Source organism: Methanothermobacter tenebrarum, from assembly GCF_003264935.1.
Taxonomy (GTDB): Archaea; Methanobacteriota; Methanobacteria; order Methanobacteriales; family DSM-23052; genus Methanothermobacter_A; species Methanothermobacter_A tenebrarum_A.
The window spans coordinates 1-85,150 of the sequence record NZ_QLOE01000007.1 but is presented as its reverse complement, the minus strand read 5'-3'; the positions used below and the strand labels follow the sequence as shown (position 1 = coordinate 85,150).

The window sequence follows — 85,150 nt, the reverse complement described above, 5'->3', positions numbered from 1 at the left end:
ATCCCCATGCACCTCCCCCCTCCCTCCACACCCAATGTGGGGGGGCAACCCCCCATCTTATAATAAGGAAAAAATTAATAATTTTTCTTTGATGAAGACTAGCCCTTTCTACAAAAACATCAACAAGAAAATCCAATGCACGCTCTGTGAGAGAAGATGCAAACTTTCAAACGGAGAACAAGGAACCTGCAAAGTAAGATTCAACAAAAACGGTAAACTATACACACTAACCTATGGACGGCTAAGTGCAATAGAAAGCAGGCCAATAGAAATAAAACCATTCTACCACTACTGGCCGGGTTCAACCTCACTCACTATCGCAACATACTCATGCAATTTTTCATGTCCATGGTGCCAAAACTATCACCTCTCAAGGAGCCTGCCAAAGGGGGCTCCCTACACGCCACCAGGGGCCATTGTAAAGAAGGCTTTAATAAATCATGATGAAGGATTATGTCTCAGCTTCCAAGAACCAACACTATTAACAGAATACGCCATCGATCTCTTCAAAATAGGGAGAAAACATAGACTCTATGCATGCTATGTTTCCAATGGGTACATGACAATAGAAGCACTAAAGGCTCTGATTGACGCTGGACTCACTGGATTAAACATAGACATAAAGGGTGGGAAGGACGTTTACAAAGAATATTGTGGCGGTATAAACGTATACAAAATATGGAGAAACGTTAAAAAGGCCTTAGAAGAGGGAGTTCATGTAGAAATCGTGAATCTTGTTGTTACTGGTGTGAACGAAAATGACATAGATTGGGTAATAAAAAATCATTTAAAGTTTGCGGGTGAAGACACACCATTACACTTCACAAGATATTATCCGAGGTATAAGTTCACGAGCCCGGCAACTAGGATAGAAATACTTGAAGAGGCTGTGAAGAAGGCCCAGAGGGAGGGTATAAAATACGTTTATATAGGTAATGTGCCCGGTCATAGGTTTGAACATACATATTGTCCAGAGTGTGGGAAACTTTTAATAAGGCGGTTTTCTTATAAGATCCTGGATTATGGGATTGAGGATAGTAAGTGTCCGGAGTGTGGACAAAAAATAAAAATATATGGTCGATATATTTCCAGGGATGTTCTTTAACCTTACAATTTTTTTAATTGGATGAGACAGTCCAATGTGTGGAGGCCGCAAGACCCCACAGGTTAATACCCCTTTTTATTCTCTCTGAGTATTAGTAATACTCCATGAATTTTTAATATACTATTTTTATACCATCTCTAAATTAGTAATACTTTAGTTAAACTTATAAATAAGATTTTAAATAGAAAGGAAATTGAAGGGGGTGAATAATATTAAAAAATTAGGAAGCAGACAAATACTGTTTCTAACAGTTCTAGTAGTGTTAGCGGTTTCATTAACAGGATCGGCCTATGCAGACAATGCTGTGGGCGGCAAACCACTAGAAACGGTCCAAGAAGGTAATGTAACCGGTGACCTTGCAGTGGACTCCTATTATGGATTCAATGCAACAGACCCTTGTAATGTCACATACACATTCAACTACACAATACCATCAGATGCCAAGATAAAAAACGCAACACTATACGTGCTAGTATATTCAGGCCACATGCAAGAACCAAGACAAACATACATCAACGTAACCTACAACGGACAACTACTAGACAACCAATCACTCTACACCACATACAACTACCCCCCAGACGGAAACAATAACACTGCAATCCTCGGCCCTGGACACGACCAAGACCCATACCTAATGATAAACGACCATACAATGCGCGTAACAAGCGACTACCTACTATGGTACGACGTAACAGACAAAACAAACAAAGGCACAGACAATACAGTCAATGTATGCACCACAGGCTCATACGACGGCCGAATAAAACTCATAACACTGGTCGTGGCCTACAACCTCCCGGGAAGCACAACCGGGACAAGATACTGGATCAACCTCGGACATGATGTAAGCAGCTACAATGACGAAGGATACACAGGAGAAACATACTTCACGGGTACAGCACCCGGAACAATCAAAGATGTCACGTTGATGATAGTGCATGCAGCAAGCCAAGACGGAATCTACACATACAATGACCAGACCCTGCCAAATGGCACATACCAAAGACGAGGAACATACAGCGGATACGAAATATGGAACGTCACAGACCTCTACAACAACCAAACCAACAAATTCACATACCACAAAAGCCCAGGAACAGGACTATCAGGATACTACAAAATCATCCTAGCAATACAAAAGGTCACTTACACGCCAAATATCGACTTAAGATTCCAGAGCGTCCTCGTCACTGGTAGTGCGATATTTGCACTAGAAAACAATACAATAAAGTGCCTAATCAGAAACGTTGGCACTGAAAAATCACCAACAACAACACTACTATTATACGCCAATGACGAACTAGTCTCAAATGCAACCATACCCTCCATAAACCCAAATAGCAACGTTTATGTGAATATAACGGATCCCACGATAAGACCAGCCACAGCAGAGACGCTCTATGGTAACAATAACCAGAACATAACCTATAAATTTGTTATAGACCCATACAATGAAGTTCCAGAAACCAATGAAACAAACAACCAATATATAAAAAATTTCCCATTACTATACAATGGCTACAAAGGCAAAAGATGGGCCTACAACGGCTCAGACATTAACACAGTAGAAGTCTATGACGGCCAATACGGCATCGCATATTATGTGCAGCCTGACACAACCTATGCAAGTGGAACCACCGGATGGTCAAATTACACCGTAACATTCAACGGCACACAACCTAGCATACCAGAAAACGCAACCCCAATCACAGTATACTTGTATGTCCCATACAATTGGGATAACAAAGGCACAGACCCAAGAGAGGGCGCAGCACTAACATACCTAACAATACAATTCAACCAGGCAGTATTCCAACCAGGAAACTACACAAGATGGTACTGGGACCAATCAAACTTCGGAGGCTACCCAAACTACAAATACGGCCTACTAGTCTACAACGTAACAGAATACTACAACAAAAACCAGGATAACATTGTGAATGTCACATTATCAGTACCAGCAAGCCAGAGTACACACACACTTAGCATGTACCCATTCACACTACTAGTAATCTACAATGACAATACAGCGCCAAGAAGACAAATATTCATCGCAGAAGAATCCGACATCCTACTCCTAGGAGATACATATGGAACAAACCTCAACGAAACAATAGCATACACCAAATTCAACGGAACAGAAATAAACTTAGAAGATGTTGCAAACGCCACATATCATACATGGGCAGGCAATGCCGGACCAAACGAAGGAAACGTATACTTCAACGATCAAACCTTAGGATTGAATGTATGGCAAGGAAACAGCAAAACAGCATACCCAGAAGTATTCAATGTCACAGGAAAACTCCAACCAAATAATAACATAGCAGCCATACAGGGAACAGACTCCGGCGGCATGCTAGCACTACTACAAATCCTAGTAGTAGAATATAAAATAATACCGCCAGTAGCCAATTTCACAGCCAACCCAACAAGTGGAGTCCTCCCATTAACAGTACAATTCCAGGACTTGTCAACGGGAGCCTAGCCAATTTCACAGCCAACCCAACAAGTGGAGTCCTCCCATTAACAGTACAATTCCAGGACTTGTCAACGGGAGCCACAGAATGGCTCTGGGAATTCGGTGACGGTACAAATAGCACGGAACAAAACCCAACCCACACCTACACACAACCAGGAACATACACAGTAACACTCACAGTAAAAGGTCCAGGAGGACAAGACACACTAACAAAACAAGACTACATAACAGTCGCGAGAGTCATGAACTTAAACACTAATGAAACTTTCAATAAAATCCAGGATGCCATAGACGATAATGATACAGTGAATGGCCACACGATACTGGTAGGAGAGGGCAACTACACAGAAAACATAAACTTGAATAAATCTCTAGTATTGAAGGCTAATGGTCTTGTGACCATCATTGCAAATAACACAGGAAACAATGTTATCAATATAGCTGCAAATGATACCCAGATTGAAGGTTTCACAGTTACCGGGGCCGCTGATAGCGGTGCAGCAGGCATACTAATCAACGGTTATGATAGATGCACACTAATCAACAATACGGTCATCAACAACTACTATGGTATTAGGCTCATGAATGCAGAAGCTTGCACGCTTCGTAACAATAGCCTATGGAATAACACGCGCAACTTTGGAGTATTCCAGAAATTTGTGGAGGATATCGACACGAGCAACACAATCAACGGAAAACCAATATACTACCTAATGAACATCCAAGACTTAACTTTGAGTGAAGATGCAGGATTCATCGGCCTAGTGAACGCAACAAATGTCACAATAAATGGCATCAGCATTTCAAATTCACAACAGGGCATATTACTAGTCAATGCAACCAACTGCCACATCGAAAACATGACCTTAACACAGAATAGATTCGGCGCATACATCTACAATTGTAGCATAATAACAATCAAGGATAGCACGATAACAGACGCTGACAATTACGCTATACTGTTCCAACAACCAACCACTGGTAACACAATAGAGAATAATACTATAAGAAACTGTAGCAACGCCATATACTTCTACAACGGCGGCGTGACAAATAGCACGATACAATACAACAACGTGCAAGGCAGCGACTATGGTATATACGCCGCATCCGGATCCGGTAACAATACAATAGTATACAATAACATCATCGCTGGCGGATTAGTCGTATATGGCGCGAACAACATCGTAACAAATAACATAGTAAACCCAGGCGCGGCCAGATCAGTCATATACTTCTCTGGAAACAATAACCTCATAGCCAATAATACAGTCTACGTGGCGGATAAAAGCGGAATCCGCGTTGAAGGCGGAGGAAACAATACAATAATAGCCAACACAGCAATAGGGACAAACAAACAAGGATACGGTATCGTGCCACTAAATGGCGACATAATACAAGACAACATAGTAACAAACTGCAACTATGGAATATGGCCATTCAACGCCAAAAACTGCACGATAATAAGAAACAATGTCACAGGATGCAATTATGGAATCTATGTGACGAGTGGAGGCAACCATACTTTTATAGACAACATAATCAAAGAAAACACAAAAGGTATCAGACTAATAGGCACTGGTATCGGGGCCAGTACAGGGAACCTATTATACAATAATTACTTCATCAACAATACAAACCAGACAGAAGGAGATGCAAGCAATAACAATTGGAACACGACAGAAGGTGGCAATTACTGGTCAGATTACACGGGAGACGATCTTAACGGGGATGGTATAGGTGACGTGCCATATCAAGGAGATCAGAAACCATTAATCGTCGACTTAATGATTGAAGATCTTAATGTAATTGGTAATAGCGTACAAGTAAGGGTTAAAAATAATGGAAAAGCAGATATAACCAGAATAGACCCTACTGTGACATTCCCAGTCAAAATAGCCTACGATACTCAAGAATACCTGCACTATATAGATCCATTACCAGCCGGAGGATCACAAACAATCACACAAAATATCACTATCAGCCCGGGAAGCCACACAATCACCGTAAACATCCTATACAATGAAACAACACACTACCTCCAAGACACTAGTATAAGAGACGCTAACATCAACAATAACATTGCAAATATAACCCTATCATCAGACCTTAAAGTCACCAACATAACCTATAACCCAAGTAATGCAGCCGGACACCGCGAACTATTCGCCAACGAACCCAACACGATCAGCGTAACAGTATTTAATGAAGGAAACCTTGATGCGGGCCAATTCAAAGTGAAACTCATAATAGGAGAATATAATAATACAAAGATAATAGCAGGCTTGGCTGCAAATTCAACAGTCAACGTAACTTTTGATGACTTCACACCAACACTAACAGGACCCATAACTATTAGTGTCATAGTTGACAGTGATGATGAAATCGAAGAAAACAATGAAACCAATAACATATATGAGACAACAGGAACAGTCTACTACAACGGATACAAAGGCAAAAGATACACCGCAGGAGACGACATAAACACAATACTACTTCTAGAGGGCAAACTTGGACTAATTTATTCAACTGGCAATTCAACATATCGTGGCAGCGGATCAAGCAACTGGCAAACACCATACACCGTCACATGGACCCCAACAAACCTGCCAATACCAGAAGGAGCCACAATAAAAGAAGCCAGACTATATCAGCCATACACATGGAACACCGCACTTGGCATCCCAGACTTCACAGCAACATTCAACGGAGAAACCATAAACCCAACAGCACACTACAACGACACCAAAGGCTACGGAACAAGCAACTACCCAAGCGGACTACTAGTATACAATGTAACAAGCCTATTCAAGGCAAATGAAAACAACACCCTAGTACTTACAGCAGGCGCCAACACAACAACAGCACTCTACGGATCATACCTCCTAATAATCTACGAACACGAAAACGAAACCACCAAGACAATCATGATAAACGAAGAAGCAGACATGCTCTACAGCAGAACAGACTACGGCGTAAACAACACAGAAGCAACAGCATACGCAAACTTCAACAACATAAACTCCAATATAGTAAAAAACGCCACAACAATAATCATAATGGCCTCAGCAAACGAAGCCAACAAAAGCAAATTCTACTTCAACAACCAAGAATACACAGGATTCTGGCAAGACTACCTAACAGGGCCACAACTAGGATTCAGCACCTACAACATAAAAGAAGCCCTACAAAACGGGGCGAACACGGCAAAAATACAAAGCTACAACAACGGAAGCAACGGAGACAACATGGTAGCCCTAGGAAGCATCCTAATTCTAGAATATGAACCACCAATAGCCAATTTCACAGCCAACCCAACAAGTGGAGTCCTCCCATTAACAGTACAATTCCAGGACTTGTCAACGGGAGCCACAGAATGGCTCTGGGAATTCGGTGACGGTACAAATAGCACGGAACAAAACCCAACCCATACTTATACGCAACCAGGAACATACACCATAACACTCACAGTAAAAGGTCCAGGAGGACAAGACACACTAACAAAACAAGACTACATAACAGCCTACAAAGGCCCCGAATTCACCCTAGAAAACCTTACCGTGACACCAGGATCTGGCTTGGCACCATTAGATGTTACGGTGAGGGTTAATGTCACGAACACTGGTGATGTTGCAGGCGATTACACAGCACAGCTCAAAGTGAACAGTCAGGTAGTGGATGAGAAAACCGTTACAATAGAAGCCGGGGCTACAGTGACGGTGGAATTCACAAGGACGCTACAAGCTGGAACCTATAATGTAACAGTTGACAACATGGCACCCGTGACGGTTACAGTCCAGAAACCAGCCACATTCGAACTCAGCAATTTAACAGTCACGCCTACAACTGGCTTGGCACCATTAGATGTTACGGTGAGGGTTAATGTCACGAACACTGGTGATGTTGCAGGCGATTACACAGCACAGCTCATGATAAACGGTATAGTTGTAGCGAATCAGACAGTCACGGTAGGTGCTGGAGAAACCAAGACTGTAACATTCACGAGGACATTAGAGGCAGGATCCTACAACATAACAATAGACGACCTAACACCAGTGACGGTGACTGTGCTGAGACCAGCTAATATAACAGCAGGCAACCTTACTGTGACGCCAACTTCTGGCGTTGCACCACTAAACGTGACAGTATCCTGCAAGCTAACAAATACTGGTGATGTTGCAGGGAATTACACGGCACAGCTTAAGATAAACGGTACGGTTGTTGAGAGTCAGACAGTCATGGTAGGTGCTGGTGAAACCAAGACTGTAACGTTTATATATAGGTTGGTATCGGCTGGGACTTATAGTGTGGCGATTGATGGTTTGGTGCCGGTGAAGGTGAGTGTGGCTTCGGCTGGTGTTGGTTTAGGCGATCTTGTCTTGGCTGCAAAGACGGTTAAGGCGTATTATGAGCGTTATGGTAGGCTTCCAAGTTCTGTGACAATTGCTGGGCAAAGGTATAGTATGGCTCAATTGCTTTACTTGCTTACAAGGGCAACGGTCAACATAAACTTGGGCAACCTAAAAGCTATTAATCCAAGGGCTGTTGGAGCTCCAACTTCACCAAGTGGAAGCTACAGGCATGGCAGACTTTACAAGTCGGCTTATCTGCAAGTTGCAGCGAACATTCTATCATTCATTGACCGTTATGGTAGGGCGCCAAATTATGCAAGAACCAGCCTTGGCAGAATACCATTCCAACGCCTAGTCTACATGTACAGTAAGATCATAGCATTCTATGGAACAAACCACAGACTACCAAACTACGTCACAATATAAATTTTTTATTTTTAAATTTTTTTATTTAGAAGAGGGTGAGAGGCATGAAAAAGATTCAAAAGCTGGTGGGTGTTATCCTCCTAATGGTGGTATTATTCACGTTAATTTCTTCATCATATGCCGATCCATACTGTGGAGGCCTAAAACTTGAAACAATCAACAATGGGACTGTGAGTGGAGGTCTCTACTGTGACAGTTACCTTGGCACCAATGGACCGGCAGACTATAGCATGAATGACAAACCTGGCGCTTCTAGCGTAGTATATACTTTTAGGGATTTGCCCAGTAATGCCAATGTTGCATGGGCACAACTTTATGTGCTCGTATACCAGGGTCATATGCGGAATGATTATCCGCTCAACGTGAACATCACATATAATGGTCAACTCTTAGAGAGCACGCGCTTATCCTCACAGTATACTTTTCCTCAAGAAGATGAGGAAGCTCCACAATACCTTCAGATAAATGATCATATAGTGCGGGTTACAAGTGACTACCTTCTATGGTATGATGTGACTAATATCACGGGTACTAGGAATTGGGCTAATGTAACAACCTACAATTGCATTACAGATGGCCGCATAAAATTAATAACATTAGTGGCGGCTTATAACATCCCTGGAAGTAATAATACGGTTGCTTATTGGGTTAACATGGGCCATGATGTGGATACTTATTATTATGGGGGAGATTATGTTGGCGAAACAATTTTCAAGTCGAGTATTGCAGGCGACATAGAAGATGCTACTCTCACTGTCGTCCATGCAAGTAGTGTTGATGGTCAATATATATTCAATGATAGAAGATTGAGTGGGAACCAATTAACTGGAAGTTATAGCGGCTTGAACAAGTGGAATGTGACTAAAGTATTTGATCTTATGGGTGTGAATAGGTTAACATATGATCGTGTTGGCAATTTTTACAAGATAATCTTAGCTCTCTTGGAGGTCAAGTACAAGCCGCCTATAATCGCGAAACCTGACTTATGGATAACTTCAAATATTAAAGGGACATTTTTAAAGGGCTTAGCATATAATATAAGCGCATTTGTCGGGAATGGAGGTAACCTAGATGTTTCTGGGGTTAGGGTTGACTTCTTAGATAATGGTATGAGCGTGGATAGTCATATTATCCCAGAGATTAGGAGTGGGGAGACTGTAGAGATTAACTTTAATTGGACTCCAACAACAGCAGGTGCACATACACTACAATTCATAGTAGACCCGGAAAATAAGATACAAGAACTCAACGAGACAAACAACAAGTTTACATTGTCTTTGACGGTAGACCAGCCACGCCCTGACGTCATATTCAAAGGCATTGACTTGGCAGCTGATCTTATAGCCAATGAAACATACACACTCATGGCGCGAATATCAAATGTTGGTCCAGTAGATGCAGGTCAGGTCAGGGTTGATTTTTATGATAATGGTGTGAAGCTTGGCACTCAGATTATCCCAGTACTTGCTGGTGGCGAGACAACTACAATAGGATTTACTTGGACTCCAACAACAGCAGGCGCACATACACTACAATTCATAGTAGACCCGGAAAATAAGATACAAGAACTCAACGAGACAAACAATGAATATAACAGGTCATGCACTGTTAAAAAGAGTGGTAATATCCTAGTCTTCATTGTAAGTGATGAAGGACAATCAATGGTCATTAATCAAGCGGCCCATGATGCAAACGTCCTAGGATATGCTCCTATAAGAGAGAAGGTCCAGATACAGATCAGAAGTTGCGATCAGTTAACTAAAATGTCAGATGATGAACTCTTGAACCTTCTAGCAGGTTGTGACATATTCATAGGAGAATATCTCAGTGACACTGCATCTTCACGTCTACAACGTCTACTTTCAGCGCACCCCGAAATAACAAACAAAACCAGTGGCATGTTCCTTATATTAGAACCGGCGATAGTCTATAATCCAGCATACACAAGCTTGATGAAATACTCAAATATTAAGGGAGAATATATTCTCTCTAATGTTTCAGATGGGCTTCTAATCGACTACTATGGTAACACGACGAAAGGCACCAACTTCGAAGCAGTACTAAATTATACAGAATCCTGTACTGATATCCCTATAGAATATAATATGGCAGTACTCTACAAGGATATCAATAATAAGCAGGCCTTCGTAAACCAGATTGTCTGGGCTCTCAACCTTATAGGTGTTCCTAATACTGGCTATTGGAAACCTCCAACATGGGCGACCAGTGGCGAAAAACCCTATGGCATATACCGTTATGGCTGGTATGAAAATCTTACAGAATATGCGAATAAATATTTCAAAGCAAACGCCATAGGTTGTATAGGACTTCTCGAAAGCAAAATGTATGTGGACAGCCAGAAACTACAACCATACTATGCCATCATTGATGCATTAGAAGCTAGGGGATTCAATGTCATACCAGTAGTAGCATATGGGGCCAAACCAGAACAATTAAGGGTTATGGTAGAATCATTCACAGATGCTCCTAGCGTTGAAAGCTTCTTCGCAGATCCATCCAAATATAAAGTATATGTTGACGCCATAGTGAGCATGCCAGCCTATGGACTAGGCGGCGACTTCTTTACAAACGTGACAAAATTCTTTGAACTCATAAATGTACCCGTATTCAAAGCATTACACTCTGATTATCTTCTTCCAGAACAATGGGAGCTCAGCACCCTAGGATTAAGGCAACTTACAGGTGACAGATGGTGGCACATAGCTATCTCAGAAGCCCAGGGGATTATAGATCCGACTATAGTGGCCACGAATTCCGAGCCGATTACAGATCCGGACACAGGATTATCATATAGTCTCTATCAAATAATACCAGCAAATATTGAGCATCTCGCCGACACAATAAAAGGATGGGTTAAACTGAAAAAGTTGAAGAATAATGAAAAGAAAGTGGCGCTGATCTACTATAATTATCCACCTGGAAAGGATAACATCGGCTCAAGCTACCTTGATGTTATAACAAGCATCTATAATCTTCTCAATATCCTTAAAGAAAATGGATATGATGTCAAGGACATACCAGTTAATACAACCATACTCCATGATATGATAATCCAGAAGGGTATTAACGTCGCGCCATGGGCCCCTGGAGAACTTGAAAAGCTTGCTGAAAATGCAATACTCTACCCAGTAGATAAGTACATTGAATGGTTCTCTAAACTTGATCCTATAACAAAAATACAAGTCATCGAAGGACCCGTAGGATATATTGGAGAACTATGCAGAAGAGCAGTAGCACTAAATTATACAACTGGCATGGAAGACCGCATAGACTCCTGGTACAATGGTATAATCTCATTATTACCAGAGAACAGGACAAGTGTGGCCATACCCTTATTAGATAATATAGTGGCTTCTCTCAAGAATTATGTTTTAACAGGAGACCAGAAGTATTATGATAAATTCCTAGATTATAAAAGACAATTTTTCGCACTTAATATCAGCGGCTTATCTGGCTGGGGCGAGCCACCAGGGAATATTATGACAATAGAAAAGAATGGCACGAGATACTTTGTAATCCCGGGGATTTGGTTCGGCAACATATTCATTTGCCCAGAACCACAACGTGGATGGGAAGGCGACATTAATAAACTCTATCATAGTATGGTGGTGGCTCCACCACACCAGTACCTTGCAGTCTATGCTTACTTGCAAGAAAGTGTGGATGCGATGGTTCATCTTGGAAGACACGCCACCTACGAATGGCTCCCAGGAAAAGAGGTGCTACTAGCACCATATGATTTCCCAGAAGTCGTTACTGGGGCCACGCCCCAAATCTATTACTATATAGTTGATGGACTCGCAGAGGGTATCCAAGCTAAAAGAAGAGGATCAGCTGTTATAATAGACCATCTAACACCACCATTAACATTCACGGCATTATATAGTGGATACGCTTCACTTGCAGCTTTGGTGAGTCAGTATGACGTTGCTGATGAATCAACGAGGACTGAAATAATCGATAAAATAAGGAAAACAATAACAGATAATAATCTAACAACACTCATAGAAATGACAATGGGGGTCTCACTCAACAAACTAGACGGGGATGAACTAGTCGAAACAATAGAAGATTACCTTGGACTAATCCAGAATACGTTACATCCTCATGGTCTACATGCTATTGGCAAGAATTGGACAGAAGATGAAGTGTCCATGCTAGTTTCGTCAATACTCTCAGTACCATTCCCAGTTTCCACCACAGAAGAGACAACATTACAGGATGAAATAGCCCTCCTAGTCTATGGAAAATCCTATGGAAACCTCACTAACATACAAAAGGAGAAAGTACAAGAAAAATGTATTGAAACTGTGAAGAGCATAATCAACAATGGCTTGAATGCAACACTCAACAATCTAACTGATAGGCCAACAAAGAGTCTAAGAAGGGCATTAGAATTAGCCCAGGAATATGTGAAGAAAGTATATGAAAGTATAAATGCTGAAATAGAAAGTTTATTAGATGCTTTGAATTGTGGTTATATTCCACCAGGGCCCGGTAACGATCCAGTGAGCAACCCTGATGCCTTGCCAACTGGTAGGAATTTCTTCCAGGATCAGGCTGCCGAAATACCTACGAAGAGTTCATTTGAATATGGTAAAACCTTGGCGTTATTAACACTTCAGAACTTTAATGATACAGTGGAAAAGATAGCTGTTGGAATATTCTGCACTGAAACAGCACGTGATGATGCTGCATTGGTGTCAATGGTATTAGTATTGCTTGGAATGGAACCTGATTGGTCAGATTCTCCAAGTGCTGGTGTAGGGGGTGCTAAACTCAAAGAGATGCCAAAATATGTTGAACTCGAAAAACTAGTGCGCCCAGAAGGATGGAAGAAAAAGAGAATCGATGTGGTAATTATAACAACTGGCCTATTCAGGGATCTTTACAGCAGGCAAGCCGGATTATTAGATAAAGCATTCAGAGTAGCTTTGGCCAGATCATACTATACGATCCTAGATAATAAAACACTTAAACAAAAATACGGTGACAAAATAGAAAAAGCCCTAGATTATGTATTGGGGCCGGTTGGATTTTATGGTGTTGGTGACGAACCATTAGATTACAATTATGTTGCTAAACATTGGGTTGAAGACTTCGAATATTATATGTCACTTAACATGACAGCGGAGATCGCAGGGGAATATGCGATTTCAAGGATATTCGCCCCACCAGAAAACGATTACGGAGCAGGAATCAGTAAAAGCATACAATTAAGTTGGACATGGCAAGACAGAATGCAACTTGCAGATTTCTATCTTAACAGGATGGGTAACATATACTCAAGTAATTATTGGGGAGCATCCAATCCACTAGTCTTTAAAAGAGCGCTTACCGGTGTTGGAACAGTATACACGAGCAGAAACACTAACCTCTATGGTGTCCTGGACAATGATGACTTCTTTGATTACTGGGGTGGACTTTCACTCGCAATAGAAAGAGTGAATGGTCGCGCGCCAACAATGTATGTTCTAAGTTATGGTAACAAGGCCACGCCCAAAGCATTGACAATTGAGAGCTTCATAAGTCAGGAAGCAGCAACCCGTTACTTTAACCCTGAATGGATCAAGGGCATGATGCAAAGCGACCCTACTGGCAGATACATTAGTAGAAAGTTTATTTCTAACTTGTGGGGATGGACAGTTACAAGATCATCATATACGAGTGGAGTGGGTTCTTCACAACAATTTTACAGTTCATTATGGCAGACAACATACAATGTATATTTACGGGACAGTTATGGTATTGGGGTTACAAATTGGCTTTCAAGTGGTAACAGAGCATATGCTATGATAAGCGCTACTGCCACTATGCTAAACGCTATATATACTGGTTATTGGAAAACTGATGAGAATACTCTTAGAAGCATAACTAATATGTGGGCTTCGGCAATTTCACAATATGGTGTTTCATGTTGTGATTGTAGCTGTGGAAACATTGCTATGATACAGTGGGCTATGCAGTATGTGAATCCTAATCTTTTAACTGGGGTTAAAGCAAGAATTTATGGTGCCACGCAAAACAGTGCCTTTGCATCTTCTGGATCGCCAGGGCAGCCAGGAACTCCGGGGGCTCCAAGTGTCCCGGGACAGCCCGGGCCGACACCGGGTTACACAGGAACTCCAGGTACAGGAACGCAGGGGACAAGTGCAGGTTCTATGGGTGCAATGGCTGGAGTAACAGGAGCAGTAGGAGCAGCTGCAGGAGCTGTGGGAGGTACAGGTCCAGGGACTTCTGGCGGAGTTTATGAGGTGAGTAAAGTTGGTGGAACGTCCGGGGCAAGCGCTGGACTGCCGGTGTATGCGGTTGCTGGTATCATAGTCCTTGTGGTTCTTGTTGGCGTGGGATATTTCCTTGGGGGGCGTGGAAAAATCTAGTTTTTCCTTTTTCTTTTTTTGACCAAAAAAGTTAATGTGTAAACTTTACTATAAAGACATGGTTTTATTGATGGGCTTAAAAAGATTGGAGGAGTTTCCAGGTAAAAATTTGCCTAGTTAGGATCTACTAAGGAAGTTAACAGATTTATAGGACAGGAAAATATTATTACTTTGGTATTATTACCCGGATTATTAAGTATTGTGTGTCTTGTTGGTGAAATGCCTACAACAAGCTTTCTTTTATGGTTTATTGATGCACTTGTACCGGCGACAATTTTAGATTATAGGATCGATGATGCCCAGAATGTGGGCAAAAAGTAAAAATATATGGCCAATACATCCCCTAGGATGTTTTTTTGGCTCTCATTTCTGATTAAGGTGCCTATGGAATGCCACACTATCTGTTATCGGGTCTTATTTTAAGAGCGAAGTTTTCGCGTTTAAATATAATTTCCAAGAGAAAAAAAGGCTGTTTATTATTTCAAATTGTTAATTTTTAATTTTTTTAGAAGAAAATTGATTTTGTAGGATGATGAGACCTAGATTTTCTTGATCAAAAGCTTAAGGTGCTGTTTTCCCATTCTTTGAAGTAAAATGTTGACCAAATTTGCTTAATTTACTTTCAACTGCATGTTCTTTTTTTCATTGGCGGCTGTAATATCCTATTTTTTTGGTGTATATTTGGTAGAGTGTTGTGAGGGTGGCTGGTATTGCATGTTCTGTCGCGAAGGTTATGTAGGGTGTTAAGTCTATTATATAGTCTGCGAATTTGAACAGTCCTCGGGGTATTCCTTCTCTTGATCCTATGAGTATGATTATTTCTTTTGATTTTCTCAAGTCTTTTTTCAGGTTTTCTTTTATCGTGTTTATTGTTTTTCCTTTGGGGTCTGTTATTATTATTGTCCTGTTTTTCCTTTTTTTGTCCCTTATTGCCTGGTAGAGGTCCCATAGGCTTATTGGGACCTTCTTTGTGGGCCATGGGTATGCTTCTTTTTGTATCATGTATCTTGATTTTTGCCCTTTTTTTATCCCTTGTATGAATTCTGCTAATTGTTGTGCGTCCATTTTTTCTTTTGGGGCTATTATGAGTTCTTTGATTTCGTAGGCTTGGGCTGCTCTTCCTATTTTTTCCCCGAATTTTCTGACTATTTGTGGTTTGCCCCAGTATGGCATTTGGATTATTGTTGTTTTGTGGAATAGGTTTCTTGCGTTTTCTTTTTCTGGTGTGTATTTTTTCCATTTTTCGCCTTTTTTGATGGATATGTAAGTGTTTTCTCCGATTATTTCGACTTGTATTATCTTTTCTGGGAAGTTGAGGTCTACTGTGGCGTTTGTTAATTTTAGTATTTTTTCTCCGAGTTTTTTGTTTACTTGTGGACTTGTGAACTTGTGTTTTCCTCTTCTTTTTGTTTTAACTGCGAATGTTTCACCCTCTTTTATGTGTTCTGCTATTTTCTCCGCTTTTTCTAGGATTTTTTCTATTTTGGATTTTGTTTTGTAGTTTACTGGGATGGTTCTTTCTATTTCTGGGATGGTTTGGAGTTTTTCTGTGGCTTTTTTATCTGATGTTTTTAGTATGATTAGGCCTGAGTAGCCTTCTGGTGTTATCCAGGTGTTTGCATTTTTGAGTTTTTCTTGTATGTAGGATGCTGCGGTTCCTTCTAGGCCTTTTTGTGTTTTTATGATGAATTCCATGGTTGTTCCCTCCTATTGTGGCAAAAAATTTATATTAAAAAATATTTTAATTTTGCTTAAGTATAATTGAAAAGTGTTATTACGGTGGGCCTTAAATCAGCCCATATAGTAATAATACAATTTATATATTAAATATTATATAATTTGAAAAGGGTGAAAAAATTGGATCTCGCAAACATCCTATGGGAAGCAGGGATACTTTCAGTCATACTACTCTTCGGCGCCAAAATAGGGCTGGCAATGGGACTCGCAGGACTCTCCAAGAAAAAGGCAGCAACCATAACAGTAGCCTATGCAACTGGTATACTAGGACTCTCTGCCCTGGCAAACCCCTACATGGAAACATTACACCAATACTTCACAGAATACGCCTCCATCATGACAATAACAATGGCAACGATCCTAATAGTAGCCGGAGCATACACCATCAAAGAATGGAAACAACACCAAAAAAATACAGCCACAACCACCTGCCTGGCGATGATAGCACCATGCCCATGCTGCTTCGGAGCCGTAACCCTCAGCATAATACTAATAGCACCACTAATAGGGGCCACAGCACTCACAATAGGAAAATACGCCGCAATCCTATTAGGAATATTCATAGCAATATTCTACCTAACCTCAAAAATCATAGCAAAAGCCTCCAAAAAACCATACCCAATACTATTAGGCAACTTCATGCTATTCGCAGGCCTATACTTCTTAGCATCAGCCATAGTCCTACCCAACATAAACAGCGTACTATCATCAAAGATGAGTCCCATCACAATACCAAACCCCCAAACATTAGCATATGCTATAATAGGCGCCATAATCCTTATAGGATTTGGAATATTCATAAACAGGAAAAATAGCACACTAATAAACTAAATGAGGTGATATACGATGGTCGCAGTACCGGGCAGCGAAATACTAAGCGCAGCCCTCCACGTAGTCTCCCAAAGCCTACTAATACCAGTCATAGTAGGACTACTACTATTCATGGGCTATGCCATAATATCACTAGGCGGCCTACTCTCAGAATACTCAAACAGGATAAAAATCGAAGTAAATGAGATAAAAAATGCCATATTCTCAATGTCAAACCCGGGCAACCCAGAAAAGATAACAGAAATAATAGAACCCCTAAAAATCCCAGAAAGCCAAAAAGAGATACTCACAGAAATCGCGAAAACAACAAATTTAAACTCAAATACAAGAGAAGCGCTCGCAAGGAAACTCATAGAAGCAGAAGAACTAAAAATCGCCAAAAGCCTAGAAAAGACCGACATAATAACAAGACTCGGACCCACACTAGGACTTATGGGAACACTCATACCCATGGGCCCAGGACTAGCAGCCCTCGGAGCAGGAGACATACAAACACTAGCACAGGCAATAATCGTAGCCTTCGACACCACAGTAGTGGGCCTCGCAGCAGGAGGAATATCATATGTCATATCAAAGATAAGAAGAAGATGGTACGAAGAATACCTCTCCAACCTAGAAGCATTAGCAGAGACAATACTAGAGGTGATGAAAGATGCTACGCCGAAGACGGCGGAGGCTACTTGGAGATCAAAATGAAGAAGACCCCATGGCAGGATCAGCCAACATAGTAGATGCAATGCTAGTACTCTCAGTGGGCTTCCTAATATTCCTAGTAATCTCATGGAACATGCAAAGTGTTGTATTCTCCAATATGTCACCAGAGGAACGCCAGGCAGCCATGCAAGCCATAAAACAAGTAGTTGAAATACAACAAGGAAAGGAACTTAACACCACCCCAGAGGTTGTCTCTGGATCCGGCTCGGGCATGGTACAATTAGGCACAGTCTACCAGGATCCCCAGACAGGTAAACTTATCATGGTACAAGGAACCTAACATGATAGAAGTTATACCAGTTTTGGATCTGATGGGCTCATTAGCAGTCTCGGGCAAATCCGGGAAAAGAGAAGAATACAAGCCACTAGAGAGCATATTCTCAGCATCTCCAGACCCCATAGAGATAGCATTATCCCTAAAGAGGGCAGGGGCCCGGAGAATATATATAGCTGACCTTGACGCTATCACAGGCCAAGGCTCCAACATCCAACTTATCCAGGAGATAAACCATATAATACCAGTGATGCTAGATTTCGGAGTCCAAGACTTCAAGAGTTTTAAATTCGGTTTAAACATAGCATGGCAAGTCATAGTCGCGACAGAAACCCTAAAAGACATTAACGAATTAAAAAAGATTTTTAAAGTTTTCCCCAAATCAAGGATAGTGGTGAGCATCGATACAAAAAACGGCCAACTATACTCCAAAAACCTAAACATGACACTAGAAGAATTCAAGGACATCCTACTCCAACTAGACCCTGGAGAAGTCATATTACTAGATTTGACAAGGGTAGGCACACAAAAAGGCATCAATAAAAAACTCATAAAAAAATTCATAAAATTTGACATAATCCCAGGTGGGGGTATAAAACTCCAAGACATACCACTATTATCATCCATAGGCATCAAGAAAATACTTGCTGGCACAGCACTCCACCAAGGAAAAATCCCATTACATATAAGGTGAACCCAGTTGGGATACCTATTAATAGGCCCAATAACCCGAGACAAGAACATCATACAAGGCAAAGAAATCTTAAAAATAGGCGGACCAGTATACTACCAATCGAAGGTCTTCTCAAAACTTGGAATAGAACACACAAGTATCATAACGCTCTCAAAGGAAGACAAAAAACTCCTAGAAGAGTTCCCCCCAGAGACAAGAATAATACCCCTTTGGAAAAATAATACACTAAAATTTGAAAACATATACCTCAACCACGAAAAGAGGATACAAAAATCAAATTTCGCAAAGAACATCATCAAAACCAATGATATAAAAAAACTGATCAGAAACAGATGGGATGCCATACTCCTAAATCCACTACTACCAACTGACATACCAACCCAAACACTCGAATTTATAGCAAAAAAACAAGATAGAGTCTACCTAGGCCTACAAGGTTATCTAAGAACAGAGGAAGATGGTAGAGTATCCCTCAGACCACCAGAGGATGCTGAGAGGATTCTTGGAATGGTTGATAAGGTGTTCCTCGACGAAGAAGAGGCCAAGATTTTCAACCCAAACCTAATAGAAGCTGCCATGCTTTTAGGATCCATGGGACCATCAGAGACTATAATCACATGTGGCGAGAGAGGCTCCATAATATACTCCAAGGGGAGAATATGGAAGATAAAAGCCGTCCCGGCAACTAGAATAGCCGACCCAACAGGACTAGGGGACATATACATGGCAGCCTACATACATATGAGGAAGAAAAAACCACCAATAGAAGCTGGAGAATTCGCCTCAAAGATGGCCACAGAAAAAATAGAAGGTAAACTCTTAGACCCCTAATACGGCGCGTAGTATAATAAATGGTAAAAGTCCCGCGCTAAAAAATAGTACTACCCCTATTATCACCTGTTTTTTGCTTTCATCCATCATACCATTACAGATTAAGATTATGCTCAGAAATCCGAGGATAGCCGGCATAACATGAGAATAGAATATTGAACCTGTAAATGTTTCCCCAACCAAAACAATCACTCCTATTCCTTCTATCAGATGATAATCTTATATATACATTTCCCACATCCCCAAAATTATTATGTGAGAGGAAATATTATATGTTTTCAAAGTCAACTTACTATTATAGATTATCATAGTGGGAGGGTCAGATTTTTATGTTACATGGTACAGAAGTTCTCAAGAAAGGTTTTGCAAAGATGACCAAGGGCGGCGTTATAATGGATGTTGTAGATAGTGAACAGGCTATTATAGCAGAGGAGGCTGGGGCAGTCGCAGTAATGGCCCTTGAGAAGGTTCCTGCTGATATAAGATCCTCTGGTGGGGTTGCCAGGATGGCTGACCCGAACAAGATAGAGGAGATAATGGATGCAGTGACCATTCCCGTTATGGCAAAGGTTAGAATAGGCCATTTTGTGGAGGCCCAGATACTCGAGGCCCTTGGCGTTGACATGATAGATGAAAGCGAGGTTTTAACACCAGCAGATGAACGCTTCCACATTGATAAAAAGAAGTTTAAGATACCATTTGTTTGTGGTGCAAGGGATCTTGGAGAGGCTCTCAGGAGAATTGATGAGGGAGCTGCCATGATCCGGACAAAAGGGGAAGCGGGCACTGGTAACATTGTGGAGGCAGTCCGTCACATGAGGATAATAATGGGACAGATAAGAGAAGTTAAAGAGAAGGAGGAAGAAGAACTCTGGGAATTCGCAAGAAAAATAGAAGCTCCGTTAAAGTTGGTAAAAGAAACAGCTAAGCTTGGAAGATTACCAGTTGTGAATTTTGCAGCTGGTGGTGTTGCAACACCAGCAGACGCGGCCCTCATGATGCAATTAGGCGCCGATGGAGTTTTCGTAGGATCGGGAATATTCAAATCAGAAAATCCAGAAGCTTATGCAAAGGCTATAGTAGAGGCAACAGCACACTATGACGAACCAGAGGTTCTATTAGAGGTTTCAAGAGGACTGGGAGCGGCTATGCCCGGCATCGAAATAAGTGAACTCTCAGATTCTGAAAGATTACAAGAAAGGGGATGGTAAACCCCCTTAGCATCCTTCTTTTCTTTTAAAAAATATTAGAGAACCCCCAAGTGGGGTTGTTTAAACGGCTTTTTCTCCTCTTTCACCTGTTCTTATCCTTATCACATCCTCTACTGGTAATATGAAAATTTTACCATCACCTATGTCTCCTGTCTGGGCGCTTTTCACTATCGCATCCACGACTTCTTCGACTTTATTATCATTCACTATTATTTCAAGGCGTGTTTTCGGTAATAGGTCGATATGATATTCTTTTCCACGATAGCTTTCCCTTATACCAAGTTGTCTACCGCGCCCCTTCGCTTCGGTGACAGTCATACCATAACATCCCACCCTAACAAGGTTCTCTTTCACCTTTTCAAGTTTTTCAGGTCTTATTATCGCGATTATAGCTTTCAATTTAATTTCCTCCTTATAGTCTGTATCCTGTCTCTTCATGTAAGTTTGTGTCGAGTCCTTCTATTTCCTCTTTTTCTGATACCCTTAACCCAATTGTCATATCCAACAATTTACCTATGATTAATGTCATTGTAAATGAGTAGGCCATTACAATTACCACTGCTAATATTTGTATGAATAATTGTTTTGGGTTGCCATAGAATAGGCCTGTTCCAAGTTCGTTTACAAATGGAGCTGCGAATAGGCCCGTTGCTATTGAACCCCAAAGGCCTGAGACTCCATGTATGCCGAACACGTCCAAGGCATCATCGTATCCAACCTTTGCCTTTAATTCGGAGACTGCAAGGTATGAGAATATGCTGGTGATCAAGCCTATTATGATTGCTGCTGGTACTGTCACGAACCCTGCTGCTGGTGTTATGGCCACGAGACCTGCTATGGCACCTGATATTGCACCAAGTAGGGTGGGTTTGCCTGTTTTAAGGTAATCTATGATTATCCATGAAATCATAGCAGTTGCTGCTGCGGTGTTTGTCACGAGGAATGCTGATGCTGCCAGTCCATTGGCTGTGAGGGCCGATCCTGCGTTGAATCCGAACCAGCCGAACCATAGTAGTGATGCGCCTATCACAGAATATCCTAGATGGTGTGGTAGGAGTCTCGTGTCTTTTCTTTTACCGAGTAAGTATACTAGGGCTAGTGCTGCTATACCAGAATTTATGTGTACTACTGTGCCACCTGCGAAGTCGAGGGCTCCGAGTTGGCTTAGGAAGCCCCCACCCCATACCCAATGTGCTACTGGTACATAGACTAGGCTTATCCAGAATATGATGAATGCTGTCCATGCTGAGAATTTCATCCTTTCTACTACTGCACCGGATATTAGGGCTATGGTGATGGCTGCGAAGGTTAATTGGAATCCTATGTAGATTAGGGCTGGTATTGTGGGTGCTAGTGGTGTAGGACTATTGATGTTGATATTGTTCATTAGGAGGTTTGTTGGGTTGCCTATTAGCCCATGTAAGTCGCTGCCGAATGCTAGTGGGTAACCATAGAGTACCCAGATTATGCTTGTTAGCGCGAATGCTATTAAGGACATGAACATTGTGTTTAGTACATTTTCTTTTTTTGTTAGTCCGCCGTAGAATAGTGCTACTCCTGGTACTGTCATGAGTAGTACTAGGCTTGTTGATATTAACATCCAGGCTGTGTCGCCAGGGTTTATTGGTGTATTCATATTTTTCCCTCCACAAAATTTATCGGAAACCGGAAACCTTCTTCCGACAATATTGTTTTAGAAAACACATCATATATAAACCTTACTAACCACCCTAGAAAATAGAATCTAAAAAGTCCCATACCTTCTTACATGATCCCAAGCACGCTTATACTCCAATGGGCCTTCACCATCATATATTGACATGTCAATCCGGTTAAATAATCTTCTATCCTCACCCACGGGGCAAACCTTAATACAAATACCGCAAGGCGATTTATGCTTACTCCAAAGATCCGCACTCCTCATAGCACAAAGTTTCTTATCTATAGGTGGTGGGAACTCTCCCTTTGTTTTTATGGCTCCTACTGGACAGCTTCTCGCACATCTAAGACATCTTATACATAAATCCTCGACTTCTATAGGATCTGGCTTTATGGAAGCAGAAGTGAATATGGAAGTGAATCTGATTCTTGGCCCGTATTCTCGGGTTAGAATTAGATTGTTCTGGCCAAAAGAGCCTAAACCCGCAAGATAAGCTGCGTGTTTATGGGAGAAAAAGGCAAATGGCTTCTCAAGCAACACTTCCACAGTAGCATACCCATCCCTTGGCAGATAAATAGAAGGATAACCCTTCTCATTCAAGAAAATTGAAAGTTCATAAGCCCTCAAATCCAAGAGTGAATTCACAGTCTTATATAACTCATGATAATAGATAGATGGTGCAGTCTCCAAAATAGGCAACTGAATGGGAAATCCTATCACAATAACAGTAGCAACTTCTGGATATATTGACTTAGGATGAAATTCCTCAGGTATCCACTTAGAAAATTTATGAGGGAGCTCCCTTGGAGGATTATTCCACCTCTCAGCTGGCGCGAAACCCGCAAGACCAACTCCAAATTCCTCACATTTCTTCAAAATATCCCTCTTCAAAGACCTAGAACCCATAAAAAACAATCTTATAATCACTCACATATAATCCCTTCCATCTTACTAACAGGGTCCATCTCTTTCATATGGCCCTTTTTTGGCCATCATATTTATAGAATAGAATCAAAAAAAAGAGATATTGGGGGTTTGAAATTTGAATCCGGGAAAAATTGGAAGAATATTCACAATACTAATGATAGCATTAATAGCCTATGGATCAGCATCAGCTATAATATTATTCGCAGAAATTCCGAGAATAGAAATGCCACAAATCATAAAAGCACCAGAAGAAAAAATGAACATCATAGGAGATCCCACATTCCAACCAGTATGGTTACAAAAACGTGCAATACGCGTAAACAATACGACAATACAAAATGAGACCAACCAGACTAACCAGACCAACCGATCGAGACAATAGAGCCTAAAATTTACACAGATATGAAATATTGTGAATTTCACAGCCCCATACTAGGATTGCACAGAACAACCATATTAGTGAAGGTTAGGAGAGAAATATGATATCCACATTTTTCATAAACCCATTCTCACAAGAAGCAAAGCAAATTGTAAAAGCCAAAGGAGACCTTAACAAGATCATAGAAGAGGACGAGAGACTCATTAATATTATAGAATATACCAGTGGCCAGAGACTTGATGATGATTCCAAAATACCTGGGAGCCTCTGGGAACTTTCAATTAAAAGGATTGAATGGTACTTGGAAAAGAAGGGCCATCGAAGGTATCAGCCAGGATATTACAGGTTTCTCTTCAACTCTCAAATAGCAAAATTTGATGTTATAACATTTCATATACTAGCACAGGCTATAGGCGCGAAATTCAACCCAAATTCCAGGGAAAGTCGCATATTCATAGAATCAGAAGGCGAAATCGTTAAAGAAAGACTCTTGAGGGTTGAACACCAGGTAAGGGATGATATAATATCTAAAATCTTAAATGAACTGTTAGATAGTGAAAAACCACACTGGATCCAACTAGAAAAACTCCTAGAAAATAGGAGAATAAAACTAACCGAGCTAATCCTTAAAGATGGTAAAGCCATCCTAGACAAATCAGCCCCTAAAAGGATCCAACAAATAATCAACTCCATAAGAGAAAATATCATACCAGCACTTATAATGCAAAAAACCCAGGAATATCTCTATAAAGTCAATGAAATGGCCGCGAAGATCGAACCACACCCCATATTAGTAGAACTAGCGAATGAAATCCAAAAGAGGATAAGTCGAGAATTTTTCATCCCCAAAAAGACCAAGCCTGGAACAATAAAAGCCTCCAAATTAGATTTTGACGCATTCCCACCATGTATAAAAAATACCATAAAAGGCGTTAAAGCTGGTAACAGAAACGATGCCATAGTACTATTACTCACAAGTTTCATATCCTATGCAAGATTATACCCGGCCGTCTTCAAAGAGAGAAAACCTCACAAGGTTTCAGATTTCGATCCAACACTTAACATAACCCTAAATGAGATACTACCATTAATATATGAGGCGGCTGATAACTGCGAACCACCACTATTCCAAGACGATCCACAAGAAAAACTTAACATCACAGCAAAACTCGGATTCGGATTACATGAAACACCCAGACTAGAAAATGAAGGGGAAAGCAAATGGTACACCCCAATGAGCTGTGAAAAAATAAAAATACACCTACCAATATTATGCAAACCCGATAATTTATGCGAAAAAATCCAAAACCCCCTCACATACTACAACAGGAAACGATGGCAAAAAAGAAAAGAAGAAGGTGATAGGGATATTCCAAGAAGCAACAGCAGAAGATAGAAGAAAATATTATACAATGGAATGGAAAATAGAAAGAATACCAGATTTTATAAGGGAAAGTATCCATCTCAGAGAATTCGGATTCGATCATACGGGCCAAGGCCCAAATGATAGGTACAGGTTCTTCCGTGACGAAAAATTCCTCACAAAATTCATGAAATACAGAGCTCCATATGCCGCTTATTCTTCTGTAGCATTATATGATAGGCCATGGAAACGTGAAGGTTGGAGATCATCAGAGTTAGTATTTGATGTTGACGCTAAGGACATCCCAGTAAGACAATGTAAGTGTGATAATGTGTGTGAAAAATGCCTCGATCAAGCCAAAGAGATAGTGGCCATGATTATAGACACATTAGAGGACGATTTAGGCTTGCGCGAGATCCATGTTATATATTCTGGTAGGGGCTACCATATACGTGTATTAGATCCTATCATACTTAAATCAGATTCTGAGGTCCGAAGTCAGATACTAAAATATGTTATAGGCGGAGACATCCCAAGGTTCTCATACACTGACTTTGAGGGTAGAGTACGTAGCTTAGACCATTTTATGGTCCCATTGGGTTATCCTAGGGTTTTCACAGAGAGAAGTCGTTATATTATCTTGCACTTGAACGGGGATGAAAAAATTGAGGATATAACACGTCAAACAATGAATAAGATCCTAGAATATAGGGATCTTATAGGAGCTGATAGATGGGGTGAATTTAGGGATATAATAGGACCCAGGGTATATGAGAGACTTATAAAGGGTATTGCCAAGTTAAACCTCCAACTGGTGGATGCTAGGGTGACAGTTGACCTTAAAAGGATATTGAGACTTCCCAGTTCATTACACTCTAAAGTTAGTATGATCTGCACCCATGTAGAGGATCTTGAAAGTTTCGACCCTCTGAGGGATGCTGTGCCAGATTTTGTGAAGGAAAAATCCTAGGACCTCCACAAGTGTTTTCCAGGGTCTAGGAAAGCATCCAAGAATTCCAAGACCTCTCGTGGCTGTTCACTTTCAAGGTATTCCTTTATGTTAAAGATCTTGTAACCTTTCTTGAGTTCCTCTTTCACGTGTTTACCAACTCTTAAATATTCTATCCTACTGAGGAGGCTTTTAAGGTATGATTCTGGTTTAGTGGCTTTTCTTTTCCTCTCTACGAAGAGGCGGTCATCTTCTATCCAGATCCTGTCACCATACTTTTTATGGAATCTCTTCGTATGTTTTCTTGACCAAATCCTAGGCCCCATATGCTTCTTATAAGCTGGTAACTTCCATGTTTCGAACTCGAATATGATCAGGCTAATTTTCTTCTCATCAGTCCAATAAGCGCTCCTGTTTACCTTGAACCCCTCCCTTGAAAAGTGTGATACTAGAGTGTCCATAGTTTTTTTCAGTTGGGGGTATAAGGTGTCTGCTGGAACACTTGGGGGGTTAAATTCTAGGATGATGCATTTGCTCCCCCTTTCCATGAACTTGGCTTTGATTCTCCCTTTATCATGTGAGTATTCCACTTTTTGGAAATATTCTTCTTTTGGGTTTTCTAGGAAACTGCGCGCCACTATTATGAACTCTGAAAGTTTTTGTTGTGTAAGTGCTGCTGCAACATTCCTGTTCTTGTCTGTAGGGTCTATAACAATTAGTGGGTCGTCAAAGTATTTACCGGTGCCGTGACCTTCGATGTCTATTATCTGGCCCTTTCTCCATTTCAGTGCAGCAGCTTCCAAGACGCTTTGAAAGTTTCTATATGCTATTATGAGTAGTTCGCAGAGGTAACCTGCGAATCCACCTACCTTGAACTCTGACCCATATGCTCCTATGGCCTTCATGAACTTTTTAAGTAATAATACTTCCTTTCTCTGTTCTTTTTTCAAGTTTTTTTTGATGTATCTTGTATGTAGTATTGTCCGGTCTACTGCTGATTTGAGCTGTGAGGCATCCTCTATATCGTAGCATGGTACAAGGTCGACCTCATAGCCTTTCATGTGACCTGTAACATATGGGTGTGCGGCGTATCTTTCCTCTGCTTGGCCTCCCATGGCTTTTATGCATTCATAGCCGAGGTATAGGCCATCCTCTTTGAGTTTTTCTTCTGGCGTTTCAAGTGGGAATTTTATGAATATGTCTATGTCTGCTTCTCCTCTGAGCCAAGTGCCCTTGGCAACTGATCCTACAACTGTGGCCTTAGCTTTTATATTCTTTTTTTCTGCTATGTGGTTTATGGTTTTGACTAGATTATTGGTGAATTTTTTAACAGCTTCTTTTTCTTGTCTTTTTGGTGTTATCTTTGAGATTATTTTTTCATAGTCCATTTTTATAGTTTGAATGTTTTGATTGTAGTGTATTTGGGTCCTTCTGGTCTGAGTTCGCTTTTTTTAAGTTTTAATTCTTTTATTTGCATTTCCCCTATTTGAATGTCTTCAAGTTCTTCTATCTTTTCCAGTAGTTTGTCTTTGTTTTTCCCCCCTTTGACCCTGGCTATGGTGAGGTGTGGTATATAGTTTTTCTCTTTCTTGAATCCTAATTTTTTGAACTCATCGTCGAGTGTTTTTTGGATTTTTGAGAATTCCTTGGGGTTTTCGGCTCCTAGCCAGATTACCCTCATATAATTTTTATTCGGGAAGACCCCCATGCCTTCTATTTTAAGCTTAAATGGTTTGTATGATCCTATCTTTTCCTCGATTATCCTTGAAAGTTCCTCTATCATCTTATTGTTTATTTGGCCGAAAAATTTTAAGGTGAAGTGTAAGTTTTCTGGTTCCACGAATTTTACTTGGGCGTCAGCCCCTTCTATGACTTTTTGGACTTCTATTATTTTGTCTTTGAGTGTGTTGTCCACGTCAATTGCAAGGAAGCTTCTTATTTTCTCCATGTTTTAACCTCATAGTATGTTTTTTATCCTCTCCAAGCTTTCCTTTGGCTTTTCTATAGTGTTGAGTAGGTAGACTTCTGTTTCATGGAATATTTCCTTGAAAAATTTTAATCTGAGCCTATATTTCCTATCATCCCTTATAAGTTGGTGTGGGTTGCAGAAGTCATTCTTTTTCATATAATTGAGGGCTTCTCTGCTTGTAAGCCTCCTAAACGGTTCATGATTAAAATCCCTTTCAAGGAGTACTATAACCCCAAGATTGGATGATTCCCTGATCCTACCATTGAATAATCTGTTAACATCAGCAATACCCCTCTTCTTCTCGTCTAGGCTCACCTCTGCTATAAGGGCCTTGTATTCACTCCAAGAATCTGCTATATCATCACGTATATAAGAGTTCTTCTCTGAAGAGTATACCATTATACCATTCTCAAATATGCGTGTGAAAAACCAGTCATCAGAAACATAACTATACCTATGATCTAACAGGAGACCATAAGTGAGTGTTGTTTTCCCAGTCCCTGGGGGTCCTATGATCGCCAGGGCTTGTCCTTGGCAGTCAACAGCTGAACCATGGACGGAATATCTCCTATGTTCTGAATGGTAATCTTCGAAGAAGTCTGCGATCGTGGCAAGTGCTATGCTCTTAACCCAACCATAATAGTCGCAGTTGAGGATTATACTAGTCTTAGATAGTGGTTCATAGAATACCCTAAGGGGTCCGCCATCCTCCACAGTGAAGACCTTGGCATGTGGCCTTATATCCTCGTTCATGAACTTGAAATTGTCCTCCCACTCCTCCTTGAAACTTTTATTATCCGTTAAAAGTTTGACACAAGCGCCATGAATGTTAGCCTTCCTCTCAAAGTATACCTTCTCTGCAAGCTCATCAAGCCTACTATCCTTCTCTTGGGGGCTTATAATCTCCACCTTATACGTAGGTCTACCCCCACACTACTTTTCTATTATAGCCTCTTTTATGGCCATTCCAAAATGTCTTGCGGCCTCCTCAACATATACCAGTACTTTATCGCCCTCTTTTAACTCTGAGACCGACACCGGCTCGCCTTTTTCACTGACTAGGCGTATTGTCTCGGCGTTCTGTAATAGTGTTCTTAGTTTCATGCCCTCATATTCTGCCTCCACAAGGAGCAAGGGCCTTTTTTCGATTTTAACCCTGCCAACTATAGCCGGTCTTGTCTTACCATCCTTGTCAACAACTAAAACCTCATCTCCTGCCTCAAGTTCTGAAAGATACTTGGTCTTATGGTCTGGTGTCATCACATACGCATGTACTGGGCCCGCGTTAACCCTGAATGGTCTTGATTCCACGTATTCGCTTTCTAGGGATTCGCTGTGAACTAGGAATAGTCCCTGGGAATATGAGCCTACAAGCATCCCTTCTCCAATGTCCATTATTGAGCAAGTGTCTACGCAGACTCTGTCACCTGAGCCCACGGGTTCTAGTCTTGTTATAGTGGCTGGTTTGAGTTCATAGTAGCCCATCTTTATATCTTCGATCAGTTTCGCTATCTTCTTTATTTGTGATGGATCTTCCGGTTCTATGAGAACACCATCGGTTCCATGTTCCAGTGTCTCTAGGGCTGTTTTTGCTTCTTTTTCATCTGCCACTGCGGCTACTAGTTTAACATCTTCTCCTTGGAGGTCTGCTATTATATTCTCGAGGGGTATTATCTTCCAGTCTTTTCCTACTAGGATGAGGTAGTCTACTGTCTTGCCGAGGAGTCTTGCAAGTTCTTCATACCTTTTACCCTTTATCTCCACATAGGCTGCTATGGGTTTGCCCTGTCTTTTAAGGCTTTTCGCTGCCATGAGATCCTTTGAATCTTCTAGGTTGCTGGGTAGTGGGAATGTGCCGTCTCCTTCACCATTAACCCCTACTAATATGATGTCAGCGTCTTCGTCATCAGCTATGACTTTTATGTTTCCAAGTTTGTGTATCCTCTCGACGTCCTCCCTGTCTAGTATATGGTCTATGCCAGATTCAAGTGCAGTTGTTATTAAGGTTTTTTTCTCTTCCCATTCAGTTTCTGGTGTTTTTATCCAAGCAAATTTCATCTTTCATGCCCGCATACTGGAAATTTTATCCCAGGGGGCTTTTCACCTCCAAAAAAACTTATGAGGGTAAAGTGCTTTAATTTTTTTTGAGCAGAAAGATTACACAATAGGGTCCTAAACAAGAACTCTGTGTGGGGGGATGGCTCTAAATTGCATACTCTGAAATCTCCCAATGGGTGGATTTTAGATTTTGAGTTCATATGCGATCCCCCCCACAGAGTTTATTTTACATCCTATTATAACATTTTGAGCGCTTCTTCAACATCTATTTCATCGTGTACTATGGCTGCTATGGCCCTTGTCATGTTTTCTGGGGATTCTGCCTGGAATATGTTCCTTCCGATGGCTACTCCCGCCCCTCCGGCTTCTACTGAATCTTTGACCATTTGTAGGAGTTCTTCTTCTGTTTCGACTTTGGGTCCTCCCGCTATGACTACTGGCACTGGGCATCCTTCTACAACTTCTTTGAACGTGTCTGGGTCTCCTGTGTAATTTGTTTTTATTATATCTGCTCCTAGTTCTGCCCCGGCTCTTGCCGCGAGTTTAACGACTTCTGGGTCGTGTTCGTCTTCTATTTTTTTGCCTCTTGGGTACATCATTGCTATAAGTGGCATTCCCCATTCGTCGCAAGTTTCTGCTACTGTCCCGAGTTTTATTAGCATTTCAGGTTCTGTTTCGGATCCTACGTTTACGTGCACGGATACTGCGTCTGCTCCGAGTTTCAGGGCTTTTTCTACTGATGTTACGAGGACTTTATTGTTTGGGTCTGGTCCTAGGCTTGTGCTGGCTGAAAGGTGGACTATTAAGCCTATATCTCTCCCGTATCCTCTATGTCCCGTTACAACTATCCCCTTATGTATTAGAACTGCGTTGGCTCCTCCTGTAGCTACCTGGTCTATTATCTTGGTCATGTCCAATAGGCCGGGGACTGGGCCTATGGAGACTCCGTGGTCCATCGGTACTATGACCGTTCTGCCTGTTTCACGGTTTATTATTCTCTCCATTCTAATTATTTTACCTATCATATGATTTACCTCCCCAATCTTGCCTTTTAATATAATTTTTCAGACCAGAGCTTGAATTCTTTTAGTCTTGGAGGCACACCCCCATGGCTGCTTGATTCTAGCCAGCCCATATCTGATGAGATATCCTCTTCCATTTTTGAAGAGTTCGCGAAATCTAGGAGTCCCCTGTTCCTTATAATCGAGGTTCTGGGTTTTAGTGTTGATGACCATATAAAATATACTTTGAATGTTGTGTCTGGATGATGGCCGCCCCCAAGGTCCACTGCCAAGACGTCACAAGATCTTATATGATCGTGGACTTTTTTGAGGGTTTCTTGGAGTCTGACGTCTCCTTGGATGAATTCGAGGTTGGGGTATTCCATTTGAAGTTTTTTCATAGCCTCATATGCTTGGGGGCTTTTGTCAACTGCTATAACCCTCCCTTTCCGGGTTTTTTCTGCTATTATCCTTGTTGACCCTCCTACATGGGATCCTATCTCCACTACGATATCATCTTCTTTTATAAGATCGTTGAGAGTCTTTCTGTAAATTCCGATATCATATACTATCTTTATCATATGAGGATTCCTACCATTATTCTACAAGGAAGGAGAAACTAACGGTTAATATATGGTTTGATTAATAATATATAATTTAAGTGGATTTGATTTCCCCCCCCCTATTGGATAAACCTGGCGCCTTTAGAATCTATTTTTGCTATGATGGGATTATCCAAGCTCGTATCAGGTTCCTTTGAAAGAGCGAATATTGTATCGCCGAGCATCGCCATTGAAGCCCCTATAACCTCTTCTTCGATTATTTCAAAGTGTTCTTTCACATTCCTTGTTAAAAGTTTTGTTTTCTCTGCGAACTCATAAGACAAACCCATAAAATTTTCTGGAGTAGGATTAGAGACCAGCCTTTTCAGCATCCCAGATCCTATAAAATTTATCATATCCCTACTCTTAGGATCTTTAATTACTGTGGCTGTGTCAAGTTCCCCGAAGACCTTACAGACCACATATAATGGGTCATGGATTATCCTATCGGTTATTCCATGGCCTGGAGCGCCCTCTCTCAATCTTAGACAGATACCCCCATTCAATTCCGCGATAACATCACCCAAACCCGTTCCAAGCTCGACCTCGGCCCGATGAGCGATTGAAGCAGCACCATTAACAGTTAAAGGAAGCTCTAATAACCTTGATATTCCTAGTGAAGTTCCCAGGGCACAAGCTCCGGAAACGCCAAAACCGCAACCAATTGGAACTTCAAGTTCATGATAAACCTTTAAACTTGGCAATTCAAAACTCTCATTAAGAATTTCCAACACTTTCCAAGTTATAAAATCATTCACACCATCAACAATTACTCTTTGCTTGTCACTCCTTGAAAATTTGACTTTGGTCCGAACCCCCTTGTTTATAACTACACCAGCACCCCGAGAACCCATCTTAAGCGGGTTACTATCCTCAATTATCTGGAAAAATCCTGTTATATGAGCCGGTACAAATACCTCAACTTTCATACTACTAGAAAGATAAGTTTTTCTCCATAAAATATATGCAGGAATATTTTATCGAGACATAGGGGGGATGAGTTGGATGAAATCTCTCCACATTATCGGGGTTTTGATTTTGATAGCGTCAATTTTAGGTTGCGCGACTTTTGGGCTTACCGAAGAAGACAAAGAGGATATAACGCAAGAAATCAATGATTACTTCGCAGAGAAAAACTCTAATATGACAAATTCAACTGAAATTACTGAAGGCTCCACTTTTTATGAATATACCACGTTTCTTACTCCTGAAGACTTGGAAATAATTTCTTCAAACCCAAACGAAGCAACAATAAGAGTCAACGTCACAAAAAATTTAAATGAGTGTATAAACATTGAATTCACAGAAACAGAAAACCTTACGGAATACAAAGAAGAATTCAAGGTCATAGATTCCAATGTGGAAAGATGGGAGTTTAAGCTCAGAAAAGAAAATGGACCATCATATCTGCAACTTGTCTATCCACATAGCATTTCAGACTAAAAAGTCAACTGTCAAAACTGTGGGAATACATCCTCTAAAAAAACATCAAGTATATCCCTTGAAGATTTAATATACTCTAATATGATCAATGGTAGGATAGATTTACACACCCATAGTCTGTTGAGTGATGGTGAACTTTTACCATCAGAGATTGCTAGACGCGCCTGCGTACTCGGACATGAGGCAGTGGCCATAACAGACCATATAGACGCATCTAACATAAACACTATAGAATACCTTATAGATGCTGTCTCTGACGTAAATGAAAACTGGAATATCCAGGTGATCCCAGGGGCAGAGATTACACATGCACCTATAGAGATAATAGACAAATTGGCATCAAAGGCTAGGCAATTAGGGGCTGAAATTATAGTAGTCCATGGTGAAACAATAGTAGAACCTGTAGTAGAAGGAACCAACCGAGCAGCTCTAGAATCTTCCGAGGTTGATATACTAGCCCACCCTGGCCTTATAAGCTATGAAGAGGCTGAAATGGCTAAGGATAATGATATAGCCTTGGAGATAACCGCAAGGAGTGGGCATTGTCTGGCTAATGGCCATGTTGCATCTGTTGCAATGGAGGTAGGGGCTTCCCTTGTGATAAACACTGACACACACCACCCTAATGACCTTATAGACTATAATATGGCATACCAGATAGGTCTTGGCGCTGGAATCCCCGAAAAAGAACTTAAAGAGATCCTAGAAGATAATCCCCAGAGTATACTCAGAAAGAATAGGATAAAAGTCTAAGCCCCTACCACACTTCTTTTAGTTACAGAAAGTAATAAATATTAGAAATTATATAATTGATAAAAAAAAGTTTAAAGGGAGGTAATGACCCAAAATGGGAAGGATAGGCACTTGGAAATTGAAACTTAGAATGTTTCTAGCTACGATATTCCTATTTGCTATAATCTATGTTATACTAATGTTGATAGGGTCCATCATGGGATTTGGAGGTCCACTATTCTACATGCTACTCGGCCTTGGCATCATATTATTACAATATCTTATTTCACCAAGTATAGTTGAGGCCACAATGCGTGTAGAATATGTTTCACCCGAGGAGGCCCCAAGACTGCATGCAATGGTGGAAGAACTCGCGATGAAAGCTGGCATACCCAAGCCGAGGGTGGGGATAGCTGATATAGGGATACCGAACGCCTTTGCGTTCGGGAGAACGAAATCTGATGGGCGAGTTTGCGTGACGCGTGGAATATTAAGGCTTTTGGACGAAGAAGAGCTTAAGGCTGTGTTAGGGCATGAAATATCCCATATAAGGCACAATGACATGATAGTCATGACCCTCGTAAGTGCAATACCCCTAATATGCTACTACATCTACATAAGTTCAATATTCAGCAGGGATAGGGACATGAGCCTAATAGGACTCCTAGCCCTCGTAGCCTACCTTATTGGACAACTTATAGTCCTATTCATTTCAAGGGTCCGTGAATACTATGCAGATTATGGTAGTGTTGAGATAGGAGGCCAACCACACAAACTGGCAAGCGCACTCTACAAGCTCGTATACGGGTCGGCGGCATCAGAAGAGGATGAAATAAGGGAAGTTGAAGGTTTAAAGGCTTTTTTCGTGAATGATGTTTCTCGTGCAACCGCTGAGATAGAGGATCTGCGCCAAGTAGACCTTGACATGAACGGGACCATAAGTGAAGGGGAACTACAACAGATAAAATACAGAGATGTGAAGATAGGTGCCGCTGCTAGGATAATGGAATTGCTTTCAACACACCCCAACATGTTAAAGAGGATAAAGAGACTCTCAGAGCTCACATAACCTCTTTCACAACCCCTATGATATCTGACTTGTGAATCCATGTGTTCAATGGCACCAGGATTACTATGGATGTTCCTGTGTAGACTCTTTCAACATTTTTATTGTCACTTATGAGATATACCATGTCCCCTTCTATTTTCCCCACCCTTTTCACGATCAGACCATATTCTGGGTGTTTTGCCACTACGATATCCCCTACTTTGAAATCTTTCGTCTTTAGGACTATTAATTGTTGACCATCCCTTAGTGTTGGATACATTGAGTTTCCTTTGACCCGGGCAAGCATGGGTAATTGGTCGACGCCGAATTGTGATTTTAACTGGACATTAACATCATTGTAACCATACCTTGAGGCTATATTTTTCACATCAGCTTTTATGGAATCTACTGTGCTATCAGGGTTATTTATGACACTTTCCATGTAATCTGCGATCTCTTCCTCCATGCCAGCTGGTGTTGGAGTGAAAAATAGTGTGGAAGTTTTAACAGTGACTGTAGTACCATCAGTTTCTATGATTATGTTCACTGTCTTATTCTCATGGATGTATAGGCCTGTTCCAATTGCAACAACCAATAATAGTAGTAATAGAATATATGATTTTCTCATGGTCTACTCCTTGGGTTTTAGTTCTTTAAGTATTAGTCGGGTTTTCTCGATCTCTAATTGGCCTGGTGCTGAGGGTTTTCCACCTGTTGCATATGTTATGGGTGATCCGAATAATGGTGTGATGATCCTTGTATATTTTCCGAGTTCACCCATTGATATTGCGATCAGATCATCCTCTCTAGATGATAATTCTAATATGGTTAGTGTGTCTTTTATTGTCTTGGGCATCACAGCTATCTTGGCTATTTCCCCCATCTTTTTTTCTTCTACCACAATCCTTGATAATCTTTCCAAGGTGGGGGTTTCATGGAAATTGTGATAGGATATTATCTTCTTTACTGGAAGTTCTATGATTTTTTTGAGTTCTTCTTTTTTGGTCTGTAATTCTATGTCAATATATTCTGCTTCTTCTGCAGCCGCGACTAGTAATTCTATCCGCTCTTTCTCCGAGCCTTTGAAAAGTCCACCTTCATCCGGGGATCTGTTGGTGGCTATGAAGGGATATTGGATGTTACTTGCAAGTTCCCTTATCTTGGCTTTTGATGGGTCTTTCATGGCGTCTATTCGAAGTTCTAGTATGTCAGCACCCCTTTCAATATATTCGGTGGCGATTTCGGGTATTTTTTCCATGTTTTTTTCGATTATTGGCGCGCATATCAGAGTCAAAATTCCACCCTCTCATACAAATTTTGGAAAGGATAAAAAATATTATTAAAATATTTTTACAAGGTGTTTTCTTATATGATTATTAGGTGATCTTGTTGAAGATAGTTTCTATTGGAGCTGATATATCAGCGAATGATACAAGTTGTAGCAGGGAATTGATAAGGAAATTAGAGGCTGACATCCCAATACTAGTAGACTTGGGAGCTTACAAGGCGGCTTTAACTAACATAACAGGGGATGATGTTGTTATAAGCGCATTTGTAGATGATAGTATGACCGCGAAGATAAACAGGGCCATAATCCACATCCTAAAGGAGAATTCAGAGGATATGGGGGATCTTGAGGGGATATCAGGCACCCCTGAGGGTGCTGGTGAAGGCATATCCTATGCAGAGGCTAAAATAAGACAGGACAGGTACCCAGATGCTATAATATTATCATTCGACACATACGGTGGTGAAGAATTCGTGTCAAATGTTGCGAATTCAACAATCAAAGCCGCCAAGGGCATGGATGGTGTTACAGATGTCAGCGAAGAGATAAAACCCGGAACAAGGAAAATACCAGGAGTTGGCTACGTATCGGAGAAAACAGACGACCCAGTCGTGGCAGCCACAATAGAAGATATGGAAAGTATAGGTGTCGTCGCAGGGGCCATGCTAGGCGCTGCACTAGGCAACAAAAATGTTTACCTCGTAAAAAGAGGATCACCATCACATATAATACCAGGAAGCGTTATAGTATCAGCAACAGCCTTCCTAAACGGTAACATAATAGACCTAGCCGCACCCTTCGAAGAAAGAACAAGAATACTAAAAGTATAAAAAAATAATATATCCTCTGGGGGGTTTTTAGTATGATAATCTTAGATGAAAATACCAGATGCCTCGTACAAGGCATAACAGGAAAACAAGGATCATTCCACACCCGCCAAATGCTAGATTACGGTACAAAGATCGTGGCCGGTGTAACACCCGGCAAAGGAGGTCAAGAACTCCTAGGAGTTAAAATATACAATTCAATAGAAGAAGCCAAAGAAGAAACAGATGTCAACGCATCCATAATATTCGTACCAGCACCCTTCGCAAAAGACGCAGCCTACGAGGCCATAAAGCACCTAGACCTCGTAGTTATAATAACAGAGCACATACCAGTCCATGATTCAATGCAAATCATGGAATATGCTAAAAGAATGGAAACAACAGTCATAGGCCCTAATACGCCAGGTATAATCACCCCAGGAGTAGGTAAATTGGGTATAATGCCCGGGCACATCTTCCGAGAGGGTGACATTGGCATAGTTTCAAGGAGTGGAACATTAACCTACGAATTCGCCCACCAGATCACAAGCGCTGGTATGGGCCAGAGCACATGTATAGGTATTGGGGGCGACCCAATAATCGGCCTAACTTTCGCCGATGTCCTTAAAAAGTTTGAAGAGGATAAGGATACAAAGGCCATGCTCATGATAGGGGAAATCGGCGGGGACGCCGAAGAAAGAGCGGCAGAATACATAAAAGAGCACATATCAAAGCCTGTCATGGCATTCATAGCAGGTAGAACAGCCCCTCCGGGAAAAAGGATGGGACACGCAGGTGCAATCATAGAAAGGGGTGCTGGGACAGCTGAAAGCAAAATAAGAGCCCTAGAAAGAGCGGATGTACAAGTAGCTGAAAGGCCATCAGACATCCCAGAAATGTTAAAAGAACTATAAGGGATCATATGATAAAAGAAGAGATAATAAAAGGACTAAAAGAAGGAAAAATAAAACTTCACGAAATCGAAAAATATACAAGCATAGAAGAAGCAGTGGAACTGAGAAGACTATTCATAGAAAGAATAACAGGAACAAAACTAAAACACATCTCCAATTATTCAATAAACATGGAAGAAGCCCAAAAAAGGAACATAGAAAATCCAATCGGCACAATACAAATACCACTAGGAATCGCAGGACCCATCAAAATCCGCGGAGAACATGCAAAAGGCAAATTTTATATTCCACTCGCAACATCAGAAGGAGCCCTCGTAGCATCAGTAAACAGAGGATGCTCAGCTATAACAAAAGCAGGAGGCGCAACAGTAAGGATAACAGAAGACAAGATGACAAGAGCCCCAGTAATCAGAACAGAATCAATACAAGAAGCGCTAAAAGTCAGAGAATGGATCCAAGAAAACTTCGAACGGCTAAAAGAAGCTGCCGAGTCAACAACACGCCACGGAAAACTGATAAAAATAGACCCAATACTCATAGTAGGCCCCTACCTCTACCCAAGATTCGTTTTCACAACAGGAGACAGCATGGGAATGAACATGGTAACAATAGCCACAGAAGAAGCCATGAAACTCCTAACCAAGGAAACAGGAGCCCACCTCATCGCCCTAAGTGGAAACGCATGCGTAGATAAAAAACCAGCAGCACTAAACCTCATAGAAGGCAGGGGAAAAAGCCTTACAGCAGAGGTGAAAATCCCAGCCAAGATAGTAGAAAGAATACTTAAAACAACACCAAAGGCGATACAAGAAGTCAACCTCGCGAAAAACTTCGCAGGATCGGCCATATCCGGGAGCATGGGATTCAACGCACACTATGCAAATATAATAGGGGCAATATTCTTGGCCACGGGACAAGACGAAGCACACATCACCGAAGGAAGCCTGGGCATCACAACAGCCGAAGAAATCAACGGAGATTTATACTTTTCAGTCACACTACCTGATGTTCCACTAGCCACTGTAGGTGGGGGAACAAGACTAGAAACCGCGACAGAATGCCTCGAGATAATGGGCGTCAGAGGGTCTGGTAAAGTCCACAAGTTCGCAGAGATAGTCGCCGGGGCCGTCCTAGCAGGTGAATTGTCATTAATGGGCGCCCTAGCAGCAGGACACCTTGCAAGGGCGCATATGAGATTAGGTAGAGGATCCTAAGATGGGTTTGAGGGAATTCATCCATGAATATCTTAGCATGAGTAGATATATCGCACTAGGAACACTCGATGGGATACTAGCTGTTATGGGTGTTACACTAACGGCCAGTGGCGTTGCAGGCATAGGCGGAGTTGAAATAGAAAATTATCTTATTGGTATTACAGGATTAAGTGGGGGCATAGCCCTTGCAATGTCCAACGCCTTTGGTTCTTTCATCGGTGAAAGAGCCGAGGAAACCCGTACAATGAGAGAACTTGAAAAGAAGATGATAATGGAAAAAGGCAGCCTAAACGACACGATAATACACCAACAAGCCAAAAGGAGGATATATATGAGCATGTTCACCCATGGATTCTCAAGTTTCCTCGGCGCATTCGTACCCACCATACCATTCTTCTTCATAGGAGATAGGATAACAGCCACAATACTCACAATACTACTGTCTATGATAGCATTAGTTGTACTCGGGATCTACCTTGGGATAATATCAAGGGAGAACATCTTCAAAACTAGTATAGAGATTGTAGCCATAGGCCTTATGATAACTTTTATAAGCATATTCCTTGGAGGTTCACACTAGACCATAAACCTTTTCTATGTTCTCCTCATGGATTTTATAAGCATCCTCTAAATCCATAAGACCCTTCTGGATAAACTCCCTCGTACGTCTTGGAACGGTTTTAGGACCCAATACTGCTCCGGGTCTGCCCAGATCATCCAAGTAGTCAGTCTCCATAAGGAAATTACCACCCTTCTCTAGGCCCTTTTTTATAACGTCACGTGAAGCTATCAGGGATGGTGTGAGCCCATAATTTTCATCCTCACTAACATAGGGGCCTGAGAAATGTTTTATAACCTTATACTTTTTCATACCAGCCTTTTCAGCCATCTTGGAAAATTCTTGGAATTGTCTAGGGGTTGAACTTTCAGTATGGAGTTGCACTGGACAATCCACTTCCCTTGCAAGTTCCAATGCATATGATAATATCCTGTTGTGGGCTTCCCATTCACTTTCTTCTACAGGATAATGTGGCCTTCCAATTTCGCCAATACCTACGGCTTTCCCATCAGATACTAGCCTCTGGGCGTATTCAAGCCCCTCTTTGACGAGTGCTTCAGCCTCTTTGATGGGTGTGCCGGATTCTATGAGCCTTGAAAGTTCTGCTGGGTGCACTCCTACTATGGGATATGCTTCCACTTCAGTTTGGGAGTTTATTATCTTCGCATATTTTATGACGAGTTTCATGGCCTCCTCGAACTCTGATGGTTTCTGGATGGTCCAAGTAGGCTTGTTGGGTATTATCATCCTTTTGCCGCCTGCTCTGTGGAACTTTTCAGCCACTTTCACAGGCCCTTCACCATTGATATGATCAACGTGGATATGGTTGTCTGTTATTTTGATGTCCATCTATGATCAGCCCCACATTCTAGGCGGATTCTCTTTGGTTTTTTTATCCCCATTTTCTCTAATACCATGCTGATGTCTACTTTGGTCTTATAGCATCCGTCCTTGAGGAGTGGCACGCCTTGGGGTGCGAATTTGGATAATTTCATCATGGCGATATTCAAGTCCTGGTAGCAGGCGACGCCGAGCACTGACTTAAATTTGTTCTCTTTCACTATCTTTTTAAGGAATGTGGAACCTGGTATTATGAATACGCGGTAGCCTATTTCCTCAGCCTTATTCTTTAATATGCTGATTATGCACTTTTTACAATTTTTGCATTGTAAACCTGAAGGTTCTAATGGCGCTTCACACTTTGGGTGTCTTAGGCAATGTGGGAGTATCAAGAGCTTATCCTCTGCTTTTATACTATTGAATTTTTCCTCGTTAATCTTGTTCCTAACTTCAACCCCTATCTGGTCCACTATACTCTCATCAACTCCTAGGATGCTCGCAAACCGTTTAAAGGGCCCATAGAACAAATCTACTGTTACAAGGAGTAGTCTGGGGAATATTAGACGATCACTTTTTAATAGTATCCTCCCGAGGAATAGGCTCAACAAGAGCAATAATAAAATGCCCATTAACACAAGGAGGATGACCTGGCCAAATAATTGATAAAAGTCTACCATCATCACATTGGATAGATTGTTGCAACCGTATATAATAACTTTTTGTAAACCGAAAATATAACACAGTACATATATTCACCCAACTTTTAAAATAGAATAGTATACACCCCTTGGAAGGTGATGAAGGACAGTTATTTATTTTCCATTTTTTAGCATGTTTACTACCCTCAAAAAAATGGGAAGATTATCAGCTGGGAATATAAAAGTCCATGGGGACAACCTAGAGAAGATATTAAAACAAGATCATTAGATGTCTATTTGGCAAAATTCGACAAAAAAAAAATCTACTATATATGATGGTCAGATGATGATTATGCACTTGGATGTGGGGGGTCTCTGATAAGATTGGAAACCCATACAATAGTCGGTGAGACAAAATCCCCATAGTATCTTAGAGTGACACCAAAAGGTGGCATGGCACCATTAAATGTGACGGTAACTGCTAATATCAACAATACTGGGGACTTGAGGGGGGGATGCATGGCACGACTTAAAATAAACGGTCAAATAGTTTAAGAGAAAAACCTTATGGTTCAAATTGGACAAAACATTTACTAGGCTGCTGTCTAAGAGAACTTATAAGGTGACGGTGAACAACCTACCCAGTAACTGTTGGTCATGCGGTAACAACAAATGATAAGCTTGAATACCAGCAACTAAACATAATCATTAAAAATTAGCCCATCGACAAACCCCATTAAGTACTAATGCTGGGGGGGTGCTCTCACCAAAAAAACATGCCTTCAAGTAGCATACAATGTTAAAAAGTACATGGAAACCTAATAATCGTTCACCAAATTATGCCACAACAACAATCAGGAAAATAAGTTATAAGAATCCCATATACGCCTATGCAAGGAAATAAACTTCTACAAAAATCAACAACAAGCTGCCAACCTCTGTAAAAATCTCCCCCTCCATTTTCTTATTAAAAAATGAGTCCTAGGAGTTTTTTATCTTGTCTATTCTTGTCCTTTCAACTTCTCCTTGAACTACTATACCATCCTTCACGGCTTTTATAATCGTACCTGACAATTCTGGGGCCGAACAGAGCAGATCCTGTTCTGGGTGAGTCCCAGGGGTTATGTTACAGTCTAGTTTTATGGTTTCACCGGCCGATACGACCATTTTAAGGCGTTTGGAGGTTGGATGACCCTCTTCCAGGACGATTAGGGGGGTTCCTACTTCTCTTAGGAAGTGTATCATACATTTTATAGCCTTCTCTATTATGGGGCCTGTTTCGAATGCTGAGACGGCTATAAGGTCATCTTCATCCAGTGATAGTATTATCTCACCTTCTGGGGTGCCCATGTATATGTTACGGGGTTCTTCCGATTTCACCACGCCAACGATGCCATTGTATCCGCTGATGAATAGTATCTCATCTTTTTTTATTCTGAACATTCTACGTTCTCTGACTGACATGATGGACATCTGACCTTTTTACCAACACCCTTGAACTCATTACCACAATCAAGGCACTTACATTTGCGACTTGTGACCTTTTTAAGGTCTATGTCTACCATGGGCCCTCCTACACTGCACATGAGATCATCCCCTCCTACTCGGAGCATTCTATGTTATCTGATTGGCATGATGGGCATATGATCCTCTTACCAACACCTTTGAACTCATTACCACAATCAAGGCACTTACAGCGCCTGGTTTTGAGTTTTCTCATTTTTATATCAGCCATTGGCCCCCCTACTGTACACAATTTAACTCACCTCAACAATATATTATAATCTTATCTTTTATTAATAGTTTTTTTATTCCTAAAAAATGTGTTTAGAGTATGATCTGGGGAAATGACTTATTTTATAAAAGGGATAATAGTATATAGTCTTAGGATATTTTTTCCTTGTGGTGAGTATAGTGAAGAATTTGATTTTCCCATTCACGGCAATAGTAGGACAAGAAAAAGTGAAAAAGGCCCTAATATTAAATGCAATAAACCCTTCCATTGGTGGGGTTCTGATAAGGGGCGATAAAGGTACAGGTAAGACAACAGCAGTCAGGGCACTGGCGGATCTGCTACCATCAATAAAGACTGTTAAAGGATGCCCATTCAATTGCAACCCTGATGACAAGGAGTCGCTCTGTCAACTCTGCAAGTCAAAGGATAATATTGAAATTGAAGAGAAAAAGATGAGAGTCGTTGAACTACCATTAGGTTCAACAGAAGACAGGGTAGTCGGATCATTAGACATAAAAAAGGCTCTCAAGGAGGGTATAAAAGCCCTAGAACCTGGTATACTAGCGGAGGCCAACCGTAACATACTCTATGTCGATGAGATAAACCTCCTAGACGACCACCTTGTAGACGTTCTACTAGACGCGGCAGCCTACGGCATCAACTATGTTGAAAGGGAGGGTATCTCAATATCACACCCATCTAGGTTCATACTAGTAGGTACAATGAACCCAGCGGAAGGAGAGCTAAGACCACAACTAGCAGACCGTATAGGCCTACACATTAACGTGGAAACCATCCAAGACATCAAAGAAAGAGTGAAGATCATGGCTCGTAGAGAAGAATTCGAGGAGGACCCAGAGGCCTTCAGAAAAAAATTCCAAGAAAAACAAGAAAAACTACTAAAGAGGATACTCAACGCAAGGAAACTACTAGCCAAAGTTAAAATAGACGAAAGACTTTTAGAACTCATAGCGAGAATATGCGTTAACGTGGGCGTGGACGGTCACAGGGCGGATATAGCTATCCTTAAAGCTTCAAAGACCATAGCAGCATACAATGGTAGAACAAGGGTCCTGCCAGAAGACCTTGAAGAGGCTGTTGAACTAGTCCTAGGAGAAAGAATACCTGAAAGATCATACGCCCGCCAGGACGTGAAAAGGCAAATACAAAAAGCAAAAACAGAAATGGGACAAGAATCTAGCGAGGCGGCTGAGGGCGAGGCCACAGGGGGTGGGAACCCCCCGCCGGATGAGAAGGGATACGGTGGTGAGAGCAGACAACCCAGCCTAGGCTCAGCAGACTTGAAGATGACACCCAACCCAAGTGAGAGGACAATACAAGAAGAAGAAGTTGACATAGACCTCAAAAGCATCCTAAAATTTAAAGGCAAAAAGAACAGGAGACTTTACGGCAGCAGAGTAGAATCAAAGACAGAAAAGGGAAAATACGTGAAAAGCAAAATGTTAAAGGGGAAATCAAAGGACATAGCGATAGACGCAACCTTAAGAGCAGCAGCCCTCAAATCAGAAGACCATATAAGAGTAGAACCTGAAGATCTCCGAGAAAAGATCAGAAAACATGGGGCAAGGGCCAGCATAGCACTCGTAGTAGATATAAGCGGCTCCATGTTCACAGACCAGAAAGCAGCCAAGATAAAGAACATACTAAACAAGATAATACAAGACGCACAACGCCACAAAGACAAACTAAGCGTAATAGGATTCAAAGGAAGAAAAGCAGAGATAATAATACCCACAACCAAGAGAGCCCAGTCATTCCAACAAAAAGTAGACAACATTAGAGTAGGTGGCACCACACCCATGGCCCACGGTATAAAAAAGGGACTTGAAATACTTAAAGAAGAGAAGAAAAAAGAAGAATACGTGCCAGTGATGTTAATATTAAGTGATGGCATGCCAAACGTCGGCATCGAGGGCAGGCCAATCCAGGATGTCATGGAACTCGGAAGAGAACTTAACAAAAATGAAATACACACAGTAGTTATAAATTTTGAGAGAAAATTCCAACAAGGCCGCAATATAAACATGGAACTTGCAATGCTATCAGGTGGAAGATATTACGACCTAGACCAACTAGAAGACCCATCACTTGCAATACCTAAGATAATGGACTACGAAAGAAACCAATTCTAGAAAAAAAGAGACTATGAGGATCATCGTTTATCATGCAGAGGAATGTGACAGGAAAAAGTGTACAAGCCTAAAATTGGCTAGGATGGGGAAAATCAAGATAGTAACAAGCCCCAAGAGGATACCAAGAGGTAGCATAGTACTCAACCCATTCGCAGAGAAGGCTTTATCACCATCAGACAAAGACAGGATCCTCAAATGGGGTGTTACAGCCCTAGATTGTTCATGGAAAGAGGTTAAAAAGTCTTCACCAATTTTCGCAGTTAAAAGGTATCATAGGGCGCTACCATACCTAGTAGCTGCTAATCCAACAAATTATGGCAAACCCTTTATATTGTCAACTGCAGAAGCCCTAGCAGCAACCTTTTATATAATTGGATTAAAAGATATAGCAGTCAATATAATGTCCTCATTCAAATGGGGTCCCCACTTCCTAGACCTCAACAGGGAATTACTAGAGGCATACTCAAAGGCTAAAAACAGCCGAGAAGTTGTCAAAATCCAAGAAGAATTCATAAGGAGATGATACTAATGGCAAAATTCGAAGTAGCAGAGGAGAGAATATTCAACGTCAAAATATGCTTCAAATGTAATGCAAGAAACCCGCCAAATGCTACAAGGTGCAGGAAATGCGGCTATAAAGGTTTAAGGTTCAAGGCGAAAGATCCAAGAGGCTAAATCCCCCACTCTTTTGTGTCCAATATGAAGGTTGAAGATTATTTCAACAATATCCTCAAAGAGAGGAAAATGCACCTCACCCTCATCGACCCAGAAGAACAAACATCAGAGGAAGCGCTCAAAGTAGCAACTGCAGCGATCCAAGGAGGATCCGATGGGATAATGCTCGGCGGGTCAACTACCGACAACATAGAATTAGAAAAAACGGCAAAAACGCTCAAGGAGAACCTAGACGTCCCCATAATATTATTCCCTGGTAACATTTCAGGCATAACAAGCCACGCTGATGCCATATTTTTCATGACACTTTTGAATTCCACAAACCCATATTGGATAATAGGAGCCCAGGCACTAGCCGCACCCACCATAAAAAAGATGAAAATAGAACCCATCCCCATGGGCTACCTTGTGATAGAACCAGGAGGCACAGTAGGATGGGTGGGGGACGCCAAGCTAGTCCCAAGGGAAAAACCAGACATAGCAGCAGCCTATGCGATGGCAGCAGAACTACTAGGAATGAGACTATTCTACCTAGAAGCAGGATCCGGAGCAGACAAACCAGTACCAGCAGAGATGATAAAAAGGGTGAAAAGGTCCACAAACCTAACACTCATAGTAGGCGGCGGGATAAGAACTGGAGAAGACGCTAGAAGAGCAGCAAAGGCTGGCGCGGACATAATAGTAACAGGGACAATAGTAGAAAATGCTACAAACATCAAAGAAAAAATATCAGAGATAGTAAAATCCATAAGAAAACCCTAAACTCCCATTATATTCTTTTTTGTGTGGGGGGGATAATGAAAAATGCACTAGTCGCCAAAACCCTAAACAGGGTAGCGGACTTCCTCGAGTTGAAAGAAGAAACATTCCGAGTTAAAGCCTACAGAAGAGCAGCCCACACCATCCAACTACTACCAATAGACATAGAAGAATACGCCAAAAAAAGAAAACTAACAGACCTGCCAGGAATAGGGGAAAACATAGCCAAAAAAATAGAAGAAATACTAAAAACAGGCCGACTATCCTACCTAGAAAAACTAGAAAAAGAATACCCCATAGACATGGACAGCCTACTCGCAATAGAAGGAATAGGCCCAAAAACAATAAAAATACTCTATGAAAAACTCAAAATCAAAAACCTCCAAGACCTAGAATACCATGCCAAGAGGCATAATCTCCGAAAAATAGAGGGTATAGGGGAGAGAAAGGAGGAAAGAATACTTCAAAGCATAAAATTCGTCCGTTCAACCCTCGGAAGGAGGCTGCTAGCCTATGCGGAGCCGATAGCACAATATATAAAATCTTTACTAGAAGAGCGTCCAGAAATAGAAAGAGCAGAGATAGCAGGGTCTATAAGGAGGGGTAAAGAGACAATAGGGGACATAGACATCCTAACAATAACAGAGAACCCGGAAGAAACCATAAACTACTTCACATCCCTAGAGATGGCAGAGGAAACAGTGGCCAAAGGATCCAAGAAGGCTATAATACGCTTAGAGGATGGGATTGAATGCGAACTCCGCACATTCACAAGAGAAGAGTTCGGCGCAGCCCTATTATACTTCACAGGATCCATGGAATTCAACATCGAACTCCGAAGAATGGCCCGGTCAAAGTCGATGAAACTAAACGAATACGGATTATACAAGGACAAGAAGAGGATAGCCTCAAAGACAGAAGAAGAAATTTTCAAGAGCCTAGGATTATCATATATAGAACCCGAACTGCGGGAAAATAATGGAGAAATCGAGGCGGCTGCAGAGGACAGCCTACCCAATCTCGTGTCAGAAGAGGATATTAGAGGAGACCTTCACATCCACACAATATGGAGTGACGGCACCGAGACGATAGAGACCATTGCGAAGGCCGCTCAAAGCCTGGGATATGAGTATATAGCTATCACGGACCATAGCAGTTCCCTGAAGATTGCTGGGGGCTTGGACGAGGAAAAACTCCAAGGACAGATAGAGGAGATAGACAGTTTAGACCTTAAAGTATGCGTATTCAAAGGCATAGAGGCTAATATAAGATTAGATGGGGAATTGGACGTCCCAGATGACATACTATCAAAGTTGGATATTGTGATAGCGAGCATACATTCGCCAGGAAGGGAGGACATGACGGAAAGGATGCTCGCAGCAATAGAAAACAAGCACGTGCATATGATAGGACACCCAACCGGCAGAAAATTGTTCAAAAGAGACGAATACCCCCTAGACCTTGACATGATATTCGAGGAGGCGGAGAAGACAGGTACGATACTGGAGATAAACGCAAATCCTATAAGATTAGACCTCCGCGATATTTACATTAAAAGGGCCCTTGAGTATAATTGTAAATTCGCCATAAACACCGACGCCCACAGACTCCCAGACCTCCATAACATGAGGTGGGGTGTTAAAACAGCGAGAAGAGGATGGGCAACACCCTCAGATATAATAAATACTCTGAAAATAGATAAAATAAAAAGAATATTTGGTTAGGCTGGTACAAGTTCTCTTATTACTTGCTTCACCCATTTGTGATTCATCTTCCTTGCCTGAACCTTCTTAACAAGCTTGCATGGTGTGTGCTTAACTATTCCCGTATACTTTGTGCCATTAACCACTATCAGATACTTTACTATCATGTTCTTGTCTAAGATTATTGGTGAAGTATAGAGTGTGCTCTTGTTGGTTGGCATCTTACCATTCACTGTATAATACACATTTTCTGGGAAGACTAGGGAAAGCGCGGTACCATTAAATGATATCGTAGGATATATTGTCCGGTTCCTATTTGTTCCTGTTATTTCATGCTTAATTATACCATACTTTGTTGTTGTATTGTCCTTTATCATATACTTTATTTGCATGGTCTTATTCAAGACTATTGGCGCAGTATACAATGTACTGTTCTCTGTGGGCACTGAATTATTGGTATAGAACATTGAAGCCGCTGATCCGACGCCAATCCCAAGGAATAGTATAAGCGACGCCAATACCAATGCATATAATCTATTCATCTAGCCACCTCCTATTCTTCTCTATCAAACTTATATATAAACCTATTTTAGCTTTTTCGTGAAATCAGATATTAATCTGAGGAACCTGGCGAGGAATCTTCTCTCCCTCCTAGCCTGTATCTTGTCCTGCAATTGTCTTGCCAGGATCCTGAAAGTCGCGTCTGGTTGATGGGTTGCATACTTCAAATATAATGGGATTCCAATAAAAGTTAAAAGCAGACCCCAAAGTATAGAGTCAACCGAACAGTTAACCATAAGATAAACACATACAAAAAATCCTAGGATAGCCTTAATAGGTATCCTTTCCTTCTTGAGTAAAGGTAATGATATACAAGTCAGAATGTAACAGAAGAGTAAAGTGAACACAGAAATACTAATAAGTTGTGTGGCCGTTCCCAGAATAGCCGCTACCATAGCTGTTAAGTTCTGGAAAACCAGACTCACATGTGGTGTTCTATACCTTGGATGTACCGAAGCGAAGACCCTTGGAAGAAGACCATCAGATGCCATAGCATATAATATCCTCGCAGTAGAAAGTATACCAGCCTCCTCAGAACCAGATATTGAAAATAGAGCCCCTATGGTCATGAGAAGAGCCCCCAAGGGTCCTAGTAACATGTACCCTGCAAGTGCCAAGGGCGCCCGGCTATTCGCAAGGAGATCCCATGGGACAACACCTAATATAACAAAATTTGTGACAAGATAAAAGAACATTATAAACACCATCCCAAGGATTATAGCCCTTGGTATCGTAGTTTTAGGGTCTATAACCTCATCAGACGGTACTGTTACAAGCTCAAAACCGACATATGCCCAGAACACTAATACAACAACACCACCCAATCCTCCCAGACCATAAGGTGCGAAAGGCGTATAATTAGCCATGAGAACATCAGGTTTCATTAAAAAGTAAACCAGACCGGCAAGGGCGAAGATAAAAAGTGGAGCCAGCTTCAAAACAGTCAAAGCATCATTAACCTTACCAGCCACTTTCACACCCCTATAATTTACCAGAGTTAAAGAAACTATGAAAACAACTTTAACCAAGCCTTGCATGATAGGATCCAATGACAGAAAATGGAGCAAATATGAAACAAATGCAACAGGGAAAACTGCTATAGCAACCCATGATGACACCCAAAGAGACCAACCCACAAGAAACCCTATGAAATCCCCAAATACATGCCGAGCATACGCATAGGGTCCGCCTACACGGGCTAATACCGATGAAGACTCGGCGAATACAAGTGCGATTATAATCGCCATAATCCCGGCTATAAACCATGATAGTATAGATGCAGGTCCAAGGGCCCCCGCACCAACAGCAGCCACAATATAAATATCAGCCCCGACAATAGTCCCAATTACAAGGTTCACAACATCAAATAATGTAAGAGCCCTTCGAAGCTTCATAGAATAACATTTCTATCAGGGCTAATATTTAAGAAATTGTAATGGGGTATTGGATTAAACCCCAATGGGAAGTTACTCATATATACCTTGAAAATTAGAAAATAAATTTGGTGAATATTATGGTATCCGCCGAAGAGCTGAAAAGAAGATTGGAAGAAAAAAGGAGAAAGGGAGCGGTTGAACCATCAACTCCTCCAAGAGAAGGGGCAGAGGAGCCCATAAAGTATTGCCCTAACTGTAATAGAGAATATGGGCCTGATGCCAATTTCTGCGAAGAATGCGGCACCAAACTCGAAGAAAAACGCTTGGAAGAGGAAAAACCAGCAGCGCCTAGTAAATATGAGGATGTTATTGTTGTAAGTTCAAATCATGTCCCAGGATATCGTGCAGTTGAAACTTTAGGCTTCGTTTACGGTCTTACAGTCAGGAGCAGAGGAATTGGAGGCCAAGTAGGGGCCGGCTTAAGATCTCTAGTTGGGGGGGAAATCAAAGAGTATGTTACCATGATGGAGCATGCACGCCAAGAGGCTATTGATCGCATGATAGAACATGCAAAGGAACTTGGAGCTAATGCTATTATAAGCGCACGATTTGATTCTGATTCCATATCTAATGTCATGCAAGAGATCCTAGCCTATGGTACAGCCGTTATAATAGAAAAAGAATAAAAAGCCCCACGTATTACGTGGTGGGGGTTATAATATTGGGGGTCTTGGAAAAGATAATTAAAACCCTTGAAAAAGAGGTTAAAAGGGACATTGACAGTCAATATTTTTCAGGAGGCCATGGGATCCGCAATTCTCATGATGATTATTTCAAACCCCTTAGGGACGTTGAACCGCATTTAATGGCATTTGTTGACGGTGGGAACAACACTATATTAGAAGCCCCAAGATTCTCCTTACAAGTAAATAGGGTATACTTCAATCTCTTCAAGGGCAAAGAACGTCAAAGACCATCCTCCAGGATACCTGAAAAGATAGAATTTTTCTCTTATCTTAGTGTCCATGATTCAGAGAATGGAGAAGTAGGTAAAGTGAAGATATTCCCACTCTCAGAAGAACATAGAAAGTATCTGCCAATGGAAGAAGATCTTACAGTAACGCTCCCAGGACCCCCAGATTTTTACCAACGAAGTAGAATGTTCTCGGTTGCTCGAAGATTCGCTGAATGGAGCTTCAGCACTCGTATAATAGAAGAGGAACTTGATGATGGTGACATACTTGTGAAAGATGGTTCGCTGGACACATCATTCGAAGGAGAGCGCATATACCTACATAGAATATTAAAAGCCGCTGATAAAATAGGTGTTAACCTTGCAGGCCTTTCAAAAACATGCACATTACCTACACCCACTGGAAATTCTCTAATAGCCTCCATTAGAAAATTGGCAAAAGATAAAAATTATGAAAGATGGTATCATCTCCTAAAACCTAAAGAGGTGAAAGGGCACCTTATAAAGATAATGATTGTTAAATTACATGAACTCTCAGATTATATTTTTAGATTAGACCTCTTCGGCAAAGATGATGAAGCCGAGATAATATCTGCCATTGGAGAAAATACAGTTGACCCCACATTCCCTGGCTACCCATATGGTCTCATAGATGCTGACCTTAACGCAAGGGTACGTATGGATGAAGTGAAAATGTACAAGGCAAGTATATTATCAGGATTACCAGAGGACGTCCTAGAAGAGTTGAAATATCATATAAGGGCGGTTGACGCCCATGAAAAATTAAACAGGATAGCCATGATCAAGGATAAAAAAATTAGATAGGAGGGAATCCAATATCAGTGCCATAGGGCAGATCATAGGAGGAGAAACTTCAAAGATTTTTATAAGAGAAAGGAGTGGTTCAAGGATAGAACTCGGAGATCTACTAGTTGCAGAAGAGGACGATGGCAACTATAGCATCTTACAAGTAAAGGATCTAGTTTATCATTCACAAGTCCCACAGGTCATGAGAGAACTCGCTTCAGGGATTCAACTCGAAAACCGCGGCTCCCAGGTGGAATTTTTAGATGAGGAGCTTAGAAATTATATAATCGCAGAAGCAAAAACCATACTCCAAATACGAAACGGTAAACCACAACTACCCAAGAGACTGCCAAAATTTTTCACCCATGTAAGGCGCATAGAAGATGATGATCTCAAATTTTTAAAAAAGGAAATAGAAGATCCACTCTACTTGGGCAATGTGAGAAGCGGCTCAAAAGAACTTAAAACAAAGATACACGTTAATGCCAGAGAAGCAATACCACACCACATCCTTATACCTGCAACAACAGGCAGGGGAAAAAGTAACCTAGTAAAGGTGATGCTCTGGGAACTCATGGACATAGAAAACATAGGCATGCTAGTCCTCGACCCCCACGACGAATACTATGGCAGAAACGAAAAAGGATTAAAAGACCATCCCAACCAAGAGAAACTCAGATATTATACTCCCGAGATTTCAAAGGTTGAAGGCGAGGCAATTTCCCTTAACATAAACCTTAGATCCATAAGACCGGAACATTTCGATGGTATAGTCGAATTTACAAGCGCACAAAAGGATGCAATAAAACTTTACCATAACAAGTTCGAAGAGAACTGGATACAAAACATTATAAGAGGAGAAAAAGTCGAGAACCAGGAAGGAACCAAGGAAAAAGTAAGTCCCAGCACTCTCAGCGTCCTTCAGAGAAAATTCGATAACATACTCGGCATTTACGAAGAAGAAGGCCGATTAGAATCTCGTGGAGGTGTATTCACAACAGACGCTGGGGATTCAACCATCAAAGATATTATAAAATCCCTAGAAGATGGTGAAATCGTTATAATAGACACCTCACGGCTTATGGGCGAAGCAGAATTACTAGTAGGCAGCATAATCGTCGGAGCATTATTCAACAAATACCAGAAGTACAAAGCAGAAGGGAAATTAGAAGAGAAACCCATAATCGGTATAGTGATCGAAGAAGCCCCAAGAGTCCTTGGCAAAGAAGTCATAGAAAGACAAGGCCATAACATTTACAGTACAATAGCAAGGGAAGGCCGGAAATTCAACATTGGACTCGTGGCCATAACACAACTTGTAACTTTAATCCCCAGGACAATACTTGCGAATATGAACACGAAGATAATCTTGGGAAATGAAATGTCACAAGAACGATCCGAGATCATAGCAAGCGCATCACAAGACTTATCAGATGATAACCGGGCAATAGCAAGTCTTGACAGGGGAGAGGCTATAGTGACTAGCATATTCACAAAATTCGCAGTACCCATCAAAATACCGCTTTTCGAAGAACATGTCAAAGACAAAATAAGTGAAACAAAGGAGAAACCCCCACTCCTATCTCCCGAGGACTTATAAGAGGTGCAGATTATGTATAGATTCGCTCATTTAGCAGACTGTCACCTTGGGGCGCATAGATACACAGAACTTAAAAGGCTAGAACTTGAAAGTTTTGAAAGGGCCATCAAGAGGTCCATCGATTCAAAGGTTGATTTTATCCTAATATCAGGGGATCTATTCCATTCTAACATACCCAATATGGAAGTTGTCAAGGGAGTCGCTAAAATATTAAGAGGTCTCAAAGAGGCTAAAATACCGGTATATGTATGTTATGGGAGTCATGATTACAGTCCAACCAGAACATCAATGATTGACGTGCTTGAAAGCGCGGGTTTACTAAAAAGGGTGGACAAGATCCGCCGAGAAGAAAAAGGGTATACTCTTGATTTTACCGCGGACCCAGTGACTGGGGCGAAACTTACGGGTATATCAGCCCGTAGAATGAGTATGGAAATAGAACAGTTCAGATACCTTGACAGGGGCCCATTAGAAGCCGAGGAAGGGTTTAAGATATTCCTTTTTCATAGTGCCATAACAGAATTTAAACCAGCATATCTTTCAGAGATGGAATCCATCCCATTAAACCTTTTCCCCCAAGGCTTTGATTATTATGCGGGGGGTCACCTACATGAGAGGATAGAAAAATATGAAGAAGATTATGGTCTGATAGTCTATCCTGGGCCATTGTTTGGATCATATGCAACTGATCTTGAAGCAAATGCCAATGGCAAACAGCGGGGATTTTATATTATAGAATTTGATGATACTATCCAGAGTACGAATTTTATGCCATTGGATTTTGTTAAATATGCCTATTTTGAATATGATGTTACAGGTAAAGGCTCCCAGGAGGCTATGGATGATATAATTTCCAAGCTACAAGTTTGTGATGTTGAGGATAAGCTCGTTATGGTGAAGATTTTGGGGGAGCTTTCATCAGGTAAAACAGCCGATATAGATCCTTTAAGGATAAGGAATCTGCTCATGGAGATGGGGGCTTTACATGTTAACATAAACCGGCATGGCCTCAAGCGCCGTGAAAGACGGCGGATAAGGGTTAGGTTTGATCAGGATGCTTCAAAGATTGAAAAGATCCTTTTCAAGGAGAACAGGGAAAACTTGGATGTTCTCAGAGAGTGTGATGTTGATGTTGCCAAGGAACTTTTGGATGTTTTGAAGCGGGATAGGAAACCTAATGAGCGCAGAATAGATTATGAGGATGGGATGTTTCGTGATGCTCTTCGTGTATTGTCACTTGATAAGTCCCTAGGTGATCTTTTATGATCATCAAATCTTTGGAACTTAAAAATATTCGAAGTTATAGGGAGGCGAGGATAGACTTTTCTACTGGTGTTACATTTATTAAGGGTGATATCGGCTCTGGTAAGACAACAATACTTTTAGCGGTTGAGTTCGCCCTTTTTGGTCTTGGCGGTCAACGAGGGGCTGGTCTGCTCCGTCTGGGTTCGAATAGGGGTTATGTGTCCTTAACATTCCAAGTGGATGGTAAAACCTGCACTGTTTATAGGAGTCTTAGAAGGACTAATGGGAGTATAAGCCAGGGTGAATGTTATATTGAGACAGAGAATGGTAGGATGAACTTGAGACCGACAGAGATGAAGGACAAGATACTTGAGAAATTAAAGTATAATGAGCCTTTGAATCCGCGTGCAAAAAGCCGCATTTACAGGTATGCTGTTTTCACCCCACAAGAGGAGATGAAAAATATAATAAACATGAACCCTGAAGATCGGCTTAAGACTATTAGAAAGGCTCTAAGATTGGAAGATTATAAGATAGCCATAAATAACGCTAATATGGTGGCGGCTAGGATTGGAAAAAGGGCTGATGGGCTCAAGGAGAGAATACACGACCTACAAAAATTAAAGGATAAGAAAGATGACAGTGAAGATGAAATGCAAAGGTATGAGCTTTTAATCAGAAAAATAGAAGATGAGAAGGAAAAACTAGAAGAGAAGAGAAAACTTGTAGAATACAACCTCGAAGAGTTAGAAATGAAATATGAAAAGGTAAAATATGCTGAAAGCAAGAAAAAAAGTCTGATAGAGAAGATTAATATTATAAGGGAGCAGATAGAAGAAGCCAAGAAGAAAAATGAGAGGATAGAAGAAGAGTACAGAAGACACATTCTAGAAAAAGAGGAAAAAGAAAAAGAAAAATCAAAACAAGAAAAGAGACTAAAAAGGGTAGAAGAATCCCTAGAAATTATAAAAAGGGGAATAGAGAACATACAAGAAGACTATGAGAACATACTACTAGGCAAAAACCAATTAGAAAACCTGAAAAAACAAAAGCAAGAGCATCTAGAAAGACTTCAAGAAATCCAAAAAGACAACGAAAAAATCAAAAAGGAACAATCCACGATCACCAAAAAAATCAAAAGCTTGGAAAGGATTAAAAAACCATCCACTCAAAGCCTAACAGAAGTCGAAGAAATCATAGAAAAATACAGGAAAAAAATAGGGATAACAGAGGAAAAAATAGGGGAAATCAACGCTAAGATAAATGACTACTCCTCAATAAAAGAAGAAAAAACTTGTCCAACATGCGGAGCCCCAGTCAACCCGTCCAAGATCAAAAAGAAACTCAAAGAAAAACAAGAGCAGAAAAAAGAACTTGAAAAAACAAAAAAAGAATACGAGAGAAAAATAAAAGAAAAAAAGAAGCTCAAAGAAGAAATAAGAGAATATGAAAACGCCAAAAGAGAACTAGAAAGCCTCAAAGAAAAACTAGAAGACAAGGAACAAACCTGCCAAAAAAATAATAAAGCGATAGAAAAAATCCAAGAAAAAACAAAAAATATAAAAAGGATGATAAAAAGCCTAGAAGAGAGCATAAGAGCGAAATCAGGCATACAGGATGAGATGAAACGGCTTAAAACCGAAGAGAGTGAATTAGAGGGTGAGAGAGACAGATTAAAAGAAAAAATAGCCAACATAAAAGCCTCCATAAGATCACATCAAGAAATGATCAAGAAACTAAAACCAACCCAAAACATGGAATACCAAGAAAACAAAAGAATCATAAAGGAAAAAACAAACCAAATAGAATCCGCAAAGGAAAAAATCAAAAAACTAGACAAAATACTAGAGAAAAAAGATAAAATAAAAGAAAAAAGAGACCAAAACCAGAATAAACTAGACCAAATCATGGAAAGGATAAGAGAATGTGAAAATGAACGCCAAAGAAACCTTGGAGCGCTCAAAAGGATAAAAAAAGAAATCAGAGAATTGGAAGAACAGATAAAAGAAAAAGAAAAGATAAAAAGATCCATAAAAAGGCTAAAAGAGTATGTTAAATGGCTCAAAGAATACTTCATACCAACACTACACGACATCGAAACCCATGTAATGCTACAAATGAACCAAGAATTCAACAGCCACTTCCAACGCTGGTTCCAAAAACTCGTAGAAGACAATGAAAAAACAGTGAGAATAGACGAAAACTTCACACCCATCATAGAACAAGGAGGCTACGAACAAGACATAGAGCACCTCAGTGGAGGAGAAAAAACAAGCGTAGCACTAGCATACAGACTAGCACTAAACACCATCATTCAAAGATACTCCTCAATAAAATCAGACATACTCATACTAGACGAGCCAACAGACGGATTTAGTAAAGAACAACTCCTAAAATTCAGAGAAATATTAGATGAATTAGAATGCTCACAGATAATAATAGTATCCCATGAAGAAGAACTAGAAAACCTCGCAGACCACACATTCACAGTAGAAAAAAATGGCGGAATCTCAACAATCCAAACAGGATAAAAAAAGTCTTACTGATTGTAACCCTTATTCTGGTGTCCCATCATGAAATTCGCAGTGATAGGATTAGGCGTCGAAGGCAGAAAAGCCGTTAAATCACTTAGAAAGCGTGGATACGAAGTATACGCCACCGACATCAACACCAACCTAAATTTGGAGGGCCTAGAAGATATTGAAGTAGACTTGGGCTTCCATGACCTGGAAAAAATAAGAGCATGCGACGCCGTAATTCTAAGCCCAAGCCTTTATTCATCACCACTCAAAAAGAAAATAGAAGACAAACTACTCTGCAAAATCCTAGAAGACCACAAAAAACCATATACCATAGGGGTCACAGGAACAAACGGCAAAACAACAACAGCCCTCATGATAACAAAAATACTAGAAAACTGGGGTAAAAAAGTCCTAGTAGGTGGTAACGCTGGAGGAGGATTCCAAGGTTACACAGAACTCATACTAAAAGCCTCAGAAAAAAAATACGATATAATAGTCGTGGAAATATGTGACATGACACTAGATTTTGCGGACCAATGCTTCAACCTAAACCTCATAATCCTAACCAACATAGGCCGAGACCACATGAACCACCACAAAACCATCAAAAACTACAAAAAGAGCCTCAGAAGGTTCATAGAAGGAAAAAAGGTCTTGCTCAACAAGGAAGACCCATTATCACTCCAATTAAAAACCCCAAATTCAATACTATACAGTGCATACAATGGAAAACTCAAATTATTCGGGAAATTCAACAAATTAAACGCTGGAGCTGCCGCGGAAGCGGCCAGACTATTAGGCGCGCCAGAAAGTATAATAAACTCCACTCTAGGTGATTTCGAAGCCCCAAAGGGGCGTATAAAAAATTATAAATTCAATGATGCAAATATCATCATAGGGAAAATCGACAACCCCTCAGCCATGAAAACAATACTACAAGAAACTGATTTTGATATTATATTCCTAGGAACCCCAAGAAAAAACGAAGACTGGAGATTCGAAACACTCCAAGAAATAGGCAAAAAACCCCCAAAAATTTTAGTACTATTCCCAGGCCTCGAAGACACAGTAAATATCAGCCTAGAACATGCAAAGAACTTACCATCAAAAGTGCTAACCGCAAAAGACACCAATGAGATCATCAAATTACTAAAAAATCTTAGCAGGAAATACAAGAGAATACTCATAGGGGGTAATGGACAGAAAAAAATCATAAAAATCCAAGAAGGTATAGAAAAGATGGTGAGACAATGAAAAATAGAAAAATACTAGTGGTCGGCGCAGGGAACGCAGGCAGACCCACTGCAAAACTACTACACCACCTTGGCAATGAAGTGCTAGTCACAGAAATCAAAGAATTCGAAAAATTGCCCCCAAAGGCCAAAAAGAGGATAAAAGAGATGCAAAAAAATGGTATAAGATTCCATTTTGGGGGACATCATCCCAAGGAAATAGAATGGGCAGATTCAATCTTCATTTCACCCAACATCCCCAAAAATTCTATAATATACAAACTAATAAAGAAGACAGAAAAGGAGATCGAGTATATAACACCTTCTATGATTGGGAAGATGCTCAACTCTTTTATTAAAATTCCGATGATAGGGGTGGCGGGCACAGATGGTAAAACCACAACCACAAACATGATAAAACATATCATAGAAGGACAGCATCCCACAATATCCTTTTCATCATTAGAAGATTCCCTTGTCATTGAAGGTCTAGTCGACCTACTAATAGAGAATAAAATAGGTAAGGGCGAATTTGCAGTTTTTGAACTGCCACATGGTACCATAAGGATGACACAAGGCCTTGAATTATGCGCTGGTATTATAACCACCCTCACCCCAGACCACCTCGACGAATTTAAAGATTATAACGATTATATCAAGCGTAACTTTCTCATCAAAGATCTTATCAACCAAAGGGGATTGCTCATACTCAACGGGGACGATCCCATAATAAACAAGCTCACAAGTGAGCTAAAATCGCCCCATATCATCTATAGCGTGGGCAGAAAGAGGAAGGTGGAATTTCATGGTAAAAGTTATGTGACAAGACCTTTACCAGTTGATGTTAAAGCCGAGAATATCAGATTAAACGGTCTCAAAGGATCAGAATTCACCCTCACAATTGGGAGAATACCTACAATCGTCTGTGAAAGGTGTGGGAACATAAAATGTGGATGTGGAGATTTCAGACGAGAATATTTCGGACCATACAAGGAAAGAGTAACTTTGAAGGTTCCAGGGATATTTAATGTTGAAAATGCACTAGCAGCCATTACAACAGGACTCATACTAGGCTTCGACATAGACTATTTAAAAGAGCGTATAGGCCAATTCGAGGGTATAAGAGGTCGTTTCGAGATCATAGGCGAGTTTGATGGTGTTAAAGTTTACATGGACGCTGCTCATAACCCTGAGAGCATGGAAAAATTATTTGATGGCTTGGAATTTGATGGTAGGCTTATAATAAGCCTTGACAACCCCGACACTTTAACAGTCCGGGACAAATTCAAGATAGGCAGAACACTCGCAAAGGCGGCTGACATTCTCATTGTAAGCGCTAAAAATGAAACAACAGAAGAAATAGACTGGAAAGCTGCTGAAGAAGTCGCCAGGGGAGCGAACACCACAAAAACCATAATAGTAGAAAACGTCTACAAATCCATCAAAAAGGCCCTAGAAAATTCTGAAAAAGGGGATACCATAATCCATATGGGTCCTGGTGTTGTTAACGCTTACCAAAACGTGAAAAAGGACATCCAAAGGGCTATAAAAGATTACAAGGAGAACTTCTAAGATGGAGAATATAGTAGTACTTGGGGGTTGCGGGACAGTAGGCAGCCTAATGGCAAGAATACTTGCAAAAAAGGGGATAGTAACAGTCTCAGACATTCGCAAAGAAACACCCCTACGCAAGATCTTCGAAGCAGAAGGCATCAAACTAGACCTCGGAGGCCACAACCCCGAAATAATAAAAGGTGCTGATAAGATAGCAGTAGCGCCAAGCCTATTAGAAAATGAGAATATACTTCAACTCATAAAAGGAAAAAAGATCATAACGGTTGAGGACATCATAGCATCTTGTAAGGTTAAAAAGCCAGTTGTGGGCGTCACTGGGACCAATGGCAAAACCACAACCACAAATATCCTAAAAAACATCCTAAGAGTGGCTGGATACAAGGTTCCTGAACACCATCTTAACATCCAAGGAAATACTGAACTAATACCAGCCCTACAAGCAAGACTAGAAGGTGACATAGCAGTAGTTGAAATAGGAACATTCGGGAGACCAGGTGAGATAAAAAAGACAGCCAAAGACAGTAAAGTCAAAATAGCTATTATAACAAACATTTCAAGGGACCATCTACCACCAGAGGACTTCCCAACATACATAAAATGTAAAAGGGAAATCATAGATGTCGCCCAACACATCATATTAAATGCAGATGATCCAATAGTAGCAAGTTTCGCCAACAACCTCCCAAAAGACAGAGTAACATTCTATGGCATAGAATCACTCAAACACCCATTTGAGGTATTCCCAGAGGATCGAGAATGCCCATACTGTGGCAAACCCCTAAAATACAAGAGGAGATTCCTAGGCCACCTCGGAGACTACTATTGTACATGCGGTTACAAGAGACCGCAACCAGAAGTTAAAGCCACCCAAGTAGAAAAGGACAAGTTCAGATTAAATATAGTAGATGGGACAATTAAACTCAAAATAGGCGGACTTTTCAACGTATATAATAGTCTTGCGGCGGCGGCCGCCAGCCTAACCCTAGGCATAGACCCCAAGTATATAATTAAGGGTATAAGTTCATTCAAGGGTGCCAGCGGAAGACATGAAATAATAAAAGAAAAGCCTAGGATAATTATAGATTATGCTCATAATCCTGCTGGTGTTAGGGCGATAATGCAACTAGTAAAAGAAGAAACTCTTGGAAAGATAATAGTAGTGAATACGATTTCTTCTGAGAGTGGAATAGAAGGTGACAAGGAGATAGCAAGGATACTCTCAAATGCCGACATCGTAATACCTGCATCATATAATGCAAGGAAAGCATCAGCTCATACAAAATCAAGGATCATACATATAAACTCTAGTAGACAAAAAATAAAAAGGGGGACATTGGGGGCAAGCCACCAACAAGTAAAAGAGGCAATCCAAAAAGCCCTGGAATATGCAGATGAAGATGATACTATCCTAATAATAGGAGAAGGGGGTTATAAATATGCTAAGACCATCCTTAAAGGATCCTAGGACCCTGATAGTCATACTAATATTAATAGTTGTTGTAATGGCCCCAATAGACTATCATATACAGAATAGTATACCCCCACAGGATCCTGAGGAGATAAGCAGCCTACCCATAGGAAGTACGGTAGTGAGTGGGATGCAAGTAGCAGACCCTGCCAAGATAAGAAAGGAACCACTAATCATACACCCAGATTATCTAATCGAGAACATAGAAGATAGAGATATAGGCGCGGTCATTTATGGTCTATTCACTGGGACTATGATGACACCAATCAAGGAAATTACGGAGGGTGTTGAAGTTGGTGGAAGAGCCTCCCAATTTGAGGGTCCGGGGATGTTAACAATAAAAGGAGACCAGCTAGTTGTACAACCACCAGCAGACTTCATATGGGCTTACAAGACACCTTACACTTATGCCATTAAAACAAAGGATGGTATAGCTATCATGCAAAAAAATAAGACGATAAAGACGGTATCACCTGAGGGGATAGGTAATATACATTCTGATTATATAAATACCACAGAACTCAAAGAGTGGTACAATGAATCGAAGGTGGGCGACAGGATACCCATAGACTTTTCACTTTCTAATTTTAGTGATGGCAGACTAGAAGTGCCACCCGATCAGATAACTAGATTCTTCGGTGAAAACACGAAAAAATACATGGAACAATACCCTGCAGGCACCCCTATCATGGCTTACATGCGCCATTACAAGGTGGAGGAGATTGCAACAGCCACAAGCCAACTTGAATCCTTCCCAGAATATGATGATATAAACAGGGAATACAATGCAAGAGAATTCGTAAAAGCATGGAACGGTACTATAGTGCCGCCTGGGACAAGTTCATCTGGAAAGGATACAGTCCAGTTCACTTCATCCAGGGATCCGAAGGCCCCCGGTGGGTATGCTTCGCATGGTACATGTCCACCAGCAAGGGCACTTAGGGATGCTGTTGCAAAGGCTGGATTACCCACACCCACAGGTATAAGCTGGGGATACTTCGCCCTCATATATGGTTTCGACCCGGCAACAGATGTTAAAGTATACAATGATGGAAAATATCCCATAATGATAATCATGTGGACTGAAGGATCAGGTCCAAGCATGGTAATATATGCTAAGATACTCAGATTAATACCAACGTGAAATGATGATGGTATCAGGGATTATAACAGCAGCAGGTAAAGGAAAAAGGATGAAAGAGGATATGAAAAAGAGGGGTTTAAAGCCAGTGCACAAACTCTTGCTCAGATTAAATAATAGTACAGTGATAGAAAAGACCATAGCTAATGTCCTAGAGGCTGGCGTGGATGAGTGTATCGTTGTCGTCGGACACCAAAAGGATGATATAGTCCCGGTAATCAGCGACCTAGATGTTAAGATTGTGGAAAACCAGGATGATCTGCCATTGACAGGTTCACTTTTAAATGGTGTGAAGAACTCACGGGGCAGGTTTTGTCTTTGTGTTGCCGGAGACCAGCCAACAGTCACTCCCAAAACTTACAAGAGGATTATTGAAGCGGTAGAAGATGATACCTTGTCGATCCTTGGTAGGGGCTCTTTCGGTCGCTTAGAAGATCCAAGGGGCCTTGGGATGCCATTCGCAGCCACCAGGAAACTCCTACTGGAGTATCTGCCATCCTATAAAGGTAATATCAACCCATTACTTTGGCACCTAATAGAAGATGGTATAAGCTTATATGCTATAAAACCCGTAGATGAGATGGAACTCATTAACCTTAATACTTTCGATGATTATTTAAAAATAAAATTGAGAAACTAGAATTTTTTACCTTCTAGCTCCTCCTCGAGCAAATCTACCCTATCCTGTAGTTCTTCAACTATCTTGGCCAACTTCTCCATTGAAAGCAGAACATCATAGACCCAGCAGGCTATAATCTCGCTCTCAGCCTCTTTCCTATACTTTTTTATCTTTTCGGCTAAGTCACGTGCTTCATCCAATACTTCGGTTATCTCTACCAAAAGACCATCCCCCCATATTTTATGCCATTTCTTCGAGTGCTTCTATTATACAGTCTATGTTTTCGGCTGTTAAACCGACTATGAGTTCATCTTCTTTTATGTCGGAGTATTGTCTTGACCCGCTGCAGGCTAGTGTTATGTTGGCTTCGCCTCTCATGTATGGTCCTGCCACTGCATCTGCACAGATTGATTGTATACCTGCAAAGTCTCCCCTGGCTCTGCCACCTTTGGTATAGACTAGGGCTTGGACTAACCTTAGGGCTTGGGCTGGGTTACAGACCACTATTATAACATCTGGGTCGAATTCTATTTTTTCTAGTGGTGCGTACACTACGGCATAGAATCTTAGATCTATTTTTGGGATTAGGTCTAGTGTTCTTTTCGCGGCTGGGAAACTTGAGAATCGGCCTAGTTCATAGTAGAATTCTCCGGTTTTCACTTTTTCTGGCATTTCATCGGCTCCGATGGCACCTGCTCCTCCTTTGCATTCTTGGTCCTCTGCTAGTGCGTAGAACATTTCGCCCCTGCTTGCTTTCATCACCATTTCACAGTGTCTTGCCGGCTCGCTTATCCTTTCAATGCCTTTGGGCAAGTCTTCTTCGCGGAGCACGAGTTTAACAGCCACTGGGGATCTTTCAAGTCCCAGTTTATCCTTCATTTTCTCGGAGATGGTCCCATAGTCTGTTTTCATTTCATCCCCCCATATGTTATTGGTGGATCTTATATTGTTCGTTATATCTATCTATAACGAACTAATCTATTATACTCGTAGGCCTACCATATTGCCTCCTTTCTATATGTCCACAATCCCTACACTTATAGGTTATCATGACAAAATTTCCCTCAGGATATTCTTCCTCAATTTCAACTGCAACCCCACCACAAACTGAACATTTAACAGTTTCAGGCGCATCCAACCTATAATGTATCAAACCTAACAAACCCCCCAACACACAGAGTAAAAGTATATATTATATTTCCCCCATCTTATATTAATATGAGCACTGAAAAATTTAAGACCGCATTCATAGCATATGTACCAGATGCAGAACCACAAAGGGACAAATGCAAGATCGAAACAAGCCTATATGAACTTACAAGCATCCTAGTAAAAGATGAGGACCAGGCGATAGAAGTATGCCAGGAACTCGTCAAACAAGGAATACATTCAATAATATTATGCCCAGGATTCACACACAAGACAATAGGCAAGATAATAGAAGCTACCGGGGAAAAAGTTGGAATAAGCGTGGCAAGAGGCGATGACAAAAGCACCAAAATAGCGCTAAAGGCCATGGAAGAAGCAGGATGGTTCAAAGAAAAGAGCAAGGAATAAACCCCCCATCAAAAATCCAAAAAAAGACGGGGATCCACCCCCCCAATATTCCGGGAATCAGGCCACCCCCCAAAGGAAAAGTAATAGGGAGGCCTTAAATAGGATCTTATGGGGCTAATCTTATGGGATAATAGTCTCCATGCCCTGGTAAGATTAACAAGCCTCTCCCAGTTTTGTCGATTTTCTTCGCCAATTCTTCTAGTTTTTGCATTTCTTCATGGAATAGCATTGAATTTGCATTGGTGCTTGTCATAAGAAACCTTGGAATATTCAAGAATCTTCTCTCATCACCTTCTAAACTAGGTACATATAACAGATAATCTGCAGTAAACAAGAGCCCCGCATCCTCTGATAAAAAGAAAACCTGCCCTGGTATATGACCCCCAAGACTTTCAAGAACTTTAAAGTGAAGATCCCCCACCTTGAAATTGTCGATTATTGGGAACTCTCCAATTTCGCCTTCCTTTTTTGTCTTGTAGGCCTGCCAGGTCTCTGGAAACTTACATTCTGTGAAATGGTTCACGAGGACCGTGAAGTAATGGTTGAGTTCAAGAAGTGGGGTGTTTGAACCTGCCGCACGATTATCCTCTCTTATAATATCCTTTGCACTTGGGTGCATGAAAACCTTCGCACCATATTCCTCTTGGAAATATCCGCTAAGACCGGCATGATCGGCATCAGCATGTGAAAGGTAGATCCTATTTATCATTGAAGGATCCAAACCATTCTCCTCCAACATAACCTTCACATTATCATAGTATATGCCATAGGAGCCGTCAATCATCACAAGATCATCATCATATTCTAAAAGGTAGATGTTGCCTCCAGTCGGGGGCCTGAAGGCATGTAAGAGTATATCACCCACAGGCAGACTAGGCAATCTCTTATAATGGAATGAGTCCCCCATTTTCGTCCTGGATGATATTGCAAGTGCTAGTATGTTCCCGAATACTTGGCCGGCTTCAAGGTTCCGACCAGCCTCCCTATTAAACTTTAAGAGAGTATCTGAGAGCTTTTTCGAGGTGTTAACGAGCTTTTTTATTTTGTCAACTTCTTTATCGTCTAGTATTTCTCTGAGTTTGAAGTAGAACATTTCAACAAGGTTTAAGCCGATTATCCTATCAGATTCCTCCTTATCAATTCCACTATATTCAAAATTGTAATGATAACCTAGATCATTCAGTTCCCTGGCAAGTTCACTAATCTCCCCAGGATCCTTCACATAAAATGCTATCTCGGCCCTGTTCTCTGATATCATCTCATTATAGACCATGTAGGTTACGTTTGCATCATGTCCTTTGAGTATACGTGCGAAGTCTGCGAGTGTCCCGGGTTTGTTTTCAAGATAAACAGAAACCTTAAGGATATTATCCAAGTTTGTGATTTGGAGATCTTCCTCGTACAATTCCCTGAAGAAACCTTCCCTTGAAAGATCCTTGTAAAGAGGCTTGAATATATTATCCTCGGATTTCCCTTCAACTAGGACACGATTGGGGTGCTCAGACCTATTATAATAAAAATATGAAATGTTTATACCATAATCTGCGAAATAACTGGCGATCTTCGCCAAGGAACCGGGCTTGTCAGGAACATAAACCTTCACCCTACAAAGAAACAAACCATCATCCAAAGACCTCCAAACCTCCAAGACCATAAACCCCCATGATAATATATCAGGCCACAAGAAACATAAAAAATTTAACCACACATAGAGGGATTCAAAGGAATAAACAGACAATGTAATATATCAACCATACAAATAATAATATTATTTATAAATGTGGAAAATATACCATTAGATGCCCACACATAAAAATTTCATATAGGAGGAGTAATTGATGGAAACAACCCTAATATCAACAGTATACTCCATAGAACCAGTCATGATCTGCATAACACAATTCTCACCCAGAAAAGTCGTCCTAATAATGGAAGAAGAACCACCAAAAGAAAAAGAACAAGTACAAAAGATCATAGAAGACACACTAGGAAAATTCATCAAAGTACAAATAAAAGAAACAAGCCTATACGACGTAGTCCAAATAGCCAAGGACACAGTAGACACAATAGACGAAGAAAGAGCAAAAGGAAGAAAAATAGTAGTGAACATAAGCGGAGGAAGAAAAACCCAAGCCCTAGGAGTACTATTCGGATGCTACGCCAGAAACAACGACGTCCAAAGAATAGCCTACGTAACAGAAGAAGAAGGAGAAATAATAGACCTGCCAATACTAAGCTTCGGAATATCCAAGACAAAAAAGAAACTACTAGAAGAACTCAAAAAAGGAGAAACCTCAGTAAAAAACCTCGCCCTAAAACTCGGGATAAGCAGGGGCATGACATACAACCACATAAGAGAACTAAGAAACATGGGATTCATAGACCCCGAAAAACTCGAAATAACATCAGCAGGAGAAATCGCAACACTATAAAAGTGCGGCGTCCGGGATTTGAACCCGGGTCACTGGCTTGGGGGGCCAGTGTCTTAACCAGGCTGGACCAACGCCGCAAAATGCTCCGACCGGGATTTGAACCCGGGTCCTCGGCTCGAGAGGCCGAGATGATTGGCCGGACTACACTATCGGAGCACATATTATTCTAAGTAATATAAAGTTTATAAAATTTTCGGAGACCAAGCCAATGTATGATATAATAATAATAGGAGCAGGACCAGCCGGACTAACAGCAGCAATATACGCCGGAAGACAAGGAAGCAAAACACTCATACTCGAAAAAGGAATAGCAGGAGGAAAAGGACTAGAAGTACCACTCATGGAAAACTACCCAGGATACGAAAAAATACAAGGCCAAAAACTCATACAAAAAATGAAAAAACAAGCAACAAAACATGCAAAACTCAAAGAACTAGAAGAAGTCACAAAAATCGAAAAAAACTCTAAAAACTTTAAAATAGAAACAAAAAAAGACACCTACACAACCAAAACAATAATACTAGCCACAGGCACACGCCACCGAAGACTAAAAATCCCAGGAGAAAAAGAATTCCTAGGAAGAGGAGTATCATACTGTACAACATGCGACGGACCACTATACAAAAACAAAAAAGTCCTAGTAATCGGAGGAGGAAACAGCGCACTACAAGAAGCAATATTCCTACACAAAATAGGATCCAAACCAACAATAATACACAGAAGAGACCAACTAAGGGCTCAAAAATACCTACAAGACCAAATAAAAAAACAAAAAATCCCCATAATCTGGGACACTGTACTAAAAGAGATCAAAGGCAAAGAAAAAGTCCAAGAGGCCATAATAGAAAACAAGAAAACAGGAAAAACCAGCACAATAAAAACCGACGGAATATTCATAGCAATAGGAGAAGAACCCATAAACAAACTAGCAAAAAACCTGGGAATAAAACTAGACAAGGCCGGTTACATAATAACCGACAAACAACAAAGAACCAACATCGAAAGAGTCTATGCGGCCGGAGACATAACCGGCGGCCTCAACCAATGGATTACAGCATGCGCAGAAGGGGCAATAGCAGCAACCACAGCATACAAAGACACACAAAAATAAAACACCTAACATCAAATCTCCAGAGGAAACCAATAACAAAAACTATATCAAAAAAACGCCAACAAGTGAAAATTTAATCTTAAGAAGTAGACATTAGGGTGATGATGATGGATGAAAAAGCTCAATCCACCGAATATCATCCTACTTTTAATTATAAGTATAATACTCGCTCTATTGGCCATACTAATTCTATCATCCTATTTCAAAGGATCCAGTCTTTAATTTAAAGTAACCCCAATCATTGGCCTTAAATAATATATTCAATAAGAGGTAATGTCAGTATCATAAAAGAATGTTCAGTGGTTACATGAATCAGATTCAGAGAATAGTAAAGAACATGGGAGTGACAGGAACTGCACAAATATTAACTGCTCTGATATCCTTTGTACTGGTCATATACCTTGCAAGGTTTCTCGGAGAAGCCGATTTTGGAAAATATAATTTCGCATTTTCATTTACAAGTCTTTTTGTAATATTCGCAGACCTTGGCGTTAACCAACTCCTTATAAGGGAGATCGCAAGGGAAAAACAACTTTCAGAACACTATGTGAATAACGCTATCCTATTAAAGGTTTCTCTTTCAATTTTAACCTTCATAGGTATCGTTCTCATAACATGGCTCTTAAGGTTCCCTAAAACACTATCGATTTTATTATATCTTTTTGGGATATACAACATCCTTCTCACACTTTCAAGTACTTATCTTTCACTTTTTCAAGCTTGGGAAAAAATGGAATACGTCGCACTATTCCAGATCATAGAACGTATAATAATCGTAACCCTCACTCTAACGGTCTTATTCATGGGCTACGGCGTGATAGCAGTTGGATACATTTATATGCTAGCAGGCATCATAGATATGATCGTCGCAGTAACCATAAGCTTCAAAAAATTTATAAGACCACTCTTTAAAATCGATTGGGAACTTCAGAAAAAACTTTTAATAATGGGATTACCATTCGGCTTGAATTCGCTATTTGCAGTATTTTTCTTCAAAATAGACACTATACTCCTAGGTTTTTTAAAGGATGATGTTGCCGTAGGAATTTACAATGCAGCCTACAATCCCCTCCTGAGTCTAAGCATGATTGTCGCAGGGATAGTGTCAACTGCAATCTACCCTGTAATGTCAAAATACTACAAAAAAAATAAAAAATCCCTAGAAAAGTTTACAATCATTTCATCTAAGTACCTCGCAATCTTGGGCTTTCCCGTTGCCACTGGATGCTTCATACTTGCAGACAAATTCATATCAATACTATATGCTGGAGGATATACCAGTGCCATAATAGCATTCCAAATCCTAGCCCTATTCATACCCTTCAGACTCGTCAGCAGCATCACAGGAACGCTTTTAACATCCATAAACAGACAAGGCTATAGAATGTTCAGCGTAGGCATAAGCGCCGCCTTCAACATCATCCTAAACCTCATACTAATACCCTACTACAGCTACATAGGTGCAAGCATAGCCACAGTACTCTCAGAACTCCTACTATACACTCTATTCTTCTTCTATATAGGACGCTATTATAAAACAATAAAAGTAAACCAGACATTCACAAAACCCCTAATAGCATCAATCATAATGGCTCTAACAATATACCCAATAAAAAACTTGAACACATTCATCCTCATCGGCCTTGCCACACTCATTTACTTCATATCCCTCTTCCTATTGAGAACCTTCGGAGATGATGACAGACTATTATTGAATAACTTGTTAGGGAAAGAAGCATGAAAAACGTCGGCGAAATAGAGGATCTGTGCATTGGTTGCGGGACTTGCGCAGCCTTATGCCCCCAAAATATTATAAGAATGGAAATCGACCAAAAAAAGGGATTATATGTGCCAATCATCAATGGGGAATGTGATGAATGCATGAAATGCATTAGAGTTTGCCCTGGGATTGGTGTAGACTTCAGAGAACTTAACGATGATATTTTTGGGAAACAACCAAAAAATTTACTAATTGGAAACTACAAGGGCTGTTACATTGGCTATTCATTAAATGAAAAATTAAGGTACAATTCATCTTCGGGAGGTATGATAACTCAAATCTTATTATACCTACTTGAAAAAAATTTTATTGATGGTGCGCTCGTAACCCGTATGAATCCCAAAAAACCCTTTGAACCTGAACCATTCATAGCCCGCACAACACAAGAAATAAAGGAATCAAAAGGATCCAAATATTGCCCAGTACCAGCAAACGTCGCATTAAAAGAAATACTCAAAACCCCAGGAAAATATGCCATTGTGGGCTTACCATGCCACATACATGGAATAAGAAAAGCAGAAAAGATCAACAGAAAATTAAAAAAAAGGATAAAGTACCATCTTGGCATATTCTGCAATCATACACCTAGTTTCAAGGCAACAGAATTCCTACTTAAAAAACTTAACGTCAAAAAAGAAGAAGTTAAAAATATAATTTATCGTGGAGAAGGCTGGCCGGGAAAATTAAAAATTGAAACAAAATCAGGTGGCAGAATCAGAATATTATTATCTGATTATTGGGGATCCGGATTTGGGCAACTTTTTGTCCCCAAAAGATGCGAACTTTGCGTTGACCATATGGCAGAGCTTTCTGATATTTCTTTTGGAGACCCGTGGTTGGCCGAATTTGCAAGTGAAAGAAAGGGTAAGACCCTTATCATAGCCAGAAAAAACTCTAAAATCCTCAAGAACATGAAGAACAAGGAAATTTGTGAAATAGAACCTATCGAGCCTGAAAAGGTTATTCTCTCGCAAATCTACAATTTATATGTGAAGAAAAAATTACACAGGAATTCTCTGTATGATGGTAATTTTCCTAGAATGGATTTTATTGATAGCATAATAGCCTTTTTTGAACCCTCAAAGTTGAAGATTCCATGGATACTTAAAAAAAGATACATATTTTTATATTCTCTTATCGCATCTTTAAAAGCCAGAATAGATTTTCTAGGAAAGTTGTGAATCGCATAATTTCTTTAATAATTTCCCATTCTTTAGAGCTTTTTGTTTTATTTCAGGGATTTTTTTTCGAAGATGTTCAGTTATTTTCTCCCTGTTTTTCCATGCCAGCATAATCTTCTCAATTAATATCTCAGAATTCAACTTTTCTAAATCGATTACGTACTCTTGAAGGTTGAGCATTTCGCCGATTATCCCATGCATTTTATGACTGTATGCTATTCCCACAGTTGGCACAAACATCGATGTTGATGCTATTGTAGCATGCATCCTGGCCCCTATGAAAAGATCACAGTTTCCTATGATTGATTTTATTTCTTCAGGGGTATAATCTCCTTTTATTATATTTACATGTTTTTTATTTTTTATTTTGGAGTATGTGAGTGATGATACGCTTCTATCATCAAAACCTTCAGATATTACATGTGGTATCAGCACAACATTTACGTCAAGTTCTTCAATTAAATGATCTATTAGTTGAGCATGAATATTGAGATATTCATTGGATTTGTCTCCTAAGATATCATAACAGTGCTGGCTCATGTTTATCCCAACTAATTTTTTGTCAGTTGGAATCCTCTCATTATTTAATATTTCAATTAGGGTATCTTCCTTTGCGCTAGGGAGAAGAAAAGCAGGATCCGCCCCTATATAAACCCTTTGATACCTAACTTTTCAAGATATTGGGCAGTTATATTCTCTCTTATTATAATAAGGTCGATAAAACTAAACGCTATCTTGGCAATTATCTTGGTTAAAATGCTGCTAAAAGGGCCTAATGATTGAGCATAGATAACATAGGGCTTTCTTAAAAGGCCTTTATAAATAATAAGATCATATAATAAACCAAAAATCGTAAGTTTGCCATAATCATCGGATATCGTATCGCCGCTGAGATCTAAAACGCAATCAAAATCATTTTTATCTTTATAAGCTTTAAAAACGCGCAACTTTGAATTACTTAAAAATCGGATTTTTTTACAATTTCTTTTGTCATCTGCTGGATGAGGACTAGTACTTACAAATGAAGGTCTTTCAAAAAATATTTTTAAAGTTAAAATAGTACTTTTCAAAATAGCGGCGGTTCCCTTGTTCCGTGAACACTCAGCACCTTTAAGTAGGAATTTCATTGACTCACCACGTATTCAATGGCTTTTTTGAATCCTTCAACCATTTTTTCATAGGTAAAACCTTTTTTTATTATCCTTTTTGATTCTTTCCCCATTTTTTCTTGTAGTCTAGGATCGTTAATTATCGTTTTTATTGCTTTATATAATTCATCAACATTCTTTTCAGGCACCATGAAACCATTGACACCATTTTGGATAAGGTCATATGCTCCACCAACTGCATCTGTTGCAATTACAGGCTTACCATGTAACATTGCTTCATTCAATACAAAAACCCATGGATCACCCATTTCATCACTAATTGAAGGTACAACCACAACACTAGCCCTAGAATAATACTTGTACAAATTATCCTGGGAAACTTTACCAACAAAAATTATGTTATTTGATCCATGTGCAAGCCTTTTCAATTTTTCCTCTTCTTCCCCATATCCTATAATCATCAATGATGCTTCGGGGTCATTGATTTTTTGGAATGCTTTGATAAGATAATCAACACCTTTACGTTTTATGAGACGACCCACATATAATACAATCTTTTTATCAGTGGCGTGGGAATCAGCTATTTTGAGAGTTGTTGCATTAGGCGCTATAAAGACTTTATCTGGATCTCCGCAGATCTCTATGAAATATCTTTTATGGATGCTTCCGGGTACCACTATGGCATCTGCAAGAATACAGAAGAATTTGACAATGGGACTTATAAGTTTCCGTTTAAATGAGAATCCCCAATTCCAGTCTTCATGGAATAAAATAATCTTTTTACCTTTTAATTTTCCAATAATATAAACTATCAAACTCCTAAAGATTTCAGGTATAGAATCCCAAGATCCGCCTATTATCACATCATAGTCTAATTGCACCAATTCTTCTATTAGATCATCTATGCCATTGAGAATTTTATAATTTAAGCCTTTCAAACCTTTTAAAGCCTTCTCATATGATTCGTCATATATTTCCCCAATTAGGTTAAAGTCTGTAAAAAGGAACTTGACATTGAATAATTCATTTAATCTCTTAAAGAATGGTATTCTATACCACATTGCCGTGTTATGGATGAAGAGGATTCTCATAGCTTCACCTCGTAATATGCATATTTCTTATTCTTGCCTGTTTGGATCTTATCGTCTTTTAATAAATTTAATTTTTGCAAGGATCTCTTCAATTGATCTTTTGCCTCTGATTGCGGACTTTTCTTTCCCCTTTTTGCTTCTAAGAATAATACTCTCATGCCATTTTTATCGGTTAGTAATGATAGAGCATCGAATTCGCAAATATCTTGACCATCCTGGTTTTCTACTCTTACCTCTTCTTTTATTTTTATACTATGGCCTATGATACCCTTATCTACTTTCTCTTTTATTATTTTCTTTAATGATTCTAATTCGTACTTTTTACTTTCATCATTTTCTTTATTAAGCCATTCCTTGACCTTCTTTTTGAGACTTTCTCTTTTACCTGCAGAGATCCTGTCAATGGCGAAATAGAATGTTTTTAAAGATTTTGATTCGAATAGGGTGTTTATTGCAAATTTGAAAAGGCATGGAAAAAGTTGTTCATCGAGCACTTCCTTAATCCTTTTATTACTAGAAATATCTATAATTCTTGAAGTAAATTCTTTTATTATTTGCCAAATGTTTTGTTCTTGGAAAATCGATAAGTTTACCGCGATATGTTTTTTGTTAGAGCCTGGCTGATAAATCATCATTGCCTCTTTTTGCCAATTTTTATTTAACTCATCTTCAAGCTCATAAAAATCCTTGTTCATTTCCCCAATCATTTCATCAATGTCTTGACCGGCATGATTTAAGTCAAGAAGAACATGGAAAGTAAGTAGAGGGTTATATCTCTTGGGATAAAACATAGTCTCGTCCTTCAAGAGTTTAAATAAATCCTTCTCATAGTCTTTGAATGTCCTTTCGACTTCTTTAGAAACAACTTTTTTAGAATGTATGCCCAGTTGAGTTATTGTATCCTTGGAATGATACAATGCTACAGATAGGAAATCTTCGCATGCTTGTAAAGTTTTATCAAGTTGACTTCCTGGCTCCATTATCAAATCTTTGTAATTGTCAAAATTTAAAAGGATCTTAGAAACATCAAAACTTATCGGAGACTTGACGTATTTCGAATCAAGGAATATATAAGCCAAACGTCTAACCATTCTAAAATACGATTTCAATTTTTTAATCTTCTTAGCCAGTTTCACCTCATTTGAATTTGGTGAAGCAGATTTCAACTCTTTTTCACTCTTCTCCGGTTTCCAATACCAGTATATCAACCCAGGGATAACTTTCGACAACTGCTCATTTAACCTCTCATTTAAAAGTATTGATGATAAAAGTTTAGGCAATTCAAAAATATTCCTCTTTTCTATAACTTCATCAAAATACTTTTTAATTTTCTCAGGAACTTTTTCTCTTAATCTTTCCCTTAATTCCTCCTCATTTACCAAAGCTGACAATAAGCCCCGCATTGTAGCGAAAGTGCCTGGAAGATGTCCAATGTTAAAAAGAAAAACCCATAGTTGTAAAATTTCAGCACCACTCAACTTTTCCCCTTCAACTTCAACGTTACCTAAATTTCCTATATTTTCACGTATTTTGTTGATTAAATGGAGTTGAAGTAAAACATAATCCCATCTTGTATGTGAGGCGGAAGGTTCAACTTGTGTGATCACTCCAAGCTGCTCAATTTTCCTTAGTTTACTAAACTGGTTTATTTTTAAGACTTCGATATAATTCACCAGCCAGACCATCATTACTCTTATCCTACAATTAAGTGCCGGCAAAATATTCATTTATAACCTCTGTCATTTTTTTATCATCCAAATAGAATCATTGACCCTCCATTATCATATATGGTACTCTTATCCGTGAGTAACCAGAAATATTTTGTTAATGGCTCCACATTATCCATTTCCAATCTACCATTAATAAATCGTGGAGGCCTACCTGGAGTATCTTTAAATACAAGTTCCTCATTTATATTTAAATGTCTTAAATAGATGTAATCTCCTTTTTGGAATGGGCCAGTATTATTAAAGAAAAAGTGATCTGTTTTAGGTTTTTTGTTGAAGCCCAGAAGGATTCTATGGTCGCCTACTCTGTCGGTGTGTATGGTTGCGCTTTTGTTGCCATAGTTGTTTAGCCATTGTGCGCCTGTGACTTCACTGTCATAGATGAATGTTTCATATCTTCGCTCACCACCACTGTCGTAGGCATAGGAGTATGGGATGCCAAAAAGCTCATATTGAAGATAATTTGTACATATAAATCCAAGGATTAAAAGTGCCAGTATCAGAGTTCTCATTAACTTTTCTCGTTCAAATGGCATCCTAAACTTCTTCGCATAATCTACAATAAACTTGACTCCGATTATGAAACAAGGGGCCAGGATTACCAGTAATTGTGAAAAGAGCCTTGTACCACCATAAGCCTTCGATACATATGGTAGGATGACAAATGAGGCAAGAATAGCCAATATAACAATGGTAGAGGCGATATACTCATCACTTACCCCATATTTTTTTCGATACTCTGATTTAAAGAATAATCCTAAAACTCCAATGCCAATAAGAGCGAATATAACGTCATGGACAAATGTACTCAAAAAGTTGGGTATGTGGGCTATTCCAATGCCAAGAACAGCCTGCTCTGAATAATTCCTAAGATCTAGGGAGAAGAAATTCGCCATACTCCTAAATGTCTCTATAATAACATTTGAAACATCCCTAAATTGTGGACCTGTTACCTGCGCATACCATAAGAATATGATAACAAAGAATAGGAGAGCCAGATTCTTATTAGAAAATGTTCTCGAATATTTCCATGGAAAATGGAATCTGCCTTTTAGGTGCTTGCTTGCCCATATAATAAATGGTGGTATCGCCACGACAGCAAAAAAAACATAACTTGATGTATAATGGGAAAATACCGTTGCCAGGATAAATATTATGAATAGGATCTTCTTGTAGGATTCTTTTATTGGAATTGTTAAGGTCATGATTGCAGTGGCGAAAAAAAGAAATGCAATAAGCTGACGAGCATATTGTCCCATATAAGTATAAGCGAATTGAAACATTAAAAGTAATGTTGCATAAAATGCAAATTCTCTACTTTTAAGGATGCGTCTCGCGAAAACATACATAGGAACAGGTACAATGGCCCCTATCAGAAGATAATAAAACTTAAATATGAGAGTAGGGGGCACTCCCAACAAATATTTATAAATAGCAGGTAATATTGTGATGCTCAAACAACTATTGTATGAATGATAGGGATCATGGATATCCCAATGATGATTGAGTAGGCTTGTCTTAAAACAATAATATTCCATGTGTATGTCTCTTCCAATGATATAATTAGATGGTAGAATATTCAAGGCGAGGAGAGAAAATCCAATACAATATAAAGTGATGGGATAAACAAAAGGGTGTACTTTGTCTCTTTCCATTGCAAGAATAAGAATATACACTGGTATACTAATTAACATGAAAAGCAAAATAAGATTAATAGAATATATATTCATAATATAGGATCCGAGGACTGTTAAAATTGGTAAAAAGAGAGGAAAAAACACAATCGGGTGGGAAAATACACTCTTCCACTCTTTTCCAAGGGAAAAGCTAATATCCCCCGTTTTTCTAAAACAAAAAAACAATAAGATAAGCACAAGGATATTCAATGAGACTAACAAGGGTACCAAACTTAAAGGTCTTAAAACTAAGGGGTATAGGCTATTCACAAAAAGTCCTGTGAGCATAATAAAAGCAAGACTTAACCCAACAGACAAACTAAACTTCTCAATAAGTCTAATGTTAAAACCTTTAACTAACAAATAACCTGGGACTATACTAAAGAATAGGAAGGGTAAAGATTGCCTTAAAAAAGGGATATTAGTTACAATACTGATATCTGTGAGTATTAATAGTATTAGGATGTAGAGTATGTCTCGTTTCACTGTTTCTTCCTCCATGCATGGATCAAACCTATGCTATAATTGCCCCTTAAATTTACTTGAAATCCCTCAGATTTTAACTTCTTTATTATCTCTAGTGGTGTTTTTTTTGTGGGTTGTGGATGATATTCTAATATTATTTCTTTGAATGGTGATAATTGTGCTTCCTCTAAGATTTCGTATTCGCAGCCTTCACAATCCAATTTTAATCCTTGGGGAACTATTTTATATTTTTCTATTATTTCATTTAGTGTAGTGGAATCTACAGTTATCCTGTTTTCACCTTTTGTATATAGGGAGGCTATATGGCTTTCTCCTGTTATATCTAGTTTGATTTTCCCTTTTTTGGTTGATACTGCTTTGTTTATGTAATGGATTTTCCTTGCAAGATGAAGATTGAGTTTAAGATTTTCTTCTCCGATTTTATATATTTTAGGGTTAGGTTCAAATGCATAAACAGTATATCCTTCTTTTGCAAGATAAAGGCTACTGTCAGCGACTGAGGCCCCAATATCCAATACAATATCGCCCTGCTTTAGCTTTGCAAACTTGTAATTTTCCAACACAAAAACCTCCAATAAAATAAAGAGAGGTATTAAATTCTTTATCTTCACATCACCAACTTCTATCATGTCCTTATCTTTTTGTGCAATTATATGGGAAAGTTTTTTCCGCTGCTCAAAGCCCAAATCCATGGAACATACGCTTACGAGTGTCTGAAAAAAATTATTTTTCAAATCATCCTTTCTAACTCTTATTTTACCCAAATATTTTAAATTTAAAGTACATTCATTGAAAAAGCCAAGATAAAACATGAAAGCCTTCAAAGGATTCCTAATTGCCTTGAAAACCTTTTTAGCACCCATGAGAGTATAATATGACAACCATACTGGGCTCCTGGGATGCATCAATTTACTTGCAAATATTCTCTCAAAACGCAATTTTCATCCCCCTTCTTCTATTAGACCCTTATAGATTTTCTCTAAACTACTCATATGCCTTTTTATATCATATTTTTTACTTGATTTGCGTGCTCCCTTTTCCAATTTCCTGAGAATCTTTGGATTTTCTGAAATTTCATTTAATATATTTGCAAGTTCATCCACATTTCCAGGTTCGAATAAAAAACCATTATAACCATCTCTGACAAGTTCTGGTACCCCCCCAATCCCACTTGCAACTACAGGCGTTGAACAAATAAAACTCTCATATACTACCATAGGGGAATTGTCATACCATATTGATGGCACGACCGTGACATTCGCCATCCTATACATGTCCATGAGTCTCTTCCCACGAAGAAAACCATGGAATATAACCCTCTTATCGTCCCTTGCAAGCTTTCTCATTTCTTCAAAATACGGGCCTTTTCCGACAATGTGAAGCCTTAGATTTTCTCCTTTTACTTTTTGGAATGCTTTAATGAGTATATGGGGGCCTTTATGCTTTGAAAGTGATCCGACAAATAGTATGTCAATTGTATCGTAGGTTTTCTTGTTGTTTTCATCTTTTAGTTCTATTGGGTTGGGGAGCACAATTTTTTTAGAATCTTTGAATAGGCCTTTGGATTCAAATTTTTTGAGCACGAATTTTGATGGTGCTGTGACGATGTCTGGTTTTTTATCTATGAGGAGTCTTTGGATTTGGTTATAGATTTTGCATGGAAAATTTTGCTCCTCGCATATTTGGTCTTTTCCATTGAGAAGATTGCTCCTTATACAGATAGTTGAATAGTCATGTGCCGTGAAAACAAGGGGCATATTGAGATCCTTTACCAGTTTGAAGGATAAAGTGGATAATCCTTTATAGTTGTGTATATGGACTATGTCTGGCGCTTCTTTCTCTAATATTTCTTTGATCTTTTTGTAGGCGTTTATATTGATTAAGTCTATGAGGTGCCATAGTATTCTCCTGGTAAGATTCTGCTTGTGGAAATTTATGATAGGATAGATGTTGAGTGGAAGCCTATATATTTTGATGTTGTTGGCCATAGTTTGGGGTTTATTTTTGTCATTGCTTGTGATTATGATAATTTCATGGCCTCTTCTGGCCATTTCTGTGGCGATTTTTTCTACTACGATCTCGGCGCCACCTAACACCATTGGAGGATACAAATTTGAAATATAACATATTTTCATGGTTTTATCCTTTTGCTATTATGATAAGTGCCCCACTAAATTTCCTCAGTATGGGTATTCTTTGATTTTTTCTTCTATTTTCTCAATCTTATTAGTTTTTGTGGTGTGGATTTTTTTGGGATGAGAAGTTGTAATTGTAACAAGTCACTTTCTCGTAGCTCAATTCATTTAATGCATTTTTTTAATTTCCATTTCATGAAAGAGGTTTCCTTCACATCCTCGTTTCTGAATTTGAGCTTATTTAATCCTTCTTATAGGGTTGTATTGGGTTCTGAGATAAGATAAGGTCACTTGAAACACGTTTCATTTTCTTTTAAGCACTTTAGAGGCGGGAACATGGTGAAGTACATCGATTATAACTGCAATATCAAATTCTTTTTCCGAGAATTTTCCTATACGCAACAAATTTACAAAATTATGACACTCTTTAAAATTTTTGCGAACCTTATCATCGTTTTGGAAATATCTAAACCAACAATCTTGGCCCATACCTCTGTATATTTATAGGTGAAAATCCCACTTCTACATCCTCATCAAGCACTCTTTTCCCACTAAAATTATAATGCTTGGTTAAATCAAAAGTCTTTTTCCACCGGGTATTCCCATTCACTTCTACTGTTTTTTAATTCATCTTTTTCATCCAAATGTTTCTCTCACAATCTTCTTTCCCCTTTCAACTTGATCCATAAACAACCCTCTCAAAAACCTTTTCTGTTATCTTAGCTACTCTGTCCCATGTATAATTTTTTTGAACCATTTTTCTGCCTTTGGATCCCATCTTCTTTGCAAGTCTTTCATCCTCTAATAACCTTTCCATGGCATTTGCAAGGGCATTAGGATCTCCTGGAGGTACAAGTAGGCCTGTTTCACCATCTCTTATAACATATTTTATTCCCCCAATTTTTGATCCTATCACTGGTTTTCCACATGCATTAGCCTCTATTAAGACCATCCCAAAGCCTTCTTGGATTGTGGTTGAGGGTAGGACGAGTAGTTCAGAGTTTCTATATAAATTTATGAGTATTTCCTCTTTGATGAAACCTGTGAATATAACTTTATTGGCTATGTTTAGCTTTTGGCAATATTTTCTATATTGGGGGATCATGTTGCCCTTACCAACCATTATGAGACATGTTTTATCAAAATTTAATCTTTTAAATGCTTCTATGAGGGTTTTAACGCCTTTATGTGTGGTTGATTTGTCCATAACACCGACAAAGAGTATTATCTTATAATCTGGGGGTATCCCATATTTTTCATGTATGGGTATATTTGGGGTTTTCTTGTATTTTTCCAAGTCAACACCTGGGGGTACCCAGACCACCTTTTCCTTGAACCTGGTCAAGATAGGGGATTCTCTATAACAATAAGGTGAGGGGGTGACTATCTTATCAACGATATTCAAGGTTATCTTATTTAGAGTATAGTTATAGAGGGTGGACATGATTCTCAAGAGCCCAGTTCCATAGATGTCATTATGCCATGTGAGAACTGAGGGTAGTTTACAAATTTTACATGCTAAGGCTGCCATATCCGGGAAATATGGAAGGTAATAATTGATATTGCACAAATCAAAATCATTCTTTTTTATGAAGGATACCATATCCCTAAGGGCTGTTAAACTTATTGGGGTTGTTGAAATCTTGAAATGATGCCCCAAAACACCTATATTAAAGTCACTATCAATGTTTGGAGGGTTACTGAGATCTTTTGTCGTGCATAAGATGGTGATTTCATGTTCTTTTGAAAGTTTCTTGGCTATCTGGTACATGTAGAATTCTGCGCCTCCACCTTCTGGATAAAAGTAGGGGGATATCATGAGTATTTTCACGCTGACCCTCCAAGATACTTTAAGAACATTCTAGCCGAATATATTAACCTTTGGAGTTCGTGGATGCCATTTTTTCGCAGTATTTGGTGTATTGCAATCCTAAAATAGGAAGGTGAAATATAGTAGTCTTTTAGTATCTTGTTGACTTCTTCTGTTATTTCATCTTCTGTAAGTTTTGGGTATCTTATTATGGATTTTTGGTGTCCGTTCTCGTCAAGGTACTCATTAGGGTCGCTGGTTACAAGGTAACCGTTTTTATAGCACCATTCATAAAATTCTGTGCCAGGGAATGGGGAGGCAACTGAAACCTGGAGTATATCAGGTTTTATCTCCCATATAAGCTTTTTCGTGTTTTTGATTGTTTCTCGTGTTTCACCAGGCAAACCAATAATGAAATCTCCATGTACGAGTAGCCCAGCCTTTTTAGCATCCTCTGAGAATTTTTTTATATCATCTACCGTGATCCCCTTCTTGACATTTTCTAGGATACTGTTGTTTCCTGATTCAAAACCTACAATGAGAAGTCTACAGTTCGCTTTTTTCATCTCCCTCATGGTTTCATAATCTAGGCCGACTCTTGCATTACATGCCCATGTTATCTTAAGATCTCTTTCTTCATACTCTTTGCAGAATCTTAAAACTCTCTTTTTGTTTATGGTGAAGGTGTCATCCTCGAAGAATACTTCCTTTACCTCTGGCAGGTTTTTTTCTATCCATTCAAGTTCATCAAGGACATTTTCTATGCTCCTTACACGGTATTTCCTCCCCATGAGTGTATGGGGCCATGAACAGAATGTACATTGAAATGGGCATCCTCTCCCGGTGAATATTTGCACTTCAGGGTATAGTGAGCTTCCAAGGAAGTAATCTTTGATGTTGAGGAACTTTTTATAAATTTTTGAAACGAATGGTATCCTGTCAAGGTCTTCTGATGTGGAAAGTTCCCTGTCTGGGTTATGGATGATCCTCCCATCCTTCTTGTATGAAATGCCCTTTACATGGGATATATCATCCTGGGATTCTAATTTTTCTGCAAGTTCATGGAGGGTGAAATCGTATTCATATCTCGTAACGATATCTACACCGGGGCTTTGGAGTATTTTATCTGAAAATTGGGATCCTGGCGGCCCTACCAATATGATCCTGGCATCATAGTTTTGTTTTATGTATTCTGCAATTTTGATGTCGTTTTGGAGGCTGGGAAAACTGCTATCCATCACTATCAATTCTGGTTGAAATTTTTCTATATCTCTTAGGACGTCTTTTTTGTCCCAGTTCCATGCTGGTGCATCCACGAGCTTGATCTTGTGGTATTTATCAAGGAGGGCCGCAGCATATGATAACCATATGGGGTAATAGAGTGTTCCACCTCGTCCAGTGTCCTGCCATCTCATCCCACGCCCAAAATGTGGCATATAAGGAGGATTTAAAAAATAGATCTTCATCTGAAGACACCCCTGATCATCCCTACCCCATATAAGAATATCCAAAGGTTAACAAGGCCAAAAAAGGTTAAGGTTTGACACTCTGAATTACGTGTATACAATAATGCCACAATAAACACTCCCACTATGTGAAATAGTAATATTGTGGAAAGTATAAAGAGAAAAAGTTTGCTGTAGATTAAGAGGATTAATAGTGCCAGGATCAGTATTATATATGTTGGTGGTGCGAGGTGGAACCAACGGGCCATCTTTGGGTGGATTTTGGTTGATTGCATCCTCCCAAGCCCATAATAGTATGCCATGCTCATATATTTTTTCCAGTTGGCCCTGCGGTAATGTTTTACTCGTGCAAATGGTGTATAGATTATCTTGTAGCCTTTTTTTCTTATCCTATAATCTAATTCTTCATCATCTGTTGTTATGAGGTTATGGTTGAAGCCTCCAACCTCCTCTAGTACGCTTTTACGATACATTACATTACATGTGGGGTTGTGGTATATTTCATGTATCTTTTCGCCTTGGTAGGCGTATCTTGCACCTGGTTTGCTCAGAAATGATAGTGCCAATCCAACACATCTTGCAAAGGGTTTATCATCCTCTGGTGTGATATTAGGTCCTCCGACGGCTGCCACGTTATCATCGAATGGTTCGAGGAGCCTTTTTATCCAATCTTTCTCCACCACACAATCTGCGTCTGTGAAGGCTATGAAATCTCCCTTGGCTTTCTTGTATCCGATTTCCCGGGCTTTTGAAACCCCTACACCCTCTGTTTCAATGTATTGGTAATTGAATGACCATTTTGTATTGAGTATGATATCCTTTGTGTTATCTGTTGACCCATCATTCACTATAACTACTTCTAATAGTTTTTCTGGATAGTCTAGTTTTTCTATTGCGCGGAGGCAACGTTTAAGGATTTTAGCCTCATTTCTCATTGGTATAACCACTGAAACACTTGGGAGCATTTGCAACACCTTCAACTACCTGGGGGTGGAGAATTTCCTTTTTAGCATGTATTTTATGTGTCTCCAGCCGTCTTTGAATGAGTGGAGTTTGGCTTCTCCTTCTCGTCTTCTGTATGGTATGGGTATTTGTTTGATTTTCAGGTTTTTTTCTGTGGCTTCTATGACCATTTCTATGGCGAATTCCATCCCAGGCGCCCCTAGATCTAATCTTTGGAGGGCCTCTCTTGTGATGGCTCTCATGCCACAATGAGTGTCTCTTATATTGTTTTTGAATAATATGTTGAGCATTTTTGAAAGGAGGGGGTTTCCTATGTATCTGTGGAGGGCTGGCATCGCATCAGCCTCCATCATACCATTTAACCGGTCTCCTATCACGAAATCGTATCCTTTGAGTATCTCTTTTATGAATATTGGTGTCATTTCGAATGGGTAGGTGAAGTCAGCGTCTCCCATGACTATAATATCTCCTTGGGCTTCTTGGAATCCTCTCTGATATGCGTTGCCATAGCCCCTTTTTTCTTCTCTCACGACTCTTGCACCGGCTTTTGCCGCTTCACTAGCAGTATTATCCTCTGATGCATTATCAACAACAATTATTTCGACCTGGAACCCCATTTTTTTAAGTTCATTGATAGGAATTGAATCTACGGTTTTTCCTACCAAGCCTTCTTCATTGAAAGCTGGAATCACAACTGAGATCAACATTGAAAATACACGCCCCCAGTGGATTTTTTTCTGTTATTTGATAAATTGAATTTTCCATAAGAAGATTGGATATAATCCTTTATTTATTCGATTATGGGGATTATTGATTTTTCTTCTATAGACTGGTATAAAAGTGACATCATCCATCATCGAAATGATATTCAACGGAGGCATTCTTTATAACTCCCCTTATATTGTTTTTTTTTTTTTTTTTTTTTTTTTTTAAAAATTTTAACCAAAGGTTTAAGGTTTTTTATTTTATTTTTTTTATTTTTTTTTTTTTTAATTTTTGTGTTAAAAAAAAATTTTTTTTATATTATAAAA

At 39.9% G+C, this 85,150-nt stretch carries 74 protein-coding genes, 2 tRNA genes and 2 pseudogenes; 41 read left to right on the top strand and 37 right to left on the bottom strand.

Translation table 11 applies throughout. The features are described from left to right. Positions 1–91 precede the first annotated feature (91 nt). The 4 genes from DPC56_RS06270 to DPC56_RS06255 all read left to right on the top strand — a co-directional run bounded on the left by DPC56_RS06270 (position 92) and on the right by DPC56_RS06255 (position 14,769). Complete coding sequence (locus tag DPC56_RS06270; RefSeq protein ID WP_112094228.1) at positions 92–1,105, top strand: radical SAM protein; 1,014 nt, start codon at positions 92–94, stop codon at positions 1,103–1,105. A 202-nt stretch (positions 1,106–1,307) separates the two neighbouring features. Further along, the gene (locus DPC56_RS06265; protein ID WP_112094219.1) at positions 1,308–3,596 is read left to right on the top strand and encodes a DUF3344 domain-containing protein; all 2,289 of its coding nucleotides are present in this window, start codon (positions 1,308–1,310) and stop codon (positions 3,594–3,596) included. After that, a complete protein-coding gene (locus DPC56_RS08425) occupies positions 3,557–8,368 on the top strand; it encodes a DUF3344 domain-containing protein (RefSeq protein ID WP_348638839.1) in 4,812 nt (1,603 codons plus the stop codon). The genes DPC56_RS06265 and DPC56_RS08425 overlap by 40 nt, the downstream gene beginning before the upstream one ends. A 44-nt stretch (positions 8,369–8,412) precedes the next feature. Beyond that, the gene (locus DPC56_RS06255; protein WP_245923938.1) at positions 8,413–14,769 is read left to right on the top strand and encodes a cobaltochelatase subunit CobN; all 6,357 of its coding nucleotides are present in this window, start codon (positions 8,413–8,415) and stop codon (positions 14,767–14,769) included. 642 nt (positions 14,770–15,411) lie between these two features. On the opposite strand, the gene DPC56_RS06250 is transcribed toward DPC56_RS06255, so the two are convergent. Then, a complete protein-coding gene (locus DPC56_RS06250) occupies positions 15,412–16,464 on the bottom strand; it encodes an SPOUT family RNA methylase (protein WP_112094217.1) in 1,053 nt (350 codons plus the stop codon). 162 nt (positions 16,465–16,626) lie between these two features. On the opposite strand from DPC56_RS06250, the gene DPC56_RS06245 reads away from it, so the two are divergent. From DPC56_RS06245 to DPC56_RS06225, 5 genes are read left to right on the top strand one after another with little or no spacing between them, the layout of a single operon-like run. Next, entirely contained in the window at positions 16,627–17,337 is a 711-nt protein-coding gene (locus DPC56_RS06245; RefSeq protein WP_394339529.1) for a DUF2162 domain-containing protein, read from the top strand. Positions 17,338–17,352: 15 nt separating this feature from the next. Next, a complete protein-coding gene (locus DPC56_RS06240) occupies positions 17,353–18,033 on the top strand; it encodes a MotA/TolQ/ExbB proton channel family protein (RefSeq protein WP_112094216.1) in 681 nt (226 codons plus the stop codon). Further along, a complete protein-coding gene (locus tag DPC56_RS06235) occupies positions 17,990–18,331 on the top strand; it encodes a DUF2149 domain-containing protein (RefSeq protein ID WP_112094215.1) in 342 nt (113 codons plus the stop codon). Before DPC56_RS06240 ends, DPC56_RS06235 begins: the two co-directional genes overlap by 44 nt. A 1-nt stretch (position 18,332) precedes the next feature. After that, entirely contained in the window at positions 18,333–19,019 is a 687-nt protein-coding gene (locus tag DPC56_RS06230; protein ID WP_112094214.1) for a HisA/HisF family protein, read from the top strand. A 6-nt stretch (positions 19,020–19,025) separates the two neighbouring features. After that, positions 19,026–19,850, top strand: a complete 825-nt coding sequence (locus DPC56_RS06225; protein ID WP_112094213.1) for a PfkB family carbohydrate kinase — start codon at positions 19,026–19,028, stop codon at positions 19,848–19,850. On the opposite strand, the gene DPC56_RS06220 is transcribed toward DPC56_RS06225, so the two are convergent. Next, positions 19,839–20,042 carry a hypothetical protein gene (locus DPC56_RS06220; protein ID WP_245923937.1) on the bottom strand — a complete coding sequence of 68 codons (204 nt, stop codon included), beginning with the start codon at positions 20,040–20,042 and terminating at the stop codon, positions 19,839–19,841. The genes DPC56_RS06225 and DPC56_RS06220 overlap by 12 nt on opposite strands. A gap of 137 nt (positions 20,043–20,179) precedes the next feature. Here DPC56_RS06220 and pdxS point away from each other — a divergent pair, with 137 nt between their 5' ends. Beyond that, complete coding sequence (pdxS, locus tag DPC56_RS06215) at positions 20,180–21,061, top strand: pyridoxal 5'-phosphate synthase lyase subunit PdxS (protein WP_112094211.1); 882 nt, start codon at positions 20,180–20,182, stop codon at positions 21,059–21,061. A gap of 60 nt (positions 21,062–21,121) precedes the next feature. Here pdxS and DPC56_RS06210 read toward each other — a convergent pair whose 3' ends face one another. The 3 genes from DPC56_RS06210 to DPC56_RS06200 all read right to left on the bottom strand — a co-directional run bounded on the left by DPC56_RS06210 (position 21,122) and on the right by DPC56_RS06200 (position 23,612). After that, positions 21,122–21,460 carry a P-II family nitrogen regulator gene (locus tag DPC56_RS06210; RefSeq protein ID WP_112094225.1) on the bottom strand — a complete coding sequence of 113 codons (339 nt, stop codon included), beginning with the start codon at positions 21,458–21,460 and terminating at the stop codon, positions 21,122–21,124. Positions 21,461–21,473: 13 nt separating this feature from the next. Continuing rightward, positions 21,474–22,697 (bottom strand): ammonium transporter, encoded by a 1,224-nt coding sequence (locus DPC56_RS06205; RefSeq protein WP_112094210.1) that lies wholly within the window; start codon positions 22,695–22,697, stop codon positions 21,474–21,476. Positions 22,698–22,805: 108 nt separating this feature from the next. Further along, positions 22,806–23,612: a 4Fe-4S binding protein gene (locus DPC56_RS06200; protein WP_245923935.1), complete on the bottom strand. Its 807-nt coding sequence runs from the start codon at positions 23,610–23,612 to the stop codon at positions 22,806–22,808. Between the two features lie 151 nt (positions 23,613–23,763). Here DPC56_RS06200 and DPC56_RS06195 point away from each other — a divergent pair, with 151 nt between their 5' ends. The 3 genes from DPC56_RS06195 (at position 23,764) to priS (ending at position 26,360) form a co-directional block, all read left to right on the top strand. Next, a complete protein-coding gene (locus DPC56_RS06195; RefSeq protein WP_112094209.1) occupies positions 23,764–24,030 on the top strand; it encodes a hypothetical protein in 267 nt (88 codons plus the stop codon). A 97-nt stretch (positions 24,031–24,127) separates the two neighbouring features. Beyond that, positions 24,128–25,423, top strand: coding sequence for a DNA primase (locus DPC56_RS06190; protein ID WP_112094208.1), 1,296 nt, complete (start codon positions 24,128–24,130; stop codon positions 25,421–25,423). Beyond that, positions 25,395–26,360, top strand: coding sequence for a DNA primase catalytic subunit PriS (gene priS / locus DPC56_RS06185; RefSeq protein WP_112094223.1), 966 nt, complete (start codon positions 25,395–25,397; stop codon positions 26,358–26,360). The genes DPC56_RS06190 and priS overlap by 29 nt, the downstream gene beginning before the upstream one ends. Here priS and cca read toward each other — a convergent pair. From cca to DPC56_RS06145, 7 genes are all read right to left on the bottom strand, one after another. Further along, positions 26,357–27,727, bottom strand: a complete 1,371-nt coding sequence (cca, locus tag DPC56_RS06180; protein ID WP_112094207.1) for a CCA tRNA nucleotidyltransferase — start codon at positions 27,725–27,727, stop codon at positions 26,357–26,359. The two genes, priS and cca, sit on opposite strands and share 4 nt — an antisense overlap. Before the next feature lie 2 nt (positions 27,728–27,729). Next, the gene (gene thpR, locus DPC56_RS06175) at positions 27,730–28,287 is read right to left on the bottom strand and encodes an RNA 2',3'-cyclic phosphodiesterase (RefSeq protein ID WP_348638838.1); all 558 of its coding nucleotides are present in this window, start codon (positions 28,285–28,287) and stop codon (positions 27,730–27,732) included. Positions 28,288–28,296: 9 nt separating this feature from the next. Continuing rightward, complete coding sequence (locus DPC56_RS06170) at positions 28,297–29,217, bottom strand: HPr kinase/phosphorylase (RefSeq protein WP_112094206.1); 921 nt, start codon at positions 29,215–29,217, stop codon at positions 28,297–28,299. A 24-nt stretch (positions 29,218–29,241) separates the two neighbouring features. After that, the gene (locus DPC56_RS06165; RefSeq protein ID WP_112094205.1) at positions 29,242–30,366 is read right to left on the bottom strand and encodes a 3-dehydroquinate synthase II; all 1,125 of its coding nucleotides are present in this window, start codon (positions 30,364–30,366) and stop codon (positions 29,242–29,244) included. Positions 30,367–30,602: 236 nt separating this feature from the next. After that, positions 30,603–31,391, bottom strand: a complete 789-nt coding sequence (locus tag DPC56_RS06155; protein ID WP_112094203.1) for a 2-amino-3,7-dideoxy-D-threo-hept-6-ulosonate synthase — start codon at positions 31,389–31,391, stop codon at positions 30,603–30,605. Positions 31,392–31,417: 26 nt separating this feature from the next. Next, positions 31,418–31,948: a class I SAM-dependent methyltransferase gene (locus DPC56_RS06150; protein ID WP_112094202.1), complete on the bottom strand. Its 531-nt coding sequence runs from the start codon at positions 31,946–31,948 to the stop codon at positions 31,418–31,420. Positions 31,949–32,049: 101 nt separating this feature from the next. Next, positions 32,050–32,898, bottom strand: a complete 849-nt coding sequence (locus tag DPC56_RS06145; RefSeq protein ID WP_112094201.1) for a pantoate kinase — start codon at positions 32,896–32,898, stop codon at positions 32,050–32,052. Between the two features lie 76 nt (positions 32,899–32,974). Between DPC56_RS06145 and DPC56_RS06140 the strand changes: the two genes are divergently transcribed. From DPC56_RS06140 to DPC56_RS06130, 3 genes are all read left to right on the top strand, one after another. Further along, a complete protein-coding gene (locus DPC56_RS06140) occupies positions 32,975–33,412 on the top strand; it encodes a hypothetical protein (RefSeq protein WP_112094200.1) in 438 nt (145 codons plus the stop codon). Positions 33,413–33,496: 84 nt separating this feature from the next. Further along, the gene (locus DPC56_RS06135) at positions 33,497–34,165 is read left to right on the top strand and encodes a histidinol phosphate phosphatase domain-containing protein (RefSeq protein WP_112094221.1); all 669 of its coding nucleotides are present in this window, start codon (positions 33,497–33,499) and stop codon (positions 34,163–34,165) included. Positions 34,166–34,259: 94 nt separating this feature from the next. After that, a complete protein-coding gene (locus tag DPC56_RS06130) occupies positions 34,260–35,213 on the top strand; it encodes a zinc metalloprotease HtpX (protein ID WP_112094199.1) in 954 nt (317 codons plus the stop codon). Here DPC56_RS06130 and DPC56_RS06125 read toward each other — a convergent pair. Further along, positions 35,206–35,820 (bottom strand): S24/S26 family peptidase, encoded by a 615-nt coding sequence (locus DPC56_RS06125; protein WP_112094198.1) that lies wholly within the window; start codon positions 35,818–35,820, stop codon positions 35,206–35,208. The genes DPC56_RS06130 and DPC56_RS06125 overlap by 8 nt on opposite strands. A 3-nt stretch (positions 35,821–35,823) precedes the next feature. Further along, entirely contained in the window at positions 35,824–36,486 is a 663-nt protein-coding gene (aroD, locus tag DPC56_RS06120) for a type I 3-dehydroquinate dehydratase (protein WP_245923933.1), read from the bottom strand. A 95-nt stretch (positions 36,487–36,581) separates the two neighbouring features. Here aroD and DPC56_RS06115 point away from each other — a divergent pair, with 95 nt between their 5' ends. Genes DPC56_RS06115 through DPC56_RS06100 form a run of 4 tightly spaced genes read left to right on the top strand, consistent with a single transcriptional unit; the run spans position 36,582 to position 39,994 of the window. Continuing rightward, a complete protein-coding gene (locus DPC56_RS06115; protein WP_112094196.1) occupies positions 36,582–37,310 on the top strand; it encodes a hypothetical protein in 729 nt (242 codons plus the stop codon). A gap of 32 nt (positions 37,311–37,342) precedes the next feature. Next, entirely contained in the window at positions 37,343–38,200 is an 858-nt protein-coding gene (gene sucD, locus DPC56_RS06110) for a succinate--CoA ligase subunit alpha (protein WP_112094195.1), read from the top strand. A gap of 8 nt (positions 38,201–38,208) precedes the next feature. Continuing rightward, positions 38,209–39,414 (top strand): hydroxymethylglutaryl-CoA reductase (NADPH), encoded by a 1,206-nt coding sequence (hmgA, locus tag DPC56_RS06105; RefSeq protein ID WP_112094194.1) that lies wholly within the window; start codon positions 38,209–38,211, stop codon positions 39,412–39,414. 1 nt (position 39,415) lies between these two features. Continuing rightward, positions 39,416–39,994: a TIGR00267 family protein gene (locus DPC56_RS06100; RefSeq protein WP_112094193.1), complete on the top strand. Its 579-nt coding sequence runs from the start codon at positions 39,416–39,418 to the stop codon at positions 39,992–39,994. Here the strand turns inward: DPC56_RS06100 and DPC56_RS06095 are convergent. The 5 genes from DPC56_RS06095 to DPC56_RS08345 all read right to left on the bottom strand — a co-directional run bounded on the left by DPC56_RS06095 (position 39,986) and on the right by DPC56_RS08345 (position 43,207). Beyond that, positions 39,986–40,822, bottom strand: a complete 837-nt coding sequence (locus DPC56_RS06095; protein ID WP_112094192.1) for a TatD family hydrolase — start codon at positions 40,820–40,822, stop codon at positions 39,986–39,988. The genes DPC56_RS06100 and DPC56_RS06095 overlap by 9 nt on opposite strands. Beyond that, positions 40,807–41,496 carry a DUF116 domain-containing protein gene (locus DPC56_RS06090; RefSeq protein ID WP_112094191.1) on the bottom strand — a complete coding sequence of 230 codons (690 nt, stop codon included), beginning with the start codon at positions 41,494–41,496 and terminating at the stop codon, positions 40,807–40,809. Before DPC56_RS06090 ends, DPC56_RS06095 begins: the two co-directional genes overlap by 16 nt. A 936-nt stretch (positions 41,497–42,432) precedes the next feature. Then, on the bottom strand, positions 42,433–42,915 hold the full coding sequence (locus DPC56_RS06085) for a hypothetical protein (RefSeq protein ID WP_112094190.1): 483 nt from the start codon (positions 42,913–42,915) through the stop codon (positions 42,433–42,435). After that, positions 42,882–43,037, bottom strand: coding sequence for a hydrogenase maturation nickel metallochaperone HypA (locus DPC56_RS08125; protein WP_146737620.1), 156 nt, complete (start codon positions 43,035–43,037; stop codon positions 42,882–42,884). Before DPC56_RS08125 ends, DPC56_RS06085 begins: the two co-directional genes overlap by 34 nt. 14 nt (positions 43,038–43,051) lie before the next feature. Then, a complete protein-coding gene (locus DPC56_RS08345; RefSeq protein ID WP_146737619.1) occupies positions 43,052–43,207 on the bottom strand; it encodes a hydrogenase maturation nickel metallochaperone HypA in 156 nt (51 codons plus the stop codon). A 158-nt stretch (positions 43,208–43,365) separates the two neighbouring features. Between DPC56_RS08345 and DPC56_RS06080 the strand changes: the two genes are divergently transcribed. From DPC56_RS06080 to polX, 5 genes are read left to right on the top strand one after another with little or no spacing between them, the layout of a single operon-like run. Further along, positions 43,366–45,339 carry a VWA domain-containing protein gene (locus DPC56_RS06080; RefSeq protein ID WP_112094189.1) on the top strand — a complete coding sequence of 658 codons (1,974 nt, stop codon included), beginning with the start codon at positions 43,366–43,368 and terminating at the stop codon, positions 45,337–45,339. A gap of 13 nt (positions 45,340–45,352) precedes the next feature. Then, the gene (locus DPC56_RS06075) at positions 45,353–45,862 is read left to right on the top strand and encodes a DUF367 family protein (RefSeq protein ID WP_112094188.1); all 510 of its coding nucleotides are present in this window, start codon (positions 45,353–45,355) and stop codon (positions 45,860–45,862) included. A 5-nt stretch (positions 45,863–45,867) separates the two neighbouring features. Then, positions 45,868–46,014 (top strand): 50S ribosomal protein L40e, encoded by a 147-nt coding sequence (locus DPC56_RS06070; protein WP_112094187.1) that lies wholly within the window; start codon positions 45,868–45,870, stop codon positions 46,012–46,014. A gap of 24 nt (positions 46,015–46,038) precedes the next feature. Next, the gene (locus tag DPC56_RS06065) at positions 46,039–46,776 is read left to right on the top strand and encodes a phosphoglycerol geranylgeranyltransferase (protein WP_112094186.1); all 738 of its coding nucleotides are present in this window, start codon (positions 46,039–46,041) and stop codon (positions 46,774–46,776) included. Positions 46,777–46,811: 35 nt separating this feature from the next. Next, positions 46,812–48,497: a DNA polymerase/3'-5' exonuclease PolX gene (gene polX, locus DPC56_RS06060; RefSeq protein WP_112094185.1), complete on the top strand. Its 1,686-nt coding sequence runs from the start codon at positions 46,812–46,814 to the stop codon at positions 48,495–48,497. Here polX and DPC56_RS06055 read toward each other — a convergent pair. Together DPC56_RS06055 and DPC56_RS06050 are read right to left on the bottom strand one after the other, a co-directional pair. Next, the gene (locus tag DPC56_RS06055; RefSeq protein ID WP_112094184.1) at positions 48,494–49,018 is read right to left on the bottom strand and encodes an FN3 associated domain-containing protein; all 525 of its coding nucleotides are present in this window, start codon (positions 49,016–49,018) and stop codon (positions 48,494–48,496) included. The two genes, polX and DPC56_RS06055, sit on opposite strands and share 4 nt — an antisense overlap. Before the next feature lie 42 nt (positions 49,019–49,060). After that, positions 49,061–50,431 (bottom strand): amino acid permease, encoded by a 1,371-nt coding sequence (locus tag DPC56_RS06050; protein ID WP_112094183.1) that lies wholly within the window; start codon positions 50,429–50,431, stop codon positions 49,061–49,063. A 119-nt stretch (positions 50,432–50,550) separates the two neighbouring features. Here DPC56_RS06050 and DPC56_RS08510 point away from each other — a divergent pair. The 11 genes and pseudogenes from DPC56_RS08510 to DPC56_RS06000 all read left to right on the top strand — a co-directional run. Continuing rightward, a pseudogene (locus DPC56_RS08510) lies at positions 50,551–50,718 on the top strand (zinc-ribbon domain-containing protein); the annotation flags it as partial. Positions 50,719–50,781: 63 nt separating this feature from the next. Further along, positions 50,782–51,099, top strand: coding sequence for a heavy metal-binding domain-containing protein (locus DPC56_RS08420; protein ID WP_245923939.1), 318 nt, complete (start codon positions 50,782–50,784; stop codon positions 51,097–51,099). A gap of 35 nt (positions 51,100–51,134) precedes the next feature. Then, complete coding sequence (locus DPC56_RS06040) at positions 51,135–52,211, top strand: DNA double-strand break repair nuclease NurA (RefSeq protein ID WP_112094181.1); 1,077 nt, start codon at positions 51,135–51,137, stop codon at positions 52,209–52,211. 184 nt (positions 52,212–52,395) lie between these two features. Beyond that, positions 52,396–53,793 (top strand): ATP-binding protein, encoded by a 1,398-nt coding sequence (locus DPC56_RS06035; protein ID WP_245923932.1) that lies wholly within the window; start codon positions 52,396–52,398, stop codon positions 53,791–53,793. 12 nt (positions 53,794–53,805) lie between these two features. Next, positions 53,806–55,059: a DNA repair exonuclease gene (locus DPC56_RS06030; protein WP_112094179.1), complete on the top strand. Its 1,254-nt coding sequence runs from the start codon at positions 53,806–53,808 to the stop codon at positions 55,057–55,059. After that, positions 55,056–57,569, top strand: a complete 2,514-nt coding sequence (locus tag DPC56_RS06025; protein WP_112094178.1) for an AAA family ATPase — start codon at positions 55,056–55,058, stop codon at positions 57,567–57,569. The genes DPC56_RS06030 and DPC56_RS06025 overlap by 4 nt, the downstream gene beginning before the upstream one ends. Positions 57,570–57,611: 42 nt before the next feature. Beyond that, a complete protein-coding gene (locus DPC56_RS06020) occupies positions 57,612–58,814 on the top strand; it encodes a Mur ligase family protein (RefSeq protein ID WP_112094177.1) in 1,203 nt (400 codons plus the stop codon). Continuing rightward, on the top strand, positions 58,811–60,364 hold the full coding sequence (locus DPC56_RS06015; protein WP_112094176.1) for a Mur ligase family protein: 1,554 nt from the start codon (positions 58,811–58,813) through the stop codon (positions 60,362–60,364). Before DPC56_RS06020 ends, DPC56_RS06015 begins: the two co-directional genes overlap by 4 nt. A gap of 1 nt (position 60,365) precedes the next feature. Continuing rightward, the gene (locus tag DPC56_RS06010) at positions 60,366–61,832 is read left to right on the top strand and encodes a Mur ligase family protein (RefSeq protein ID WP_112094175.1); all 1,467 of its coding nucleotides are present in this window, start codon (positions 60,366–60,368) and stop codon (positions 61,830–61,832) included. Then, complete coding sequence (locus DPC56_RS06005) at positions 61,804–62,979, top strand: hypothetical protein (protein WP_112094174.1); 1,176 nt, start codon at positions 61,804–61,806, stop codon at positions 62,977–62,979. The genes DPC56_RS06010 and DPC56_RS06005 overlap by 29 nt, the downstream gene beginning before the upstream one ends. 1 nt (position 62,980) lies before the next feature. Further along, positions 62,981–63,616, top strand: a complete 636-nt coding sequence (locus DPC56_RS06000; protein WP_245923929.1) for a nucleotidyltransferase family protein — start codon at positions 62,981–62,983, stop codon at positions 63,614–63,616. On the opposite strand, the gene DPC56_RS05995 is transcribed toward DPC56_RS06000, so the two are convergent. The 3 genes from DPC56_RS05995 to DPC56_RS05985 all read right to left on the bottom strand — a co-directional run bounded on the left by DPC56_RS05995 (position 63,613) and on the right by DPC56_RS05985 (position 64,748). Further along, on the bottom strand, positions 63,613–63,816 hold the full coding sequence (locus tag DPC56_RS05995; RefSeq protein WP_112094173.1) for a hypothetical protein: 204 nt from the start codon (positions 63,814–63,816) through the stop codon (positions 63,613–63,615). The two genes, DPC56_RS06000 and DPC56_RS05995, sit on opposite strands and share 4 nt — an antisense overlap. A 19-nt stretch (positions 63,817–63,835) precedes the next feature. After that, entirely contained in the window at positions 63,836–64,507 is a 672-nt protein-coding gene (locus tag DPC56_RS05990; protein WP_112094172.1) for a DUF169 domain-containing protein, read from the bottom strand. Between the two features lie 61 nt (positions 64,508–64,568). Beyond that, positions 64,569–64,748 carry a hypothetical protein gene (locus DPC56_RS05985; RefSeq protein ID WP_112094171.1) on the bottom strand — a complete coding sequence of 60 codons (180 nt, stop codon included), beginning with the start codon at positions 64,746–64,748 and terminating at the stop codon, positions 64,569–64,571. A 65-nt stretch (positions 64,749–64,813) separates the two neighbouring features. On the opposite strand from DPC56_RS05985, the gene DPC56_RS05980 reads away from it, so the two are divergent. Beyond that, positions 64,814–65,152, top strand: coding sequence for a DUF6506 family protein (locus DPC56_RS05980; protein ID WP_112094170.1), 339 nt, complete (start codon positions 64,814–64,816; stop codon positions 65,150–65,152). 106 nt (positions 65,153–65,258) lie between these two features. On the opposite strand, the gene DPC56_RS05975 is transcribed toward DPC56_RS05980, so the two are convergent. After that, a complete protein-coding gene (locus DPC56_RS05975; RefSeq protein WP_220084821.1) occupies positions 65,259–66,770 on the bottom strand; it encodes an MBL fold metallo-hydrolase in 1,512 nt (503 codons plus the stop codon). Positions 66,771–66,990: 220 nt separating this feature from the next. Here DPC56_RS05975 and csa3 point away from each other — a divergent pair, with 220 nt between their 5' ends. Continuing rightward, a complete protein-coding gene (gene csa3, locus DPC56_RS05970) occupies positions 66,991–67,584 on the top strand; it encodes a CRISPR-associated CARF protein Csa3 (RefSeq protein WP_112094168.1) in 594 nt (197 codons plus the stop codon). A 3-nt stretch (positions 67,585–67,587) separates the two neighbouring features. Here the strand turns inward: csa3 and DPC56_RS05965 are convergent. Both DPC56_RS05965 and DPC56_RS05960 read right to left on the bottom strand, forming a co-directional pair. Beyond that, positions 67,588–67,661 (bottom strand) — tRNA-Gly (locus DPC56_RS05965). A gap of 4 nt (positions 67,662–67,665) precedes the next feature. After that, positions 67,666–67,740: transfer RNA gene (locus DPC56_RS05960), tRNA-Glu, on the bottom strand. 52 nt (positions 67,741–67,792) lie between these two features. Between DPC56_RS05960 and trxB the strand changes: the two genes are divergently transcribed. The 3 genes from trxB (at position 67,793) to DPC56_RS05945 (ending at position 71,656) form a co-directional block, all read left to right on the top strand. Beyond that, the gene (trxB, locus tag DPC56_RS05955) at positions 67,793–68,695 is read left to right on the top strand and encodes a thioredoxin-disulfide reductase (RefSeq protein ID WP_112094167.1); all 903 of its coding nucleotides are present in this window, start codon (positions 67,793–67,795) and stop codon (positions 68,693–68,695) included. Between the two features lie 307 nt (positions 68,696–69,002). Next, entirely contained in the window at positions 69,003–70,436 is a 1,434-nt protein-coding gene (locus tag DPC56_RS05950) for a flippase (protein ID WP_220084820.1), read from the top strand. Further along, positions 70,433–71,656: a Coenzyme F420 hydrogenase/dehydrogenase, beta subunit C-terminal domain gene (locus tag DPC56_RS05945; RefSeq protein WP_112094165.1), complete on the top strand. Its 1,224-nt coding sequence runs from the start codon at positions 70,433–70,435 to the stop codon at positions 71,654–71,656. Before DPC56_RS05950 ends, DPC56_RS05945 begins: the two co-directional genes overlap by 4 nt. Here the strand turns inward: DPC56_RS05945 and DPC56_RS08415 are convergent. The 10 genes and pseudogenes from DPC56_RS08415 to DPC56_RS05885 all read right to left on the bottom strand — a co-directional run bounded on the left by DPC56_RS08415 (position 71,642) and on the right by DPC56_RS05885 (position 84,826). Then, a pseudogene (locus DPC56_RS08415) lies at positions 71,642–72,783 on the bottom strand (polysaccharide pyruvyl transferase family protein). The gene DPC56_RS05945 and the pseudogene DPC56_RS08415 sit on opposite strands and share 15 nt — an antisense overlap. Then, entirely contained in the window at positions 72,780–73,856 is a 1,077-nt protein-coding gene (locus tag DPC56_RS05930) for a glycosyltransferase family 4 protein (RefSeq protein ID WP_112094162.1), read from the bottom strand. Before DPC56_RS05930 ends, DPC56_RS08415 begins: the two are co-directional and overlap by 4 nt. Next, positions 73,853–75,583: a hypothetical protein gene (locus tag DPC56_RS05925; RefSeq protein WP_146737618.1), complete on the bottom strand. Its 1,731-nt coding sequence runs from the start codon at positions 75,581–75,583 to the stop codon at positions 73,853–73,855. The genes DPC56_RS05930 and DPC56_RS05925 overlap by 4 nt, the downstream gene beginning before the upstream one ends. Before the next feature lie 23 nt (positions 75,584–75,606). Beyond that, positions 75,607–77,760, bottom strand: a complete 2,154-nt coding sequence (locus tag DPC56_RS05920) for a DUF2206 domain-containing protein (protein ID WP_112094160.1) — start codon at positions 77,758–77,760, stop codon at positions 75,607–75,609. Further along, positions 77,742–78,683, bottom strand: a complete 942-nt coding sequence (locus DPC56_RS05915; protein WP_112094159.1) for an FkbM family methyltransferase — start codon at positions 78,681–78,683, stop codon at positions 77,742–77,744. The genes DPC56_RS05920 and DPC56_RS05915 overlap by 19 nt, the downstream gene beginning before the upstream one ends. 3 nt (positions 78,684–78,686) lie before the next feature. Then, a complete protein-coding gene (locus tag DPC56_RS05910; protein WP_112094158.1) occupies positions 78,687–79,880 on the bottom strand; it encodes a glycosyltransferase family 4 protein in 1,194 nt (397 codons plus the stop codon). 673 nt (positions 79,881–80,553) lie between these two features. Then, positions 80,554–81,711, bottom strand: coding sequence for a glycosyltransferase family 4 protein (locus DPC56_RS05900; protein ID WP_112094156.1), 1,158 nt, complete (start codon positions 81,709–81,711; stop codon positions 80,554–80,556). Then, positions 81,708–83,156 (bottom strand): B12-binding domain-containing radical SAM protein, encoded by a 1,449-nt coding sequence (locus DPC56_RS05895; protein WP_112094155.1) that lies wholly within the window; start codon positions 83,154–83,156, stop codon positions 81,708–81,710. The genes DPC56_RS05900 and DPC56_RS05895 overlap by 4 nt, the downstream gene beginning before the upstream one ends. Then, positions 83,153–84,121, bottom strand: coding sequence for a glycosyltransferase (locus DPC56_RS05890; RefSeq protein ID WP_112094154.1), 969 nt, complete (start codon positions 84,119–84,121; stop codon positions 83,153–83,155). The genes DPC56_RS05895 and DPC56_RS05890 overlap by 4 nt, the downstream gene beginning before the upstream one ends. Positions 84,122–84,136: 15 nt before the next feature. Continuing rightward, positions 84,137–84,826, bottom strand: a complete 690-nt coding sequence (locus DPC56_RS05885; protein ID WP_112094153.1) for a glycosyltransferase family 2 protein — start codon at positions 84,824–84,826, stop codon at positions 84,137–84,139. Positions 84,827–85,150: the final 324 nt, after the last annotated feature.

Coding starts and splice junctions, on each gene's coding strand:
- DPC56_RS06270 (WP_112094228.1), top strand. CDS start 92: ATGAAGACTAGCCCTTTCTACAAAAACATCAACAAGAAAATCCAATGC.
- DPC56_RS06255 (WP_245923938.1), top strand. CDS start 8,413: ATGAAAAAGATTCAAAAGCTGGTGGGTGTTATCCTCCTAATGGTGGTA.
- DPC56_RS06250 (WP_112094217.1), bottom strand. CDS start 16,464: ATGGAATTCATCATAAAAACACAAAAAGGCCTAGAAGGAACCGCAGCA.
- DPC56_RS06240 (WP_112094216.1), top strand. CDS start 17,353: ATGGTCGCAGTACCGGGCAGCGAAATACTAAGCGCAGCCCTCCACGTA.
- DPC56_RS06235 (WP_112094215.1), top strand. CDS start 17,990: ATGCTACGCCGAAGACGGCGGAGGCTACTTGGAGATCAAAATGAAGAA.
- DPC56_RS06230 (WP_112094214.1), top strand. CDS start 18,333: ATGATAGAAGTTATACCAGTTTTGGATCTGATGGGCTCATTAGCAGTC.
- pdxS (WP_112094211.1), top strand. CDS start 20,180: ATGTTACATGGTACAGAAGTTCTCAAGAAAGGTTTTGCAAAGATGACC.
- DPC56_RS06205 (WP_112094210.1), bottom strand. CDS start 22,697: ATGAATACACCAATAAACCCTGGCGACACAGCCTGGATGTTAATATCA.
- DPC56_RS06190 (WP_112094208.1), top strand. CDS start 24,128: ATGATATCCACATTTTTCATAAACCCATTCTCACAAGAAGCAAAGCAA.
- cca (WP_112094207.1), bottom strand. CDS start 27,727: ATGGACTATGAAAAAATAATCTCAAAGATAACACCAAAAAGACAAGAA.
- thpR (WP_348638838.1), bottom strand. CDS start 28,287: ATGGAGAAAATAAGAAGCTTCCTTGCAATTGACGTGGACAACACACTC.
- DPC56_RS06165 (WP_112094205.1), bottom strand. CDS start 30,366: ATGAAATTTGCTTGGATAAAAACACCAGAAACTGAATGGGAAGAGAAA.
- DPC56_RS06155 (WP_112094203.1), bottom strand. CDS start 31,391: ATGATAGGTAAAATAATTAGAATGGAGAGAATAATAAACCGTGAAACA.
- DPC56_RS06150 (WP_112094202.1), bottom strand. CDS start 31,948: ATGATAAAGATAGTATATGATATCGGAATTTACAGAAAGACTCTCAAC.
- DPC56_RS06145 (WP_112094201.1), bottom strand. CDS start 32,898: ATGAAAGTTGAGGTATTTGTACCGGCTCATATAACAGGATTTTTCCAG.
- DPC56_RS06140 (WP_112094200.1), top strand. CDS start 32,975: ATGAAATCTCTCCACATTATCGGGGTTTTGATTTTGATAGCGTCAATT.
- DPC56_RS06130 (WP_112094199.1), top strand. CDS start 34,260: ATGGGAAGGATAGGCACTTGGAAATTGAAACTTAGAATGTTTCTAGCT.
- DPC56_RS06125 (WP_112094198.1), bottom strand. CDS start 35,820: ATGAGAAAATCATATATTCTATTACTACTATTATTGGTTGTTGCAATT.
- sucD (WP_112094195.1), top strand. CDS start 37,343: ATGATAATCTTAGATGAAAATACCAGATGCCTCGTACAAGGCATAACA.
- hmgA (WP_112094194.1), top strand. CDS start 38,209: ATGATAAAAGAAGAGATAATAAAAGGACTAAAAGAAGGAAAAATAAAA.
- DPC56_RS06100 (WP_112094193.1), top strand. CDS start 39,416: ATGGGTTTGAGGGAATTCATCCATGAATATCTTAGCATGAGTAGATAT.
- DPC56_RS06095 (WP_112094192.1), bottom strand. CDS start 40,822: ATGGACATCAAAATAACAGACAACCATATCCACGTTGATCATATCAAT.
- DPC56_RS06085 (WP_112094190.1), bottom strand. CDS start 42,915: ATGTCAGTCAGAGAACGTAGAATGTTCAGAATAAAAAAAGATGAGATA.
- DPC56_RS08125 (WP_146737620.1), bottom strand. CDS start 43,037: ATGTGCAGTGTAGGAGGGCCCATGGTAGACATAGACCTTAAAAAGGTC.
- DPC56_RS06075 (WP_112094188.1), top strand. CDS start 45,353: ATGAGGATCATCGTTTATCATGCAGAGGAATGTGACAGGAAAAAGTGT.
- DPC56_RS06070 (WP_112094187.1), top strand. CDS start 45,868: ATGGCAAAATTCGAAGTAGCAGAGGAGAGAATATTCAACGTCAAAATA.
- DPC56_RS06065 (WP_112094186.1), top strand. CDS start 46,039: ATGAAGGTTGAAGATTATTTCAACAATATCCTCAAAGAGAGGAAAATG.
- polX (WP_112094185.1), top strand. CDS start 46,812: ATGAAAAATGCACTAGTCGCCAAAACCCTAAACAGGGTAGCGGACTTC.
- DPC56_RS06055 (WP_112094184.1), bottom strand. CDS start 49,018: ATGAATAGATTATATGCATTGGTATTGGCGTCGCTTATACTATTCCTT.
- DPC56_RS06050 (WP_112094183.1), bottom strand. CDS start 50,431: ATGAAGCTTCGAAGGGCTCTTACATTATTTGATGTTGTGAACCTTGTA.
- DPC56_RS06035 (WP_245923932.1), top strand. CDS start 52,396: ATGAGAGAACTCGCTTCAGGGATTCAACTCGAAAACCGCGGCTCCCAG.
- DPC56_RS06030 (WP_112094179.1), top strand. CDS start 53,806: ATGTATAGATTCGCTCATTTAGCAGACTGTCACCTTGGGGCGCATAGA.
- DPC56_RS06025 (WP_112094178.1), top strand. CDS start 55,056: ATGATCATCAAATCTTTGGAACTTAAAAATATTCGAAGTTATAGGGAG.
- DPC56_RS06020 (WP_112094177.1), top strand. CDS start 57,612: ATGAAATTCGCAGTGATAGGATTAGGCGTCGAAGGCAGAAAAGCCGTT.
- DPC56_RS06015 (WP_112094176.1), top strand. CDS start 58,811: ATGAAAAATAGAAAAATACTAGTGGTCGGCGCAGGGAACGCAGGCAGA.
- DPC56_RS06010 (WP_112094175.1), top strand. CDS start 60,366: ATGGAGAATATAGTAGTACTTGGGGGTTGCGGGACAGTAGGCAGCCTA.
- DPC56_RS06005 (WP_112094174.1), top strand. CDS start 61,804: ATGCTAAGACCATCCTTAAAGGATCCTAGGACCCTGATAGTCATACTA.
- DPC56_RS06000 (WP_245923929.1), top strand. CDS start 62,981: ATGATGATGGTATCAGGGATTATAACAGCAGCAGGTAAAGGAAAAAGG.
- DPC56_RS05990 (WP_112094172.1), bottom strand. CDS start 64,507: ATGAAAACAGACTATGGGACCATCTCCGAGAAAATGAAGGATAAACTG.
- DPC56_RS05980 (WP_112094170.1), top strand. CDS start 64,814: ATGAGCACTGAAAAATTTAAGACCGCATTCATAGCATATGTACCAGAT.
- csa3 (WP_112094168.1), top strand. CDS start 66,991: ATGGAAACAACCCTAATATCAACAGTATACTCCATAGAACCAGTCATG.
- trxB (WP_112094167.1), top strand. CDS start 67,793: ATGTATGATATAATAATAATAGGAGCAGGACCAGCCGGACTAACAGCA.
- DPC56_RS05950 (WP_220084820.1), top strand. CDS start 69,003: ATGAATCAGATTCAGAGAATAGTAAAGAACATGGGAGTGACAGGAACT.
- DPC56_RS05945 (WP_112094165.1), top strand. CDS start 70,433: ATGAAAAACGTCGGCGAAATAGAGGATCTGTGCATTGGTTGCGGGACT.
- DPC56_RS05930 (WP_112094162.1), bottom strand. CDS start 73,856: ATGAGAATCCTCTTCATCCATAACACGGCAATGTGGTATAGAATACCA.
- DPC56_RS05925 (WP_146737618.1), bottom strand. CDS start 75,583: ATGAATATTTTGCCGGCACTTAATTGTAGGATAAGAGTAATGATGGTC.
- DPC56_RS05920 (WP_112094160.1), bottom strand. CDS start 77,760: ATGGAGGAAGAAACAGTGAAACGAGACATACTCTACATCCTAATACTA.
- DPC56_RS05910 (WP_112094158.1), bottom strand. CDS start 79,880: ATGAAAATATGTTATATTTCAAATTTGTATCCTCCAATGGTGTTAGGT.
- DPC56_RS05895 (WP_112094155.1), bottom strand. CDS start 83,156: ATGAAGATCTATTTTTTAAATCCTCCTTATATGCCACATTTTGGGCGT.
- DPC56_RS05890 (WP_112094154.1), bottom strand. CDS start 84,121: ATGCTCCCAAGTGTTTCAGTGGTTATACCAATGAGAAATGAGGCTAAA.
- DPC56_RS05885 (WP_112094153.1), bottom strand. CDS start 84,826: ATGTTGATCTCAGTTGTGATTCCAGCTTTCAATGAAGAAGGCTTGGTA.